Source organism: Pseudomonas sp. P1_F7, assembly GCF_056405655.1.
The window spans coordinates 55,393-164,412 of sequence record NZ_JBFUBR010000011.1 but is presented as its reverse complement, the minus strand read 5'-3'; the positions used below and the strand labels follow the sequence as shown (position 1 = coordinate 164,412).

Sequence of the window (109,020 nt, the reverse complement as noted above, 5' to 3'; positions counted from 1 at the left end):
ACAGTTGACCGCGTTCTCTCTGAAAGAATGCGATCCCTGTGGGAGCGAGCTTGCTCGCGATAGGGGCGACGAGTTTTCCCGTCTTGTTAAGTCGTCTTGCCGGTATGGTTATTCAACGAAATAACCTTGGTCTTGCCAATGCGGTGACGGTAGATCTCGCGCAGGTACTTGATCGCTTTCTTCACACAATCGCGCGACAGGCGGATGTCGTTGATCGAGACGAATTTTTCCTTGTCGTTGATCAGTTCGCGGTACTTCTTCTCGTACATCGGCTTGATCGCGTACCAGTTGGTATCGAGGATCTTCGCCGGGTTCTCGAATTCGTTGAGCAAGTCGTCGATGCGGCCTTCGTCAAATTCTTCCTGGACGATGAAGTCCAGAATCGAGTTATCCAGGGTTTCGTCGAAACGGTAGGCCGACTTCGCAAAGCAGCGCTTGATGAAGGCCACGATCAGCGTCAGGAAGTCGTCCGACAGGCACGGGCTCTTGGCGATCAGGGTGGTTAGCGACAGGTTGGCCGAGGCACCGATCACCAGCGCGTAGCGCTTGAGCGTGGTGTTGGGGAACAGGCTGTTGAGGTGAGTCTTCAACCGGTTCAGGTCCATGTAGGACAGCTTGTAGTCCTTTGGCAACGAAACGATCGACACCACCGACGAGCAATTCTTGAAGAAGTGCAGGTCATGCAGGGCCGCCGCGTCGTAACCCGAGTTCTTGTACTGCTCCAGCGACGCGCGATAGCGCTTGGACTCGATCGGCAACAGGCTGATGCCTTCGATGGCCTGGGTGACCTTGTTGAAGTGCGGCAAGTCGATCGAACGGAAGAACAGGTCGTCGATGTTCAGGCGCTGCGGCTCTTTCTCGAACACCTTGAATTTGTCGCTGCTCGGCGGCGGGGTTTCTGGCACCACGGACTCGGCATAGGCAATTGCCACCGGGCCGGCCAGGCTCATGAACAGGTCGTTGGCGTCCAGGCGGATGGTTTCGCCGATATCGATGCCGGCGCGACGGAAATAGTTCTGGTCGTAGTCGGTGGTCACCGCCTGGGCTGTGAGAATGTTGAAGATCTGCTGCGAGATGTATTGGTTGGCATGCTTTTCCATGGCATTGACATCAATGTTCTGGATATTGCCGTCATCGTTCTCTTCGGCGTAACGCATGATGTCGTTGGAAATCAGCATCATCGCGTTCCATGGGCGGATGCGGCCCATGACGCTGGCTTCGCTGCTGTCTTCGTTGGCGAAGTTGTAGGAGAAGTCCCACTCTTCCGACAGGTACTTGCACAGCAGGCGGCCGGCGTTAATGTGCAGCGCCTCGGACATTTCACTGCGGTGATCGGAAATGTTCGGCAGTACACAGATGCCACTGGTGAAGATCGGTTCGAAGACGAAGGAGTGGCCGCTCTTGCTGTCGTGCTCGTCCATCGGTTTGGTGTCGAACGTCTTGTTCATGTACGAGTGCTGCTGGGCCAGGCCGAATTCCGAAGCCATGCCCGAGCCGGTACCGCCGCCGGCACTGAAGATCGAGAAGTACAGGCGCGACTGGTTGGCCTTGATGCCGCAGCTGTCGATCAGGTACGAGTGAATCATTTTCCAGTCAGGGCTGGAGAAACGCTGGGTGTCCTTGTTCAGGATAATCTTGGCCAGGTACTGGCCGAGGATCGGCGCGTTACCGGCGCCACCGGCGTGGACTTCCGACAAGTCCATGATTTTCATCTTGCTGTAGTCACGCAGGAAACCGCTTTTTTCGCCCTTGCGCGAGAAGCGGATGCGTCCGGCGATGTCCTTGTCCAGGTCGCCGAGCATCACCAGCGGTTCGACCAGAAACACCGGCTTGGTGTTTTTGTTCTGGCCCAGGCGCAGGTTGTTGCGGATCCACTGGGCCGGGCTGTAGCCCTTTTCGGCAAAACGCTTGTCCGGCGACAGGCGATCTTCGTTGTTGAGTTCGTTGAGGTAGAACTTTCGGGCGTTGTACACCAACTCCGCCACGTCCAGCGCAATGTTCGAACCGCAGCGGCCCAGGCCGATCAGGCACACCGACGGGAATTCCTGATCGTTGTGCTGTTCGCTGTCGCCTTCCAGATGCGGTGCGCGCGGGAACACCATGTCGCGCAGGCCGTCGAGGTTATCGAGGATGCGGTCGGTGTTGGTTTCGGTGAAGTACAGGTATTGCTGGGTCGCCAACGGGCGGGTTTGAATCAATGGCTTCGGTGATGACGGGCTGTTGGCGGCGGGGCTCAATGTCAGATCGGTTACCGCAGTGGCCGGGTTATTTTTAGAAGTCATTGTTCGCCATCTACTTGGGCTGATTGGTTGGCCGACTCACTGTCGTCGAACCGTCACGGAATACAATCGCGTCTTTTTTCAGCGCGTACTTGGACCATGCCTTGGTCTTTAGCCTGAGCATCACTCGGAGTGAGTCCTTTCCTAAGTCATGATGGATCGGCCAATATTCGGTGATCTTTAATCAAGAAGAGGCAAAATGATGTCAACGCTACCTTCGCTAGGGTTTGCCGGGATCGGCCTGATGGGGCTGCCGATGTGCCGGCGCCTGCTGGCCGCGGGTTATCCGCTGGCGGTATGGAATCGCAATCCGGACAAGTGCAAGCCGCTGGTGGAGGCAGGCGCACGCCAGGTCGCCAGCCCGGCCGAACTGTGCCAGCACGCTGACGTGGTGATGTTGTGTCTGGCGGATACGGCGGTGGTACGCGAGGTAGTGTTTGGTCCGACAGGCATTATCGAGGGGGCAAAAAAAGGCCAGTTACTGGTGGATTTTTCCAGCCTGGAGCCCAATGCCACGCGGGAAATGGCCGCAGAGCTCGCCGATAAAACCGGCATGGACTGGCTCGACGCGCCGGTGTCCGGCGGTGTGGTTGGGGCTGAAGCCGGGAGCCTGGCAATCATGGTCGGCGGTGACGTACAGGATCTGGAACGGATCCGGCCTGTCCTGTTGAACCTGGGGCAGCGTGTGACCCACATGGGCGGCGTCGGGGCAGGTCAGGTGACCAAGGCGTGCAATCAGATGATCGTCGCTTGCAATGCCTTGGTGATTGCCGAAGTGGTCGCGCTGGCGGAACGTTCCGGGGTTGATGCAAGCCTGATCGCCGAAGCGCTGGCCGGCGGCTTTGCCGATTCGAAACCGTTGCAGATCCTCGCCCCGCAAATGGCTGAAAGCCGTTTCGAGCCGGTCAAGTGGCACGTGCGGACATTGCTCAAGGATCTGGATACAGCAGTGAAGTTTTCCCGTGAGCAAGGCTCGGCGACACCGATCAGCGGTCTGGCCGCGCAGTTGATGCGCCTGCATGGCAGTCAGGGCTTCCTTGAAAAAGACCCGTCTACATTAGTGCAGATGTACCGTGAGCCAGGCTCAGCGTCGTGACGGTATAGGCGTGCTTGCGCTGGTTGATTTCGTTCAGCACCGGATGCAACTCGGTCAGCGGCACCGGCCGACTGAGCAAATAGCCCTGAACGAAGTCACAGCCATGGTTTTGCAGGAACTGATATTGCTCGAAGGTTTCGACCCCTTCGGTGACCACTTGCAGGTGCAGGGTATGGGCCATGACGATGATCGCCTGGACAATCTCCATGTCCTGGGTGGCCTTGGGGATGTCCTGGATGAACGAGCGGTCGATTTTCAGCGTGTTGAGCGGCAAGCGCTTGAGGTAGGTCAGGGATGAGTAGCCGGTGCCAAAGTCATCGATCGACAGCGACACGCCGAGGGCACGAATCTGTCGCAGCAACACCAGTGTGTTGGCGATATTGCCCATCAAGGCGTTTTCCGTGACTTCCAGTTCCAGCCGGTGGGGCTCCACACCGCAGGCACGCAATGCGTACTCGATTTCATCGGCCAGCTCTTCGCGCGCCAGGTTCAGGGGCGAGCAATTCACGGCGATCTTGAGGTCTTCACAGCCCTGGCGCGACAACTCGCCCAGATCCTCGCAAGCCTTGCGCAGCACCCAGTTGTCCAGCTCGGCGATCAGGCCGTTGGCCTCGGCGATGGCGATAAAACGATCCGGTACGAGGAAACCGTGGACCGGGTGTTGCCAGCGGATCAAGGCTTCGAGCTTGCTGACCTGACCGGTCTTGAGGTCATAGATCGGCTGGTAATAGAGCATCAGGCCAGTGTTTTCACGCAGGGCATGGCGCAGTTCTTCTTCCAGTTGCAGTTCCAGTGTGGCGCGGGTTTTCAGGTTGGCGCTGAAAAAGCTCAGCCCGTTGCGGCCGCCGCCCTTGGACTGATACAGCGCCAGGTCGGCGTTCTTCAGCAGTTCTTCACACGTCTTGCCGTCCTCCGGAAACAGGCTGATGCCGATGCTGGTGGTCATGACCATGCGCCTGCCGGCCAGTTCGATGGGCTCCTTCATTTTCAGCATGATGCGTTGGGCCATCTGTCGCGCTTCGTCACGATCATGCAGGTCGATGAGCAGGCAGAACTCGTCGCCGCCGAAGCGTGCGACCACATCCTCGTGACTGCGAATCGAGCTCTTGATATGCCCGGCAAGCACTTTGAGCAGTTCGTCACCGGCATCGTGACCAAGGCTGTCGTTGATCCGCTTGAAATGGTCGATGTCCAGGAACATGACCGCCAGCATCCCGCCTTTGTTGGATTTCTCGATGAGTTTTTCGGCGAAGATCTGGTTGAATCCGCGGCGGTTGATCAGGTTGGTCAGCGCGTCGTAGTGCGCCACCTGTTGCAGCGACATGCGCGCCTGATCCAGTTGGCTGAGCAGGGAGTTGACCCGTTGCAGGTCGTGGTCCTTGCGTTGCAGTTTCTTGTCCGCCAGCGCCGCGCTGATGCTGCTGCCGATGATCAGCAGGGTCATGACCGCCACGGTCAGTGCCAGTTGCAGTTGGCTGTTTTCGCCGGTTTGCGCTGGCAGGCTGTCGCTGGGCAGCACCAGGTTGAAGGCGGCCATGGCCGTGAGGTGCATACTGAGGATGCCAGCCCCGAGCAACAGGCTGGCGCAGTATTTGAAGAGATGATGCAGCATGCCGGTGCCGTCGCGCAGATACCATGCCAGTAACAAGGCTGCCAGCGCGGCACCGATCGCGATCACGATGGAAAGGGCGAACAGGCCCGGATGGTAATAGACCGAGGCATTGGAGTGCATGGCCGTCATTCCCACATAATGCATGGTCGCGATACCCAGGCCGATCCCGATCGATGACATGAGGCACTGTCGCAAACTCAGCTCAGGAAGGCTGAGGGTATGCATGGCCAGCCACGCGGCGAGCAGCGCGATGGTTAGCGAGAACACCGTGACAGGCAGTTGGTAGTGAAGATCGATAGGCGCCTGGAATGCCAGCATCCCGACGAAGTGCATGGCCCAGATACTGCCGGCCAGGCATCCGCTGCCAACCCAGCGCCAGAGCGTCTGGGAAGCGGACTTTTCAGCGTGAGCAACCCGTTCGGCCATGTCCAGTGTCGCGAAGCTGCCGACACAGGCGACCAGATAAGCCAGCAGCACCAGAAAAGGGTCATGTGTGCAATTAAGTATGACCTGCCCACTCTCTGGTAGCTCGGTAATGAAATGCAAACCAAGCCACTCCATAGCATGCCCCCATCGTTATCCCTCAGGCCGGCGCAAGGAGCGTCGGCGAATGTCCTGGAGTATAGAGGGCATGGTTGGAGCGCAAACGGTAGTGGCACATTGCTTTCAATGATTTTGACATTAACCTAATAGCGATTGGTGCTAATGCTCAGGCGATTTGCTTCTGAGGCGTCTCGAATGCGGGTTGCAGGGCCGGCAAGCCGAAAGCGGCACGGGCCGCGTCGCAATCGGGATTGGCCACGCCATCGACCCACGAAGCGTCGAATTCCCGGCAGGTGCTGGAGCGTTTTTCGTAAATCGAGCACTGCACCGTACTGCCGACGTCTCCCACCAGGCTGGTGCAGCGCACGGGTTTGCAGCCGGTTCCGAGCATCGCGACCCGGCTGGGGCTGATCTGCTCGACAAGCTCATCGGGTACCGTCCCCCCGGACGAGGCACATTCACCCCAGAAAAATGACACGCGAAAATGAGAACAGCAGGCACCGCAATTCAGACACGGACTGGCTTCGGACATGGGCGATTATCGTAAGGAGGAGTGGAGACACAGGGGGGGAAACAAGGCCGCTATTCTAGGCTTCGCCAACGGCTTGGGAAGGGGGGGAGAAAGGTATTTTTCAACGACCGGACGGAGTGTGAAATACCCGCCCTGCGAAAGCTCCTACAGGTTGCGTCCCATGGGTTGGTATCAGCCTGGCGAATAATGAAAGACAGTTGTGGCCGGCCTGTCTAGATTGCAAAGTCCGGGGGCAGTGACGCCCCAAAAACAATAAAAGAGACGGACCCATGCAGAACTCGACCCAAGCGGCCAATGCCTGGCGCATCCTGTTCCTGTTGTTCCTGGCCAACCTGTTCAATTTTTTCGACCGCACCATTCCGGCCATCATCATCGAGCCCATTCGCATGGAATGGCACCTCAGTGATTTCCAGTTGGGGATCATCGGGACGGCATTCACCATCGTCTACGCCATTGCCGGCTTGCCGCTGGGGCGCATGGCCGATACCGGCTCGCGCAGCAAGCTGATGGGCTGGGGGCTGGCGGTGTGGAGCGGGTTGACCGCCGTCAACGGTATGGTGGGCAGTTTCTGGAGCTTCCTGATCGTGCGCATGGGCATCGGCATCGGCGAGGCCAGTTATGCACCGGCCGCCAATTCGCTGATCGGCGACTTGTTTCCGGCGCACCGCCGGGCACGGGCCATGGGGATCTTCATGCTCGGGCTGCCATTGGGGCTGTTGCTGGCGTTCTTCACCATAGGTGCGATGGTCAAGGCCTTCGATAGCTGGCGCGCGCCGTTCTTTATCGCGGCGGTGCCGGGGCTGATCCTCGCGATCTTCATGTTTTTCATCAAGGAACCGAAGCGCGGCGCCGCCGAGAGCGTTCAGGTTTCGCAGGAAAAGATCGATCGGCCGATCCGTCGGGTATTGGCTGTGCCAACCTTCCTCTGGCTGGTCATGGCCGGTCTGTGTTTCAACTTCGCCACCTATGCCTGCAACTCGTTTCTGGTGCCGATGCTGCAACGGTACTTCCTCATGCCGTTGCAGGATGCCGCGGTCGCCACCGGGGTTATTGTTGGCGTGACCGGGTTGGTTGGCTTGACCCTCGGTGGCTGGGTTGCGGACAAGATTCACCAGCGGATTGCTAACGGGCGGCTATTGTTTGCCGCCTTTAGCCTGATGATTTCGACGGTCTGCACCGCGTGGGCGCTGCATTCCGGGCGAATCGAGATCGGTGTGTTTATTGCGGTGTTTAGCCTGGGTTGGTTGTTCGCTTACAACTTCTATACCTGCGTGTACACGGCGATTCAGGATGTGGTCGAGCCGCGGTTGCGGGCAACGGCGATGGCGTTGTTCTTTGCCGGGCTGTATCTGTTGGGTGGGGGCTTGGGGCCGGTGGTGGTCGGGGCTCTGTCGGATCACTTTGCCCACTCGGCGATGCTGGCGGCGGGTGCCGAGCAGATGACCGAAGCCTTCAAGGCGGTCGGCCTGCACGATGCGATGTACCTGATTCCGGTGGCACTGTTTTTCACCGTGGTGTTTCTGTTCCTGGCTTCGCGGTGTTTTGTGCGCGATGCCAAGCGGATGAAGGAAGGGTTGGTGGCGGTGGTTGAGCCTGAAGGTTCTGCGGTGACTGCTTGACCGCTATCGCGAGCAGGCTCGCTCCCACAGGTATCTCATAGGCACTGAAGATCCAATGTGGGAGCGAGCTTGCTCGCGATGAGGCCATCAGCAGCACTACTGAAATTGAAGCAAACAAAAAAGGCCCGCATCGCTGCGGGCCTTCCTTTATAGCGGTGGAGGAAAGTTGTTAACCCGCCACCAACACCCGAATCGCTTCCAGTCGCAGCGCAGCCTTGTCGAGCATGGCCAGGCCTTGCTCGCGTTGTTTACGCAGAGCCACCAGTTCGCTGTCGCGCACGGTCGGGTTGACCGCTTGCAAGGCGGTGAGGCGCGCCAGTTCTTCCTCGGTATCGGCGGCCAGGCGACGCTGCGCCTCGGCGACACGTTCAGTGTGGCGCGGCAGGATCTTCGCTTCACCGGCGTTGATCCGTGGCGTCAGTTGGTCACGCTGAGCCTGGATGAACTTGTTGGCACTGGCACGAGGTACGCTTTCGAGCTGATCGTTCAGGGTTTCGAACGACACGCGGGCCGACAGGTCATTGCCGTTGGTATCGAGCAGGCAGCGCAGGGCAGCCGGCGGCAGATAGCGGCCCAGTTGCAGCGAGCGTGGGGCAACCACCTCGCTGACATACAACAGTTCCAGCAACACGGTGCCCGGCTTGAGTGCCTTGTTCTTGATCAGCGCCACGGCGGTGTTGCCCATGGAGCCGGACAGCACCAGATCCATGCCGCCCTGAACCATCGGGTGCTCCCAGGTGATGAACTGCATGTCTTCACGAGACAGCGCCTGGTTACGGTCGTAGGTGATGGTCACGCCTTCGTCGTCGCCCAGCGGGAAGCTGGCGTCGAGCATTTTTTCGCTCGGCTTGAGGATCAGCGCATTTTCCGAATGGTCTTCGCTGTCGATGCCGAAGGCGTCGAACAGGGTTTCCATGTAGATCGGCAGCGCGAACTGATCGTCTTGCTCAAGGATATCTTCCACCAGCGCATCGCCTTCGCCCGCGCCACCGGAGTTCAGCTCCAGCAAACGGTCACGGCCGGTGTGCAACTCGGCTTCCAGGCGCTCACGTTCGGTGCGCGCTTCGTCGATCAACGCTTGCCACTCGCCATCGTCGGCTTCTTCGAGCAGCGGCAGCAGGCGTGGGCCGAACTGGTGCTGCAAGGCGTTGCCGGTCGGGCAGGTATTGAGGAACGCGTTCAGCGCTTCGTGGTACCACTGGAACAGGCGCTCTTGCGGGCTGGTTTCCAGGTACGGCACGTGCAGTTCGATGATGTGCTTCTGGCCGATCCGGTCCAGTCGACCGATGCGTTGCTCCAGCAGGTCCGGGTGGGACGGCAGGTCGAACAGCACCAGGTGATGGGAGAACTGGAAGTTGCGACCTTCACTGCCGATTTCCGAGCAGATCAGCACTTGCGCGCCAAACTCTTCGTCGGCGAAGTAGGCGGCGGCGCGGTCACGCTCGAGGATGTTCATGCCCTCATGGAACACCGTGGCCGGGATGCCCGAACGCACGCGCAAGGCGTCTTCCAGGTCCATGGCGGTTTCGGCGTGGGCGCAGATCACCAGCACTTTGGTGCGCTTGAGCATCTTCAACTGGTCGATCAGCCATTCGACGCGCGGGTCGAACTTCCACCAGCGTTCTTCTTCGCTGGTGTCTGGTTGGGCCTGGAAGCTGACTTCCGGGTACAGCTCGGCGTGATCGCCCAACGGCAGTTCGAGGTATTCGTCCGGGCACGGCAGCGGGTACGGATGCAGCTTGCGCTCCGGGAAACCCTGCACGGCGGCGCGGGTGTTACGGAACAGCACGCGGCCGGTGCCGTGGCGGTCGAGCAATTCACGCACGAGGCGCGCGCTGGCTTCGGTGTCGCCATCGTTGACGGCGGCCAACAGGGCTTCGCCTTCGTTGCCGAGGAAACCGTGGATGGTCTTGTGGGCTTGCGGCGACAGGCGTCCCTTGTCCAGCAACTCCTGAACGGCTTCAGCCACCGGGCGATAGTTTTCGCTCTCGGCGCGGAAGGCTTGCAGGTCGTGGAAACGGTTCGGGTCGAGCAGGCGCAGACGAGCGAAGTGGCTGTCCTGGCCCAGTTGTTCCGGGGTGGCGGTCAACAGCAGCACGCCGGGAATGGTTTCGGCAAGTTGCTCGACTAGCGAGTATTCAGGGCTGACCTGATCTTCGTGCCACACCAGGTGGTGAGCCTCGTCGACTACCAGCAAGTCCCAACCGGCCGCGAACAGTGCGTCCTGGGCTTTCTCGTCGTCCACCAGCCACTCAAGCGCGACCAGCGCGAGTTGGGTGTCTTCGAACGGGTTGCTGGCATCGCTTTCGATGAAGCGTTCTTCGTCGAACAGCGCGACCTGCAGGTTGAAACGGCGGCGCATTTCGACCAGCCACTGGTGCTGCAGGTTCTCTGGAACGAGGATCAGCACACGGCTGGCGCGGCCCGAGAGCAATTGGCGATGGATCACCAGGCCGGCTTCGATGGTTTTGCCCAGGCCCACTTCGTCGGCCAGCAGAACCCGTGGCGCGATACGGTCGGCGACTTCGCGGGCAATGTGCAACTGGTGCGCGATCGGTTGCGCACGCACACCGCCCAGGCCCCACAGCGAGGACTGCAACTGGCGGCTGGTATGTTCCAGGGTGTGATAACGCAGGGAGAACCAGGCCAGCGGGTCGATCTGGCCGGCGAACAGACGGTCGCTGGCCAGGCGGAACTGGATGAAGTTCGACAGTTGGGTTTCCGGCAGGGTGACCACTTCGTTCTGCCCGTTGAGGCCGTGGTAAACCAGCAGGCCATCAATGTCGTCGACTTCGCGGACGGTCAGTTTCCAGCCTTCGAAGTGAGTGATGGTGTCACCCGGTGAAAACCGCACGCGGGTCAGAGGCGCATTCCGTAGCGCGTACTGGCGAGTGTCGCCAGTGGCCGGGTAGAGCACGGTCAACAAGCGACCGTCCTGTGCCAGAACGGTGCCTAAACCCAGCTCGGCTTCGCTGTCACTGATCCAGCGTTGCCCCGGTTGATACTGCTGCGCCATGCTGCCTGACTCCCACCTGAAAAAGCGGGCTATCTTAACGGAATGAGGGCTTCAGGGCCAAAGGACTCTCAGAAAAACTCACAGTCATACGTTAGCCCACCTGTGCATGACGCGCCGCCCGGTGCACTAATGAGTGCCAATTGGGTCACAGTTTGCGACCGATGGCTCAAGTCGCCATCCCCGCAGCCGACAGCCTGCTGACAGGAGACCGAAAACCATGCTGCCACCGATGCTCCCTCTGAGTGCCGTGCCGATCACTTCACAGACCGACCCGATCCGTCAGCGTCCGGATATTCCTCCGGTGGTGCCGGTGCAGGAAAGCTCCAGTGAAAGCACCATCGACCTGCAAAAACGCAACCCTGAAGAGGACGGGTTAGTGCTGCGCGAGGAACAGCGTCGCAGGCAGGAGCAGGAACGGCGTCGCCGCGAGGCTGATGATGACCCCGAGGCGCACATGGCGATTCCCGGCGATGAACTCAATGCCGACAACACCGTGCCGGTGGCGCCGCTGATGGAAGATCAGCCGCGGCAGGGGCTGTGGGTCGATATCGAGATTTGAGCACAGGCTGGTCAGCGCGCTCGTCAGGCCGCATTATTGGCGCAGGGTTGCCGAACGCTACGGCGGCTGAAACTCATTTCAAGCGATGCACTGACTGCCATGAGCCAAGACGACAAACTGATTGACCTCAATGCTGAGCGCGCCAAGCGTGTTCATGACCTCAATGACAAGCGGCTCAATGAAGTTCGCCAGGCGTTCGAGCAGGCCATGCCGTTGGGCAAGGCCAGGAAAAAGCCGAAAAACAAACCGAAAAAGCGCTGAAATCCCCCGCATTCATTGATGCGGGTCAAACTTTCCCCTTCCTCTTGCCCAGTCTCGGGCGACATTGATCCCGGTCAATATTCTCTCCTGCCCGTTTGGTTAACTTAGCCCTATCGCAACAGGCCAAGTGCAGGAGACGCGTCATGTTTTTCGACAACGTGGTGATCGCCGGAGTGCTGACTGTCAGCCTCATGTTTGTGTTTTTTGCAGGGTTCGGACTTTTTATCTGGAAGGATTCGCAAAAGCGGAAATAACCGCAGTTCTTTCTGGATGTAATGAGCACGCAAGGCATTTTGGGCAACTTCGGTTGCCCTTTTTTTTGCCTGCTTTTTGAGGGAGGCTCTAAGGCGTTTAGAAGTTCAAGGCAATAAAAAAGGCGCGGTCCATGAGGATCGCGCCTTTTCCGTACGGCTGCTTATCAGCTGCCAAGCGCCTTCGAAGCCAGCCAGAACAACCCGGCCGACAGGGCTACGGTGGCTGGCAGGGTCAATACCCAGGCCAGCAGGATGGTTCTGACGGTGCCGCCTTGCAGGCCGCTTTTGTTGGCGACCATGGTGCCCGCCACGCCCGAGGACAGCACGTGGGTGGTGGAAACCGGCAGGCTGAAGATGTTCGCCATGCCGATCAGGCTGGCAGTGGTGATCTGCGCCGACATGCCTTGGGAGTAGGTCATGCCTTGCTTGCCGATCTTCTCGCCAATGGTCAGTACCACGCGTTTCCAGCCGACCATGGTGCCCAGGCCAAGGGCCAGTGCAACCGCCAGAATCACCCAGAACGGAGCGTATTCGGTGGTGGTGGTCAGGTCTTTGCGCAGCTTGTCCAGGTCAGCCTTTTCACGAGCCCCGAGCGTTGGCAACTTGCTGACTTTCTTCGCGGTGTCGTCCAGGCAGAGCAGGTAACGACGTACTTCGATACGGCTTTCCGCCGACAGCGAATGGTAGTCGGCTACACCCTTGAGGGTGCCGAGCAGGGCGGTAATGGTCGGTTCGGTCTGTTGCGGGTTGCAACGGAATTTCTCCGGCAAGTCGCCGTCCAAGCTCTTGCCCAGAGCCAGGAACTCGCCCAGGGTTTCGGAATTGCGCTGGTAGAACTGGCTCAGGTGCAGGGTCGCGTCGCGAGTCCGCTCGATCTGATAGGTCGTGCTGTTCAGGTCGAGGACGAACTGCGCCGGCACGATACCGATCAGGACCAGCATGATCAGGCCGATACCTTTCTGGCCATCGTTGGAACCGTGGACGAAACTCACGGCCATGGCCGAGATCACCAGTACCAGGCGATTCCAGAATGGCGGGTGTTTCTTGTCGTCGATCTTGCGGCGCTGTTCCGGCGTCTTGTGCATCTTCGACAGTGGACGCCACCATTTAAGACCGATCAGGATTAGCGCGGCGATCAGGAAACCGGCCATTGGCGAGAACACCAGGGAAGCGCCGATATCGATCGCTTTCTGCCAGTTCACACCGTCAGCCAGCGGAATATCGTTGATCAAGGCGTTGGCCAGGCCGACTCCGAGGATCGAACCGATCAGCGTGTGGGAACTCGAAGCGGGAATACCGAAGTACCAGGTGCCCAGGTTCCAGGTGATGGCGGCGGCGAGCAATGAGAACACCATGGCCAGTCCGTGACCGGTGTTCACATTGATCAGCAGTTCTACCGGCAGCAGGTGGACGATGGCATACGCCACACCGACCCCGCCCAGCAGCACGCCGAGGAAGTTRAACACCCCGGAAAAGAACACCGCCAGGTGAGGCGGCATGGCTTTAGTGTAGATAACGGTCGCCACCGCGTTAGCGGTGTCATGAAAGCCGTTGATGAACTCGAAGGCGAGGACAAAGGCCAGGGCGAGCAAGAGGCTCACAAGCACCCAAGCATCCAGTCCGCTGAATAAATCGATCATGAAGGTTTTCTGACCCGGTCATAAGGGGGCGCGATTATGCCAGAAAAGACTGCTAATCAATGCACTAGCTGCTCATCGGTAACATTCTTCAACGAATTTTTTTGCCGCCGCACCTGAAAACCCACGGTTTTGCTGCGTTTTTTAAGTCGTTGATTTAATTAAAAAAATACACTGTCACAAAACCTTCATGGCCCGGTAAGAGGGGCTTGAACGGTTGTGAGAAAAATCTGAGAAATAGGTCAGATACCGGAAATCTGCCTGATTCGACGACGGTGATGGCCGCTGCCCGCTCGTAGCGGGCGCGAAAGGCAACATCAATACATCCCGCTTTTAACGGGTGCAGAGGCAGGCCCTTGTAAGGAACAGGCCGAAGCAGTCACGGCTCTTCGGCTTTGAGTTCCTTTTCCATTTTTTGAATTTCCTGCTGGAAAACCTGATCCTGAACGGTGGCGCGTTTACGCCAGGGTTTGCGTTCCGGTTCGGGTTGAGCGGCGTAAGTGGTGACTTCTCCGCCGTAAACTTCCTTGTAACGTTGTTCCTGGCGCTCTAGTTCCGCGCGCAGTTCGTCTTTCGTCACAGTGCTACCTGATTGAGTTGGGATAAATTCTGGTGAAAACGCGCTGCATCAAATCGATTGATCACGTTCGTTGAATGGGCAATGCCCGTCAAGGCATCGTTTTGGCAACAGCGTGATCAATACTTCCATGTCACAGGCGGCCACGGCACCAGATATAAACAGCTGACGTAGCTTCAGATTCCTGTTTCAGCAAGCGCACTGGCAGGGCGGTTCAATGCGAGTCTGGCGCTTGCAACGGGCAACGGCGATGGAACATCGCATTGCCGGGCAGCGGGTTCGGCAAGTAAAAAACCGAAGCGCTACTGATTGTATTATAGCGGCCGATTTGAAGAACACTATCTCCAAAGAGTTAAAAGTGGATCTTGGCGTGTGACCGTTTTGTTGCTCGAAACTTTACGCTTAACTAGAACGCCGACTGATACCACGTTGCTGCGATGCCTGTCGGACACCATTAAATCGAACAAGTTACGGTATTTGGATTGCCCCATTAAGTCCTGTGTCGAGTCGATGTAATCAGAGGTTCGTGAGTCAGCGAAAACCGGACGCCAGTGAATCGGGAGATTGACGCGGTGGATTGCGATTATCGGTCGAGCGTTCGATAATCGCCCAGAGATGGCAGGTCGGGCTTGAGCGTCAGGCGGTAGCCCTTTGTAATAGTCGCTGATCCGAGTGGGTAAAAGGACCTTGTATGAACGATCAAATGCGCAATTCCTTCACTTCAGTGGCTCCCCCCATCGTTGCTTCACCGGCCAAACGGATCCAGGCACTGACCGGCGACCCGGACTTCATGACGTCCCTGGCCCGCGGCCTGGCCGTGGTGCAAGCGTTTCAGGAGCGCAAACGGCACCTGACCATCGCCCAGATCAGCCACCGCACGGAAATTCCCCGCGCCGCCGTACGACGTTGCCTGCACACCTTGATCAAACTCGGCTACGCCACCACCGACGGCCGCACCTATTCGTTGCTGCCCAAAGTGCTGACCCTCGGCCATGCCTATGTCTCATCAACGCCGCTGGCGGTGTCCGCCCAGCCTTACCTGGACCGCATGAGCGAGCAACTGCACGAGGCCTGCAACATGGCCACGCTGGAAGGTGATGACATTCTGTACATCGCCCGCTCCGCAACCACGCAGCGGCTGATTTCGGTGGACCTGTCGGTGGGCGGGCGCTTGCCGGCCTATTGCACATCGATGGGGAGGATTCTGCTGGCCGCGCTGGATGACACGTCGCTGGGTGAATACCTCGACCACGCCGAATTGCAAGCCAAGACCAGCCGTACGATTCACACCCCCGAGGCATTGCTCGAATGCCTGCAAGAGGTGCGACAGCAAGGCTGGTGCATTGTCGACCAGGAGCTTGAGCAAGGGCTGCGTTCGATTGCCGTTCCTGTGTATGACGCTTCCGGCCAGGTGGTTGCGGCCCTCAATGTCAGCACCCATGCGGGGCGGGTCAGCCGCAATGAACTTGAACAGCGTTTCCTGCCCGGTTTGTTGAGCGCCAGCCGCGACCTCAGCGCTCAGCTGTTTGCCTAAGCTGTTCGATAAACGCACAGAGTTGCGCTTATCGAATTGACGCTGTTTCCTCCGGATCATTACTGTCGCGGCTTCGTCAGCGTCTGCTGACACCGTTCGACTGCGATCCGTGGAATAAAAATAATGAACCAGCCCCAGTCTGCTGTAGGTAACTGCCTCGATGTGCAGTCCTTCATCAATGCCCAACCCATTTCGCGCTACCAGTGGCGCGTGGTGATCCTGTGTTTCCTGATTGTCTTCCTTGATGGCCTCGACACCGCGGCCATGGGTTTCATCGCCCCGGCCCTGTCCCAGGACTGGGGTATCGACCGCGCCAGCCTTGGCCCGGTGATGAGTGCGGCGCTGATCGGCATGGTCTTCGGCGCACTGGGCTCGGGCCCGTTGGCTGACCGCTTCGGGCGAAAAGTCGTACTGGTCGGTGCGGTGCTGTTGTTCGGCGCCTTTAGCCTGGCCTCGGCCTACAGCAGCAATGTCGATCAATTGCTGGTGTTGCGTTTCCTGACCGGCCTGGGTTTGGGCGCCGGCATGCCGAACGCCACCACGCTGCTGTCGGAGTACACCCCGGAGCGCAAAAAATCCCTGCTGGTGACCAGCATGTTCTGCGGTTTCAACCTCGGCATGGCCGGCGGCGGATTTATCTCGGCCAAGCTCATTCCGGCCTTTGGCTGGCACAGCCTTCTACTGATCGGCGGAATTCTGCCACTGATCCTCGCCGTCGTTTTGCTGCTCTGGCTGCCGGAGTCGGCGCGATACCTGGTAGTGCGCAACCGCGGTACGGACAAAGTGCGCAAGGCACTGGCGCCGATTGACCCAACGGTGGTGGCCCAGGCGTCCAGCTTCAGCGTGCCGGAACAGAAAACCGTGAAGGCGCGCAATGTGTTCGCGGTGATCTTCTCCGGCACCTACAGCGTCGGCACCTTGCTGTTGTGGCTGACCTACTTCATGGGGCTGGTGATCGTTTATCTGCTGACCAGTTGGCTGCCGACGCTGATGCGTGACAGTGGCGCGAGCATGGAGCAAGCCGCCTTCATCGGCGCGCTGTTCCAGTTCGGTGGCGTGTTGAGTGCGGTGGGCGTGGGCTGGGCAATGGACCGGTTCAATCCGCACAAAGTCATCGGCATTTTCTACCTGCTGGCCGGGGTGTTTGCCTACGCGGTAGGGCAGAGCCTGGGCAACATTGCGCTGCTGGCGACCCTGGTGCTGGTGGCCGGGATGTGTGTCAACGGCGCGCAATCGGCGATGCCTTCGCTGGCTGCACGGTTTTATCCGACTCAGGGGCGGGCCACCGGGGTGTCGTGGATGCTCGGGATCGGCCGCTTCGGCGCCATCCTCGGCGCCTGGATGGGCGCGACGCTGCTGGGGCTGGGCTGGAACTTCGAGCAAGTGCTGACGGCGCTGGTGATTCCGGCGGCGCTGGCAACCACGGCGGTGGTGATCAAGGGCATGGTCAGTCATGCGGATGCGACCTGATTCCGGTTTGAAATAGTGGTGTAGCAGGAAAAGATCGCAGCCTTCGGCAGCCCCTACAGGGGAATGTGTAAATCCGTAGGAGCTGCCGCAGGCTGCGATCTTTTGGGGGCAGCCTATAAAGATAGCCAGGCAACAATATGTTCGATAATCGAACAGTTAGTCGATTATCGGATTGTTTGGCGTTTTGCACGGGCTTAACCTTCAGTCATTCCGGCGCTGCGCATCGGCGCCTTCTTCCACTGTCGGTTAATAACAAACGGGAGCCTGCCCCATGGCTGAAATCCTTTCGCTGCACGACGCGGTGAAGCAATTCGTAAACGACGGCGATACGGTCGCACTCGAAGGCTTTACCCACCTGATCCCGACGGCGGCGGGTCACGAAATCATCCGTCAGGGCAAAAAAGATCTGACCCTGGTGCGGATGACCCCTGACCTGATCTACGACCAGTTGATCGGTGCCGGTTGTGCCCGCAAGCTGATTTTCTCCTGGGGCGGCAACCCGGGTGTCGGCTCCCTGCATCGCCTGCGTGACGCTGTGGAGAAACAGTGGCCGCATGCGCTGGAGATCGAAGAACACAGCCACGCCGACCTGGCCAATGCCTACGTCGCCGGTGCTTCCGGCCTGCCGTTCGCGGTCCTGCGTGCCTACGCCGGTTCCGACTTGCCGAAGGTCAACCCGCTGATCAAATCCGTCACCTGCCCGTTCACTGGCGAAGTGCTGGCCGCCGTGCCTTCGGTGCGCCCGGACATTACCGTAATCCACGCGCAGAAAGCCGACCGCAAGGGCAACGTGCTGCTCTGGGGCATCCTCGGCGTGCAGAAAGAAGCCGCACTGGCCGCCAAGCGCTGCATCGTCACCGTTGAAGAGATCGTCGACGACCTCAATGCACCGATGAATTCCTGTGTACTGCCAACCTGGGCCTTGAGCGCTGTTTGCCACGTGCCTGGCGGCGCGCATCCGTCCTACGCCCACGGCTACAACGAGCGCGATAACCGCTTCTACCAGGCCTGGGACCCGATTGCCCGCGACCGTGAAACCTTCACCGCGTGGATCAACGAATACATCCACGGCAGCGCTGACTTCAGCGAGTTCCAGGCCAAACTGGCCGCCGCTTCGGAGGCGAAGTAATGACTTACACCACCAATGAAATGATGACCGTCGCCGCCGCTCGCCGTCTGAAGAACGGTTCGGTGTGCTTCGTCGGTATCGGCCTGCCGTCGAAAGCGGCCAACCTGGCGCGCCTGACTTCCTCGCCTGATGTCGTCCTGATCTATGAATCGGGTCCGATCGGTGCCAAGCCAAGTGTATTGCCACTGTCGATCGGTGACGGTGAGCTGGCGGAAACCGCTGACACCGTAGTCCCGACCGGCGAGATTTTCCGCTACTGGCTGCAGGGCGGGCGCATTGACGTCGGTTTCCTCGGCGCGGCGCAGGTCGACCGTTTCGGCAACATCAATACCACCGTGGTCGGTGATTACCACGCACCGAAGGTCCGACTGCCGGGCGCAGGCGGCGCGCCGGAAATTGCCGGTTCCGCCAAGAGTGTGTTGATCATCCTCAAGCAGTCGGCGCGTTCCTTCGTCGACAAACTCGACTTCATTACCTCGGTCGGCCATGGCGAGGGCGGTGATTCGCGCAAGCGTCTCGGCCTGCCAGGCGCTGGTCCGGTTGGCATCATCACCGACCTGTGCATCATGGAACCGGAGGAGGGCACCCACGAGTTCGTGGTCACCGCACTGCACCCGGGCGTGACCCGCGAGCAAGTGGTTGCTGCCACCGGTTGGGCGATTCGCTTTGCCGACCATGTTGAGCAAACGGCTGAGCCGACTGAAGTCGAACTGACCGCGCTGCGCGACCTTGAAGCCCGCACTGCCGCCGCCCACGGCCAAGCCCCCGGAGAAGCCTGATGCGTGACGTTTATATCTGCGACGCGATTCGTACCCCCATCGGCCGTTTCGGCGGTGGCCTATCGACGGTGCGTGCCGACGACCTGGCTGCCGTGCCAATCAAGGCCTTGATGGAGCGCAACCCGTCGGTGGACTGGAACGCGGTGGACGAAGTGTTCCTCGGCTGCGCCAACCAGGCTGGTGAAGACAACCGCAACGTGGCGCGCATGGCGCTGCTGCTGGCCGGCCTGCCGGAAACCATTCCCGGCGTGACCCTCAACCGCCTCTGCGCTTCAGGCATGGATGCCATCGGCACCGCGTTCCGCGCCATCGCCAGCGGCGAAATGGAGCTGGCGATTGCCGGCGGCGTCGAGTCGATGTCCCGCGCGCCGTTCGTGATGGGCAAGGCTGACGCGGCGTTTTCGCGCAACATGAAGCTCGAAGACACCACCATCGGCTGGCGCTTCATCAACCCGTTGATGAAAGCCCAGTACGGCGTGGATGCGATGCCGCAAACCGCTGACAACGTGGCGGACGATTACAAGGTGTCCCGCGCCGATCAGGACGCGTTCGCACTGCGCAGTCAACAACGCACGGCCGCCGCGCAAGCCGCAGGCTTTTTCGACGAAGAAATCGTTGAAGTGCGGATTGCCCACAAGAAGGGTGAAACCGTGGTCAGCCAGGACGAGCATCCTCGCGCCGACACCACGCTGGAAGCCCTGACCAAACTCAAGCCGGTTAACGGCCCCGACAAAACCGTCACCGCTGGCAACGCCTCGGGTGTGAACGACGGTGCCGCCGCATTGATCCTGGCCTCGGCCGAAGCCGTGAAGAAACACGGCCTGACTGCCCGCGCCAAAGTGTTGGGCATGGCCAGCGCCGGTGTTGCACCGCGGGTGATGGGCATTGGCCCGGTGCCAGCGGTGCGTAAACTGACCGAACGCCTCGGTGTGGCGGTCAGCGATTTCGATGTGATCGAACTCAACGAAGCCTTCGCCAGCCAAGGCTTGGCGGTGCTGCGTGAACTGGGGATCGCGGACGACGCGGCCCAGGTCAACCCGAACGGTGGGGCGATTGCCTTGGGTCATCCATTGGGCATGAGCGGCGCGCGACTGGTGTTGACCGCGTTGCATCAGCTGGAAAAAACCGGCGGCAAGAAAGGTCTGGCGACCATGTGCGTCGGCGTTGGCCAGGGTCTGGCTTTGGCGATCGAACGTATCTGACACGCCCCGTCGGCTAATAAGAACTGAGGAAAGTGTAATGACTGACAAGCCTGGATACCGTCGCCCGCAGGCGGGCACTCAGCCGGAATACCTGCACCCGACCTATCAATCCACCAACCTGCGCTCGCCATCCAAGCCGTTGGTGTTCCTGCCCCATTCGTTGTCGGAAATCACCGGGCCGACCATCGGCGCCGAGCGCGTCAACGAAAAGGACAGCGACCTGACCGCCCAGCACGAGGGGCAGCCACAGGGTGAGCGCATCATCATCCACGGCCGCGTGCTGGATGAAAACGGTCTGCCGGTGCCGGGGATCCTGGTGGAGATCTGGCAGGCCAACGCCGCCGGCCGCTACGCCCATGCCCGCGACCTGCACGACGCACCGCTGGACCCGAATTTCACCGGTACCGGCCGTACCGTGACCGACGCCGATGGCTGGTATCAGTTCCAGACCATCAAGCCCGGCGCTTATCCATGGGGCAATCACCACAATGCCTGGCGCCCGGCACATATCCACTTCTCGCTGTTCGGGCCGAGCATCCTGACGCGCCTGGTGACGCAGATGTATTTCCCCGGCGACCCGCTGCTGGCCTATGACCCGATCTACAACTGCGTGCCCGATACCAGTGCCAAGGAGCGCTTGATCGCCACGTTCGATCTGGAAAAAACCATCCCTTCCTATGCCCTCGGTTATCGCTGGGACATCGTTTTGCGCGGCCGCGACGCCACGCCGATGGAGAAATAAGATGACGCTGACTGCGACCACGTCCCACACCGTCGGGCCGTACTACCACATCGGCCTGACCTGGCTGAACCGCGAAAACCTGACCGTCGAACAAACCCTGGGCGAGCGCGTGGCGATCACCGGGCAAGTGGTCGATGGCAATGGCGACATCGTCAACGACGCGATGCTGGAAGTCTGGCAGGCCAACGCCGCTGGCAAGTATGACCACCCGGAGGACGACCAGGACAAACCCCTGGACCCGAACTTCGAAGGTTTTGGCCGGGTGCCGGTGGATGCCGAAGGGCGTTTCCGTTTCACCACCATCAAGCCGGGTACGGTTGAGGGGCTCAAAGGCACGACTCAGGCGCCGCACCTGGTGGTACTGGTGTTTGCTCGTGGCCTGGTGAAGCACTTGCTGACGCGGATTTACTTTGATGGTGAGGCGGCGAACGTGAATGATCCGTTGCTGGAGTGCGTGCCGGCCGAGCGCCGCAATACGCTGCTGGCGAAGCAGGATGCGTCGGGTGTTTATCAGTGGAACGTGATTCTGCAGGGTACCGATGCCGAGACGGTGTTCTTCGACTATTAAGTGAACACCGCAAAACCTGTGGGAGCGAGCTTGCTCGCGATGACTTAGTCACATCCAGCATAAATGGTGACTGATCTGACGCATTCGCGAGCAAGCTCGCTCCCACAGGGATATGTGTATCGCTGATGCATCTGCAGAACGGGATTGTTGCAAAGTGTGTCTAGACTCTCACTGTCCCCATTGAGTGAAAAAACAATGACAACACCCACAGCTCCTATAGCTCTTTATACGGGCGAAGAACGCAGCAAGCGGATCTTCGCCATTGTCGGTGCCTCGTCGGGCAACCTGGTCGAATGGTTCGACTTCTACGTCTATGCCTTCTGTGCGATCTATTTCGCGCCGGCCTTTTTTCCGTCCGATAACCCCACCGTGCAGTTGGTCAACACCGCTGGCGTGTTCGCCGCCGGGTTCCTGATGCGGCCGATTGGTGGCTGGATTTTCGGGCGGTTGGCGGACAAGCACGGGCGCAAGAATTCGATGTTGATCTCGATTCTGATGATGTGCTTCGGCTCGTTGCTTATCGCCTGCCTGCCGACCTACAACAGCATCGGGGTCTGGGCGCCGGTGCTGTTGCTGTTCGCCCGTTTGCTGCAAGGCTTGTCGGTGGGCGGTGAGTACGGCACTACCGCGACCTACATGAGTGAAGTAGCGCTCAAGGGCCAGCGCGGTTTCTTCGCCTCGTTCCAGTACGTGACCCTGATCGGCGGTCAGTTGCTCGCGGTGTCGCTGGTGGTGATCCTGCAACAGTTCCTCACCGAAGATGACCTGCGTGCCTACGGCTGGCGGATTCCCTTCGTGGTGGGGGCCATGGCGGCGCTGGTTTCGCTGTATCTGCGTCGTTCGCTGAAAGAAACCACCAGCAAGGCAATGCGCGAAAACAAGGACGCTGGCAGCATCAGCGCTCTGTTTCGCGACCATAAAGCCGCGTTCATCACCGTACTCGGTTACACCGCCGGTGGTTCGCTGATTTTCTACACCTTCACCACGTACATGCAGAAGTACCTGGTGAATACCGCCGGCATGCCGGCCAAGACCGCCAGTTACATCATGACCGGCGCGCTGTTCCTCTATATGTGCATGCAGCCGATTTTCGGCATGCTCGCCGACAAGATCGGCCGGCGTAACTCGATGCTCTGGTTCGGCGCCCTCGGCACGCTGTTCACCGTGCCGATCCTGTTGAGCCTGAAAAGTGTCAGCAGTCCGTTCCTGGCCTTTGTGTTGATTACCCTGGCGCTGGTGATCGTCAGTTTCTACACCTCGATCAGCGGTTTGGTAAAAGCCGAAATGTTCCCGCCGCAAGTACGTGCCTTGGGCGTTGGCCTGGCGTATGCGGTGGCGAATGCGATCTTCGGTGGTTCGGCGGAGTATGTGGCCCTGAGCCTCAAGGCCGTAGGCATGGAAAACTCCTTCTACTGGTACGTCACGGTGATGATGGCGGTGGCATTCCTGTTCAGCCTGCGCCTGCCGAAACAGGCGAAGTATCTGCAGCAAGACCTTTGATCTTCACGCGCGGGTCGCAAAGGCCCGCGCCTTCAGGAACTGTTTATGAACCAGCGACCGGGCAATCAATTGTTCGATGCCTATTTCACTGCCCGCGATATGCGCGACGTGTTCTGCGATCAGGGCCGGGTCCAGGCCATGCTCGATTTCGAAGCGGCACTGGCCCGGGCCGAAGCGCGGGTCGGGATGATTCCGTCGAGTGCTGTCGCGCCGATTGAAGCGGCTTGCCGTGCCGGGCTTTACGACTTTGCGGCGTTGGGCGAGGCGATTGCCACGGCGGGTAACTCGGCGATTCCGTTGGTCAAGGCGCTGGGCAAACAGATCGCGGCCACCGATGCCGAGGCCGAGCGATATGTGCATCTGGGCGCGACCAGCCAGGATGTGATGGACAGCGGCCTGGTGCTGCAACTGCGCCGCGCACTGGAGCTGATCGAAAGCGATCTGGCGCAACTGGGCCAAACCCTTGCGACGCAGGCCCAACGTTATGCGGCCACGCCGCTGGCTGGGCGCACCTGGTTGCAACACGCAACGCCGGTCACCCTCGGCATGAAAATCGCTGGCTGGCTGGGGGCGGTGACGCGCAGTCGCCAACGCTTGGCCGAACTCAAGCCGCGTCTGCTGGTGCTGCAATTCGGCGGTGCGTCCGGAACCCTTGCGGCCCTTGGCGACCAGGCCATGCCTATTGCCCGGGCGCTGGCCGAGGAACTGCAACTGACCTTGCCCGATCAGCCGTGGCACACCCAGCGCGATCGCGTGGTGGAGTTCGGCGCCGCGCTCGGCCTGATCGCCGGCAGTCTCGGCAAACTCGGGCGCGATATCAGCCTGTTGATGCAAACCGAGGCTGCCGAAGTGTTCGAGCCTTCGGCGCCGGGCAAGGGCGGTTCCTCGACCATGCCGCACAAGCGCAATCCGGTGGGCGCGGCGGTGTTGATCGGCGCGGCGACGCGTGTGCCGGGTCTATTGTCGACGCTGTTCAGCGCCATGCCCCAGGAGCACGAGCGCAGCCTCGGCCTGTGGCATGCCGAGTGGGAAACCCTGCCGGAGATCTGCTGCCTGGTGTCGGGCAGCCTGCAGCAAGCGCTGTTGATCGCCCAAGGGCTGGAAGTGGATGCCGAGCGCATGGCTCGCAATCTCGATTTGACCCAAGGCCTGGTGCTCGCCGAAGCGGTGAGCATCGTCCTCGCGCAACGAGTCGGCCGCGATACCGCGCACCATCTGCTGGAGCAATGCTGCAAACGCGCCGTGGCCGAACAACGTCACCTGCGAGCGGTCCTCGGCGACGAGCCGCAAGTGACTGCCGAGCTGTCGGCCGCCGAACTCGATCATCTGCTGGACCCCGCCCATTACCTCGGCCAGGCGAAAACCTGGGTTGAGCGCGCGGTGGCTGAACATTCTGCATTGACTGCCTGAAGGAGACTGCTGTGGCTTTTGTACAACTCGCCGAGGGCGAACTGCATTACCAACTCGATGGACCGGTCGATGCGCCGGTGCTGGTGCTGTCCAATTCCCTGGGCACCGACCTGCACATGTGGGACGCGCAGATCCCGGCGTTCTCCGAGCATTTTCGCGTGTTGCGTTTCGACACCCGCGGCCATGGTCAGTCATTGGTGACGCCGGGGCCTTATAGCATCGAGCAACTGGGCCACGACGTGCTCGCCTTGCTGGATGCCTTGCACATCGAGCGCGCGCATTTCTGCGGTTTGTCCATGGGCGGGCTGATTGGCCAGTGGCTGGGGATCAATGCCGGCGAACGCCTGAACAAGCTGATCGTGTGCAACACCGCGGCGAAAATCGGCGATCCGTCGGTGTGGAACCCGCGCATCGAAACCGTTCTGCGTGATGGCTCGGCGGCCATGGTTGCCCTGCGCGATGCGTCGATTGCACGCTGGTTCACCCCGGATTTCTCTGCAGCTAATCCAGCGGCGGCCAAGCAGATTACCGACATGCTGGCGGCGACTTCGCCTGAAGGTTATGCGGCCAATTGCGCGGCAGTGCGTGATGCTGACTTCCGCGATCAGCTGTCCTCGATCAAGGTGCCGCTGTTGGTGGTTGCCGGAACTGAAGACGCAGTCACGCCGCCATCCGGTGGGCACTTCATTCAGGAACACGTGCCGGGCGCCGAGTACGCCGAGTTCTATGCGGCGCACTTGTCCAACGTCCAGGCCGGCGCTGCGTTCAGCGAGCGGGTACTGGCGTTTTTGTCGGCTCATTAAGGGGATTGTTGTGGACGAGAAACAACGTTACGACGAGGGCATGAAAGTCCGTCGCGCGGTACTGGGCGACGCCCACGTCGACCGCAGCCTGACAACCCTGACCGAGTTCAACTCGGAGTTCCAGGAAATGATCACCCGTCACGCCTGGGGCGACATCTGGACGCGTCCGGGCCTGCCGCGCCATACCCGCAGCCTGATCACCATAGCCATGCTGATCGGCATGAACCGCGAGGGCGAACTCAAGTTGCACCTGCGCGCTGCCGCCAACAACGGCGTCAGCCGTGGCGAGATCAAGGAAGTGATCATGCAGAGCGCAATCTACTGCGGGATTCCGGCGGCCAATGCGACGTTCCATTTGGCTGAATCGGTGTGGGATGAGTTGGGGGTTGAGTCGCGGGAGTAAGCGGTAAAACGGTGAACAACCTGTGGGAGCGAGCTTGCTCGCGATGGCGGTGTAACAGTCAATGTAGATGTTGAATGTTACGACCTCATCGTCGGAACGCCGCCCGGAGCAAGCTCGCTCCCACATTTGTTTTGTGTTTACAGCAAGCTGATCGGATAGCTGATGATCAAGCGGTTTTCATCGAACTCGTTGTTGCTGTAATCCCGGCGCATGGTCGAGTTACGCCATTTCAGGTTCAGGTCCTTCAGCGCACCGCTTTGCACGGTGTAGCCCAGTTCCGATTCACGTCCCCATTCCTTGCCATCGGTGATGCTGCCGGTGTGCACGTTGTCGCCACTGATATAGCGGTTCATCAGGGTCAGGCCCGGTACGCCGAGGGCGACGAAGTTGTAGTCGTGGCGCACTTGCCAGGATTTCTCTTGGGCATTGTCGTAGCTGGAGTTGTAGCTATCGTTGGCCAGGGTGCCGCCGCTGGTGCCGTTGACCCGCATCCAGGCATTGTCCCCCGTGAGTTTTTGCAGGCCGACGTAGAACGTGTTGCCGCCGTATTTGGCCGAGAACAAGCCGTACATGGTTTTGTTGTCCAGCTCACCGGCCCGGGCGCTGCCGTCATCCTTGCCATAGAAGAATCCAAGGTTGGCGCCCAGGGTCCAGTCACCAAGCGGTTGGCTGTGGATCAGGTTGACGAATTGCTGGCTGTAGATGTCCTTGAGCTCGGCATTCCACAGACCGATCTGGGTGCGCTTGTCGTTGAACACGTACTCGCCGCCCTGGAAGTTGAAACGGTCGGAGGTGAACGCGGCTTTGCCGGTCATCGACATGTCGTTCATGCTGCTGTCGTCGCGTGGGCTGTTCTGGCGGAACTGGCCGCCGTAGAGCGTCAGGCCATTGATTTCCTTCGACGTGATCTGGCCGCCGCGGAAGGTTTGCGGCAGCGAACGGCCGTCGTCGGAGCGCAGGATTGGCAGCACTGGCATCCACTCGCCGACCTTGACTTCGGTCTGCGACAGCTTGGCCTTGAACGCCACGTTGGTGCGGCCGAAGTTGTCTGCCGGGCGACCGTCGTGGTCCAGCGGCAGCAGTTGCGTGCCGCCGGTGCCTTTGCCGCCATCAAGCTTCACCGAATACAAACCGAGCACATCCATGCCGAACCCGACGGTGCCCTGGGTGAACCCGGATTTGGCGTCGAGGATGAAACTTTGCGTCCACTCTTCAGCCTTGCCCTGGGCCTTGGCCGGGTTGGTGAAGTTGCGGTTGATGTAGAAGTTGCGCAGGTTCAGGTTGACCTTGGCCCCTTCGACAAAACCCGACTCCTCGGCGCTGGCGGGCAGGGCCGCGCTGGCCAGGGCGGCGGCGATCAGGCTGGGAACGAAATACTGCGCGGTGGAAGACGTCATGAGCTCGGGTCTCTCTAATTCTTGGGGATGAAACGGGGTGATGCCGCAACCCGGGGTTGCAGACGAATATTCGAAATCAGCACAAAACGAAGCAGGTCAGCCGGAGAGGGCAGGGCGCGGGGGCATGGTGTCGAACCTGTTGTTATTGGTTTTGTGGTTCGGATGGTGTGGGAAATGTACTGGATGGTTCAATTGCTAAAGGCGGTTTTTGGGCGATTATCGAACAGCAAAAGATCGCAGCCTTCGGCAGCTCCTACAAGGGAACGCGAATTTCCGCGTAGGAGCTGCCGAAGGCTGCGATCTTTTGATTTTAGCCAACAAAAAGCCCACCAACCGGTGGGCTTCGTGTTTTCACAGCGCTATCAGAAGTACTTCATCTTCGGCGCTTCTTCTTTCAACGGCTCGTTCTTCGCCGTCTGTTCGTTCCAGCCACCACCCAGGGCCTTGTACAGGTTGACCTGGCTGACCAGCTGCGCCAGACGGTCGGTGATCAACACCTGTTGCGCACTGAACAGCTGACGCTGGGCATCGAGGAAGGTCAGGTTGCTGTCGACACCGATGCGGTAACGACGCTCGGCCAGGCGGTAGTAGTCCTGGTTGGCACTGACGAAATCTTTCTGTGCCTGCAACTGCTGGACGTAGGTCTGGCGGGCAGCCAGGCCGTCGGCGACTTCCTGGAAGGCCGTTTGAATGGACTTCTCGTAGTTCGCCACGCCGATGTCTTTCTGGATTTTCGAGTAATCCAGGCTGGCGCTCAGGGCGCCGGCGTTGAAGATCGGCAGGTTGATCTGCGGCTGGAACAGCCACGTGCCCGAACCACCCTTGAACAGACCGGACAGGTCCGGGCTCAAGGTCCCCGCATTGGCCGTGAGGCTGATGCTCGGGAAGAACGCAGCCCGCGCCGCGCCGATGTTGGCGTTGGCAGCCTTCAGGTTGTACTCGGCCTGAAGGATGTCCGGACGACGATGCAGCAAGTCCGACGGCAGGCCGGGCGGCACGTCGCTCAGCAGGTCGTCGTCAAGCGGTTTGGCCGCTTGCAGGTTGGCCGGGATACCGGTGCCGAGCAGCAGCACCAGGATGTTCTCGTCCTGGGCGACCTGACGGGTGTACTTGGCCAGTTGCGCACGGGCGTTTTCCACCGAGGTGCGCGACTGCGCCAGGTCCAGGGCCGAGGCGACCCCGACCTCGTTGCTGCGGGCGGTGAGCTTGTAGCTCTCCTCGAAGGCGGCCAGGGTGTCCTGGGTCAGCTTGTACAGTTCCTTGTCGGCCTGCCAGGTCAGGTAGGCATTGGCCACGCTGGCCACCAGGCTGATTTGCGTGCTGCGGCGGCCTTCTTCGGTGGCGAAGTACTTCTGCAGCGCCTCTTCGTTCAGGCTGCGAACCCGACCGAACAGGTCGAGTTCATAGGCGCTGACCCCGACCGTGGCCGAGTAGGAACTGACGATGCCCGACTGACCTGTTTGCGAGGAGTTTTCCGGAACCCGCTGGCGGCTGCCGGTGCCGTTGGCCGAGACGGCCGGGAACAGATCGGCACGGGAGATGCGGTATTGAGCCGCGAACGCGTCGATGTTCAGGGCCGCGACACGCAGGTCACGGTTGTTTTCCAGGGCCACCTGGATCAGCTGTTGCAACGCCGGGTCATGGAAAAACTGCTTCCAGCCCTGCTCGGCAGCGGCTTGCGCCGGTGCCTGGGCCGGCGAGTACGCCAGGCCCTGCGGGTACTGGCCCGCCACCGGCGCTTCGGGCTGCTGATAATCAGGTATCAGCGAGCAGCCACCGAGCACGAAGGCGGCGACTGCCAGGGAGAGTAGCGACTTGCTCATTAGCCAGCCTCTTTAGGAGTTTCAGTAGCGTCATCCTGGTCGGCGATTTTGCGCTGGCCTATGGACGACACGGTGACGAAGAACAGCGGGACCCAGAAGATTGCCAGCACAGTCGCCGTGATCATACCGCCGATCACGCCGGTACCGATTGCATGCTGGCTACCGGAACCTGCGCCCGTGGATATCGCCAGTGGTACCACACCCAGAACGAAGGCGAGCGAGGTCATGATGATCGGTCGCAAACGCATGCGGCACGCCTCGATCGCCGCATCGCGCAGGCTACGCCCTTGTTCGTGCAGTTCCTTGGCAAATTCGACAATCAGAATGGCGTTTTTCGCCGCCAGACCGATAGTCGTCAACAAACCTACCTGGAAGTACACGTCGTTGGACAAACCGCGCAGGCTGGTAGCCATCAGTGCACCGATGATCCCCAGCGGCACTACCAACATCACCGCGATCGGAATCGACCAGCTTTCATACAACGCCGCCAGGCACAGGAACACCATCAGCAGCGACAGGGCGTACAGCGCCGGCGCTTGCGAACCGGACAGACGTTCTTCGTACGACAGGCCGGTCCAGGAAATACCGACACCCGCCGGCAGTTTCTTGGCAATGGCTTCGACTTCGAGCATGGCTTCACCGGTGGAATAGCCTGGCGCCGGGGCACCGAGGATTTCCATCGCTTCCACGCCGTTGTAGCGGGCCAGTTTCGGCGAACCGTAAATCCACTCGCCCTTGGCGAACGCCGAGAACGGAACCATGGTGCCGACGCTATTGCGCACGTACCACTTCTGCAGGTCTTCAGGGCCCATTCGAGCGCCTGGCTGGCCTTGCACGTAAACCTTCTTCACCCGACCACGGTCGATGAAGTCGTTGACGTAGCTACTGCCCAGGGCAATCGACAGGGTGTTGTTGATGTCGGCGATGGTAATGCCCAGGGCACTGGCCTTCTCGTCATCGATTTCCAGCTGGTATTGCGGTTCGTCGTTGAGGCCGTTCGGACGCACTTGAGTCAGAATCTTGCTTTGTGCGGCCATACCGAGGAACTGGTTACGCGCTTGCATCAGTTTTTCGTGGCCGATACCGGCGCGGTCCTGCAGGAACACGTCGAAACCGGTGGCGTTACCCAGTTCCAGTACCGCCGGTGGCGCGAAGGCGAACACCATGGCATCGCGGAAGGTGAAGAAGTGCTGCTGGGCACGGGCCGCCACCTTGAACACGTTGTTGTCGGCGTTACGTTCGTCCCAAGGTCTGAGCATGATGAACGCCATACCCGAACTCTGGCCACGGCCGGCGAAGTTGAAGCCGGTCACGGTAAACACCGAGTTCACCGCATCGCCTTCACCGCCATCCTTGCCCGGACGCAGCAGGAATTCACGCATTTCGTCCACGACCACCTGGGTACGCTGGGACGTCGAACCGGCCGGGGTCTGCACCTGGGCGAACAGTACACCCTGGTCTTCCTCAGGCAGGAACGCTGTTGGTATGCGGGCGAACAGCCAGATCATGCCAACCACGATCAGCAGATACGCCAGCAGATACGGGATCTTGCGCTGCAGGATATTGCCGACACCGCGTTCGTAGCTGCGAACGCCGCGGTCGAAATTGCGGTTGAACCAGCCAAAGAAACCGCGTTTCGGGGTGCCGTGCTCGCCTTTCGGAATCGGCTTGAGCATGGTCGCGCAAAGCGCCGGGGTGAAGATCAGTGCAACCAGTACCGACAGGGCCATGGCCGAGACGATGGTGATCGAGAACTGCTTGTAGATCACACCGGTGGAACCGCTGAAGAACGCCATGGGCAGCAGAACCGCCGACAGCACCAGGGCGATACCGACCAGTGCGCCCTGGATCTGGCCCATGGATTTCTTGGTGGCTTCCTTGGGTGACAGGCCTTCTTCACTCATCACCCGTTCGACGTTTTCCACCACGACGATGGCGTCGTCCACCAGCAAACCGATGGCCAGCACCATACCGAACATGGTCAGGGTGTTGATGCTGAAACCGGCGGCCGCGAGGATCCCGAATGTACCGAGCAATACCACCGGCACGGTCATCGTGGTGATGATGGTGGCACGGAAGTTCTGCAGGAACAGGAACATCACCAGGAACACCAGCGCGACCGCTTCGACCAGGGTGTGAACCACGCCCTTGATCGATTCCGTTACTACCGGAGTGGTGTCATACGGGAACACCACTTCCATCCCTTGCGGGAAGAACGGTTTGAGGCTGTCGATGGTCGCGCGCAGGGCCTTGGCGGTATCCAGAGCGTTGGCACCGGTGGCCAGTTTCACCGCCAGACCGGAAGCCGGGGCGCCGTTAAACTGGGCGTTGATGCTGTAGTTCTCACCACCCAGACCGACTTCGGCAACATCTTTCAAGCGAACCTGGGAACCGTCCTTGTTGACCTTGAGCAGGATCTTGTCGAATTGCTCCGCGGTCTGCAGGCGGGTCTTGCCGATGATCGTCGCGTTCAACTGGGTGCCGGGCAGGGCCGGCAGGCCGCCGAGTTGGCCGGAGGACACCTGGACGTTTTGCGCAGCGATGGCGGTTTTGACGTCGATCGGGGTCAGGTTGTAGTTGTTCAACTTGGCCGGGTCGAGCCAGATACGCATGGCGTACTGGGAACCGAACACCTGGAAGTCGCCGACACCGGCGGTCCGCGAGATCGGGTCCTGCATGTTCGACACAATGTAGTTGGACAGGTCGTCCTTGGTCATGCTGCCGTCACGCGACACCACGCCGATCACCAACAGGAAGTTCTTCACCGCCTTGGTGACGCGGATACCTTGCTGTTGCACTTCTTGCGGCAGCAGCGGGGTGGCCAGGTTCAGCTTGTTCTGGACCTGAACCTGCGCAGTGTCGGAGTTGGTGCCTTGCTCGAAGGTCGCGGTAATGGTCATGGTGCCGTCGGAGTTACTTTCCGACGAGACATAACGCAGGTTGTCGATACCGTTGAGCTGTTGCTCGATCACCTGAACCACGGTGTCCTGTACCGTTTGCGCCGAAGCACCCGGGTAGGCCACGGAGATGGCGATCGCTGGAGGCGCAATGCTCGGGTACTGGTTGATCGGCAGTCTGAGGATCGATAGTGCCCCGACCAACATGATCACCAGGGCAATTACCCAGGCGAAAATCGGACGGTCGATAAAAAATTTCGACATGGTTTACTCCCCTTTGCCGCCAGAGGCTTTATCAGCTGCCTGGGCGGGGGCCGGGTTCGTTACGGCTACGTTGGTCGCTTCACTGGCCTTGACTTCGATGCCGGGTTTGACGAATTGCAGACCTTCGGTGATCAGGCGATCGCCGGCCTTCAGACCGTCTTCGATCAGCCATTGGTTACCGACGGTGCGGTTGGCCTTGAGTTGACGCAGTTCGACCTTGTTGTCCGGGCCGACAACCAGTGCGGTCGGCGTACCTTTGAGGTCGCGGGTCACGCCTTGCTGCGGGGCCAGGATCGCCGCGCTGTTCACACCGGCCAGCAACTTGGCGTGCACGAACATGCCAGGCAGAAGGGTGTGATCAGGGTTCGGGAAAATCGCGCGCAGGGTGACGGAACCGGTGGTCTGGTCAACCGAGATTTCGGAGAACTCCAGCTTGCCGTCCTGCTTGTACTCGCTGCCGTCTTCGAGGGTCAGCTTGACCGAGGCTGCGTTATCGCCAGCCTTTTGCAGGCGACCGCTTTCCAGCTCGCGGCGCAGTTGCAACAGCTCGACCGAGGACTGCGTCACGTCGACGTAGATCGGGTCGATTTGCTGAATCACCGCCATCGCGTCGACTTGGGCATTGCTGACCAGCGCGCCTTCGGTCACCGAGGAACGGCCGATGCGGCCGGTCAGCGGGGCATAGACCTTGGTGTAGCGCACGTTGATCTGCGCGGTTTGCAGCGCGGCTTCCGATTGCAGGCGATTGGCCACGGCGGTGTCGTATTCCTGACGGCTTACGGCTTGTTCGTCGACCAATTGCTTGTAGCGGTCGGAAATCGACTTGGTCGAACGCAGGTTGGCTTCGGCGCTGGCGAGCGTTGCTTCATAGATCGACGGGTCGATCTGATAGAGCTGCTGGCCGGCCTTGACGTCACTGCCTTCCTTGAACAGGCGCTTGAGAATGATGCCGTTGACCTGCGGGCGGACTTCGGCAATGCGGAACGCACTGGTACGGCCGGGCAGATCGGATGTCAGGGTGAAAGCTTGCGGTTGCAGAGTCACGACGCCGACCTGAGGCGGTGGGGCGGCCGGTGCTGCCTCTTCCTTTTTGCATCCGCTGAGTAGCGATGCCAGGGCGACGGCGGCGACCAGAGCGGTAACAGCTGGCTTGAATTGCATGAAAATCCTCGGGTCAGGCGCGCAAGGAGCGCACTAGAAAGGTGGAAGGTTGAAAAGTGTTTGCCGAGTGGATAAGTAGCTTGCTAAGGAATATACTTACGTACATGGCTGTTTGTAAATACCCAGGCTGCGTATCAACGTCGTTACACCGGCCGTTACACAAGCCGTTGAAAGGTTGAAATTGTAGGCCGGGGACGCCCCCCCAGAACGTTCGCCCCACTTTTATTCAGCTGATGTTCAGGCATCGCTGAAGCACCCTGATTGAGGTTGTACTGCCATGGTCCGTCGTACCAAAGAGGAAGCTCAGGAAACCCGCGCGCAAATTCTCGTGGCGGCCGAAAAGGCTTTTTTCGAGCGAGGCGTGGCGCGCACGACCCTGGCGGACATCGCGACCCTGGCCGGCGTCACTCGAGGGGCCATTTACTGGCATTTCAGCAACAAGGCGGATCTGGTGCAGGCCATGCTCGACACCTTGCATGAGCCGCTGGAAGAAATGGCCAAGGCCAGCGAGAGCGAAGACGAACTCGATCCCCTGGGCTGCATGCGCAAACTGTTGATTCATTTGTTTCATCAAATTGCGCTGGACCCGAAAACCCGACGCATCAATGAGATTCTTTTTCATAAGTGCGAATTCACCGATGAAATGTGCGACCTGCGCCAACAACGGGTATCAGCCAGCCTCGAATGCAATGTGCGGATCGGCCTGGCCCTGAGTAATGCCGTGAATCGCGGCCAGTTGCCGAAAAACCTCGACACCGCCCGCGCCGCGATCAGCTTGCATGCTTATATTGACGGCATCCTGTACCAGTGGTTGCTGGCCCCTGACAGTTTTGAATTGCACGCCGAAGCCGAGCGTTGGGTCGATACGGGGCTGGATCTGTTGCGCTTCAGCCCCAGCCTGCGCAAATAAAGCAAAATGCGTAATCGGCGTCTTGTGTGTCAACCGTTGAAGCCGAAGATGAACAGTTCTTCACGCGCCCTTCGACAATGGGGTGCTTTTATATACTTACACTCGGCAGGTTGACAGGTTGCAAGCTCAGTAATTTGTAGGGAATTTGTGTCGAGCTTGCATGGGGAGTGAACCTCGTGCGGGTATCCCTACTGAAAAAAATGAACCCCAGCTTTGCGAGCCGGGGCTTGGAGTGGCCGAAGAAAAACATAGCAAGCTGACCTGATGCGTTTTTTCACCGGCGTCTTTTTTGTCTGACCAATATCAACCGACTCTCAAGTCGACGCTAAAACTGAAGGGCGCCTCTTCATTTTTTTTTGTGATGTCGGCAGTGACTTTATATGAGCTGTTGCTGTTGCCGGATCGCGTTGTTGTTTTTGACCAGTTCGGTTTCAGGTTTGGATGCAGGACGCCGAACCCCACCGAAACTGTCAGCTGAATAGCTAACGTAAGAATTAATCCATCTTCGGTAGTGTATGAGAACTTTTGCAGGATCGGGGCGAACTGTCTTTTGTTGTAATGCAGTCCATTGCTGGAGAAATCCCGAAAGTATGGAAGTTCGAGGGTTTGCTCGTCGTACGCTTCGATGTCGAAAGCTGATAGCGACGTTCCGGTCAAATCCCAGCCTGCTTTCAGGAGCCGGATCGGGCCATCGGTGTTGTTGGAAATGTTGATGGTCATTACGGTGTATTGATTGGGGTACCTAGTGGCTGAGTAAAAAACACTGGTCTCTCCAAGTTCAAGTTCTGTGCGTGCAATGATGTGGGGGACGTGTAGCGGACCATTGTTTTTCATGTTGTTAATCCTTAAGAGTTTTAGTGAGGCTTTCCATAGCGCTCGATCTATTTTGGCGAGGCGTTGTAAAGTATTAGATTTTTTTTTGAGTTTGTCCGGGGTTTAATTGTATTTTTATATGGATGTACGTATGGGTGTGATGCAGGTTTAGATGGCGGGTAAGTTGTTAGGGCTTTCGGTATGACAAGCGGTTTTTGGCATGTTTAAAGCAAAAAAGCCCGACGTCAAAAATGCCGGGCGATTCGAGTTTTCGCAGTCTTACAAGGTTGGATAGTCGATGTAACCGACCGGGCCCTTGGCGTAGAACAGTTCCGGACGTGCGTCGTTCAACGGCGCGTCGGCCTGCAAACGTGCCGGCAGGTCAGGGTTGGCAATGAAAGGTACGCCGAAGGCGACTGCATCGGCCTTGCCGCTGGCGAGCAACGCGTTGGCGCTGTCCTTGGTGAAACGCTCGTTGGCAATGTATGGGCCGCCGAAGGCTTCCTTGAGTTGTGGGCCGAGGCTGTCGGCACCTTCTTTCTCACGCGAGCAGATGAAGGCAATGCCACGCTTGCCCAGTTCGCGAGCAACGTAGGTGAAGGTTTCGGCCAGGTTGTCGTCACCCATGTCATGCAAGTCGGCGCGTGGCGACAGGTGCACGCCCACACGGCCGGCACCCCAGATTTCGATCGCTGCATCGGTTACTTCCAGCAGCAGGCGGGCACGGTTTTCCAGGGAGCCGCCGTAGTTGTCGGTGCGCTGGTTGGTGCTGCTTTGCAGGAACTGGTCGAGCAGGTAACCGTTGGCGGCATGGATTTCCACACCATCGAAGCCGGCAGCCTTGGCGTTCTCGGCACCGACGCGGTAAGCGTCGACGATGTCGGCGATTTCAGCGGTTTCCAGGGCGCGCGGCACCGGGAAGTCGGCCAACGGACGCACCAGGCTGACGTGACCCTTTGGCTGGATGGCGCTCGGGGCGACCGGGGCTTCATCGTTCAGGTACAAACCGTGGGAAATGCGACCCACATGCCACAGTTGCAGGAAGATCTTGCCGCCCGCGCCGTGGATAGCCTTGGTCACGTTGGACCAGCCACGCACCTGATCGTTGGACCAGATGCCCGGGGTGTCCGGGTAGCCGACACCCATCGGCGTCACCGAAGTGGCTTCGCTGAGGATCAGCCCGGCGGAGGCACGTTGCACGTAGTACTCGGCCATCAGCGCGTTGGGCACGCGACCTTCGTCGGCGCGGCAGCGGGTCAGCGGCGCCATGATGATGCGGTTGGCCAACTCGAGGTCGCCCAGCTTGATCGGATCGAAAATAGTCGTCATTTAAAGCAACCCTCGTGAGGTAATGGTTGATCAGTTGGTAGCAGGGGCCAGATCGGGATTGCCGCTCTGACGGAAAGTAATCAGGGTCACCAGCAGGGCGAGTACCGCCAGTACGGCTGCCGCGAGGGGCACGCTGGTCAGGCCGAAGCCGTGGGCAATCACGCTGCCGCCGACCCAGGCACCCAAGGCGTTGCCGATGTTGAAAGCGCCGATGTTCAGGGTCGACACCAGGTTCGGTGCGGCCTTGCCGAAGGTCACCACGTTCACTTGCAGCGCCGGTACCGCGGCGAAGCACGCGGTGGCCCAGAGGAACAGGGTGATTTCGGTCGGGATCAGCGCAACGCTGGTCCAGGTCAGCACGGTGGACACCACGGCCATGGTGACGAACACGCCGATCAGCGTCGCGGCCATGCCTTTGTCGGCCAGCTTGCCGCCAATGATGTTGCCGACCGTCAGGCCCAGGCCGATGAGCATCAGGGTCCAGGTCACGCCACGGGGCGAGACGCCGGTGACTTCGCCGAGCAGCGGCGCGACATAGGTGAACAGGGTGAACACCGAGGCGGCGAACAGTGCAGTCATGCTCAGGGACAGCCAGATGCCGCCGCCCTTGAGTGCGGCCAGTTCGGCGCGCATGTCGAGTTTTTCTTCATCACGCTTGGCCGGCAGGAAGCGGATCAAACCGATCAGTGCGATCACACCGATTACCGTCACGGCCCAGAAGGTCGAACGCCAGCCGGCTTCCTGACCGAGGGCGGTGCCCAGCGGTACGCCGAGGACGTTGGCCAGGGTCAGGCCGGTGAACATCAGGGCCACGGCCGAAGCGCGTTTGTTCGCAGGCACCAGGCCGGCGGCTACCACTGAACCGATACCGAAGAAGGCGCCATGGCACAGGGCGGTGACCACACGGGCGAACATCAGCACGTTGTAGTCGCCGGCCACTGCGCAAAGCAGGTTGCCGACAATGAAAATGCCCATCAATGCCACCAAAGCGGCCTTGCGCGGCAGTTTGGCGGTCGCCAGCGCCATGAACGGCGCGCCGATGGCCACGCCCAGGGCGTAACCGGTCACCAGCCAGCCGGCACCGGGAATCGACACACCGAGGTCGGCCGCCACATTGGGCAGCAGGCCCATGATGACGAACTCGGTGGTGCCGATGGCGAAGGCGCTCAAGGCCAAAATAAGTAGCGAGAGGGGCATGGGAAATTTCCTTATCGGCTGGCTGACGTTAAGGGTCAGAGCTCTTTACTGAAGGTTTTGAGGAACTCCTGGATGGTTTCCTCGTTGCGTTTGAAGAAGTGCCACTGGCCGACTTTGCGGCTGCTGATCAGGCCGGCGCGTTGCAGGGTCGCCAGGTGTGCGGACACCGTGGACTGCGACAGGCCGCAACGTTGATCGATCTGCCCGGCGCAAACGCCGTGCTCGTTGCTATGGGACTGGTCGGGAAATTCGACGGTCGGGTCCTTGAGCCAGTGCAGGATTTCTCGCCGTACTGGGTGTGCCAGGGCTTTTATTATTTCGTCGAGATTGATGGTCATGATGTGGGCTCGTGATGTTTAAAACGCTATATCGCGATGAGGCGAACTTTAAATCGGTATTTCGCGATATACAAATATGATTTGGCTCTGACCAACTCACATTTCGGTATATCGAGTTATAACGATATATTGAGTGTAACAAGACAAGGGGGCAGTGCTAAGCTGCGCTGATGAACTATCTCGCACATCTTCACCTCGGTGGCCAGCGTCCCGGCCAATTGCTCGGCAGTCTGTATGGCGATTTCGTCAAGGGACGGCTGCAAGGGCAATTCGCTCCGGAAATCGAGGGGGCTATCCAGTTGCACCGCAGCATTGACGTGTTCACCGATCGCCATCCGCTGGTGGACGTCGCGCTATCGCGTTTCTCCCTGACCCGTCGTCGCTACGCGGGGATCGTGCTCGACGTGTTTTTCGATCATTGCCTGGCCCGGGACTGGGCGCTGTATGCCGACCGGCCCCTGGCGTTGTTCACCTCGGACGTTTACCGGGTGCTATCCAGCGAGCAGCAGTTGCCGGAGCGGCTGGCGAAGATTGCGCCGCACATGGTGGCCAATGACTGGTTGGGGTCGTATCAGGAATTCGAAGTGCTGGAGCAGGTGTTGCGCGGGATCTCGCGGCGCCTGACCCGGCCGGAAGAGCTGGCGGCGGCGATGCAGGAGTTGCGGCGGTTGTATGAACCGTTGAGCGAGGACTTCAGGTTGTTCTATCCGCAGCTTCAGGCATTTGCCCGGAACTACTCAACACCCTGAAACCCTGTGGGAGCGAGCTTGCTCGCGATGAGGCCATCACAGACACCATTGATGTGACTGTTAGATAGCTATCGCGAGCAAGCTCGCTCCCACAGGATACTTCGGTGAATCAAAGATCGCGTCACGCCGCAATTGCGGGGCGCATCGGTGCTCGCTGGGGTTCAACGAGAGCCCCGAACAACACCTTCTGCACCGCCTGCTGCGCTTCGAAAGCCAGTGCCGCACGTTCCCGACCTTCGCAAGAGATCGGCTTGAGCAGATGAATCTCCACGCCGCCACGGTCATTGGTAAACAACCGCATCAGATGCGACAGCAAGTCATCGTCGCCAATGAACGGTGCCAGCGCGCAAGGCTCGCCGTCACGCACATAACGAATCGCCACCGGCTGCATCGCCACTTCGGAATCGATGGCGGCGGACAGCAGGCGACCGTGGAAAGTACGCAGCGAACGGCCATCGGTAGTGGTGCCTTCCGGGAACATCAGCAGTGGGTGTGCCTGTTCCAGGTGACGGGTCATCTGCTTGCGGATCAACTGGCTGTCCCCCGAGCCACGGCGGATAAACAGGCTGCCGGCCTTGGCCGCCAACCAGCCGGCTACTGGCCAGGTGCGCACTTCGGCCTTGGACAGGAACGACAGCGGCGTGAGCATGCCCAGCAGCGGGATGTCGGTCCAGGACACGTGGTTGCTGACCCAGAGCATCGGCGTCTTCGGCAGTTCACCGTGGACGGTCACGTCAAAGGGCAGGGCGTTGCTCAGGCGGGCCATGAAAAACCGCGACCAGCGCTGCCGGCGCGCCATCGAATGGGCCATGCCCAGGCGCTCGAACACCCCGAACACGCTGGCCATGCCCAGGCCCAGCGTCACCACCAGCAGCACTCGAGCGATTCGCGCGTACACCCGCAACCGGCTCATTACACAGCCGCCTTGAAGTGTTTGGCGTAACGCGGGCAGAGTTCGTCGCGTTTGAGCAGGATGAACACGTCGGCGACCTGGAAGTCTTCGTCCCAGCATGGCTCGCCGCAGATCTTCGCGCCCAGGCGCATGTAAGCCTTGAGCAGCGGTGGCATTTCGGCAATCACGTTCGAAGGGATGTCCAGGCTTGGCAGAGGTTTTTTCGGCTCGGCGCGCAGGTGTTCGGTGCACAGGTAGCGTTCGCGCAGACGCTGCATGATCGCGTGGGCCTGCACGCCGCCATCCTGCATCGGAATGCTCGCGCAACCCATCAGGTAGCTGTAGCCGCCCTGGTTCAGGACTTCGGCCAGTTCGCCCCAGAGCACGGCGATGGTGCCGCCGTTGCGGTAGGCCGGGTCGACGCAGGTGCGACCGATTTCCAGGATCGGGCCTTGCAAGTGCACCAGGCCGTGGAGGCTGAATTCTTCTTCGCTGTAAAATTTGCCCAGGCTGCTGGCAGCCGTGTGGTCGAGCAAACGGGTGGTCGCCACCAAGCGCCCGGTGTTCAAGTCACGCACGCCGATGTGGGCGCAGTGAGCGTCGTAGTCATCCATGTCCAGACCCAGTTCAGCGCCCTTGAGCCTGGCGTTGAATTCGCCGCTGAACACGTTGAAGCGCAAGGCCTGGGCTTCCTGCAAAGCCTCGGCGCCCACCAGGCGTTCGGCTTGCAGGCGGCGTTCGTTGCCGGTGTCGCTGATGCGGGCGATCTGAGTCATGGCGAATCTCCGTGCGGGCTGCTCACCCGTCTTTGGGCTACAGCGAATCGACTTTCTTTGTCTAGCCGTGTTGTGCAAAGTCAGGCTATGTAGCCCCGGTGTCATCGCCATTAAGCTTTGGTGATGCTTATATGACAGCCCACAAGGAGCCTCTTATGCCCTGGCAAACCCTGCTGAACCGCCGTGATCGCTTGCCCGCCAACCCGGATCTGGCTGAAGGTTTCGCGACCTTGTTGCAGCAGTTGGGTACGGTCACTCCGTTCGAATTGGCCGTGCTTGGCGGGCGGTTGATGGCGACGCCGGGGCTGGCGTTTCTGGTGGGGTATCAGGCGGCCTTGCGCATGCTCTGGCCGAGCGCGCCGCTGAGCCTCGGCGCGTTGTGCGCCACCGAACAGCGCAGCCTGCGCCCGGCCGACATGCAAACCCGACTGAGCGGTTTGCGCCTGAGCGGACGCAAGGATTTCGTCACCGCCGGTAATGCCGCCGACTGGCTGCTGGTGGCGGCGCGCAGCGAGGAGCCCGGTGCCAATCCACGCTTGAGCCTGGCGGTGATCTATCGCGATGAGCCGGGTGTGCGGGTGGAAAAACTGGCGGCGATCCCGTTGATGCCGGACATCAGCCATGGCCGCTTGTTTCTGGATAACGCGCTGTGCGAGTTGCTCGCAGGGGATGGTTGGGACGCCTACATCAAACCGTTCCGCACACTGGAAGACATCTATGTACTGAGCGCCATGACGGCGTGGTTGTATGGCGTCGGCCAGGAATGTGATTGGCCGCAAGGCTTGCAACTGCGGTTGCTGGGGTTGTTGGCGGGGTGTGCGGAAACCAGCCGCCAGCCACCGACCAGTCTGGCCGGGCATGTGGTGCTTGGCGGGTTGTTTGCACAGTTCGAGGGGCTCAAGGCTGAGGTGAATGAGGCACTGGCCGGAGGGCCTCAAGAGTGGGCGGTGATGTGGCAGCGGGATCAGGCAGTGATGGAGTTGGCGGCGGGGGCTCGGGGGAAGAGGTTGGTGAAGGCATTGGCAGCCTTCGGCAGCTCCTACTAGGGTCGCGTGAGTGTCATTTAACTGGGCTAGGCTGACCCGGTTATTCCCTGTGAGCCCCCGCCATGCCCAAAGGCTTGTCCCTGATTTTCCTGCTGTTGCTCAGCCTCACGGCCCAGGCCGAAAACTGGCCCGCCGAGCAATGGGTGACCGCCCCGACACCGACCGGGCCGGCGCTTCAAGCCCTGAAGGCCTACGCCTTCCCACCCCGCGATGACACCACTCGCCAGGGCATTCGCACCGATGCCTTGCTGGTGATCCGCGACGGCCAGTTGATCTACGAACGCTACGCCGGTCCGACGACGGCCGAGACACCGCACCTGACCTGGTCGATCAGTAAGAGCCTGATGGCTACGGTCCTTGGTGTGGCCTATGGCGAAGGCTTGTTCAAACTCGCTGACCCGGTGGCGAAGTTTTATCCGCCCCTGCAAAAACACCCCGACATGACCATGGCCGACCTGCTGCACTGGGCCTCGGGCATCGACTGGCAAGAAGACTACGAATACGCACCGCTGAAGTCTTCGGTGGTGGCCATGCTTTACACCCGCGGTCACCGCGACATGGCCGCATTTACCGCGGCCCATGATGCTTATGCGGCGCCGGGCCAGGCTTTTCGCTACTCCAGCGGTGACAGCAACCTGTTGTCCGCCGCGCTGAAAACCATCGTCGACCCCGGCCGCTATCCCGACTATCCGTGGACTGCGCTGTTCGAGCCGCTGGGCATTCGCCACGCGGTTTGGGAAACCGATGCCACGGGCACTTTCGTCGCTTCGTCCTATGCCTACCTCACGGCACGGGATCTGGCCCGGGTCGGTCTGTTGATGGCCCGCGAGGGTCGCTGGGCAGACAAGCAACTGCTGCCCAAGGATTGGGTGGCATTCAATCGCGAGCCGTTCGCTCACTATCACGCACACCAAGACGATGCCGTCCCCGGCGGTCAGTGGTGGCTCAATCGAGCTGTCGAGGGCGCGACACGACCCTGGCCCGATGCCCCGGTCGATACCTTCGCCGCACTGGGTCATTGGGGGCAGGCGATGTATGTGATCCCCAGTGAACAGCTGGTGATCGTCCGCTATGGCGATGACCGCGACGGCAGTTACCGGCACAACGAATTGCTCAGACTCACGCTCAAGGCGTTTGCCGGGAAGGTGCAGCCATGACCGGTTTCATTCGCCGTCGACCGGTCAGTTCCCTGTTGCTGATCCTGCTGATCGCCTTGCTCGGCTGGATCTGGCACGAACGGGTGGCGCTGTGGGCGTTTCCCGACATCATCAGCGCTTACACCGCCAAGGAGTATTGCTCGTGCCGCTATGTGATGGGTAACGACACCGAGTATTGCCACCGTTATGTGCAACAGTGGCTGCCCGCCAGCGGCTTTTCCGATGACCCGGCCGGCAAGCGCGTAACGGTCAGCGGCATGGGGCGCAGCAACAGTGCCGTGTGGATCGGTGAACGTCAGGGCTGTCGCTTGCAACCCTGACTGCGATGAAATTGTGAGGCCTGGCGAGGGCTCCCTCGCCACAAAGGCAGGTTTGGCGTAATAGACGGCTTGCAATGCGCTGAAGGCCGGTTAAGGTTCAGCACAGGTTTATCTGCCCCACGAGTCTCTATGTTCAAGCGTTCCACCCCTCAAACCCTCGCTTTCCTGCTGTTGGCCGGTGCCGCGTTGTCGGCCCGTGCCGATTGGTACCTGGATGGTGAGTCCTCGCGTCTGTCATTCGTCAGCACCAAAAACGCCAATGTCTCCGAAGTGCAGCGCTTTCTGGTGTTGCACGGCAAGGTCGATCCCGAGGGGCTGGCTCAGGTGGAAGTCGAGCTGGAGTCGATCAACAGCGGCATCCCGTTGCGCGATGAGCGCATGCGCAAGGAACTGTTCCAGATCGACCGGTTTCCTGACGCCTTGATCACCACGAAAATCGATCTGCGCCCGATCAACGACCTCGCTCCCGGCGCACAGCTGGAGTTGCGCCTGCTGCTGACGGTCGACCTGCACGGCAAACAACACGAGTACCATGCCGAACTGCTGGCGACCCGTCTCGATGACCGACGCTTTCAAGTGGTGACTCTCGAACCGCTGGTGATCAACGCCGAAGATTTCGATTTGGCTCCCGGCCTGGAAGCGTTGCGCAAACTGGCCGGTTTATCGGCTATCAGTCTCTCAGTTCCGGTGGGTGCGGTGCTGATTTTCACGGCGCGCTGACATGGCCGGAGCGATTTTTCCCTGGCGCGAAGGCAACCACTTCGAACTGCTGGTCGACGGTCCGCAGTTTTTCCCGCGGATGCTGGTGGCGATTGCCCGCGCCGAAGAACAGGTTGAGCTGGAGTTGTATCTGGTCGAGGCCGGTGCCTGTGCCGAAGCCATGGTCCAGGCGCTGGTGCAAGCCGCCGAGCGCGGTGTGCGGGTGCGTTGCCTGTTCGATGATTACGGCAGCCTCGCTTTTACCCTGACCTTGCGTCAGCGGCTGATGGCCGCCGGGGTGGAACTGCGTTTCTACAATCGCCTGAGCTGGCGGCGCTGGGTCGGCAACTTCTACCGTGATCACCGTAAATTGTTGCTGGTTGACCAGAGCCTGGCAGTCGTCGGCGGCACCGGTGTCACCGACGAGTTCTGGACCCCGGGGGAAGACGTCAGCGAATGGCATGAGGTGATGGTGGAAATCACCGGGCCGCTGGTGCTCGACTGGCAGTTGCTGTTCGACCGGCAATGGATCGCCAACCGCCATCGACGTGCCTGGCGCCCGGCCTCACATTTCGGATTGCCGCGCCTGCCACGGGTGCCGTCGATAGGCGAGGGCATGGGCCGGGTGGCGTATGCCGACGCCCGTCAACACCGGGACATTCTGCAATCGCTGGTGCGCGCCTTGAACAGCGGCCATCGACGGATCTGGCTGGCCACGCCGTACTTTTTGCCGACCTGGAAAGTCCGCCGTTCCCTGCGCCGGGCGGCTGCCCGTGGCGTCGATGTGCGGTTGTTGCTGACCGGACCTCGTACCGATCACCCATCTGTGCGCTACGCCGGGCATCGTTACTACCCGCGACTGCTCAAGGCCGGGGTGAAGATCTTCGAGTACCAACCGTGTTTCCTGCACCTGAAAATGGTCCTGATCGATGACTGGGTGAGCATCGGCTCGTGCAACTTCGATCACTGGAATCTGCGCTTCAACCTGGAAGCCAATCTGGAAGCGCTGGACCCCGGGTTGACCCGAGCGGTGGCCGCGAGTTTCGAGCACGACTTCGCCCTGAGCCAGCAAGTTAGCCTGGAAGAATGGAAGCGTCGGCCATTGTGGCGGCGGGTCAAGCAGCGGGTGTGGGGATGGGTGGATCGGGTGGTGGTGAATCTGTTGGATCGAAGGGGTTGACCCCGATTCTCCGAACACTGAAAACCACTGTGGGAGCGAGCTTGCTCGCGATAGCGGCCGAACAGTCAACTGAGATGTTGGATGTCATGGCCTCATCGCGAGCAAGCTCGCTCCCACAGGGTTATTGCGGTGTCTCGGTATTAGAGCAACTCAAAACTCTGCTGCGTCACGTCCTCTGAATCCAGGCCGATCTGCACGTTGAACTTGCCCGGTTCCGCCACGTACTTGAGTTGGGTGTTGTAGAACTTCAGGTCGTCCTCGGTGATGGTGAAGTGCACGACTTTCTGCTCGCCAGCCTTGACCATTACTTTCTGGAAGTTTCTCAGTTCCTTGATCGGGCGGATCATCGAGCCGGCCACGTCCTGGATGTACAGTTGCACCACGGTTTCGCCATCACGCTTGCCGGTGTTTTTCACCGTGACGCTGGCGTCGAGCTTGCCGGTCTTGTTCAGCGTGGTCGACGACAGGGCCATGTCGCTCAGGCTGAACTCGGTGTAGCTCAGGCCATAGCCGAACGGGTACAGGGGACCTGTGGTGTCATCGAAATATTGCGAGGTGTAGTTGCCCGGTTTGCCCGGGGTGAACGGCCGGCCAATGGTCAGGTGGTTGTAGTAGGTCGGAATCTGGCCCACCGAACGCGGGATACTGATCGGCAGTTTGCCCGACGGGTTGTAGTCGCCGAACAGCACATCGGCGATGGCGTTGCCGCCCTCGGTGCCGGTGAACCAGGTTTCCAGGATCGCGTCAGCCTGTTCCTTCTCCTCGAGGATCGTCAGCGGGCGGCCGTTCATCAACACCAGTACCAGCGGTTTGCCGGTGGCTTTCAGGGCACGGATCAGCTCGCGCTGGTTTTCCGGGATGTTCAGGTCGGTGCGGCTCGACGATTCGTGGGACATGCCACGGGACTCGCCGACGGCGGCGACGACCACATCAGCATCCTTGGCTGCTTTCACCGCTTCGTCGATCAGCACGTTCGCCGGGCGCGGATCATCCACCACTTCCGGGGCGTCGAAGTTGAGGAAGTTCAGGTAGCCGAGGATGTTCTTGTCGCTGGTGATGTTGGCGCCACGGGCGTAAATCAGTGTCGACTTGTCGCCCAGGGCGTTGGTCATGCCATCGAACAGGGTCACCGACTGCGCCGGCTTACCGGCGGCAGCCCAGCTGCCCATCATGTCGATGGGGGCCTTGGCCAGCGGACCGACCAGGGCGATTTTCGCGGTCTTCTTCAGCGGCAGGGTTTCGTTGCGGTTTTTCAGCAGCACCTGGCTGCGGCGTGCCACATCACGGGCCTCGGCACGGTGCAGGCGGCTGTCGGCGTAGGTGTCAACCGGGTCATCCTCGGCCTTGCCGATGCGCAGGTACGGGTCCTTGAACAGGCCCATGTCGTACTTGGCGCCCAGTACCGCACGCACGGCGTTGTCGATATCGCTCTGCTGGATCTCGCCGGACTTCAGCAGCCCTGGCAGCTCTTTGCCGTACAGGGTGTCGTTCATACTCATGTGGATGCCGGCCTTGATCGCCAGCTTCGCCGCTTCGCGACCGTCGGCGGCAACGCCGTGCTTGATCAGCTCGAATATCGCCCCATGGTCGCTGACCGCCAGGCCCTTGAAGCCCCACTCCTTGCGCAGCAGGTCGTTCATCAGCCAGGTGTTGGCCGTGGCCGGCACACCGTTGATCGAGTTCAGCGCGACCATAACCCCGCCAGCGCCGGCATCGATGGCGGCACGGTACGGCGGCAGGTAGTCCTGGTACATCTTGACCGGGCTCATGTCGACCACGTTGTAGTCGCGACCACCCTCGACCGCGCCGTACAGGGCGAAGTGCTTGACGCTGGCCATGATGCTGTCGGCCGCGTTGGCGCCGGTGCCCTGGAACGCCTTGACCATCACGCCGGCAATCCGCGACACCAGGTAGGTGTCTTCGCCGAAGCCTTCGGACGTACGGCCCCAGCGCGGGTCGCGGGAGATGTCGACCATCGGTGCGAAGGTGATGTCGAGGCTGTCAGCCGCGGCTTCCTTGGCGGCGATGCGCCCGGACAGGCCGATGGCGTCCATGTCCCAGCTCGAGGCCAGGGCCAGCGGGATCGGGAAAATAGTGCGGTGGCCGTGGATCACGTCGTAGGCGAAGAACATCGGGATCTTCAGGCGGCTGCGCATGGCCGCGTCCTGCATCGGCCGGTTTTCCGGGCGGGTGATCGAGTTGAACGTACCGCCGATGTTGCCCGCCGCGATTTCCTTGCGGATCATTTCGCGAGGCATTTCCGGGCCGATGCTGATCAGGCGCAGCTGACCGATTTTTTCATCGAGGGTCATTTGCTTCATCAGGTTGCTGACGAAGGCTTCCTTGTTCTCCAGGGGTGCGGGCGTCGTGGCGGCCAATACGTTATGACTGGCCAGGCTGACGAACAGGCCCAGCAAACACAGCTTCTTCATGAATAGTTTTCTCAAGGGCCCAAACGGCGATGTACACGCCGGCCAGCCAAAATTTAGGGAGCGTCTATTGTTGTTCGGGTGCCGGCTCAAAAGACCAGAGCCAAAAAAACACAGCCAGATGGTGGATGCGTTTTCGCGCAGGGCCTCTTTTTAGCCCATCGGCCCGTTGCAATCCAGAGGCGCGGGCGATTATGCCCCAAGAGCCGGTCCAGGAGGTTTCACGGTCGGTTTTTTCATGAAATGTACAAGGGAGCATCACCCTGATGAATGTAAGTCCAACCTACCGTCCGCGTTTACAGATCCTCACGCTGCTGATGCTGGCCACGTTGCTGACCGCCTGCGGCATCAACAACATCCCGACCCTCGACGAACAGGCCAAGGCCGCCTGGGGCCAGGTGCAGAACCAGTATCAGCGCCGTGCCGATCTGATTCCCAACCTGGTGGAGACCGTCAAGGGCTACGCCAAGCATGAAGAAGAGACACTGACGGCGGTCATTGAGGCCCGGGCCAAGGCCACGTCGATTCAGGTGGATGCTTCGACCCTCGACAACCCGGAAAAGCTCAAGCAGTACCAACAGGCCCAGGACCAGCTCAGCGGCGCCTTGAGCCGGTTGATGGTGGTCTCCGAGCGTTATCCGGACCTCAAGGCCAACCAGAACTTCCTCACCTTGCAATCGCAGCTTGAAGGCACCGAGAACCGCATCAGCGTGGCCCGGCGCGATTTCATCCTCGCGGTGCAGAAGTACAACACCGAGATCCGCACGTTCCCCGGTCGCCTGTGGCACACCGTGATGTACAGCGACCTGCCGGTGCGCGAGACCTTCGAAGCCACGCCGGGTTCGGAAAAGGCCCCCGAGGTCAAATTCTAAACAATGTGAATTGGCGTCACCACGCAAGAGGTTGTCAATGCGCGTCCTGAAAACAGGCCTGTTGCTGTTGTTGTGGGTGGTGGCGATCGCTGCCCGGGCCGAACTGAGCTTTCCGGCGCTGACCGGGCGGGTGGTCGACGATGCGCAGATGATCGAGCCATCGGTGCGCCAGCAGCTCACCCAACAACTTCAGGCCCATGAGCAAGCCACCGGCGAGCAGCTTGTGGTAGTGACTTTGCCGGATTTGCAAGGCACCGACATCGCCGACTTTGGTTACCAACTCGGTCGCCACTGGGGCATCGGGCAGAAGGACAAGAACAACGGCGCCTTGCTGATCATTGCCCGGGACGAGCGCCGGTTGCGTATCGAAGTCGGTTACGGCCTGGAGGATCGTCTGACCGATGCCCAGAGCTCGGTGATCATCAACCAGGTCATCACCCCGTCATTCAAGACCGGCAATTTCAGTAAGGGCATCAGTGACGGCGTGGCGGCGATGCTGGTGGTGCTGGGCGGTAACCCCCTGGACGAACCCTCCACGGCGTATGAATCCAGAGGCGAGCCGGGGGACGATTTCGTCGCAAGGCACCCCGGCTTGTTCGTGTTTTTGGTGATGTTGCTCATCCTGACTGTTTTTGTGTGCCAGATGCTCGGTATCCTTCCTGCCGGTCGGGGCGGCTCCGGTGGATCCGGGGGCGGCTTTGGCGGTGGTGGGTTTGGCGGCGGCGGTGGAGGGGGAGGCTTCAGCGGCGGCGGGGGCAGTTTCGGCGGGGGCGGTTCGTCCGGCGGCTGGTGATAATAAAAACGAGCAGGCACTTCACGACATGGCATTACTGACTGAACACGAACAACGCAAGGTGGCCGAGGCCATTGCCCGGGTCGAGCGCGATACCGATGCAGAGCTGGTGACCGTGCTCGCGGCCCGCGCCGACGACTATGCGTACATCCCGCTGCTGTGGGCCAGCCTGCTGGCGCTGCTGGTGCCGGGCATCGTGCATTACTTCACCGGTTGGCTGACCCTGCACAGCCTGCTGCTGGTGCAATGGGCCATCTTCATCGTGCTGTGCCTGGTGTTCCGCCTGCCGAAAGTCACCACCCATCTGATCCCGCGTTCGGTGCGCCACTGGCGCGCCTCGAACCTGGCGCGCCGGCAGTTCCTGGAGCAGAACCTGCACCACACCGAGGGCAGCACCGGCGTGCTGATTTTCGTTTCCGAGGCCGAACGCTATGTGGAGATCCTGGTCGATGAAGGGATTTCCAGCCGGCTGGACAACAAGAACTGGGACGCGATCGTCGCCACTTTTACCCAGCAGGTGAAGCAGGGGCAGACGCTGCAAGGGTTTGTCAGCTGCATCGAAGCCTGTGGCGAGTTGCTCAAGGTACATGTGCCAGTGACCCATGTGCGCAATGAGTTGCCGAACCGGTTGGTGGTGCTCGGCTAAGTCTTGCCGTGGTGGCGTTGTGTAGCGCTCGCCGCTACAACTCCAGTTAATTGTTCGGGTTCGGCCTTGTCGTCAGTATTTCTCTCTAACAGTGGACGCCCAGCGACGGGTGTTCCCGCGAAGAGGGATTCTTATGTCAAGCCAACAATCGAATGACTCTTTGGCACGGGTAGCTCACGGCGGAGAGGGAAGTACACCAACGGCGAAGCTGACGGCGAAAGAAACACAAATCCTGATGTGGTGTTTCAAGGGCAAGACTTCCTGGGAAATCGCCCTGATCGAGAACTGCACGGAATCTACCGTCAATTTTCACTTCGCCAATATTCGCCGAAAGTTCGACGCCAGCTCTCGCGGTTACGCCTTGCTCAAGGCGATCGAGTCGGGTGCGATCATCGTGGATTCGGTCGTTGCGCGAGGTGCGCATGAGCCTGACTGATTCGACCTACAGCAGTATCAGCGGGCTCATGGTGGGGTTGGGTATTGCGACGTTGCCGGTTATCGATGGAGAAGTCCTGTTCGGTGCGACGCTTGGGGCGTGGCTGGTCACCACCACTCGCGCCAATTTCAAGGCCTGGCAACGCATCGGTTCCTGGTTGCTGTCTGCAGGAGTCGGTTACCTCTTTACGCCAGTCGCACATCCGCTGGCGCCTTTTCTGACAGAAGGCGTAACAGCTTTTCTTTGCGCACTGATCGTTATTCCCATCAGCATCAAGCTCATGCAGTGGATCGATGGTGCCGGCCTCGGTGACATCCTTCGTCATCTCAGAGGGCGAGGGCAATGACCCATGAGATGGCGGTTCTAGTGTGGGTGGCAGGCGTGGCTCACCTGATCAGTGCGTTCAGGCTGGCGTGTTACCAGCGCGACGAGCAGCGTTATAGCTGGCGCGACAGGATATTGATCAGCCTGTGTGGCGGAGTGTTTTGCCTTGCCGGCATCGATGTATTGCTGACATTCCTGCCGGTGAGCCCATGGCATGCAGTGGTGAGTGTTTTTTCATGCGTAATGATTGTTCGCAGTGGTGGCAACATTATTGTTTTGTGGCATGCCTTCAAGCATTGAAACTTCGGATTTCACGTTAAGTTTTGTTCGAGTGTTTAAGTGTTGCCAGGATAGCGGCCATTTCCGAAAGTTGTGTTTCCAGATCCCGCAGGCGTCGCTTTTCCTCCAATGCAGTTTGTATTGCGCAGCGGTCATCCTCATCAAGCAATCGCCACAGCGAAAGGATGGTGTTTTCCTGCGTTGTTGTAGTTTCCGCAACATTTGCAGGCGCATTGGCAAGCGCTTGTCGCAACATCGGCCCTTCGCCCAGCAGCAACCAGTCAAGGGAGATGCCGCGAGCCTGCGCAATATCTACGCATAATGAGTATGGTGTACTGTCGCGGCCTTTCCAGCTACTGAGTGTCTGCGGGCTGATCTGTAGCGCAGAAGACAGGGATACGTCAGTTTTTGTGCCTGTAATCTGCTTCAGTCGGGCCAAGACAGCTTGTGATTTTTTGCTACGCAATTTGAGCCTCTTCCTTTTGACATATGCTTTTTGAGTGCTTAACGTATGCGTAATGAGTACTTTTTTTCTTGTAAGTAATCAATCATCAACTATGAATCAGAAGAATACGATGTCGAAACTTCCTAATGGTATCAGGGTGATTTCCTACGAGCTTGGCTCGTATCTATTACGTGTCCGCCCGTTGCACTTCCTTTTGTCTGGCGGACGTTATTTGCAGCGCCGGTCTTTTACGAATTGTGTTTCAAACAGTATTGCGTTTGATCAATTCGATTACCACCGGATGGCCCAAGGGAAGCAAGTATGAGTACTTACAAGATGGTGTGCCCGCACTGCTTGAGCCGGATGCGCATACGTACCAGCGAAGGGCGGCATATTTTCCTGCGGGTGGCGTACCTGCAATGTACGTCGGAGGCCTGCGGCTGGTCGGTACGGGCCGAGTTCGAAATGACCCATGAACTTTCGCCCAGTGGCATGCCCAATCCGGCCGTGCACCTGCCGTGCGCCGGACCTGACTTGCGTCGCGCCGCGCGGCCTGTCGCCGAGAGTGCTCCGGCAGAGCAAGTGCAACAGGAGTCTTGAGCATGAAGGAGGTGGATGAACAGGCCCATTTGAATGAGGAACTATTGACCATAGCGCAGGCGTTTCTGGCCCGTCATGAAGGCGAGGGTGTGATTGATGATCAGGTGCTGTTCTGCCGTGCGGTGAGGCATTTGCAGAGTCTGGATATGCCGATGCACCAGGCGGAGCGACTGGTCAGCCACGCGTATGGATTACTCAAATGCAGCAACGATCGCCGACGTCTGGATCTGGCTGCAAGTTCCGAAACTGTTGCCGTGGTCACTGATCCGGCCAACGGTCTGACGTGGGCGGTGCCGGTAGGGTTRATCGTCAAGTTCGTCATTAACTCTCCGACCAATCGCAAACTTCGGCTGGTGGAGCCCTGAGGTAGCGACGGTTGGATTCAGGTCCCGATCGGCGGGAACGGGACCTGGCGCAAAATTACCCCGTGCCCAAAACCCTCGTCCCCCCTAAAATACCCGGCATTCCCCGATTCGCATTGCCGAGGCCGTTTTTCCATGTCCGTCACCGCCACTCCCGCCAGCCTCGCGCCGGATCATCACGCCCAGTTCATCGACCTGCTGCAAACCAGTATCGAGCACAATGCGTTCATCAAACTGGTGCTGGCCAGGTACGTGGGCGATGAAACGGACCTGCAGCGGATCATCATCAAACCGGTGACGGTCAAGGCGCAGCCATGCCTGTCCTTCGTCTACCGCTACAAGACTCGCGATATCACCAAGAACCTGCCGCTGGCCGAAGGCGTGGCGAGCATTGCCGGGCTGCTGCCGGCGTCGTTCAAAAATGCGCATTTGTTGTCGTTGACCGACGAAGCCCAGCTTGAATACAGCAAAAAGGGCAAGTCATCGCTGTTCAAGAGCCAACCTCAGCAATTGCGCGAAGTGCCATCGGCCGAGCACAACCGTGAGAAAAACCGTTTTCTTGACCTGAGCCGGCCGTTTCTCGCCGACCTGGGGGTGACCAACAAGCAGCATGAGCTGATCCCGGCGATGTCGCGCAAGTGGAAGCAGATCAACAAGTTCATCGAAGTGTTCAGCCATGCGCTGACCTCGTCACCCCTGGCGCTGGACAAGCCGGTGCGTGTGGCGGACTTCGGATCGGGCAAGGGCTACCTGACCTTCGCCATCCACGATTACCTGCGCAACACCTTGAAGGCCGAAGGTGAGGTGACCGGCGTCGAGCTGCGTGAAGACATGGTCACCCTGTGCAACACCGCCGCCGCCAGGCTTGAACACCCCGGCCTGGTGTTCAAGTGCGGTGACGTGCGTAGCGTGGCGCCGAGCGAGCTGGACGTGATGATCGCCCTGCATGCCTGCGATATCGCCACTGACTATGCGATCCACACCGGCATTCGTTCCGGCGCGGCGATCATCATGTGCTCGCCGTGCTGCCACAAACAGATCCGCCTGCAAATCCAGAGCCCGGCGCTTCTCAAGCCGATGCTGCAATACGGCCTGCACCTGGGCCAGCAGGCGGAAATGGTCACCGACAGTTTGCGCGCACTGTTCCTTGAGGCCTGCGGCTACGAGACCAAGGTGTTCGAGTTCATCTCGCTGGACCACACCAACAAGAACAAGATGATCCTGGCGGTCAAACGCGCCGAGCCGGTGGACCCGGCCCAGTTGCTGGCGAAAATTCAGGAGCTGAAGGATTTCTATCACATCAGCGAGCATTGCCTGGAAACCCTGCTGCTCGCCGATGGTTTCCTCGCGGCTAAGGTTTGAGCTGAATTCCGGCCGGTAACGTGCCCGGTTGCGCCGGGCGCACCGCGGTCTTGCGCCCCAGCATCACCGTCACGATGACGCCGGCCGCGAACACCCAGGTGATCGGTTCGATGTGTTCGCCGAAGAACAACGCCGAAAAGGCGATGGTGAAGAAGATCTGCAGCAACTGGATCTGGCTGACCCGGGCAATGCCGCCCATGGCCAGCCCGGCGTACCAGGCGAAGAAGCCGATGAACTGCGAAAACAGCGAGACATAACCGAAGGCCCACCAGGTCTTGGCGGAAATCTCGCCCTGATGTTGCAGCGCCAGATACACCACCGGGCCGATCAGCAGCGGGGTCGACAGCACCAGCGCCCAGCAGATCACCTGCCAGCCACCCATCTCCCTGGCCAGTCGGCCTCCCTCGGCGTAGCCCAAACCGCCCACGGCAATGGCGCCGAGCATCAGCAAGTCACCGGCCTGAATGCTGCCGGCACCGCTGATCAGTGCATAACCGAGCACCAACGCACTGCCCAATGCGGCGCAGGCCCAGAAGGCTTTCGAAGGCCGTTCATGGGACAACCACGCGGCGTACAGAGCAACGCACAGCGGCTGCAAACCGTTGACCAGCGCACCGTGGGACGCCGGCAAGGTTTGCATGGCCCAGGCCGACAATACCGGGAAACCGAGGATCACCCCGGCCATCACCAGCGTCAGGCCTTTGACCTGCTTCCAGGTCGGCCATTTTTCCCGGCGCCACAGCAACAGTAGCGCCGCCGGAACCGCTGCAAACAGTGCCCGGCCCAGGCCGTTGAGCAGCGGGTGGAGCTCCTGCACGACGATCCGCGTGAAGGGCAGGGTGAGGCTGAAGATCACAACGCCGAGCAGGCCCAGGGCCATGCCGGTGTTTTCGCGCGAGGACATGATGGCAACCAGAATCGTGGAGGATGGGAGGTGGTGTTATCTAGCCATAAACCCGGGGCTCTGGCGCTTACAGCTGGCTACAGAAATATCCGTACAGTTTTCGCCACAGGGTAGTAGCTGGTTATTACCCACACCTGTGGAATCGGACTACCTTGAATACTCCTGCAAGCCCACTTCCAGAGGAGTCCTCCCCATGGCTGCGAAAAAAATTCTGATGCTGGTCGGTGATTACGTCGAAGACTATGAAGTGATGGTGCCGTTCCAGGCGCTGCTGATGGTCGGCCACACGGTGCACGCCGTTTGCCCGGACAAAGCCGCCGGCCAGACCGTGCGCACAGCGATCCATGACTTCGAAGGCGACCAGACCTACAGTGAAAAACCCGGTCACCTGTTTGCCCTCAACTTCGATTTCGCCAAGGTCAACGCCGCCGACTACGACGCGGTGCTGATCCCCGGCGGCCGTGCGCCGGAGTACCTGCGCCTGAACGAAAAAGTCCTGGAACTGGTGCGTGCATTCGACAAGGCCGGCAAGCCGATCGCCGCCGTGTGCCATGGCGCGCAGTTGCTGGCGGCCGCGGGTGTTCTCGAAGGTCGCGAATGCAGCGCTTATCCGGCCTGTGCTCCGGAAGTGCGACTGGCGGGCGGTACGTATATCGATATTCCGGTGACGGACGGCCATGTTCAGGGCAATCTGGCCACGGCTCCGGCCTGGCCTGCGCACCCGAACTGGCTGGCCGGTTTCCTGGGGTTGCTGGGTACCAAAATCACGCTGTAACGAGGGACATGTCCATGTGCGAGCTGTACGTCAAAGCCGACCCGATACTCTACGAATCGCGCTCCCGCTCGCTGCGCATCTGCGGGGTGGTCACCACCCTGCGGCTGGAGAATCAGTTCTGGGACATCCTCAGCGAAATCGCCGAGGTCGATGGCATGACCACCAATCAGTTGATCGCCAAGCTGTATGAAGAGGTGATGGACTATCGCGGCGAGGTGGTCAATTTTGCGTCGTTCTTGCGGGTGAGTTGTACGCGCTATCTGAGCCAGCGGCGGACGTCGGCGCCGGAGTTGTCGGTGGTGCGGGCGACGGCGAAGTAAGGGACATAGTGTCGACATCATCGCGAGCAAGCTCGCTCCCACAATGGTTTGGTGTACACAAATCTGCTGTGGGAGCGAGCTTGCTCGCGATGGCGGTAGTGGAGGCGACAGACATAACAGCTTGGTCTTTACTCTGAAGCGCGCAACCTCTCAATCGCCAAGGAGAAACAGCATGTCCGGATGGTATGAAGTGAGCAAAAGCAGCAATGGCCAGTTCAGGTTTGTCCTCAAGGCGGCCAACGCCGAGACCATTCTGACCAGCGAGCTGTACACCACCCACGCCGCCGCCGACAAAGGCATCGCCTCGGTCCAGGCCAACAGCCCGCTGGATGAGCGTTACGAGAAGAAAACCACCAAGGATGGCCATCCTTATTTCAATCTCAAGGCCGGTAACCACGAGATCATCGGCAGCAGCGAGGCCTATTCTTCTGCCGCCGCCATGGAAAAAGGCATCGCCAGCGTGAAGGCCAACGGCTCGTCCAAGGTGGTCAAGGACAAGACCTTACCGGTGCTTTGAATCAGCCTTTCAACTTCACCGATATCCCTGTGGGAGCGAGCCTGCTCGCCCCCACAATTGACTGCATTTCTCCTGTAGGAACCCGGTCACTGTGGGAGCGGGCTTGCCCGCGATGGCGTCATATCAGTCGCCGCTAAACCTCGACAGGGACCGTGAGCTTCGGGCCACCCAACGCATGGCTCTTGGAGTCAAAAAACCGCAACTCCACCCCCGTCCCCTCAAACACCTTCGCGTAATGCCGCTTCTGGTGCTGGATGAACGCCTTGCTGCGCGGGTAAATCGAGATCGCCACCATCTGCGGCTTTGCCAGGCGCAAGGCGTGGATGATGTGACTGTCCTGCTCCCCCAACGCATGGCCGAAGATGCACAGCGCCTGGCCGTGACCGAGTAATTGCTCGTAGCAGAACGACAGATAGTCCGAACTGCGGATGGTCTTGAGCTTGTCCGCACTCGGCCCTTCGTTGACAAACAACGGCACGTCGTCGAGGGTCTTGATGGTGTTGTTGATGGCGAAATTGCCCAGCAACGTGCCCTCGGTCGACATCAGCTTGCGCGCCGTGCCGTCCTGGTTGCGCACCAGGTGCAGACCGCCGTGCAGGTACAGCAAACGGGTTTTGTCGGTGGCCGTGTCGCTCAGGTCGAAAGCGGGTTCGGCCCCCTGGAACAGATCGGTGATTGCCTCAGGCTGGTGTTGCACCGCCCAGTAGTTGAGCAGGTCGTAATTGGTGGTGAACACCGTACGGTAACTGGCCAGTTCCTGATTGATGGTAACCAGCGTCGAAGGCACCACCAGCCGCCACGGGATATGCACCGCATGCACGGTGTTGATCAGCGCTTCCTTGATCGCGTAGTAGCGATTGCGCGGGGCGGCGGAGCTGACAGCCAGGGCTTTGTTGACCCGGCTGGTGGTTTTCAGTGCGCTCAGTACCTGCTCGAAACTGCGGGTCTGCATCGCATCGAACACGCTCAACTCGGACGGGCTCAGGGGTTTTTCTTCAACGGTTCGGGCGTTTTCGAACAGCGACTCGTAGCCGAAATCGTCCCACACCGCGCGACTGGCACCGTTGCCCACCAGCAAACCACTGAACGAAGCGGTGTTGCGCAAGGCGTTCCAGTCTTCAAGTTGAGCATCGACATCCTGGAAATCGGTCATTGCGGTCTTCGTCTCACGGCAAAAGGTCTGTGGGCGGCGACTTTATCACGACCGGTGCCTGGACCACGGCACGACTCGGGCGAAGAACGTTATGCTGCGACTTCGCCCGAGCCGACTTCGCCGAGTACCCAATGCTGCAAAAAAGCCTGATCCGCCGTCTCGACCTGATCACTCTGCAACTGTTCGTCGCCGTCCATGAAGAAGGCACGCTGACCCGCGCCGCCTCGCGCGAAGCGATTGCCGTCTCGGCGGCGAGCAAACGCTTGATGGAGCTGGAGGAGGCGCTGGGCATCAGCCTGTTCGTGCGCCAGGCCAAGGGCATGTCCCTGACCCCGGCCGGTGAAACCTTGCTGCACCATGCCCGGCAGATGTTGTTCAACGTCGAGAAAATGGGCCTTGAACTGGGCGAACACAGCCACGGTGTACGCGGCTATGTGCGGATGCTCGCCAACCTGTCGGCGATCATTCAGTTTTTGCCCGAGGACCTGCGGGATTTTTCCGAGCGTCACCCACAGGTCAAGACCGACCTCGAAGAACGCCCAAGCGCCGGGGTGATTCAGGGCGTTCTCGACGGGGTGGCCGACCTCGGGATCTGTTCCATCGACAGTGACATCAAGGGCCTGCACAGCGTGCTGTATCGCCAGGACAAACTGGTGGTGCTGATGCCGCCGCACCATCCATTGGCGAGCCGGTCGAGCGTGGCTTTTGCCGATACGCTGGGCAGCGATTACGTTGGCTTGCATGCCGCCAGCTCGATCAACATGCGTACCCATGCAGCGGCCCGCGAAGCCGGCAAGGTGTTGCGGGTGCGTATTCATGTGCCAGGATTCGATGCCATGTGCCGCATGGTCCAGGCCAACATGGGGATCGGCATCCTTCCGCAGCGGGCCTATGAATTGTTTGGCCGGGCGCTGGGTTTGCACGCGGTGCCGTTGACGGACGAATGGTCCGATCGGGCGTTGATTCTGGTGGTGCGCGATGAGGCGCTGCTGTCGCCGGTGAGCCGGATGTTGTTTGAACATTTGCGGGGGCCAGCCTGAAAGTTCTTCGCTGACTGGGCCGGCCTCATCGCGAGCAAGCTCGCTCCCACAGGGATCTTCAGCGCTACACAGATCCAGTGTGGGAGCGAGCTTGCTCGCGATGACTGACCTGAGGCCGTGACAATCTTCCAGAGCGTTCGCATTTGGCGAACGCTCGTTGCCAACTGAAGGTTGGATTCCCGAGCCCCCTGTCCTCTAGCCTTGGCGCATATTCCAAGAACAAGAGGTACCCCGCGATGACTGCCCCCTTGAGTGCGATCAAAGTGATCGAGATCGGCACGCTGATCGCCGCGCCGTTTGCGGCGCGCATGCTGGCCGAGTTCGGCGCCGAGGTGATCAAGATCGAAGCCATGGGCCAGGGCGATCCCCTGCGCAAATGGCGCAAGCTGCACGAAGGCACCTCGCTGTGGTGGTACCTGCAATCGCGCAACAAGAAGTCCCTGGCGTTGAACCTCAAGTCCCCCGAAGGCATCGAGCTGGTCAAGCAACTGGCGACCGGCGCCGACGTACTGATCGAGAACCTGCGCCCCGGCGCCCTGGAGAAACTCGGCCTCGGTTGGGACGTGTTGCATGCGCTCAACCCCAACCTGACGCTGGTGCGGATTTCCGGTTACGGCCAGACCGGTCCTTACCGCGATCGTCCGGGTTTCGGTGCCATCGGCGAGGCCATGGGCGGGATTCGCTACACCACCGGCACCCCCGGTTCGCCGCCGGCGCGGGTCGGCGTGAGCCTTGGCGATTCCCTGGCGTCGCTGCACGCGGTGATCGGTGCGCTGATGTCATTGTTGCGGGTCAAGACCGGGCAGGGCGGCGGGCAGATCGTTGATGTGTCCCTGGCCGAAAGCGTGTTCAACGTCATGGAAAGCCTGGTGCCGGAATACGACATGCTTGGCCATGTGCGCGAACGCAGCGGCGGTGCCTTGCCGGGCATCGCGCCATCCAACACCTATCTGACAGCCGACGGCGCCTACGTGGTGATTGCCGGCAACAGCGATCCGATCTACAAGCGCCTGATGCAAACCATCGGCCGCGCCGATCTGGCCGAGGCCCCGGAATTCGCTCACAACGACGGGCGTGCAGCCAAGAGCAATCTGCTCGACGCCGCTATCACTCACTGGACCAGCAGCCTGCCCATCGACGAAGTCCTGGCCGCCCTGGATGCCGCCGAAGTTCCGGCCGGGCGCATCTATTCGGTGGCCGACATCGTCGCCGATCCGCACTATCAGGCGCGGGACATGCTGCTCAATGCCGAGCTGCCCGGTGGCGCGACGGTGAAGATGCCGGGCATCGTGCCGAAACTCTCGGAAACCCCCGGTGGCGTGAACTGGTCCGGCCCCGGTTTGGGCCAGCACACCGATGGCATTCTCGCGCAACTGGGCCTCACCGCGATGGACATCGAACGCCTGAAAGTCGAAGGAGTGGTGCAATGATCACCGATTATTCCGACAGCCTGATCGTGCAGGAAGTGTCCCCGCGCGACGGTCTGCAAATCGAACCGACCTGGGTTGAAACCCACGACAAGATCGCCCTGATCGATCAATTGTCGCAGGCCGGATTCAGCCGCATCGAAGCCGGTTCGTTCGTGTCGCCCAAGGCCATTCCGGCGCTGCGCGATGGCGAACTGGTGTTCAAGGGCATCACCCGGCAACCGGGGGTGATCTACGTTGCGCTGATCCCCAACCTCAAAGGCGCGCAACGGGCGCTGGCGTGCCGTGCCGATGAGCTGAACCTGGTGATGTCCGCCAGCCAGCCCCATAACCTGGCGAACATGCGCATGCGCTGTGAAGATTCATTGGCCGCGTTCGGCGAGATTGTGCAGTTCGTCGGCGACAGTCCCGTGCGACTCAACGGCAGCATCGCCACCACCTTCGGCTGCCCGTTCGAAGGCAAGATCGATGAGGACCGCGTACTGCAAATCGTCGAGGCCTATCAGGAACTCGGCATCCAGGGCATTACCCTGGCCGACACCACGGGCATGGCCAACCCGCGTCAGGTCGACCGGCTGGTGCGCCGGGTGCTGCAGCGGGTGTCCCCGGCGGACCTGACCCTGCACTTTCACAACACTCGGGGCCTTGGCCTGTGCAACGTGCTGGCCGCCTACGAGGCCGGTGCCCGACGCTTCGACGCGGCCCTCGGCGGCCTCGGCGGCTGCCCGTTTGCACCGGGTGCATCGGGCAACATCTGCACCGAGGATCTGGTGAACCTGTGCGATGAAGTCGGCATTCACACCGGTGTCGATCTGCCGCTGTTGCTGAAACTGTCCCGGGGACTGCCGGCGCTGCTCGGTCATGAAGTGCCTGGACAACTGGCCAAGGCCGGACGCAATTGCGATCTGCACCCGATCCCGACCTGACACCACAGTAAAAAGCCCCTCAACCAGACAACAAAAACAATCGGACACCCACGGGAAGTCCGCCTGGAGAAATGCAATGAGCCTTAATGCACTGGAGGCCGGCGCGAGCCCGGCCGTTAGCCACGACACCGAAAAAGCCCTGGTCAGCAAAGTCGCCTGGCGTCTGATGCCGCTGATCATGGTCTGCTACCTGTTCGCCTTTTTCGACCGCATCAATATCAGCTTCGCCAAGTTTCAGCTGCAGACCGACCTGAGCCTGAGCGACACCGCGTACGGCCTCGGTGCCGGATTGTTCGTGGTCGGCTATGTGATTTTCGAAGTGCCGAGCAACATGATGCTGTACAAGGTCGGCGCCCGGCGCTGGATCGCCCGGATCATGATGTCCTGGGGCCTGGCCACGGCGGCCATGGTGTTCGTCAACAGCGAATGGCAGTTCTACGTGCTGCGCTTCGTGATCGGCGCGATGGAGGCGGGTTTTGCCCCGGGCGTGCTGTATTACCTGACCCTGTGGTTCCCGCAGCACTATCGCGGGCGCATCACCTCGATGCTGTTCCTGTCGTCGGCGTTCGCCGGCCTGGTGGGGGCGCCGTTCTCCGGCCTGGTGCTGCAACACCTCGACGGTGTGCTGCAAATGCGTGGCTGGCACTGGCTGTTCCTGCTCGGTGGCGTGCCATGCATTGGCCTCGGCTTGCTGGTGCTGACCCTGCTCAAGGACCGCATCGAAGACGCTCATTGGCTGACATCTTCGGAGAAGACCCTGCTGGCCAGCCGCATCGCTCAGCATGAGCCGCACAAGAGTGGTGGTTCGCTGCTCGCCGCGCTGCGGATTCCGGGTTTCCTGACCTTGGGCCTGATCTATTTCCTGATTCAGGTGGCGTCCTACGGCTTGAATTTCTGGGCGCCGCAACTGATCCGCAGCGCGGGGACCGAGAGCCCGGTGATGATCGGCTTGCTGACGGCCATCCCTTATATCTGCGGTGCCATCAGCATGGTGGTGATCGGACGCCTGTCCGATGCTACCGGCGAGCGACGCAAGTTTGTCGCCGGTCTGGTGGCGGTCGGTGCGATCGGGTTCTTCTGCGCAGGAATCTTCGCCAACCACACGACTTTCCTGATTGTCGCGCTGGGCCTGCTCGGTGCCGGGATCATCGCCTCCATCCCGAGCTTCTGGACCCTGCCGCCGAAACTGCTGGCCGGCGCCGGTGCGGGCGCTGCCGGCGGGATTGCGGTGATCAACACCCTGGGCCAGTTCGGCGGCATCGTCAGCCCGGTGATGGTCGGCCGGATCAAGGACCTGACCGGCAGCACCACGCCGGCGCTGTATGTCATTGGTGTGTGTGCGCTGATTGCCGTGGCGCTGTTGCTGTGGGGGTTGCCGCAGAAGTTGCGCACACTGGATAAGTTCTAAACGGTTCGCAGGCTACGCCGGTTCCTGTACGGACCACGCATCCGTGCCGGGGCTGGCGATGACTTTCCGACAAGCACCACAGCACTGTCGCCTTACCCCGTCACCAAAGTTTTGCTCGGTGTGGCACCGAATTGAATCAACACCACCCCGGCCATCAACAGCACCACCCCAACCAACTTGGGCAAGGTGACCTGCCGCTCCATCAATCCAAACCAGCCGTAGTGATCCAGCAACAACGACGCCACCACTTGTCCCGCCAGCGCCAATGCCATGAACCCCGCGGCACCGAGTTTGGGCAACAGCACCAACGCCAGGGAAATAAAGCACACCCCAAAAGCACCACCTGCCCACATCCAAAGCGGCGCCTTGCTGATGAACGCCAGCGACGGCAACGGCAAACGCATCGCAACGATGATCGGCAGCAACACCACAACGCTCACCAGCAACGAGGCGAGCGTCGCCCATAACGGATGGCCCAACCCGCGCCCGAGATTGACGTTGATCGCACTCTGAAACGGCACCACCGCCCCGGCAATCATTGCCAGCACCAACAGACTTGCCCAATGCAACGTACTCATGATCGATCCCCAACAGGTATTGCTGGACTCTAGGGTATTCGTCGCGCAGATTTAAATTCCGTTTTGTTATTCAGAACATGCAGCAGATGAATGATCTTCGACGCATCGACCTCAATTTGCTGGTGATCCTCGACGCCTTGCTCAGCGAACAGCACGTGACCCGGGCGGCCGAGCGTCTGCACTTGAGCCAGCCAGCGGTCAGTCATGCGCTGGCGCGATTGCGTGACCTGCTTGGTGATCCGCTGCTGGTGCGCGCCGGGGCCGGCCTTGTGCCGACTCCGCGAGCGCTGGAACTGGTGGCACCGTTGGCCGAAGCCCTGGCTCAGGTGCAAGCGTTACTGGCGCCGAACGCCTTCGATCCGGCCACCGCCAGGCGCACTTTCCGCCTGGCGATGTCCGACTATGGCGCCGCCATTGTCCTGCCGGGACTGATCCGAACATTGCGCCGCGAAGCGCCGGGCATTGACCTGCAAATCAGCCATGGCAGTCGCGAAAGCATGCTCGAAGGGGTGCTCAACGGTGACATTGATGTCGCCGCCGGTGTGTTCCCGGAAATGCCCAACGAGTTGCGCAATACGCCGCTGTTCGAAGAGCACTACGCCTGCCTGGTCGACCGCAAAAGCTTGCCTGCCGACGGTGTGCTCGACCTGCCAACCTATTTGGCACGGCCTCATGTGCTGCTGGAGATGCGCGGCAGCGGCACCCCGGAAATCGAGCGCGCGCTGACCGCCCTGCGTGAACGTCGCCGAGTCGCCATCAGCCTGCCGCATTGGCGCGTGGCCCCGGAATTCATCAGCGGTACCGACCTGATCCTCACCGTCGCGTCGCGCGGCCTGTGCGATATCGATGAGTCCTCATTGGTCGTCTTGCCACCGCCATTTCACATTCCGTCGTTTACCTTTGTACTGGTCTGGCACAAACGGCGAGGCGGGGATCAGGCATTGAACTGGCTGAATGAGCGGATCGTGCAGGGGGGGCCACCGCTGAAGAATTTCTGTCGCGACCAGGCAGTCGACAGCTGAGGACCTGATATAGACTGGCCACCATTCACCAAGCAGTTCAAAAGGACTCCCCATGACCCCATCGTTGCTAATGGCCGTGCTCGCTTCGGGTTTTATCTACGGCATCACCCCGGGGCCGGGTGTGCTGGCGGTGTTCGGCATTGGCGCGGCCCACGGGCGACGTGCCGGGGCGGGGTTTCTGTGCGGGCATTTGCTCGGTGATGTGCTCTGGTGCAGCACCGCGCTGATCGCGATTGTCGGTGCGCGGGAGATCGGCAGTACCGCGTTCGACGTGCTCGGTGTGCTCAGCGGCCTGTACCTGTTCTGGCTCGGCTGGCGTGCGGTGCGCGCCCGGCGCAGCAGCGCTGATGCGCCCCAGGGCCCGGCGCGGCAGCCGTTCTGGCACGGCATTCTGTTTGGTTTGACCAATCCCAAAGCCTATCCGGTGGCGGTGGCGACGTTCACGGCATTGCTGTCGAGCCGCGCGGAACTGCTCAACTGGTCAATGCTGCCGGCGCTGATCGCCCTGAGTTTCGTCGGCGGGTTGCTCGCTTACGCTATTCTCATCGGCGTTGTCGGTGCGCGGCGAGTGCGCAGCTTGTACCAGCGTCATGAACTGGCAATCACCCGGTTGTGCGGGGTGATGTTCATCGGTTTCGCCATCAACGCGCTGGTCCATGCGTTGCCGGGGCTGATGCCGAACAAGGCTTGAATGTGATCACAAGGATGCAAGGCCGAAAGGGGCAGGGATGGTTGATGAGTGCTGCATGATCGGGACACCCACGCTGAACCATGGAAAACCGAAATTCCGCGCCGCTGGCGAGCTATATCGATCTGTTGCTGGACGCCGTCTGTGCGGTGGATAAGCAGGGCCGCTTCGTCTTTGTCAGTGCGGCGTGCGAGCGCATTTTCGGCTACAGCGCCGATGAGATGATCGGCCAGCCGATGATCGACATGGTGCACCCGGCCGATCGCCAGCGAACCCTCGATGCCGCCCGGGAGATCATGGGCGGCGAGCCCAAGCTCAACTTCGAAAACCGCTACCTGCGCAAGGATGGCCGCGTGGTGCACATCCTCTGGTCGGCACGTTGGTCTGAGGACGATCAGTTGCGCATCGCAGTGGCCCGCGACATCACCGAACGCAAGCAGGCCGAATCCCGGCAGGCCGCGCTGTATGCGATTTCCGAAGCGGCCCACGCGGCAGAGGATCTGCTGGCGCTGTTCAAACGCATCCACATGATCATCGGCGAATGGCTGCCGGCACTGAATTTTTCCGTGGCGCTGTACGACGAACACTGCGCGCAACTGAATTTCCCTTATCACGTCGATGACCACGAGCCACAGCCGGAACAACCCGGAACCATGACCGGGCGCCTGTGCACCGAAGTGATCCGCACGGGGCAGCCGATCCTGTTGACCCCGGACCAGTGCACACCGCCTGCCGGCTTCGAAGTGTTGGTGACCGGGCAGAACGCACCGTGTTGGCTGGGTGTGCCGCTGAACTCGCAAAACGGCACCATCGGCGCGTTGATCGTCAAAAGCATTCCGGGTGGCGAGCGCTACACCGAGCAAGACAAGGAACTGCTGCAATACGTCTGCGCCCAGGTCGCAACCGCCATCGAGCGCAAGCAACTGCATGCCCGCCTGCAATACATGGCCCAGTACGACCAACTGACCCAGTTACCCAACCGTGAACTGCTGCGCGACCGGCTCAAGGCATCACTGCAAGTGGCCCGGGAGGACGGCGGGCGTATGGCGCTGTTGTACGTCGACCTCGACCGCTTCAAGCAAGTCAATGACACCCATGGTCACGCGGTCGGCGACATGCTGCTGCAAGCGGTGGCCAACCGGCTCAAGGGCTGCGTGCGGGAAACCGACACCGTGGCACGTATCGGCGGCGATGAATTCGTAGTGTTGCTGCACAGCATTCGCGCTGCGGACGATACCGACATCGTGGTCGAGAAAATCCGTCAGGTCCTGGTCCAGCCCCTGCGCCTGGACGGGCACAGCCTGAACATCCAGCCAAGTATCGGCGTCGCCCGATACCCCGATCACGGCACCGAAGAGAAGCAATTGTTCAGGCATGCCGACGAAGCGATGTATTGCGCCAAACGCGAGAATCACTTGCACCGCGTTTGAATCTAACGAGTGCCGTTCGTCGTGGTATCCACGCAATTTTCTAAACCTTTTGGGACGCGCAACTTCAGATTCTATAGGGGTTACAGCTCGCCGCGATCATCACCAGGAGGAAGAGAATCATGCCTGATTCAAGAAACTCGAACTCGGGGAATTTCGCCAACGATCGAACGAAGGCCTCTGAAACCGGTCGCAAGGGTGGGAAAACCACCACCACGACCGTCGATAAAGACCCGGCGAAACCCGGCATGGGCCGCAAGGGCGGTCAGAAATCCCGCTAAAGGATGCGGGTGGTTTTTATTGAGAAGCGGAGGCGAAAGCTCCCGTTTGAACTTTTCAAGGAGGGCGCGACCATGAACCGGATGGCCACCCGATTATGCAATGCCAGTTTTGCCACGTTACTGGGCCTGTTTGCCAGCAGCGTCTTTGCCCAGTCGCCCGCCGAATTCATCGACGAGGCCTCGGCAAAAGGTATCGCCGATATTGAAGCGAGTCGCCTGGCGCACCAGAAATCCGAGTCCAAAGAGGTCAAGGACTACACCATCGTCGTCATCAACGACCGCACCACCGCCAACCAGCATCTGGCGAAAATCGCCAAGAAACTCGACTTACCGGTCGCTCCACGCGAAGAGGTTGTCGAAAAGGCCAAAGCACTGATGCCACAAGTCATGGATGGGGCGACTTTCGATGAGGCCTATGCCGCCAGTCAGGTGAAGACCACCCAGGAAGCCATCGATCAGCTGCAGCAGGAGGCGCAGACCACCGACGTGCCGGAAATCAAGGCGTTCGCCGAAGAAACCCTGCCCAAATTGCAAAATCATCTGCAAATGGCCAAGGCGTTACAGGCCAGTCGTTGAGCTGAAGGTTTGAACACAAACGGCGCGGGACTTCAGTGACGCGCCGTTTTTCTTTTCTGCACTGATCCAGATGCGGCATGGGGTTGTGCGTAGGGTTTTTCAGACAGTGGCGGTCGAATGAAAATTCGACGTGACCGAAAAGGTGATTTTCTGAAACCTATGGTGGTGCCCATCGCGGTATCGTAGCGTCCCGAGGACAACGCACCGACAGGAGAACGCAATGAGTTGGTCCGCCAAACAGTACGTCGCTTTTGAAGATGAACGCACCCGTCCCGCCCGTGATCTGCTGGCGGCCGTCCCCGCCGGTGACGTGCGTTCGGCCATCGATATCGGTTGCGGTCCCGGTAACTCGACCGAGCTGCTGGTGGAGCGTTTTGCCGATGCCACGGTGCGTGGGCTGGACAGTTCCAGCGACATGATCGGAGCCGCTCGCAAGCGCTTGCCCCAGGTGCAGTTCGACATCGCCGACATCGACACCTGGAATGACAGTGGCCCGTTCGATGTGATTTTCGCCAACGCGGTGTTGCAGTGGGTGCCTGATCACGCGACTTTGCTACCGTCGCTGGTGAGTAAACTGGCGCCGGGTGGCAGCCTGGCCGTCCAGATGCCTGACAACCTGAATGAACACTCGCACCGTTTGATGCGTGAAGTCGCCGCTGATGGCCCATGGGCCAGCAAACTGGCAGACGCCGCAGGGCAGCGGACCGAGATGGCTGATGCCAGTGGCTACTACTCGATATTGAAAGCCTGTTGCACCCGCGTCGATGTGTGGCGCACCACTTACCATCATCCGCTCGCGGACGGTGCGTCTGGCTTGGTGGAGTGGTTCAAGGGCAGTGGTTTGCGGCCGTTTCTCGATCCGCTGGATGAGGCGGAACGGGCGCAGTATCTGAAGCAGTATCAGGCTGCTATCGAGCAGGCGTATCCGGCATTGGCCGATGGTTCGGTGCTGTTGCCATTCCCGCGACTGTTTATCGTCGCGACCCGCTGACGCGAAAAAGGGACAGTTGATGAGCGTCAACTGTCCCTTTTTTACCGCTTGGAAAAATCACTGTGGCTTGTTCTTTTTTGAGCGCCGGGCACTCAAGTACTCAAAGGCAAACGAGGCAAAGCCGAACAACCCGATCATTGAAATGATCATGATTCCCAACTCTGAATTGTGCATGTTGATCTCGGGGCGAAGGGGGAGCCGGGAGAATAAGGGAACTGTTGCCGGGCTCAACGCAGCTCTACGGCTTCTTTACTCGCTTGCGGTGATCCATACGCAAAAGATATGAGCGTCTGGGTGGCGACGAGTAATTGCAACCTGTGGCGAAGGAGCAAGCTCCCTCGCCACTATCGCCCACGCTATCTCTTAACTGGCCGCGTTTGGCCGATGTGACGTCAGGATGGTTCTGCGTCCATTCGGCGAGCGATCACATCCAGTACATCGCAACCGTCACGCAAGGGCACACAGCACAGCAACGCAAAGTCACTGAGTACAACTGAGTCAGAGGTCAGGTCGCCGCGCATCGCGAGGTTTTCAAGAAGTTGCGTCACGGCGCGAATTCTGTAGCTGGCGGTGCTGAGCAGGGAGTGCAGGGGTTGGGTAGTGTTGACGAACAGCGAGGGTAGATCGTCGGCGTTGCTGGTTAAAGCCATGAACTCTTTCATGAGTGATTACCAATTGTAGGTGGAAGACCTACCACTCAATTGTCGCCAAACAATAGGGTGGTAGCTGTACGCGGGTTGGCGAACCGGACAATTGGCAAAACCGGTAGACCCGAAGGTCTCCCACGCACAGCTACCGAAAAAGAGGCAACCAAGTGCGCTTAGAAACGCTCCGAGTAAGGCTCGGAGGTTTCTATGCCATTGACATCGAGTCGCCAAATCCGATACGCCATTTGGGCGCGGTCGGACTATAGGTCTCATGACAAAGGCACAGCAATGCGCAAGTCTACGGACATTTCCCAGTGTCGTGTAGGACGTTGCTTTTTCTAGCGTTGATCTCCGTTGGGCCTTTAAAAGTGGGCGCTTAACACTAGCGTTGGCAGGCGCATCACCAAATTCTGCGCACAAAAAAACCGGCCACTCGGACCGGTCTTCTTTTCAGCTGCAGTTGCACGCTATCCAGTTCTGCCGAAGATCACTCTTCACCAGCCCCCATCACTCGATCCTCAAATGCGGAGCGCACTGCATCCACAACACGTTGCGCCATGCCTTCATCTTCAAGCTGCGGGTATCCTTTCTTCAGCTTTCCGGAAACCATCCAGCTGTTTTCCTTAATGGAGCGGATGATGCGGTTCGCATCCTGATCCGGCATCTCAAGCACTTCTTTGAGTTGTTCCTGCGCTCGCTGAAAGATCATCAGTACTCTGGCCTCATCCGCCATCTCCGTTCGAATCGTGTGCTCGACGACGCGGGCTGTGTACAGGACATGTTCGGTGAGATCGGGGTATCGCCAGGCAAAGCCTGCGTCTACGTATTCATCGAAGATGAAGTTGCTGGGAGTTCCGTCCTCATAGGTCACGAGTTCACTAAACCGATAGGCTGCCGCGTAACGGCGCATGAACGGTCGTGAGAATACTTCAAGCGTACGATCGTAGCCGGCCCTGAAATCGATAGAGCTGGTGATCGTGGCTGACACGGGCAGAATCACTCCGTCGGGCACTGCCTTGTCCCGGATCAAGGTGTCGTTGATCAGGAAGCGATGAATCCGGCCGTTGCCGTCACGCATGGGATGGATGTACACGAAGCCGAATGCAAGCACCGCGGCGCGTGCCACTGACTCGGCACCACGCGTTGCGACCTCGAACTCGTTGAGGCCTTCCAGGAGGGGGGCAAGATCTTCAAAGTGCGGGGCAATGTAATGCACGATGTCTTCGCGCATTGTGGCCTGACCTACAAATACCGGGGAGCGCCGCAACCCGAGCCCGATGGCATCTCGCCCGAGAATGCCGGCTTGAAGGGATTGCAGGCTGTCATTGCTCAATGGGGCTTCGATATGGCCGCAGTGCTGGGCAATGACATGCGCGAATCGCTGGATACGATCAGCCTGGTCGGCCTCTTTTTCGATGAGAAAGCTGGCTCGCGACTCCTTGAACGTCAACCAACTGGCCGTACGCATCAAGATATCGGCACCAAAGGTTCGATCCAACTCCTTCAACGCAGCGTCCAGATCGAATTGCAGAGCCTCCTTGACTGCCGCTGTACGACGAACCAAAGGGCAGAACCCGGGTGTACCGGGCAGGTTATTTTTGATTCGCCAACGTCGAACTCGTGGTGGTTCGCTACGGGTGAGGTAGTCCTGCGCAGAAAGTGCATCGACATAGCCGCCGTTGGTTACGTCCGGCACATCCAGACTTTGCCCTGTCAGCCATTCGTAGAGAAACCCCGTGCGGCGCGCATATTGGCCGAAAGGCTCCCGCTGGCACCAGGCTACGATAGGGGCGGAGCCGGTCTTCGCAAACAGGCGGGCAAAGAATTCGAGATGAATTTCTTCGTACTTGAGGCCGAATTCGAAATGCCCTGAAAAATCGTCGGCAGGCCGGTAGCTCGGGGGATACTGATTCTGCGTATGCCCGCTACTTTCGCGACTGACACGTGTCGTGCCAATCGTCGATTCGACGTGCAGAGGTTGTGCCAGAGCGATGTCGTACTGGTTTGCGAGTGCCTTGAAACCGACCTGCATTGACGAAATCCTTTACTGGGGCGACAAAAACGCTAACGAATGCCTAATCCTACGCGAAAACGTTAATTTTTTTGCGGGAGTGAAAAGGCTAACGGTCACCGAAATTCGCTAACAAATCCCCATCTTGCGAAAAAAACGCTAACGGGACTTTTATAGTAGTCGCTTCTGCGCAGGAGCACTGTGCGTATGGATGGGCGCCAGGTAAGCCTTCTAAACGAAAAAGTTGCGGAAGGTTCGGATGAAGGGAACCCCTATACCTGCGAGTCCCCCAAATTGCGGACACAAAAAAACCGGCCATCAAGGCCGGCTTTTTCTGTCTCGTTTGACGGAGGCTTTTACGCAACTGGCAATCCAGCAAAGTAGCACCAGCGCATTTTCCGTGAACACCGCTAAATCATTGGTGCTTGGCGTCCCGCTGGTCGACCCCTCATCTATTTGCCCCCTCCGCCTGCGTAACAGTTCCTTTGGCCGCATGGGTTCAGGAACGCAGTCGCCCAATGAAAACGGCCTGGCCCCCTTTGGGGGAGCCAGGCCGTCTACCTGCAGCAGCGTTTAGACAATGTCAGTGCTTGCCATGTTGGTCACACCGACCAACTGGATGATGTTGGTGATACCCACACCGTCACCGTCCTGTGCCAGGTAGCCGTCGCCTCCAACGACGCCGAAGTAGTAGTTGGTGGTGCCGTTCAGCGCGCCATCGGCGGCCGAGATAAATCCGGCCATGCTGGTGGGTGCCAGCACTTCGCTGTAGTTGGCTCCAGTACCTGCCGCCGTGAAGTCCAGCTTGTCGACGCCGGAGACGAAGCCGGCGGAGATCACGCTAGTCGTTGCGGACAGCAGCACGTCGGTATCGGCATCCAGGGCCTTGAAGCTGAAGGTGTCCACACCCGTGCCGCCGGTGAAGGTCTTGCCGCCAGCGATGGTCACGTCCAGGGTCTGGGCAGGGGTCGAATCTCCGTCAAAATCCGTCACCGTCACGTTGAAGGTCAGGCGGGCATCAGGCGTCGACGAGGTCACAAAACCCATGTCAACGATCTTGACCACGTCGCTGTCCCAGGTTCCTGCTTCGCCGGCCTCCACGGGATTGCTCTTGCTGCCCTCACCAGCCTCATTCCCGAACGCCAATTTGGCACCGGTGCTTGCCCCACTGAGGCCGACGTTGCCGTTGAGGTTGTACCCTTCGCCAGTGACGCCCTCGGTCGAAACCAGCACCTGCACGCCCTGGATCACGTAGTTCTCGGTGCCGAAGTTGTAGTCATTGCGCTCGAGAATCACCGCGCCGTCGTTCTGATCCAGTGTGATCCCGTACGCCGCGGGATTCGCAATTGGATGGAAGTTGTTGTTGGTGGTGGAGGGGGTTTTCAGAATGATGTCCTGGCTGTCGACAATGATCGCCCGGGTGATCGGATTGTTGGATCCGTCAGGATCGACCAGCTTCAACACCAGCACCAGATCCTCGTTGCCGATGCCGTCGAACTTGATGAAGATCCCGTTGCTCGTGGCGGTGGGCGCCAAGTTGGTGTTGCCGAATGGATTGGCGGTGAAGAAGTCCAGGTCCATCACCTCGCCCTGCTGGATGGTGTCGCCGGCCACGCCGGCCGCAGTCCCGGAAACACTCACCCAGGACGTCGCCGCAGAGAACAGCTCACCAGGGCTGAAGGCGTTGTCGCCACCCGCCTTGATGTTGTTGGCTCCGGTTCCACCGTTTGCTTCGGCGAATCCACTGAACTGCACGAAGAAGTCGTCGGCCAGATTGGCCACCGAGACCGGCGGCTGTTGGTTGATCGGCGTCGTGCCGCCGATCGCGTAGCCGGTGAAACCCTTCGCAGTCGACGTCCTCAGGATGCTGAAGCTTTCGATCTCGTCGGTCAGGCTCAGCGTGTAGGTGTCGGCCACCTTGTCGAACGTCAGCGTACCGGTCGCATTAGTGGTAGCGCCCTGGGTCGGGTCGGACATATAGCTGAAGGCGATGTTGAACACCGCCGAGGTGTCGGTTTCCGAGACCCAGTTTACCGACCCAGGGGTAAAGGCGTTCGCTCCCACCGAGACGCCCGTCATGCTCACGGACAAGTCGCTGCTCAAGGCGCTGTATGTTCCCAGTCGATCATCCGCGCCGATGTCGTAAGCGAAGGTGCCGGTGCCACCGGGGGTCGGATTGGCAGAGTTCGGGTAGACCAGGTTCGACTTGGCCGTTACCACCGGCGAGTCATCATCGACCGTGATCACCAGCTTTTCGGCTGCTGCCGTCACCGTATCGCCATCTGCGTCGGTAGCCTGCAGGATGGTGCCGAGCTGGAGGACAAGGTCGTTCTCGGTGTTGTCGCCCGGCCCCCCATTGAGGCTCGGGTGGTCGAGTTGGTCGAGCTGCGTGAAAACGTAGGCGCCGGTCGCCGCAGTCAGCGCAAAGGTGAACACTTCGCGGTCAGCGGCTTGGTAAATGCCGTCGCTGGCTCCGACGTCCACGTAGGCCGTCAGCGTGTTGCCCGTCACGTCATATTTCACCGCCTCGCCCTTGGAGGTCAGCGTCTGCAGCAGATTGCTGGTGTTCGTGGACAGGCCATAGGTCAGCGGATTGTCGACGCCGGACTGGAAGATCGAGGCGATGCTGTCTGAGGCGGACGCGAGCTCCCCGCTTACATCGTTGGCCCCGCCTGCGATCCCGCCGGGCAAGCCGTCCTCGTCCACCGTTGCTGTCACGGGCGTGCCGTTTGCCGTCGGCCCATCGTCCTGGAAGGCGACACGGGCGCCGATGCCGACCGAGGCGGTGTCGGTGTCGCCATCGCCGTCGGTGACGGTGGCGACCGCGAGCAGCGCGGCGTTGTCGATAGCGAGCGACTCATCGTGGCTGGCGCCGCCGGTGGGGTGCTTGATCGAGTGGTACTGCACGACGCTGAGTACGCCGGTGCTGGAGTTGATCGCCACGGCGAAGGCGGCTTCGCCGTCATCGGCGCCGCCGGAAATGCGGCCGACCACCAGCGCGCCTTCTTTGGTCAACAGGATGCTATTGCCTTCCGTCGTGTCCAGGCCGGAGTCGACGCCGGCACTCGCGACATTGAGCGAGTAGGCAGTGCTGGCCAGACCGTCCTGGCCGCCGCTACTGGCGCTGGAGTCGATCACCGAGGCGCTGCCCTGGGCGTAGGCCGCGGTCATGTCGGTGCTGACGGTGGCAACGGCGGCGAACACGGCAAGCGGGCCGGCTACGTCGTCCGCATCACCATCAAGTCCCGCTGTTTCATCGTGCCGGACCAGGCCAGCACCGAGCGCCGCCGATGCTGTCGGGCCATCGTCCTGGAAGGCGACACGGGCGCCGATGCCGACTGAGGCGGCGTGGGTGTCGCCATCGCCGTCGGTGACGGTGGCGACCGCGAGCAGCGCGGCGTTGTCGATAGCGAGCGACTCATCGTGGCTGGCGCCGCCGGTGGGGTGCTTGATCGAGTGGTACTGCACGACGCTGAGTACGCCGGTGCTGGCGTCGATCGCCACGGCGAAGGCGGCTTCGCCGTTATCGGTGCCGCCGGAGATGCGGCCGACCACCAGCGCGCCTTCCTTGGTCAACAGGATGCTATCGCCTTCGGTGGTGTCCAGGCCGGAGTCGACGCCGGCACTCGCGACATTGAGCGAGTAGGCGGTGCTGGCCAGACCATCCTGGCCGCCGCTGCTGGCGCTGGCGTCGATCACCGAGGCGCTGCCCCGGGCGTAGGCCGCGGTCATGTCGGTGCTGACGGTAGCGACTGTGGCGAACACGGCAAGCGGGCCGGTCAGGTCGTCGGCATCAGTGTCATTGCCCGCTGTTTCATCGTGCCGGACCAGGCCGGCGCCAAGCACCGCCGAGGCTGTCGGGCCATCGTCCTGGAAGAAGACACGGGCGCCGATGCCGACCGAGGCGGGGTCGGTGTCGCCATCGCCGTCGGTGACGGTGACTACCGCGAGCAGCGCGGCGTTGTTGATAGCGAGCGACTCATCGTGGCTGGCGCCGCCGGTGGGGTGCTTGATCGAGTGGTACTGCACGACGCTGAGCACGCCGGTGCTGGCGTCGATCGCCACGGCGAAGGCGGCTTCGCCGTTATCGGTGCCGCCAGAGATGCGGCCGACCACCAGCGCGCCTTCCTTGGTCAACAGGATGCTATTGCCTTCCGTCGTGTCCAGGCCGGAGTCGACGCCGGCACTCGCGACATTGAGCGAGTAGACGGTGCTGGCCAGACCATCCTGGCCGCCGCTGCTGGCGCTGGAGTCGATCACCGAGGCGCTGCCCTGGGCATAGGCCGCGGTCATGTCGGTGCTGACGGTGGCAACGGCGGCGAACACGGCAAGCGGGCCGGTCACGTCGTCCGCATCACCATCAAGTCCCGCTGTTTCATCGTGCCTGACCAGGCCAGCACCGAGCGCCGCCAAGGCTGTCGGGCCATCGTCCTCGAAGTTCACCGCGCTGCCGATTTCCTGGGGCACGGCGACGATATTGGGCAAATGGAAGCCGCCGATATCGAAGGGGGAGTTGAGCTGGGCATTCGCATTTCCGATGTTCTCGATCAACACACGGTTGTGCAGTTCGCTGGTGGTGTATTCGATCGAGTATTTGGACTGGAAGCCAGCAATCGTCACGGTGCGATCGGTGTTGTTATTGCTGGGGTTGAACGTCACGGTGATATTGCCAACCGTCGTGTTAACCGTGACACCGTCGAGACCGGCGATGATATTGCCGTTGCCATCGCGGATCGTGACGCTGGTGATGTAGGCCAGGTTGTCGTCCGCGTCCAGGAGCCCCTCGTAGTAGTCACTCTTCTCCTCGAAATCCGTGGTGTAGGCGCTGATCCTGGCCGTGGACGCCTTGGGCGGTGTCTGCTGCGCAATGACAAAGGTCGCACCCGTCGCGCCGAAGAGTTCACCAAAGTCGATGTTGTCTTCGACGATCGCCTCGCCGTGCGTCAGGCCAGGCACGGTGTAGAGGGGGTTGGGGTTGGTCACGAAGGTGAAGATCATCCCTTCGCCAGGATCGACCCCCTGGTTGTTGGTGCCGATGGTCGTGGCGCCGCCACCCTGGCTGGTATTGACGGTGTCACCCGCATCCTTGCCATTGACGATCTTGTCCGGATCAAGGCCGGTGACGACGAGCCCCACGTCAGAGCTGCCGGCTTTGAACATCAGGAACTTGTTCTGCCCGGACGGCACACCGGCGAAGTCGAAGGCGGCATCCTGGCTGGCGGTGGCCCAGAGGTGGTCCGTCATGTCGACCACGTCGTCGGGGTTCGAGGCATCCGGGTTCTTGAGCGGCGCGAACTGCGTCATCCAGACCTTGGCGCCGGTTGCCGTCTGTTCCAGATAGGCGGAGAAAACGATGGTGCCGTTCGGATCTGCCAAGTCGTCCTCGGGCGCGTCAGCGGTCCCTTCAGCGCCTATGCGGCCCAGGACGATGTTGTTGTTGGTGGAGTCCGTGTACAGGAAGATTCTCCTGCCATCGAGGGTATAGAGACCGCTCCAGTCCGAACCGGCATTGTCATTGGTCGGGTCGCCGAGCGCTTTGCCATCGGCATCGGTGAAGGCGAGATCGAGGTAGCCGCCGGTGATGGTGATCAGGTCGGTACCGGTGTTGCCAGCGGCGCCGGTATAGCCACTCAGCGCAGTCTGCATTGGAGTAACGGTGCCCAACAGCGCAAGCAATCGGGACTCGAACGCCAACGGGAGGTCGTTGGTTTCGTCGGTGCCGTTGATTGCGGCAACGGCAATGTCGTTATCGTTGCTGTCGTCTGGGATGCCGGGTGTGGCAGTGGCGTTCTGTAAACCGCCTGATTCATCAGTTGTGATGCTGCCGCTCAACGTAATAGCCATGACGTTCTCCTGAGGAGTTCCGGTCATCGAGGCCTGACCGTTGACCTTGCATTGCTAAACGCCATCATGGAGAACGGCCGGGGGATTGGGCATGGCCCGATACTCCCAATTGGGGCAGGAGATTCGGACTACCAGGATGCGCAAACGGGATGTGGGAGGACGCGACGCCGCAAATCCCGCGTGTGGATGAGGGTATGGCGCCTGTGCTCAAGGCCGCCCGGTGCGGGGAGGCAGCCTTCTTGACGGAGGTACGCGAAGCCCGGCGTGCCGAAGCTCCTGTCTGTCTTGCTACTGGATATCAGCCAATCACGGATATACCGGGTGATGCCGGGCTATTTGCAGGTGAGAATTTCTTCGCCACTGAAATAGCCACTTCCTGCGACGCATCTTCGTCAGTGATTCAATGGTGAAGCCAGCCCTGGTACAGCGTATGCGATCCATGAACCCCACACTTTAAAGGTGGGGGCGTATAGCTATCTTGGTATTTGCGGCGTGCAGCTCCACGGATAGGGCTCTTGGCCGTTGGCTTTAGCCGTCTCGACCAAACTGTAAAGTTGAGCGCTGGCCATCGCGCCTTTGGGCGTGTCGCTGAACAGCCAGTTCTTGCGCCCGATCACGAAGGGCCTGATCGCACGCTCTGCCGCGTTGTTGTCGATCGGCAGAAAACCGGCGTTGGTGTAGCGCACCAACTTGTCCCAGTTGCTGGCCAGATAACTGATGGCTTTTCCCCGCACGTTTTGCGCCTCGACAAACTTGCGTCGTGCATGTGCCCAGCAGCCTAAACGTTCGACACCAGCCTTCGCTGCGCTTTGATCAGTGGTGCGAGTAGATGTGTGGATTTCTCTTGGACCCAATTGAGCGCGATAGCGAACCGGGACGGTGATGCGAAGGACGTAGATTCCGCTCGGACGGCGGTAGAGGTTGTTGCGTTGAGTCACGTTGTAGTTGCCCCGTGTAGGACGGTCACGTGACTATCTCGCTTTTTGCTCAGTAGATTTCAGAGAAATCAATGAGTTTAGAGAGTAGTGGAGCGGGTGAAGGGAATCTAATTATTCAATAAAAACAAAGAGTTATTTTGTTTTTTGCTATGTGCCATACATGCTGCCATACAGAACAATAGATGCAGTCCCTGACTCTCACCACCTAGAAGTGGGGTTTGCATTTTTTTTTGGGGGGGGGGGCAGCGCCGGATGAGGTATGCCTAGCCTTAAGGGAACCGGGCTTCAGCTGACAGCTGGGACCTAGGCGGCACCGCGAGGTTTACTGAAATGTGATTGGGCCCGCTGACGTTTCAACTTCAGACCGAAGGATTATGAGTCGCCAACTAACGCACCGAGGTGAGTAAAGTCTAGGCTAGGTAGAGGAAGGGTACAATAGCCTTAACCAATTGATTACATGTAGGTTTGGCTAGTTTTTGCTAGGTGGGTAAAACTAGGCACTGTACCGCTGCTGTATATTTTCATGCGATACACAAGGCCTCCTGCACTGGCGCATATGACCTGAGCGGTCCCATGGTTTTCTCCTGTCTCACTGCACTATCATTGTGCCACTAGTGAGCGACCTGATGCGTAAATTGGGTACCACAACCCACAACAAAATAGGAGTTTGATCTATGCGCTTGCTGCTTGCTCTGATACTGCCGTGGCTGACGTTCTTCACCATTGGAAGGCCGATTGCCGGTGTAATCTGCCTAATCCTCCAGATCAAGCTTATGGGCTGGATTCCGGCAACCATTTGGGCCGTGTATGCCCTGAGCCAGTACAATACTGACAAGAAGATCGAACAGTTTCTCGGGCGGAGAACGTAAGCAAGACGGAGCGCGACAAGCTGAAGTTTGCGGCGCTCCAGCCGCTGTGAGTCATCCTGAGGTCGTATAAGCGGAACCTTGTAGGTACGAAAAAATCGTACGGAGGGCACCGCTGACAGGAGGCAACCCCCTACGTCATCTGGGTTGTGTCCAATTGAAGTCCCACCAGACGCCAGGACGATTATTCTCGCCATGTCAGTGTAGGGCTATTTCTGCATTTTCTGACCTTACGGCGTTCACCTCTACAACCTCAATCTGACCGCTTGAATGCAGGTTTACGTTACAACGAAGCCTCTGCTGGCTTAATCCAAGGAGGTGCATCTATGTTAATGAATCGAAGACTGCCGTCACTATTTTCTAACCATGTGGCGTTGCGCCCCTCAACGGGCAATACTTCCTCTAATGAATAACCTAAAAAAAACATTAGCATTTCAGCCATATCCTCGGCCTCCCAGGTTCCAAAAACGGGAGATGATGATAGTCCTGCCATTGAAAGCACGCTAAAGTTAACGCACTGAGGAGACTCTCCAATTAAAACTTTAGGAGTGCGATTAAAAACACGAGCCTTCATAAAAAGGTTTGCTCCCAGTTCTCCAAGCTGTACTGGGTGTAGAGGGTGCCCTTGATATCGTGAAAAGAATGCTGTTCCGGCAAGTGTCTGAGCCCCCATATCAAACGCAGCGAGTATCCCCACTCCACCCAGCCTGAGATACATTGTACGATTAGCAATATCATCCTTATAATCAAATCGTAAATCTGCATTAGTTGGTTCTTGAACCTCAAACACAAATATTGATGCGGGGATATCACTTTCCATTATTGAAAATTTCATCGGCACGCGGCATGACTGAAGAATCAAATGAAGCAGCTGAAATTGCTCCATGTCTTCCGCGCTAACAATATTTCCCGCACCTGGCTCTCGACGATCTAGAGAAAGAAATAGCTCTCTATAAAGCAACCCGTAGAAAATTTTTAGTATCCACACAAGTAAACGTTCGCGATCCATGGCCGCCACTTCAGCAGCACCTTTAATAAAGCGCTCTTGAACTTCTTGTTCTATATCAGACAAACACTCATTATTACAAGTCTGGCAACAAGGGATCACTAACTGCCTGTATGCCAATTTGGTCCCGTTCAGTAGTGTCATTGGCTTATCCCAAAGCCCAAAGTGGTGCAGAAGCCATTTAGGAAATACGTGTTCACGGCTTTTCAGATTGTTTTCAACATCACTCCCACATAAAAAGCACGTTGTTTCTGAAAAATCGTGATCTCGAATAGCGTTATATAGTGACGGTTTAGACACCTTCTACTCCTTGAATTGTGGCTTCGGTGCGCTTGTCTGGGCCTGGGTCTGTCTTAATAATACCCACAACATTAGCATTTACCCCTCTGCCAGCGAGTAGGAGCACCTAGCTATCCTGAGGGGCTCTGTGCGCCCTAATCACGGCCGTAGGGATCGTCTGATAGCCTGAACAAAGGGTCGGATCTTAAATCTGACCCTTCTTGATTTCAAATCCGAAAGTGAGATGGTCCAAAAGGGGGCCATCGTTGGTGAGCTTATCTGAGCACGCCAAGTGCTTGGACGAGATACTGGCAGAATTCCGCGCATCTGGTTAATGCTCTCAGATTTGAGTGCATTTGCTTCAGCTAGGTAAAATCCCTGCGATACCCCGCTCTAGCAGTGAAATATCGCGATATGACGCCGAGGTTGCGGTGAGACATTTTGGTCTTTCTGGCCAGGAAACCCTTTACATACAATCGAAGGAAAACTGGAAGCCCGCCTCCCCAAATTCTACCGCTGATATCTCTTGCCTTTAATGATGGCAAATTCCTATCATCTCCACGCACCGCCCAAAAGAGAGTACAGAGCGTCCTCATATGGATGTGGAGAAGTCGATATGGAAAGAAAGATAAATTTCATTTATCAAGCTATTTCTGACACGCAATCAACAATTAGAGCTATAGACGCTAAAATCGGCTTTCTAATGGTAATTATTTTTATTCCGTTTGTCAGTATAAAAGAAATAACGGCATTTTATAAAATACTTGCTCCTGAATCATTAATTGTTGCAATAGCTATGTGGGTAATTGCCGTGATATGGGCAAGCACGGTATTTATTCTATTTAGGGCGTTATGGTCTATAAAAAACCCTGGCAAAAGCGTAACAGGCGCTGAAGGTTTAGGAGCATTTTTTCATAGTGCGAATTACGAAATGAGCGCTATTGATTGTTTGTTCAACTTCCCAATAAAATCGAAAAACAGCCTTCAGAAAGCCATTTTAAGCATCTCCACTGACGATGAATGGATAATTAAAGAGTTGGTTTTTGAGAAAATGAAGCTTGAATATATTCGAGACATAAAAATGAGAAGGTGCAGTGTAAGCGCAGTTTTGATTCTGATTTGGGTGTCGCTGGGAACGGCTATATATATATTTTCACTATTGAGGTAAGTCTTGTGTTAAGCAAAGCAGAGGAGAACCAGATAAATGCATGTATTAATGAAGCTTTAGATAGAGCCGAGAATCATTGGCGAAATGGCGGATACAAATTAATGGCTAAGGCCGTCACACTTGACTCAATCAACGAGCGTATGGAGTCGGCACCATCTCACATTCCTGGTCACGGAATAGTTCAAGATGAAGAGACTGTGATAGACGAATTCATTGCTCTAGTTGCTGATATGCGTGACTCAAGCAAACATTTGAACTCGGCGATAAGTGCGAAAACTTCAAAAGTATCTCAATTGCAACGAGTATATTATGAAACGTCAGCTCTTTTGCCTGCTTTAGCCTTAACGGTAAAATTCCAGAATGGAAACGTCACAGAGTATTTAGGAGATGGGGTATTGGCGCTATTCAAAGTTGACGCCGCCGATAAGTCCGTCGCAATTTATGCAGCATATGAGGCGGCAGTGAACTCTGTTGGCCGCACAAGACAACTAGTTAATATCATATTGAGCGAAAGGTATAATTTGCCAGAGTTAGATTTGGGCGTTGGACTTGCGTTGAGCAAAACCATTGTAACGCTGATAGGGCTACCTGGAGAAAAACACCCTAAAGCATTCGGCGAATGCGTATTTCGTGCTACAAAGCTTTCTGGTGGGAAAAATGAAATTTATGTCGACGAGTTTGTTCGAGGCACATGGCCTAAAGCAGAAAACGGTACACTGCGCTTTACCCCGCGAGAGAAGAACAATGTTAACGGTTATTTGATTACAAAATAAAATATCCACTTTGCAAGTTTATCGCTTGCGCAACTATAAAATCGGTTGGCCAGCAGCCTGGATACGAAGTTTTTGGTAGGAACGCTAGGGGCAAGTACTCATCGTTGCGTAGCACCTGACCGCAGGCCCAAGCAAGTGCATCGCGGTCTCTCTCTGTTACCGTGAGATGTGGTGGGCTCTGCCAGTGTTTCCCTGGGCGTCGTAGCAGAGGATCAGCAGTAAACCACCTAATAAGGAGCCGCGCCCAAGCTCCAACGCCAATGCTCGGCGACATGAGCGCTACCGCCATCTCGCCTCGAGCATCACTACTTCGGACCTTTGTGAGTGTTTTTGTTGGGTGTACCCTTAGCTGGGCCTTTCGAAGCGACAGGGCTGACTCTTGCTTTAGGCGCTTCTTTGACGACCGTTCCCCTTGGTAATGAAACAGTGAAGCTATTTGTCGGTGTCCCTCTAAGGGTGGTTGGCTTAACCTTGCCCGTCGTTGCTTTTGGGTTCTTTTCTTCGTCAACGTCAACATACACGAAGGGGTGTAGTTTTATCGTCACCTTATGAGTCTGCGTTGCCTTTGTAGACCCACCAATATCAACCACTAGTAGCTTTGCCCCAGCCTTAGCGCCGGCGTCCAAACTAAAAGACACCTCCAACTCGACCTCGCCCATTTCAAAAAACGGGTTGTCGTTATCGATTGATTGTATCAGTTCGGCTTTCACCTCTTTTATAAAATCGGTCAGGCTTATATTCCCTTTCATCACACATCCTCTTTAAGTGAAATACGATCATCAACCGGCTGCAACTGAGTGGTTCTGATGTTAGCTCAAGACCCCATGTTTGCTAGAAGCGGGGGATCGAACATGAGAGAGGCGAATGCATATGAGCTGAGACTCCCTGAGCTTGCTGTTGCTTAGGGGTATGCCTGAGCTGATACGCGCAAACTCAGGCTAATTCGCCCCTCCCGCTTGATAAGTAACACTCAAAGTGCAACAGTATTAGTAGAGCACCTTAACTGATACGGAAGCACATCATGTTCATCCGCGCATACCTCCGAGCATCGACCGAAGAGCAGGACGCCGGCCGCGCACGAGCATCGCTCGAGCAGTTCGCTACCGAACACAACAAGGTCATCGCGAGCGTGTACCTGGAGAACGCTAGCGGCGCCTCAGCGGATCGGCCTGAGCTGCTGCGCCTGCTCAAGGATGCGCGCAAGGGAGACGTACTGCTGGTGGAGTCGATAGACCGACTATCGCGCCTTCCTGTGGAGGACTGGCAGAAACTCAAGGCTGCTATCGACTCAAAGGGCTTGCGCATCGTTGCGCTCGATCTACCGACCAGTCACCAAGGAATGCTGGATAGCAAGGGCGACGAGTTCACTGGGCGAATGCTAGGGGCTATCAACTCGATGCTGGTGGAAATGATGGCAGCCATTGCCCGCAAGGATTATGAGCAGCGCCGCGAGCGCCAGGCGCAGGGCATCGAGAAGGCAAAGGCCGCAGGTAAGTATCAGGGCCGCCCCGTTGACGCCGATCTGCACAAGCGCGTGACGGAACTGCTCGGCGCCGGCCTAGGTATTCGCGCAACCGCACGGCACGCGAGCTGTTCAACAACTACAGTCCTACGCATCCGAGACCAGATATCTGACTGAATCAGATCAGCAATTAGAGGCCACAGTGAAGAACTATCTAACGCTTTTGAACCACGGCAGCAAAATTGGTGGGGCAGCAGTCGGTGGGGCCGTTGGATCGCTGGCTGGGCCGGCCGGAACAGTAGCGGGGGCGGCCATCGGCGCAGCGGTTGGGGAGGCTTGCGTGGTCGTCCTAGACGACTTAGCCCAAAGATACCTTTCACCGCGCGAAGAACAGCGTGTAGCCGGTGTTGCAGCCCTAGCCATCGACGGAATCCGCGAACGACTCCACTGGGAGCAAAAAAGGGACGACGACTTTTTTGATGGGGATGGCGAGTCACCATCTGCAGCAGAAGAGCTTTTCGAGGGAGTGCTTTTGAACGCCAAGCAGGAGCACGAGGAACTGAAGCTCCCATACCTTGCGAACTTCTACACAAACCTGGTTTTTGCCCCATACGTGCAACGTGCGGAAGCGAACTACCTCTTGAGCATCGCAGAGGCGCTGACGTACAGGCAGTTCTGCCTGATGAGCCTAGTCAGCCAAATGGATGAATTTAAAGTCAGAGATAAGCTATGGGCGGAAGGCGGGACCGTTAATGCAGACTCCATGGACGCGGCACAGCAGGCTCTTTACCTGTACCAGCGACAGCTACTCATCAGTTTCAGCAAAGAACACGGACGGGGAGGTTTTGTATATGAAATCAACCTCGTACTTCCGTCTGAGGCGATTGTGTCTAGTACAGGCAAACGACTGGTGGATCTCTTCGGATTAAAAAACATCCCAAGGAAAGAACTCGCTGATCTGGCTGCCATTTTATGACTTCCAGTTGCGGTAGTTGTGTCTGAATGCACTCACGATGCACCCATGGCACACAACCCTAAAACTGAAAACCCACTGGAAGCCTGGAAATATATGGTGTCCCAGGGCAGGTTCGAACTGCCAACCTTCCCCTTAGGAGGGGGCATGATCCCTTGTAAGCGCTTGAAGTACTAGTGGTGAGAGCGTCGAAGGAGTGATCCCACGGCGTTTGGCATTGGGAGACTCAAGCCAGTCTCTCAGCAGTTTTGCCCCTTTAGAGGCATTGCAGCCCACACAGCACAGGGCAATGTTTTCGATTGTGGCGATATTGATATCATTGATGATGTGTTCCCATGACTTAGACGAGGCTCGGTTAGAGCCAAACTCAACGCCGCAGTAGATACATTGGGTATCTCTCGCTAAGACCGCGACCTCAACATCCTTTGGGATTCCCCACTTATTGGCCAAAATTTGTCTCCATTAGCTATGCGTACTTGAGCGCTAGGTCATAGCCCGACGACAAAGCTCTTGATGCCCTGGGCTTCGGCAAAGCGGCCCAGCACGGTCAGACTGGCCTAGAGGGCGAGCCGGTGAAAACGCATGAGTGTTTCACGGTGAAACGTTTCCCATGCTCAGGGGGAAACTCGACGGGTAGATGGCCGCTGGTGAGTCGCGTTGTGCGGCGTTACCCCGAGAACATTCCCAAACGTTTCACGGTGAAACGCTTCGAATGACCAGCACCTTACGCACCGCGCCGCCCTCGAGCAGGGCGCGAAGCATCTCCTCCTGAATACCTTGACGCATGACCTGACCTCTTGCTGCAGGAAAAAAAAGAGGCCGATCGGCCTCTCAAACCACGATCAAAACCTAGATCAGGTGACGAAACGTCGGCTCGATATTGCGGCTGTGGAGCAGTTTTACGATGTCTTCCAGGGACGCATCCTTCAAGAGCAGTTCGGCGCTGGTTTCCGGCTGAGCGTCCACTTGTGGGTCATCCCATTGATTGTTGGAGTCCAGAGGACCGCTGTCAAAGAGCCCATTGGCGTAGACCGACTCGAGCTGAGCAATCTTGGTATCGATGTCGGTGGGGATTTCAAAACCCAGTGCCCGGTTAAGCGCAAGCCAGGTGCTGTCGGGACGTGGACGGGCGAACTCACCACAGTCGGGTTCTTCATAACGACGAGGCATGACCTCATGGATGCCGGCTGCGCGTGCTAGCGCAGCGCGGCTCAGGCCACGCAACTCACGACGGGCTTTCAAAGCGGCAGGGAATTCTGGATCACGGGGATAAGGTAGCATACGTCACCAAAGGTTGGGGTTAGTGGCCACAAAAGTGGTCTAAGGCAACTATAGGCAACATTTTAAAACCTGCAACACAATTAAAAACCTAAAAACAAACTTTTTAATCACTGACTAGTACCCTTATCGTCAATGCAGGTGCGCCTGGAATAGGGCGCGCAGCGCCTCCTCCTGAATGCCGGAGCGCATCAAAACAAACCCAGGCGAATTTTCTCTTGCAGCACCGTGGCCAGCTCACGACTGGGGTATTGGGGTTCGACGGTGCGAGCTTTGCAGTACGGCGCATGGGTAAAAGCGCCGGCCTGCGTTAGATCCTGGACGTGGTTACACAGTCGACAGCGCACCCGCGAGCCGTCGACTTTCCAATGTTTGTTCCAGGCTTCCAGCGGTAAGTAGGGCACGGACATTCAAAAGCAGGCCTCTGGGCAGAAAGGGCAGGGACTGAAGCGCGTAAAACCCCTCCAGGTGGGCTTAAATGCCCCGTTATTCGTAACTCAGTCGCGCATCCGCGCGGGCAGAAACATTCCGCCCGAACTGTTCGGCTCAGCGGCCTTGCCCAAATGGTACTCGGCGTACTGGTCGTTACCGTCGCGGCGGTCGAACAAACCCAGCAACTGCCAACCTTCATCCAGCAGCTCTTGAGCTTGGGCCTGGGTTCTCACCATTTGCAAAAATTTCGTGTCTTCAATCGCCATCGATGCCGCTCCTTATTGAGTGAGTGCTCAGTGTAGGCACTGGCTCAGTCGTGACGTTAATACCGATCAGTATTCGACTGTATGAAAGTGGTTCACTTCTGTCCGTTGGACGCAGCCGGTAAGTGTTCTCCGGAGAATCTTTATCCAACAGAGCTGCTGAGGCTTCTGTTCGTTACCCGACGCGTGCATCGGCGATGTACTGCAGCGCATCGACCTTGCGCTCAGCCGAACAATCGGCGTGATTCACCAGTGCCTCACAGTAGCCATATCAGCGTTGACCAGGGCCCGCAGCAGGCTTGTGCACAAGAGGACTTCATCGTCGCAATTGTCCTGCAGTTGCTGATACTGCGCTTTCAATTCGGTAATCCGCTACGTGCTTTCTTCCGGCTCCGACGGCTTTTGTTGCCAAACAAAAACAAGACCTCTTGCTTTGGCTTACCATTCCCTGAGTAATGATTTTTTTCGACCGCTCGACTTGATACTCAAAGGTGGCCATGCCTGATCTTTCTGAAGTTATTCTCACTTTTGTACCAGCCCCCGGTGAAAGGGGTTGGTCGACTGCCAACCGTCAGGCAGAACTGTGTACGGTCCTTCAACAGCTGAGAGCCAATAACACTCCAGTGCTACCACGAGTGAGTCAGGGAAACCTCATAGGGGAGTTCTCGATCTGGTTGTCGCAGCTGGTTGAGTCCGTTGTTAGAGCACCTCTGGAGGCATGGATACAAAAGTGTCCTGGCCGCAAAGTGTATCTGACAGCGCCAGGTATCAACGCGCAGGCTGAATCACCAATAGAGATTGAGCAACTGCTAACCAAGGTCATGGCGTTACGCCAGAACGACGTATCCAGTTCAGTCATGGGCCTTGAAGGTCGGTGAATCCTCTCGCCTTGAGTATGTGGATTTGCCCACCGCTCAGCCTCTTCCAGCGTTGAGCGCCTGTTTGTCACAGTCTTCCAGGGCAACCACTTAGTGATCTGACGTGGGCCAACCGGTACTGCATCCAGATGCAATTAACTGAGTTAACACCTAAAACCGTTGCTCTAGACGCTGCCGACGCCATTGGCTATGCTGCCAAGGCACGTAGCGGAATCAGCGATTCCCCTATGCAAGGGTTGCTGAGCCCTCTAAATAAACAGCCTAAAACCTAAGCCCCTGTGGCTTCAAAAGCATTAAAAAAAGCCGTACCCAAACCAGCGTCACCCAACCTATTCGAATCGCGTCACCCAACGAAATGTAGCCGTCTCGAATCGGCGCCAAACCTTGAAAACCCGCAGCCGTTATCGCGGATAAAAAATCTAAACGATCCCTCCACGGCCGAGTTGCGCCTTTTTTCGTGGTGGGTTTCCATCCTCATGTGCCTCCCGGCACCTGGTCTTTCGGCAGACCGGAACGCAATTTCCCAACGCTGCAAAGCAGGCTGAATCTGAAGAGACGCGTGTCGTCACCTCTTCATCTCGTCAGCGGCATGTCATCGCCCGCGCGTCTGTCGGACTCGTCCTGCTTTACACCCGTCTCTGTGCCCGCACAGAGACGGGTGGTGCCAGCCCCCACCCAACCCGCGCCAGACGCGGGCTACAGCCTTTCACGCTATGCGTGAAAGTGCTGGAAAAATCGCAACAACATCTAAAAAACCCGTCCTGACGGCAGTCGCGGATCGAGAGGGAGCCCAGTACCTGTGGGTTTCTCTAGCTGGACCAGCACTCGAAGAATGTCGAATCAAGGTTCTCAGGAAAGTACGGGAAGAAGTGCAGCGCCCGCCCCAAAGCTGCCCCTGCTCACGGTTGCCTCGAACGTATCGAGTGCGAATAAAACTTACCGAATCCCGTGGTCCCGAGCAGACAACCACCCGAGCCACGGCCAACGCGCCACGGCTCGATCCCTTTCTATTCCAGGAGGACCCCGCCATGTCCCGTAACTATGGGTTAGGCAGCCGCAACATGGCCTCGGCGGCCCGTATTGCCCTCGACAGAGCCGCCCTGCGCGGCGAGCTGTCGTTTTCCAGTGTGGCGACCCTGACTGAGCGCTTTGCCCTCTTTGCTGATGCCGCCCGCGCCCAAGGCATCGGCCGACTGGAGCGCATCAGTCCGGAATTGGTGCAGATCTACGGTCAGCAACTCGCGACACAAGTCCAACGCGGGGAGTTATCGCCCGCTTATGCGCAGAACCTGGTGAGTGCGATCAATACGGTCATGCACTTGGTGTGCGACTGGTCGAGTGTCAGTCCGACCAAGACCTGCGGCATTGCCCAGCGCTGTGCGGTGCGCGACACCCCGCCGTTAGGGGTGGATCGAACCGTGCTCGAGCGCGGTCTTGAGCAACTGCGTGGTGATGATCAGCTGCGAGCGGCTGCTGTGGCCGATTTGGCGCGAGAACTGGGTCTGCGCAGCAAAGAAGCAGCGTTGTTGAATGCCCATAAGGCGCTGCAGGACGCTCGTGAGCGCGGCATGGTGACGATTGTCGACGGCACCAAGGGCGGACGACCACGAACGGTTCCCGTGCTCCAGGAGCAGCAGCTGAGTGTCCTGGCGAACGCGGCCACCTTGCAGGGGGAAGGTCGCTCGTTGATTCCCGTCGAGCAGAACTGGAAACAGTTTCGGGAAAACACCCTACGCCAGGGCCGAGGACCTCTGCAGCGAGTCGGCATTACTGGCTATCACGATCTGCGCGCGGCCTATGCCTGTGAGCGCTACCAGCAGCTCACCGGCCATCCTGCGCCGGTGATTGCCGGTGGCATCGTTGACAAGCTCCAGGATCGATTGGCCCGGGAGCAGATCAGCGCGGAACTGGGTCATGGCCGGATTGATGTGGTCGCGGAGTACATAGGAGGTCGGGGATGAAACTACTCGAAGAAGTCGAAAACCTCAGCCGCGGCTATGTGCGCAAGGGCGGCAAGGACAACCGTCGTCAGCAGCGTGCCCGCATGCTCGCTCTGGCCGCGTTTTGCGCTGCAGAAGGGGCCAATTCGCTGGCTCAGGTCGGTGCCGGCCATGTCATCCGCTATTGGCGTGCTACCCGCCACCTCAGTGACGCCACTCGTTACAACCATTGGCGGGCTTTTTGTGTGCTGTGGGTGCTATGCGAAAAAATGGGAGAGCCACCAAAGCCTCATGGGTTAACGTTGAATGTACACCACAACAAATTTTCTCCGCCTTGAAGAGATCTTCTCAGCATCAGAATCAACGATTAATAATTGATTAAGAATGATTAGATAGGTGTTCGCTTTTTCTGAGATGCCCAGCGCATCTGGGTTATGGAGCGCTGAGTCGGCTGAAGGACTACCTGCTATAACGGTAAATCCTACCTGATATAACGGTATCTCTTACCCGTCATGACGTGATGAGATACCTGTTGCGACGGTATTCCTACCCGTTGCGACGGTAGTCATCTAGCATTTGTGCTAGCAAATTTCCCCGATTTTCGCTTGGCTATGTGGCGAGATTGCGCGTTGCTTGGAGTTTTTTCGATCCGCACCAGACCATCCTCAAGATGATAATTGAATGGTTGTCCATGAGCATTGCAAACCTCGCGCAATTTGCTTAGCGCCTTGCTTAGCTGTTGTCGAAATTTCGATTGGTGAGCCGAATTACTGCCCGAGAGCAGGTGAAGAGTTTGGATTCGGACTGGATAGGGAGCGGCATGGCTTGAGTAATATCCGTGTAGCCATTGTGCAAGAAATTTCCCTTTGAGAGATTGCCTCACTTGCCAGTGAATGCGTGTAAATTGGTCGGACTCAAACATTTTGCTGAGGCAAGGGTTTAGGCGGATTATAGATCGTCCATTGTTTTCGTCGCGTATAATTTCATTGATTAAACTTCCTTCATAATAAGTGCGGTATCCAATCTTTACATCAAGAGCGCCGGCACTTAAGCGACTTAGACGACGCTTAAGTACTTTGCGATTCGCTCCTGTGTCAGAGTTTCCTAGAAGCTGAAGCAGTTTGTATGTACTAATACAGCAGTCTTGGCCAAGGGGCTGAGTTCTCGCGATATGTAGAATGGTTTCCCAAACGTCGAGATCTCCCTGATCCAATTGTATTCCGGTATAAATGATCGAGGTGTTTTTCTGAGTGTATATCATTTCTCGCTCCAAATAACGTCGCGTGCCCTTTCCGATGGCGCTAAATAATGCAGAGCGTAGTGCTATGTTTGGCACTTCACGGAACTCTTCAGAGCATGTTGCTCGGGGGGCATTTGTTGGCGCATTTTTTGGGGCTTCAGAGTGTTTTGTAGTTACTGCCTTAGCCCGGGCTTTAACTGAGAGTGCTTCGAGTCGGGCCGCGAGGCTTGAAGCTCGCGGCAGCTCTTCTTCATAGTTGGCGCTCATTATTGCGCTGCGTCGCGTTGGGCGATGCGGTTTACAATCCAAGCCTCAATTTCAGCTACAACGTAGTAGGTAGCGGCTTGCCTGTTGTTTCCGTCCTTGATGGGTTTTGGAAAGCTTTCGTCCTTTTTTCGCAGCTTATCCAGGCCGGATCGGGACAGGTCGAGTTGCGCGCAGAGGTTGGTTTGGCGAATCAGTGCTTTGTTTGTATCCAGATGCATTTGAGCGTCTCCCGAGTGTTGACGCTCGTTACGTTATGCATCTGGATTCGATTCCACACTACTGTCAGGGGGTGTGAAATTCAGTGATCGTATTTACTCAAGGATGGCGCTACGTAGCTGCGGAGGTGTTCCTGCTCGCCTTCGCTGAGGCCATGGCACATGAGGCTGCATTCTGGAAGCTCGACAAAGTCAGGGATTATCCAAAGCTCATCTGAGGAGAACAGCGGCTCTTTAGCGTTTTTGCTGGAAAATTTTGGTGCCAGTTTAACTAGCTGGTGAGCTAGGCTCAGCTGTTGAAGGTATGACTCTGAGTTGTTCTCAGTTGACTCGCTAATAATCGTGTAAGCCGCCCATAAATGAGCAGCGGGCATATAGGCCGACCAAGCGCGCCGTATTGAGCTTTCTGAAGAAGAGATTTTTCCAGCTGTTAAGCTCAGGGCTTCCTTGAAATATTTTCCTCCCAAGTGAATGGCCTTGTTGACGCTGGCGTCTTCGCCGCTGGAATTGAGTTTTACTAGGTTGAGGAAGATTTCGGCGGCGACACATGCTTGTTTTACAATGTGCTCTGTTATATTGGGGGCGCAAACAGCATTGCTTTCGGCCAAGTTTTGGAGAACTTCGGCTGATATGAAATCACATTCTTCTTCCTGCGCTTGTTTGAGCGTGTACTCGGCCATTTGTTTCGCTAGGTATGCGCCTCTTTGGAGGGCATTCTTAGGAAACAGCATGTATGCAGTGATCTCACAGGGCAGAAAGGCAGTTTCATAAGGCGCGTGGAATTCCATGATTGGCATATTATGGTGCTCCATCTTGTGGCTAGCGGATTACGTTCACGAGTTCGTCAAACTCAGCGCGTTGCGCGGGCGTCATGCCATTGGCTAGGCAGTCCAAGTAGTCGGCATACCACTGCATCATTGCTCGACGTTGGGGGAGATAAGCCGCTTGGTTGTAGACACCCGCTACTCCCATCTCTTTATGTGCTAACTGTGTTTCAACATGATCTCTTTCCCAGCCGTGCTCCCGCAGCAGGGTGCTAGCTGTGTGGCGCGTACCATGACCTACAAGGCGATCTTTGTAGCCGATTTTACGTAGAGTCAGATTGATGGTGTTCTCACTGATGACAGGGTTCTTGGAGCCGATGCCAGGGAATAGATAGCGCCCTCGACCTGTTAGCCTTTGGAGCTCTAGGATACCTTTGAGCGCTTGTTGGCTTAAAGGTACGACGTGGTCTCGCCTCGTCTTCATCTTCTTCGCAGGAATGATCCATTCTGCTGCGTCGAAATTAATTTCTGACCACTCGCTCCAACGAACCATGCCAGGTCTAGATGCTGTCCAGAGGCAAAGCCACGTTGCAGTTCGAGCGGGTGTGCGACTAGTGCTATTCCGGAGCGCCTGCAAAAATACGGGCAATTCAGGCTCCAGTAGGTGTGGGTAGTGCTTTGCTTTGGGCGTTTTGGTAGCGATTGTGACCAGCTCTGCTGCAGGATTAACCTCGCACAGCCCACGAGCTATGGCTTGGCTGAAAATCTGGCGTAACGAGACACGAATTTTGTCCCGGGTATTGGTTGCCCCTCTGGCCTCAATTTTTTCCTGTAGTGCAACGCAATCTTTAGGAGATATCTCCCGAATAGGCTTATCGCCAAGAGCGGGCAGGATGTCATTGTCCAGATATCCGCGCATTAGTCGGAGTGTGCTATCAGCAAGTCCATCGTCGACTTTTCGCTGAAACCAATAGGCGACAGACTCCTTGAAGGGGTTGAGAGTAGCTTCTTTAGCTGCCAATTTTTGCGCTGCTTTGTGCTTAACCGGGTCGAGCCCATCAGAGACTAGCTGCTGTGCTGCTAATGCTTTTTCTCGTGCGCGTTTGGCCGTAACGTCGGGGTAGCTCCCCAAGCCGTGCCAACCCCACCTGCCGTCCGGTTTTTTGTAACGTACCTCCCAACGCTTACGTCCGTTGGGTTTCACAACGAAGTACAGCCGGTCTATTCCATATGGCTCTCGATACTCCTTAGCTTCTGGGTCCAGCGAAGCGAGGACGGTATCGGCAAGTGGTCGGCGTTTGATGTCTGCTCTTTTCATGAATTTGTGTATGGCAAAGTTAGGCTTTCAGGAAACCATACAGACAGCCATACACAACATACAAGACTGAGGGGGGATAAATGGAGGCGTTCAGGGACTAAGATTTCGGCGCAAGGGCCGGTATTACGAGGTTCCGCTGCATGCGTAGGCATGTGGGAGTATTAGATTGGAGCGGGTGAAGGGAATCGAACCCTCGTTATCAGCTTGGGAATCTATGGTGGGTGGAGTATCAGGGTGACGCGTAAGGTATGCTTCCATGCGTCCAAGCCAGCAGGAACAAGGCTTTGTGCGACGTGGTCAGTTTCATGCTGTACCACCGCACCCCCCCATATTTCGGCCAAACGGCCCCCAGATACGGCCCCCAAATGCTTACGGATAAACAGATCAGGGCAATGAAGCCTGAAGAGCGGGAATACACGGTTTCAGATGGACGCAGCGCTAGAGGCGAAGGCGTCTTGATGCTGCGGGTTCGCCCGACCGGAACCAAAGAGTTCTATTTCCAGCGTCGACTGGATGGGAAGAAGATCAAAACCAAACTCGGCACTTGGCCAGCGATGAGCCTGGCAGGGGCACGAGATCTTTGCCGAGTGGAGAAAGAGGTGGTGATTGCCGCCGGCACCTTTCAGAACTTGCTGGATGCTTACACGAACAAGCTCGAGGCTGAAGGTGCTGCATCGGCGCCGGATGTGAAGTGGTCACTAAAGCATTACGTGGCTGACCCGTTCCCCAATTTGGCCTCACGTCCTGCTGCCTTGATCGGGCCTGGTGAGATCCGCGACATCCTTGCCAAGATGATCAATGCCGGTGTCACCACGTACTGCAATAGGGTCCGATCACAGCTGCATGCAGCGTTCCAGGTTGGACTTGAGCAAGAGTTCAACCCCCGCAGCTACCAGAAGACAGCGTTGAAGTTCGGCCTGAACAGCAACCCGGTGGCCAGCGTGCCGGTTCAGGCAGACTGGGAGCGCCCTGGTGATAGGGCACTTTCCACCGACGAGTTGGCCAGGCTCTGGCAAATGCTGCCAGAACACCTGACGCTGGTTACATCTGAATTGCTTAAGTTTCTGATTGCCTCAGGAGGACAGCGCCCGGAGCAGCTGCTAGCGAGTGAGCGTCGGCACTACTTCAAAGACCACCTGGTCATTCGGAACAAGAAGGGAAGGGAGGGGGAGCGGTCGCTCCATGCCGTGCCATACAACACGCTGATGCGCCGCAGCTTGAAGGTCATGGACGAGATCTGCGAAACCAGCATCTACCCGTTCGAAGGCAAGGTGGCAGGTAAGGCGCTGCACACGCAGTCGTTATCCCGGGCTGTCACCAAGCTGTATGGCCGACATACCGACAAATTCAATGGCCCGTTTACTCTGCGTGACATACGGCGAACCTGCAAAACCCTGATGGGCGTTGCTGGGTTGAGTAAGGAGGTGCGCGATCGAATTCAGGGGCATGCATTCAGCGATGTCTCGTCTAAGCATTACGATCGCCACGATTACTTCAAGGAGAAACAGGAAGGCTTGCTGCGATGGTCTGTGTGGCTACATAGGCATGTCGTCAACGCCGAGCTGAAATGAGTGAAGCCGCTTACGCGGCTTCGATTGGGTCGGACGATGTCCATTTCTGCGGATCTTGTTGCCAGTTTGCGATCGAGGATTCACGCCAACCGACTCGCCCTGGGGAGATGGCCACCGCCCTTGGAAACTTCCCCTGTTTGATAACGCGCCAGAGGGTAGTTCTGGAAAGGGATGTGACCTCGAGGACATCCCTTTCCCGCATGAAACGATCCAACTTACTCACGCCTTAACCCCTCTTTCGCTTCTGAAACCGCGTGGCTTGACCTTGCACACCATCAAATCGGCCTGAGAGTGGGCTAGCCCAAAACACCTCATTTTTTTTCACCCCAAGAGCCTTTGCTTTGCCATGTACAGCACTCAGGGGCCGATCGAGGCGAGCCGCGACGTCGACGGTGGCGAGATCTGGATAAATGCGTTCAAGCAGTGCGACTTCGTGAGTAGTCCAAAAGCGCCTGGTTGTGGCGTGGCTAGTCATAGGGATGCTCCAAATGTAGTGGGCTTGGCCAGCAGTTTGGCCACAACAGCCGCCTCGGTTGAGGTGAGATCACCGAGCAGCTGGGCCATGGTGGTTAGGGACTCGAGGCGGATCCGCGCGTCGGATGTTTTCCGCACCTGGTAATCGAACAAAGCTGTTCCGACGATCCGGACAGCCATCAGATGGCGCGCCGCTTGTGCGCCTTCAACGGTTGATGTGATAGCCTTCGGATCGCTGCTGCTTTGGTGCTGTGCTTGCATGGTGTTGCCCTCAGTGGTGGTTGATGTCGGGGAGGGCCAACTCCTCGACATCGCTTCTATCAACCGATTAGTTCTGGCGAACCAGGTGAATGACCAGGTCACCAAAACTCGGGTCGTCTTCAGTCAATGACTGCCATTCCAAAACCTTCAGAATCTGCAACCGACTGCAGTCATCCACCAGGATCTCGCGTTGGCCACCTGCTGCTCGAACCTCTAAAATCTGTAGCAGGCCCTCTTCGGCATACGCGCCCGCCTGAATGATCGGGGCCACTTGCCCTGCCTCGACCAACTGTTCTTGGATCTCCTGCAGCTTGCTGGTCTTTCCGTCGCCGGCGTTGCCCATAAACACTTGAACTTGCATCTTCTCTTCCTCTCGAGGGCTGGTGGGCTCAGGCCCGTTTAACCAGGTGAATGACTACGTCCTCAAATGTTCCGATTTCATCTGTAGCCCGCTTCCAGTCACGGAAAGCGTCGATTTGTGCGCTGCTGCAGTCGTCGATCAAGGCTGTTCGAATTCCTCGGTCAATCTGTTGAGCGATCACCCGTAACAAATCGGTGCTGCGGCGGTACGGCGTACCGCAAAGCACTGTTGGAGAAAGCCCTTTCTTTTCCAGCTTTGTTTGAATAGCGCGTAGTTTTGTGGTTTTGCCGGAGGCCACTGGGCCGGTGATGACTTCGATACGCATGGATGTTTCCTCTGTCGGTGGCAATCAGGCAGCCTGGAAAATCCAGCACCGCACGGTTTTCGGTTTGTCGGCGGCATCGGTATCCCATGCCGAGCAGACGTTCCTGTTGGTCTCAACGAACTTGGGGCACTTGCTTGTTTTCAGGTGGCGCTTGAGTTCGGTCAGGTCCGGGACTTTCTGACGTTTCTCTGCGGCTTCTTTGGCGAAGTCGTTGAGGTTCACCGCGATCAGGCCGTCATTGCGGGAATGGTTGAGTCCGTCGGCGGCGCTGTTCAGGTATTCGTACAGCTCCCAGAACTCGACGACGATCGGGTGGTCAGCATTGATCGCCAGTTGCCGATCCTTGGCCATGCTCTGAATCTCGGAGTGAGCCGCCTCCACCTGGTGTTTTTTCAGCGGAACAACGTGCACCAGGGCGTCGACCAGGGCGTGCAGTTGGGCGTGATTTTTGGCGATCCGAACGGTGCGGATCTCGGGTAGGGCCAGCAGCTGCTGTTCGTACTTGGGCCCCTTTTCACGAATGGTTTCCATCACCAGACTTTCCATCATGGTGGACTTGACCAGAAAGCCGCTGACGCGGTCGACTGGCATACGCTCGAGTTTCTCCACCAGCAATTTGGTTTGCGCTGTCTGTCCATCCTTGGTCATGGCGATATGCACCAGGCGCTGCAGAATGGGTTCTGACGCATTCACCGCGTGGTTCTGGCCAATGACCACCGCACCACGGAAGGGAGGCTCGCGGGTGTCGTTGCCGTTGTTCTTCACACCGGTCGAGCGGACGCTTCGGCCGTTGTAGGCAGTTTTCAGTTCGTCCCAGTCGTATTGCTTGGTCTGGCTGCCATCGGTCTTTTCCCGCTCCGACTCGATCAGGACCACCGGCAGATTGCCGACCTGGGCGAAGTTACGTGCTCGAGCAACAGGGGTGCCTTTGGTTGGGTCGAACCCCTCGTAGTCAATACGCCCGCATAGCTTCCACAGGAATTCGATCAGCGTGGACTTGCCGGCACCTGGTTCACCGATGATTTCCATGAAGGGGTAGCTTTTCTGGTGCTGGCGGATCTGTTCGGCGAACAGTGAACCGAACCAGAAGGCGAGCGCGACCAAGCCTTTTGCGCCGAAGCATTCCCAGATGATGTCCAGCCACTCGGTATCGAACTTCTGCAGGTCGGTATTCAGGTTCAGGGTGACCGATTGGCTAAGGGTCTTGATGCTCAGCCGGTCCATGTCGAAGAAGTCTTCTTCGTTCAACTTGAACACCTTGCCGTCGCGCACCGCCACGTCGCCATAGACATACGCCCCGTGCTCACGGGTGTAGCCGGTGAAGTCGATGGTCTGCACGGTCTTCAATGCGTCGGTTTGTTCCTCAATGAAGGCGTCCAGCTGCTGGGTGGTGCCGGTGAACATCCCACCCGGGGCGATGCCGAGCAGGCGCTTCTTGAACTCTGCAGACGAGGCGATCTGCGAGCTGGTGAAAGTGTTCTTGATCGGCGCCGCATCGTGGGCGAACGTGATCCGGAAGTAGTACCAGGACTCGTCGGTCAGCTTGTTCTCTTGGTAGTACAGGGCCTTGGGATTGCAGGTAGCAATGCGTTGCAGCGCGCCGCACTGCTGCATGGCCTTGGCACGCATCTGCTTGTTGTTCAGCTGCTGGTCGTCGTGGTGATCGCTGTCCTCGAGCTCTTGGATCGCCTTGTTGTACTTCTCCAGATCGAGCTTGAACCAATACAGGCGGTTGCCGAACTCCAGGTGGAATTCGCTGCGGCGCTTCCAGTCGAACATCACCAGCGCCTTCTCGGTGGCGCTCTCTGCGATCAGCAGGGCTCCATGATGACGAGCGATGGTGATGTCCTTGTCGTGCTGGGCGTCACGCTTCTCGCCTTCGTCCAGGAACTGCCAGCGCTGGTGTAAATCGTTCCAGTCGACCTTGCGGCCGTCTCGCTGGGGAATCTGCGCGGCTTCACATGTGAAGCCCAATTCACGGGCCATGCGAACCCAGCGCTTCGTGTAAGCGTGTGCACCAGGTTCGTTATCCAGAGCCCATACCAGCTTAGGCAGATTGCCTGGGCGAGCTTCCACAAGCGCCTGTAGGGATTCGGCCGGGAAAGCGTTAGAGGACATTGCCGACACTGCGGCGATGTTGTGGTGCACCAGGGCGATGGCATCGAAGATGCCTTCTACGATCCAGATTTCCTTCGCCTCGAGCACGTCGACGCATGGCGGGCACCACCACACGCCGCGATAGCTATCACCTGGTGCGAAGCGCGCTTTCATCTTGCCGAAGCGGGCCGGCTTATCGATCAGTCGTTCCCAGTAGCCGCCTTTCTCCAGGGCGAATCGCACAGTCGCACTGCCGGCGTTGTGCTGGGCTGAGTAGAACGTTTCCTGTGTGTACCAGCCAGCGATCAAGCCGATGTCGAAGCCGCGGCCGAACTCTAGGTAAGCCCGGGCTGTAGCCGTTGGCGCGCTGTCAGTTGCCGGCGCACGCTTGCTCCAATCTTCGAACAGGTCGTCATAGATCTCTTTGACGTGCATGGTGTGGCCGCACTTCTCCGATCGGCCGCAGATCACTAGCCATGGCTTGTCGTGGCGAGAGTAGAGCTCGCGCTTGTGGCACTGAGGGCATTCGCCACCGCGCATGTACTCGGTACCGGTACGGTGTTTCAGGCCGTAGTCGGATTCAAGGCGCTGCAGAACGTCATGACGCAGATCGTCTCTCATGGTTATTTCACTGCTTTGAGGCTGAGGCCGAGGCTCTGTGTGAGGGCGCCGATCAGGTGTTTTTGAGCGGCCATCACAGGGCTATTGGCGAGAATGGATCCGTGACGTAGGCCGTCAGGAATCAATCGATATTGGTCTGCGTACCAAAGGTCATTGAGGCTGAGACGGTATTGCTCGCGCAGGTTGGCCAAGAGCGCTTGGGCCTGACCTGGTGTCAGTTTTGCGTTGATGTTCATGGCGTTCTCCATCGTCAAACCTCAATTTCGGGCGCAGCTCACCCAAACCCACGGGGGTGGGACAGGCGATTTAGTGGGTGGGTGTTACGGTGCGGCTACGCGGAAACGACCGTTGTCCGGCGCGTTGAGAATGCGTTCATAGATCAGGCTGACCGGAACGGCCCAGGCTTTACCTGTGGCGGGGTCAGTGATGACGGTGTGTGTCGATGTGCTGCTGACGATGTCCAGTCGCTGCCGATCGCGTACCGCTGACATATCGCTGCAGGCCAAGTGGACGACCTTTTCAGCGGTTGTCGTCAGAACGTCAAAATCGGTGATGAGGTACTGCACTGCACGGTCGAACAATTGCTGATCGTCGCCCAGGTGTTCGCATTGGTGTCGCTCCAGGAACAACAACGCGGAGGCTTTGAGTGTGTCCTGGTATTCCTGAACTGCAGGGAGGTTGGTCATTTTGAGTTCACCGACTTCGAGGCATGCAGTTGAATGAGCGCGAGGACTTCGGCGTGCCTGGCAGCCAAATGTAGGGTGTCGGCATGAAGGATCGCTTCAGCCTCAGACTCGTTGATGGTCCCGTCTTTCAATGCCTCGGCAATGAGGTGGTCAACAGTTCCTTTTTTAGCTGCGGCGTGGACACACCGGGCGTACATCTCGACGTTGTCCAGCGTGTCAGGCTCGGCTACGGGAACGAACATGCCGCCGTACAGGGCTGCAATGTACTCAGGCAAATGGGTCGTCCCGGCCTCGAGCTCGATCTGGTGGATCTGGTCGTCTGTCAGCGGGCGGCTGTTGTTGTTTTCATAGGCGTGGTTATCGAACTTMTTCAGCGCCAATCCGATGCGAGCTGCGGCGCATTCGCGTCCGCCGGGATAGGCGCAAATAATTGCACTGACTACCTGTCGCCGAGTTTTTAGAACGGTGCTCTTCATCTTCTGCTACTCCCTGTGGCTCAGTGCCATTACTGTTCGATCACGCCGTCTTTGATGCCTAGCAGAACGGCGGCGCGATGTGCCTCCCCACGGCGACAACGGCTCTGGCCACTCAGCACCGCGTAAACGGTGCTGGGATTCAGATTGTGCTGTACAGCAAAGTCCTTTGCGGATTGACCGCGCTTATCCAAGGTTTCACGTGCTTGTTGTCGGGCTTGCTCGGTGATGCTTGAGTTGGGCATAGTGCAGTTCCGTGCATTTTCATGTGGTGTGAGATGCAGAATGATGCACTTAGATGCATTTGTAAATATAAGAGATGAATAATTTTGCACCTTTCCGAAGAGATAGGCTCCCGACTGCAGGAAGAACGTAAGCGTTGCGCTTTGACGCAGAACGAGATTGCAGAATCGCTTGGAATAGCCAAACGGACCCAAGCCAATTACGAAGCTGGAACGAGTGATGCGACTGCGTCTTACCTGAGCAAAGTCGCGAGCCAGTTCGGTTTTGACATCCCTTACATCCTCAATGGCTTGCGCACAACGTTGGCGGTGGATGCTCTCAGCGACATTGAAGACCTGCTGGTTAAGCAATACAGAAGCATCGCTCCAGGGGACCAAGAAGCGATCCGTCGATTCCTTAAAGCAATGGCCGACGATGCTGCACGACAACGGAATTAACTTGTAACAAAGCGTGTACGACATTCGTCGCCCCCCTGTACTAAAGCCAGATCCAGCCCCGTCAACGTCGGTTCAGCAATGCACTTTATGGAGCAGTAAGCATGTTGGATCGCAAGAAAAACGACCTTGGCAATGTCGGAACCACCGAGTTTGAATGGATAAATCTGACCAAAATAGAACGTCGCCTCATTCGGCTGTACCGCATGCTGAATGAAAAAGAACAAGTTCATCTCCGTCGTATGTCAGAGATCCTGACAACCAATCCGGAAGAGCCGATCGGAAGCTGATAGTCGTTTCACGTAATCGATCGCCGACACCGTTGGGTCGGCGATTTGCGCATCACGCCACTGCCTGCGATCCCAACTGATCAAACAACTCTCGCTGTTTCGCCCTGGGCATGTCCTTCAACCGATCGAACAGCATCCTGTCGAATGTCTGCGCCGACGGGCTAAGCGTGTGTGAAAAAGTGAGATGTGCTACCCATGTGTGTCCGCACTTTGCGTCCAGGCATTGGCAGTAGAGTTTTACGAACATGCTGGACACTTCTTCCCGAGAACTGATTCGGCCTTTGTGTTCACAGCTGGTGCAGTAGATGCGCATATGTCCCTCCCCAGGGTCAGATGAATAGCCACCATATTGCCACGTTTTGTAGTGTTAATCCCTCATCTATACACCATATGTAGTGTTATCAACTGTTTCTGGCATGTCTTTCCAGGCAATTCGCCTGTCCTGCCGTAGGGTGTCGTTCACCTGCTCGAAAAGTTGACAGATCGGCCTAATTTCGTTGCTCGTGTACACCCGATCAATCTTCTCAATGTCGCCAAAGCCGGCGCTGTTTTCCGGGATGATCCCAGCCAGTGCCGGGTTCATTCGCCAGGCGGCGATGACATCGTTGCGGGTGATGTTCTTCACCTTCTCCAGCTCATCTTTGGCCTGGAAGTCGCCAACGGGAATGATCTGGATCGCCTTTTCGGCGCCGCCTGGGATGTTGACGAACATTGATCGAAAGTTGCCCACGCCCTTGCTGGCTGTGATCTGGGCCTTCAGTTCGGCTTCGTCGTCGTCACTCAGGTTCGGGTCATTGGTGTAGAAGATGTAGCCCGCGTGTGCGCCGTTACTGTAGTAGCGCCGGCGGAACAGGGTGGCGGCTTCGTTGAGCAACAGCGCCTGCAGGCCGCCCAGGTAGTCCGGGACGCCATAGATGTTCTGTTCTACGTCGTAGTTGAAGACGTGTTCGATCTCGTCCTGGTCGAACTCCACCTCCTTGCCGTCGGGCAGCAGCTGCAGAAATCCTCCGCCGATCTTCACCCGCATGTTGATGGCTGGCAGGTGCTCCATCTCGATGATCTGGCCGAATGCATTGGGTTTGCGATACAGGTACGTTTCCCCGAACACCATGAAGTCGAGTGCCGCACGGCTCATGGTGGCGGTGGATAGGCCCAGCGATGGGATGAATTCACGCAGCAACAGGTTGCGCTTGAACCCCGGGATCGCGCCGTGGTGAGCGTTTGCCTTGAGCAGCTTGGCCAGGCCTTGGCGCGATACCGGTGGTGTGTAGATGCGCCCGTCGTGACTGACGAACACGCCGAGGTACTGCGCGATATTCTCCGACAGGACCGGCTCGGGTGCACCGAACGAAAACATGCGCGTTGGCCCTGGCGCCGGTGGTTTGGGCTGTTCTGTTTTGCGTCGTTCCATGGGTTCCGGATCCGGTGAGTGAGTAGCGGCTGCGCCGCGACTTGTTGGTGTTAAGGGGTTCATTGGCCAGTGCGTGCATGATCGACCAGGCGACGTCTGCGTGACCGGTGGCGTCAGTGCGTGATGCGCTGTAGGTGACTTGACCGCTGCCAGTGGTGCCGCGCTTGATGGTCAGGAAGGCCTGGGCGATATCGCTCCAGCCGGCGTCCCACTCGATGCGGCTTTGCTGGATGGTGTCCTGTGCCTTAAGCACCAAGGTGTTCTTGGTTTCGAGGCTGTAGTGGATCGCGGTCGTGCGCGGGTAGAAGTCGCGCACCAGGTCGAACACGCCGTAGCCGATGCCCGTGGTGTCAATGCCGATGTGCTGCACGTTGAAGCGCTCGGTGAGCCGTTTGACCTGTTCCGCCTGGTACTTGAACGACTGACCACGCCAGCTGTACTTCTCCAAGATCCGGAATTTGCCGCCAGTCTCCAGCGGCGGGGCGATGACCACGCAGGTTGCGTCGTCGCGGGTGCGGCTGGGGTCGTACCCGATCCAGACCGGGCTGTTGCCAAATGGCCGATCGTCTTCCGGGTCGTAGTCGGTCCACAGCGACAAATCCGAGTAGCAGCGCTCCAGATCTGCCAGCGAAAACGCGCTCTGTGTGCTGTCGATGAATTTGCACATGAACAGCTGTTCAAACTTGTCCTCGTCATACTCCAGCTGCAGCTGCTCGAGGTCGAACAGATCACAGCCGCCGGCCATGGCGTCGAGGATGGTGATGATCTTGCGCCACTGGCCATCGGGGCAAAGCGCACCGGCGGCAATGTGTTGGTCGCTAGGCCATGGCTCTTTCGCCTTCTTGCGCTTGCTGTTGCGGAATCCTTCGCCGGTCCAGAACGGATAGGCCTGGTGTGACACCGCGCTAGGCGTTGAAAAGTAGGTCTTGCGCCACTTTTTGTGAGTCGCCATGGCGCTGGCCACGGTGTTCAGCTTCTCGAAATTCTGAATCCAGAAGTATTCGTCGACGTAGACATGGCCATGGTGGCCCTGCGCGGTGCTGCTGTTGGTGCTGAGGAAACGCAGTTCAGCCCATGGCTTGCCGTCCTTGCTTAGCACGATCGGGTTGCCGGTCAGCTCCAGACCAAACCATTCCTGGGCAAACGAGATGATGTAGCTGCGGAAAATCTCGGACTGAGCGCGGCTGGCTGACAGGAATACCTGGTTGTCACCGGTCAGCACTGCATCCATGAACGCTTCGCCGGCAAAGTAGTACGTCAGACCCACTTGACGACTCTTCAGGATGTTCCGGATCCGCGCCGTCAGTGGGTTCTGTTTGGCGGCAAACAGCTCCTTCTGATAGCCGTACATTTTGCTGATGAACTTGTCGAGGAAGTCTGTCTCGGTCAGATCGCTGACGTCATTCTTGACCTTCTTTTCCCGTTTCTTTCCGCCTTTGCCGTCCCGGTCGCCTCGCTCACGGCGATTGCTGCGCTGATCGTCACGACGATGGCCACCGTCTTCCTGCGGCTCGCTGGGCGCAACTGGAGTCGGTTTCGCGCATTGCTTTGCCAGGCGCTCGCGGATGGTGGTCAGGCGGTCCAGCTCGTCCAGTTCGCCCTTGGTCAGCGTGGCCTGTTTTTCCAGTAGCAGCGTAATCCGCCGGCTGACGGCCGTCAGCGGTTCCTCGTCCGAAAGCATGTCCTCCCAACCGCCCTGACGGATCCAGTAATAGACGATCCGAATGTTGGGCAGGTTGAGTTGCGCCTGAATTTCCTTCGCTTTGCAGCGGCGTAGGAAAAGGCGTTTGGCGGCTTCTTTGACTTCGGTTGAGTAGTACATGGGCCGCAGTCTATGCGGCGAAATCGCTTGAAACGCGGGGTTAATTTCCGCGAATAACCTAGATCATGATTGTAGGAGAAGCGCGCAAGACAACCGTTTGTTAGAGGGGCAATCGGTCCATATCGTGGGGCCTCAAATCACCGATTGAGCGCAGTTAACGCCCATGCCCCGTTCCCTAGTTTCGTATTGGAAACGTGTCGCCACCAGCGGCCCGACCGTTGATGGTCGAGAAATCCTTCCCCAGGAACTGCGCGATATCGCCGAGACCTATGCACCGTCCAAGTACACCGCTGTGATCTGGTGCGAGCACGAACGCTGGAGCGGTTCCCACGGCACCGTCTTCGCCGTGCGACTCGTAGAAGAAGCTGACGATCTGGAGCCTGGTCAGATTGCGCTGGAGGCCCAGCTCAAGCCGAATCAGAAACTGCTTTGGCTCAATGATCAGGGCGAGAAGCTGTTCTCCAGCATCGAAATCTGGCCGAACTTCGCCAACTCCGGCAAAGCCTATCTCACCGGCCTGGCTGTCACCGATCAACCAGCAAGCCTGGGCACGCAAGAACTGTACTTCTCGCACCGCACCAACAAAGCCACTTATTACGCCGCCTCTGTCGAGCTGGGCGCTCTGAACGAAGAGAAGCCCCAAGGCGAACTGACCAAGCTGGCAACGATGATCACCAGTCTGTTCAAGCGCTTCGCCGTCGAACAGCCAGCATCCTCCGACACCACCGACACCCCAACCGAGAGCAAACCCCCAATGGATGAAGCTACAGCTACGGCTTTGAAGGCCTTGCTGGCTCAACTGCTTGTTGTCGCTGCCGGCATTCAGGCAGTGATTGAGCCTGCCGCCGAAGAAGCCCCAGAGCCTGACCAGGCGCCGATCGATGACGTGCAAAGCGCCGTTGACGATATCGTGACGACTGCCGAGCAGGAGCGTGAGTTCAGTCGTCAAGGCAACTCCAACAAAGCCGTTCTCAAAAGCCTGGCTGAGCTGCAAAAGCAGTTCAACACGCTGGTGAACACTCCGAAAGGCCGTGATCTGCCGCGCACCACTGGTGCCGCCGATCCAAAGAAAGCGCGGGTGCTCTGATATGGCTCAATCCCTGAGTACTTTGGGCGCCAAAATGTACGCCCAGATGCAGCTGGCCATCGCTGAAAGCTACGGTGTCGAGCTGTCGAGCAAGATGTTCAACGTTGAGCCGACCATCGCTCAAGAACTGAACGACGCGATCACTGCCAAGTCGGACTTCCTGCAGCGCATCAACGTCATCGGCGTGAGCGAGATCAAGGGGCAGAAGGTGTTCCTGGGCGTTTCCGGTCCTGTGACTGGTCGTACCAACACCAAGACCACCGACCGCGAAGCCAAGGATGCGTCGGCGCTGGATGACAGCACCTACGAGCTGTTTTCGACCGAATCCGACGTCAGCCTGCCATATGCCAAGATCGATGCCTGGGCCAAATTCCCGGACTTCCATCAGCGCTATTCCGCGGCCGTGCACAAGCAAATCGCCCTGGATCGCATCATGGTCGGCTTCCACGGTACCAGCGCTGCTGCGCAGACCGATATCGTTGCCCACCCGATGCTGCAGGACGTCAACAAGGGTTGGCTGCAGATTGCCCGCGAACAGATCCCGCAGCAGGTCATGTCCCAAGGCTTGACAGCCGGCAAAGTCACACTGGGCGAGGGCGGCGACTACGCGAACCTTGATGCCCTGGTGCACGACACCAAGCAGATGGTCGACGAGCGCCTGCGCGACGGTGGCGATCTGGTCGCGATCATCGGCAGCGACCTGATGGCCGCTGACAAAGCCAAGCTGTACGCCAAGCAGGGTGATGCTCCGACCGAAAAAGATCGCATCGAAGATGCCCAGATCATCGCGACCTATGGCGGTCTGCCGAGCTTCAGCGTGCCGTTCTTCCCGGTCAACGGTGTGGTGGTTACCAGCTTCGACAACCTGTCGATCTACTTTCAGGACTCCAGCTGGCGCAAGCAGACCATCGACAACCCGAAACGCTCCCGCGTCGAGGATTACAACAGCCGCAATGAAGGCTATGTGATCGAGCAGCTGGAAAAATTCGCGATGACTGAAAACGTGGAGCTGGTCTGATGAGCCTGGCACTGGCGCACAAGCGGCGCGTACTTGCACAAGGTCCAGCGATGGCTGTCGCCGGTGCCGCAGCGGTGGGCTATTCGCCTGCCGCTGCACTCTCCAGCCCTGCCAATGCGCAGAAGCATTTGAAGTTGATGGATGACGCGCTGGCTGTCGATCTGGAGCGCATCAGCGCGATCAACAGCCGCGAACTTCGACAGCAGCTCAAGCGTGATGAGCTGTTGCCCAAGTACCAGGAATACGTGCAGCGGTACCGCGATTCCGGATTGAGTTTCCCGAACTCGGTGCTGGTGTACGTCCTGGTTTGGCTGTTCGACACCACCCAGTTTGAAAAGGGTCTGGAGCTGGCGGACTTCGCCATGTCCCAAGGCCAGGTGTTGCCTGAACGCTTCAACCGGGACATCCCGACCTTCGTCGCGGATGAGGTGATTGAGTGGGCCGAAGCTGAATACAAGGCCGGTCGCAGCCCAGAGCCCTATGTATCGAACCTTCTGCACCGTGTTGACGGTGAGTGGAATCTGTTCGAGCGGATCCCCGCTCGCTACCACAAGCAGTTGGGAATTCTGGCGATGGATCGCAAGGAATGGGCTCTGGCCGTCACTCACTTTGAACGCGCCGAAGCGTTGTACGACGGCATCGGCGTAGGCACGCGACTTGCCGGGGCCCGCAAGGCCTTGGCCAAGCAGTTGGCCGAGTCCGCAACCCAATAACCGACTACCCCCCCAGCGGGGAACTGCTGAGGTCATCCAAGTCACTTGTGACCTGGTGATGCCGTCGACGCAGCTTCCCCGCCCTATTCGAGCGGCCAGCGATGAGCTTTTCAGGTAAACCCACCACCTTTGTGGATCAGGCGATCGAGAACGACGGCTTTTGGCCCGATCTCTCTGTGGCTGAGTTCCAGAAGGGTTACCGCCTTCCGGCGGAACACCTGGTAGAGATGCTGGTCACTGAGCTGACCACGGCCATGATCGAGGTGAACACCGATCTGGCCACCGTGAAATCCATCCTGCAGGTTTCTGGAGTATCGAACCTAGAGGCTGTAGCTGGCGTGGCTACCCCTGCCGAATGGGGCTACGCCTACAAGGTCATGCTCTACAAGCGCGCCGTCTACACCCGCGCCAAAGCCAGCCTGCTGACCCAGTTCGCCACGGTAACCCGCCGCGAAAGTGCCGAGAACACCGGCAAGGAACTGCCGGAACGATCGGAAACCTTTCTCGCGTTCAGCCAGGCCGCTGTGCGCTCGCTGCAAGGCCGTGGCCGCATTACGGCGGCACTCCTGTGATCAAACTACGCGCCCTCACCACGTACCTGATCGAGCGCCAGCTGGTGCTGCCGGAGCAGCTCGACAGCTGGACCGACCAGGTGAACCTGGAGTTGATCTGGAAACCAGACCTCGGCGGCCTGCACATGGGGGATATGCGTTACAGCGCCACGATCGCCCTGGAGCGCTTCGCTGATCACCCCGGGCGCCTGATGGCGTTGGTGGGTAGTTGGCTTGAGGGAAACGACCAGGACCGCGACGAACTGCCAGCGCCGAAGTTCGACATCACCATGCTCGACAACGATTTGGCCGATGTGGACATCACCCTGGAGTTCACCGAGCCGCAATACCTGGCCGAGGATCCCACTGGCGAAATCGAGGCGTTCGGTAAGACCTGGGCATTTGTCCCGTTTGACCTATGGATTGCAGAACACGGCGAGGTATCGAGCCTTGGCCGGTCGTAGCACATTCGAGCTCGATGCACGGGGCTATCTGGGCGTGCGCGAGCAGCTGGCGTTGCTCAGCCTGCCGCCCCAGCTGCGCCGGCGCCTGCTGAACAACGTCACCAAGCGTGTGCGGACGATGAGCCGCAAGCGTGTGCGCGATCAGCAGAACCTCGACGGCACGCCGTTCGAAGCGCGCAAAAGTGTAGGTAAGGGCAAAAAGAAGATGGAAGCGGGGCTGGCCAAGCTGATGTTGGTCACCCGCGTGAGTCCCGATGAAGCCGAGCTGGGCTGGCGGAACGCTCTGACCAGTTGGGTCGCGGCGCAGCAGCACAACGGTGTCAGCGAGCGCCGCACCGCCGCTCAGATGAAGCGCTGGAACACCGTTCCCGCCGGGCTGGCTGCCACGGAAAAGCAAGCCAAGCGCTTGCGCCGGCTGGGCTTCAAGGTTCGCCAGGAAGGCAAGAAAACCCTGTCCCGGCCATCCGTGGCCTGGATTCAAGAACATGTGAACTACGCCAAGGCCGGGTTGCTGATTCGCATCCTGGACGACGAGAAAACCGAGAGTAGCGGCGCGCAGAGCTGGGAAATCACCTTGCCTAAGCGCCAGTTCATCGGCGTCAGCACTGAACGAGACACCGGCTTGCTGCTGAACCAGGTGCTCCAACAAATCCTTAATTCACCCCGCTAGCGAGGCACTGCATGGCACTCGGCAAAGTCAGCGTAAACAATCTCAATCTGGGCCAGGGTGCCGTGACTGAGATCGAGCGCTATTTCCTTTTCATCGGCGTCGGTGCGAAGAGCATCGGGCAGCTGATTCCGTTGAACACCGACAGTGACCTGGACAGCGCCCTGGGCATTCCTGCCAGTGACCTGAAAACCCAGATCACTGCCGCCCGACTCAACGGCGGCGATCGCTGGGCCTGCCTGGCCGCGCCAATCGCGGCGGACGGCGAATGGGCTGAAGCACTGGAATACGCCCAACAGCAGGGCTTTTCGGTGGAGGCGGTGGTGATCACCAAGCCGGTGACAACTGCAGCACAGCTGTCGGCCATGCATGACGCAGCCATCGCACTGAACAACGTCTACGGTCGTCGGGCATTTGTCATGGCGGCGAGTGCCGGCATCACGGTGCTGCAGACCTGGGACCAGTACTTGATCGAGCAGCGGGCCATCACCGCAAGCCTGGCCGCGCCGCGTGTCTTGGTCGTGCCGCAGTTGCACGGCAATGACCTGGGCGTGCTGGCTGGGCGCTTGGCCAACGCGGCGGTGAGCATTGCCGACAGCCCCATGCGTGTGGCGTCCGGCGCCGTGCTGGGTTTGGGTGCGATTCCTGCCGACGTCGAAGGCGTACCGCTGCCATCGGCGATCCGTGCCGAGCTTGATAAGGCGCGGTTCTCCGTATCGCAAACCTACCCGGATTACCCGGGCGTGTTCTGGGGCGACGGCAACATGCTCGACGCGCCGGCGAGCGACTTCCAGGTGGTCGAGTACCTGCGCCTGGCTGACAAGGCCGCGCGCCAGGTGCGTCCGCTGCTGATCCGTCGCGTGGCCGATCGCCGATTGAACAACACCCCCAACAGCATGGCTGCTGCCATCAGTGCGCTGATGAAGCCCCTGCGCCAGATGGCCAAGTCCGTCACGTTCGCCGGCCAGGTGTTCCCTGGTGAGATCGAGGCGCCCAAGGACGGCGACATCGTCCTGGTGTGGCTCAGCAAAATCAAGGTGGAGCTCTACATCAAGATCCGGCCGCTCAACTGCCCGAAGGACCTGACGGCCAACATCGCCCTCGACCTTTCCAACGACGATTCGGAGTAACCCCCTATGTCACGTATTGGCGGCAAGAATTTCGACGTGAACCTGGGCGATCTGCAGGTTCACATCGAGAGCTGCACCATCGATATCACGGACAACACCGCCGTGGCGCAGAGCCGAGGCGTACCCAATGGACACGTTGACGGCGACGTAGCGGCCAGCGGCGAGATGGAGTTCGACACCAGCAACTTCAATCTGCTGATCGAAGCCGCACGCACCGCCGGTAGCTTCCGCGAGCTCGAACCCTTCGACGTCGTGTTCTTCGCCAAGGCTGGCGAAGAGGAACTGCGCGTGGAGGCCTTCGCCTGCAAGTTGAAGGTGTCCAGCCTGCTCAGCGTTGACCCGAAAGGCGGCGAGAAATCCAAGCACAAGGTGCCGTTTGACGTCACCAGTCCGGACTTCATCCGCATCAACGGCGTGCCTTATCTGGCTGCAGCCGAGATCGAGGGCCTGCGCTGATGGTCTGCCCGTTCGATCGTGCCCAGGCGCTGGAACAACGCCAGCGTGAACAGGCGATTACCGCCCAACTCGCCAAGGCACGTCCGATCGGGCCGAGCCGCAGCCATTGCCTGGAGTGTGATGAGCCGATCCCTGAGAAGCGCCAGGCGCTGGGCGGCATCACTCGCTGCACGCCGTGCCAAACCCTTTTCGAGCAAGGAAAACGCTGATGAACACCATCACCTGGCCGCACTTCGCCGCGGCTGAATT

111 protein-coding genes (1 of these 111 only partly in view) are annotated in these 109,020 nt (G+C 58.6%); 65 read left to right on the top strand and 46 right to left on the bottom strand.

Features of this window, described 5'->3' with window-relative positions; genetic code table 11:
- Window positions 1-86: 86 nt before the first annotated feature.
- Window positions 87-2,282, bottom strand: coding sequence for a hypothetical protein (locus AC1D1M_RS17910; protein ID WP_477776690.1), 2,196 nt, complete (start codon window positions 2,280-2,282; stop codon window positions 87-89).
- A 196-nt stretch (window positions 2,283-2,478) separates the two neighbouring features.
- Here AC1D1M_RS17910 and AC1D1M_RS17905 point away from each other — a divergent pair, with 196 nt between their 5' ends.
- Window positions 2,479-3,375 carry an NAD(P)-dependent oxidoreductase gene (locus AC1D1M_RS17905; RefSeq protein WP_477776689.1) on the top strand — a complete coding sequence of 299 codons (897 nt, stop codon included), beginning with the start codon at window positions 2,479-2,481 and terminating at the stop codon, window positions 3,373-3,375.
- Here AC1D1M_RS17905 and AC1D1M_RS17900 read toward each other — a convergent pair.
- Window positions 3,332-5,548 (bottom strand): putative bifunctional diguanylate cyclase/phosphodiesterase, encoded by a 2,217-nt coding sequence (locus tag AC1D1M_RS17900; RefSeq protein ID WP_477776688.1) that lies wholly within the window; start codon window positions 5,546-5,548, stop codon window positions 3,332-3,334. The genes AC1D1M_RS17905 and AC1D1M_RS17900 overlap by 44 nt on opposite strands.
- Before the next feature lie 148 nt (window positions 5,549-5,696).
- The gene (locus tag AC1D1M_RS17895) at window positions 5,697-6,062 is read right to left on the bottom strand and encodes a YkgJ family cysteine cluster protein (protein WP_150727609.1); all 366 of its coding nucleotides are present in this window, start codon (window positions 6,060-6,062) and stop codon (window positions 5,697-5,699) included.
- A gap of 269 nt (window positions 6,063-6,331) precedes the next feature.
- Here AC1D1M_RS17895 and AC1D1M_RS17890 point away from each other — a divergent pair, with 269 nt between their 5' ends.
- Window positions 6,332-7,681 carry a spinster family MFS transporter gene (locus AC1D1M_RS17890; protein WP_477776687.1) on the top strand — a complete coding sequence of 450 codons (1,350 nt, stop codon included), beginning with the start codon at window positions 6,332-6,334 and terminating at the stop codon, window positions 7,679-7,681.
- A 169-nt stretch (window positions 7,682-7,850) separates the two neighbouring features.
- Here AC1D1M_RS17890 and rapA read toward each other — a convergent pair whose 3' ends face one another.
- A complete protein-coding gene (rapA, locus tag AC1D1M_RS17885; protein ID WP_477776686.1) occupies window positions 7,851-10,697 on the bottom strand; it encodes an RNA polymerase-associated protein RapA in 2,847 nt (948 codons plus the stop codon).
- A 217-nt stretch (window positions 10,698-10,914) separates the two neighbouring features.
- On the opposite strand from rapA, the gene AC1D1M_RS17880 reads away from it, so the two are divergent.
- From AC1D1M_RS17880 to ccoM, 3 genes are all read left to right on the top strand, one after another.
- Window positions 10,915-11,256, top strand: coding sequence for an aspartate-semialdehyde dehydrogenase (locus AC1D1M_RS17880; protein WP_477776685.1), 342 nt, complete (start codon window positions 10,915-10,917; stop codon window positions 11,254-11,256).
- Between the two features lie 99 nt (window positions 11,257-11,355).
- On the top strand, window positions 11,356-11,517 hold the full coding sequence (locus tag AC1D1M_RS17875; RefSeq protein WP_178076663.1) for a hypothetical protein: 162 nt from the start codon (window positions 11,356-11,358) through the stop codon (window positions 11,515-11,517).
- Between the two features lie 143 nt (window positions 11,518-11,660).
- Entirely contained in the window at window positions 11,661-11,771 is a 111-nt protein-coding gene (gene ccoM, locus AC1D1M_RS17870) for a cytochrome c oxidase subunit CcoM (protein ID WP_007998356.1), read from the top strand.
- A 164-nt stretch (window positions 11,772-11,935) separates the two neighbouring features.
- Here ccoM and AC1D1M_RS17865 read toward each other — a convergent pair whose 3' ends face one another.
- Both AC1D1M_RS17865 and AC1D1M_RS17860 read right to left on the bottom strand, forming a co-directional pair.
- The gene (locus AC1D1M_RS17865) at window positions 11,936-13,411 is read right to left on the bottom strand and encodes an inorganic phosphate transporter (protein WP_477776684.1); all 1,476 of its coding nucleotides are present in this window, start codon (window positions 13,409-13,411) and stop codon (window positions 11,936-11,938) included.
- A 376-nt stretch (window positions 13,412-13,787) separates the two neighbouring features.
- Window positions 13,788-13,988: a hypothetical protein gene (locus tag AC1D1M_RS17860; RefSeq protein ID WP_008054177.1), complete on the bottom strand. Its 201-nt coding sequence runs from the start codon at window positions 13,986-13,988 to the stop codon at window positions 13,788-13,790.
- A gap of 688 nt (window positions 13,989-14,676) precedes the next feature.
- Here AC1D1M_RS17860 and pcaR point away from each other — a divergent pair.
- From pcaR to pcaC, 11 genes are all read left to right on the top strand, one after another.
- The gene (gene pcaR, locus AC1D1M_RS17855) at window positions 14,677-15,519 is read left to right on the top strand and encodes a pca regulon transcriptional regulator PcaR (protein ID WP_223550841.1); all 843 of its coding nucleotides are present in this window, start codon (window positions 14,677-14,679) and stop codon (window positions 15,517-15,519) included.
- A gap of 123 nt (window positions 15,520-15,642) precedes the next feature.
- Window positions 15,643-16,989 carry a 4-hydroxybenzoate transporter PcaK gene (gene pcaK, locus AC1D1M_RS17850; protein WP_477776683.1) on the top strand — a complete coding sequence of 449 codons (1,347 nt, stop codon included), beginning with the start codon at window positions 15,643-15,645 and terminating at the stop codon, window positions 16,987-16,989.
- Window positions 16,990-17,260: 271 nt separating this feature from the next.
- Entirely contained in the window at window positions 17,261-18,118 is an 858-nt protein-coding gene (locus tag AC1D1M_RS17845; protein ID WP_008054173.1) for a CoA transferase subunit A, read from the top strand.
- The gene (locus tag AC1D1M_RS17840) at window positions 18,118-18,897 is read left to right on the top strand and encodes a CoA-transferase subunit beta (RefSeq protein ID WP_103394508.1); all 780 of its coding nucleotides are present in this window, start codon (window positions 18,118-18,120) and stop codon (window positions 18,895-18,897) included. The genes AC1D1M_RS17845 and AC1D1M_RS17840 overlap by 1 nt, the downstream gene beginning before the upstream one ends.
- Window positions 18,894-20,099 (top strand): 3-oxoadipyl-CoA thiolase, encoded by a 1,206-nt coding sequence (pcaF, locus tag AC1D1M_RS17835; RefSeq protein ID WP_477776696.1) that lies wholly within the window; start codon window positions 18,894-18,896, stop codon window positions 20,097-20,099. The genes AC1D1M_RS17840 and pcaF overlap by 4 nt, the downstream gene beginning before the upstream one ends.
- A 37-nt stretch (window positions 20,100-20,136) precedes the next feature.
- Window positions 20,137-20,841 (top strand): protocatechuate 3,4-dioxygenase subunit beta, encoded by a 705-nt coding sequence (pcaH, locus tag AC1D1M_RS17830; protein WP_477776682.1) that lies wholly within the window; start codon window positions 20,137-20,139, stop codon window positions 20,839-20,841.
- Window position 20,842: 1 nt separating this feature from the next.
- Window positions 20,843-21,409 (top strand): protocatechuate 3,4-dioxygenase subunit alpha, encoded by a 567-nt coding sequence (gene pcaG, locus AC1D1M_RS17825; protein ID WP_477776681.1) that lies wholly within the window; start codon window positions 20,843-20,845, stop codon window positions 21,407-21,409.
- Between the two features lie 195 nt (window positions 21,410-21,604).
- On the top strand, window positions 21,605-22,909 hold the full coding sequence (locus AC1D1M_RS17820) for an MFS family transporter (RefSeq protein WP_477776680.1): 1,305 nt from the start codon (window positions 21,605-21,607) through the stop codon (window positions 22,907-22,909).
- 45 nt (window positions 22,910-22,954) lie between these two features.
- Window positions 22,955-24,319 carry a 3-carboxy-cis,cis-muconate cycloisomerase gene (locus AC1D1M_RS17815; RefSeq protein ID WP_477776679.1) on the top strand — a complete coding sequence of 455 codons (1,365 nt, stop codon included), beginning with the start codon at window positions 22,955-22,957 and terminating at the stop codon, window positions 24,317-24,319.
- A gap of 11 nt (window positions 24,320-24,330) precedes the next feature.
- Window positions 24,331-25,122: a 3-oxoadipate enol-lactonase gene (gene pcaD / locus AC1D1M_RS17810; RefSeq protein WP_477776678.1), complete on the top strand. Its 792-nt coding sequence runs from the start codon at window positions 24,331-24,333 to the stop codon at window positions 25,120-25,122.
- A gap of 10 nt (window positions 25,123-25,132) precedes the next feature.
- Window positions 25,133-25,525, top strand: a complete 393-nt coding sequence (gene pcaC / locus AC1D1M_RS17805) for a 4-carboxymuconolactone decarboxylase (RefSeq protein WP_007976697.1) — start codon at window positions 25,133-25,135, stop codon at window positions 25,523-25,525.
- Window positions 25,526-25,662: 137 nt separating this feature from the next.
- Here pcaC and AC1D1M_RS17800 read toward each other — a convergent pair whose 3' ends face one another.
- The 4 genes from AC1D1M_RS17800 to AC1D1M_RS17785 form a co-directional block, all read right to left on the bottom strand.
- Window positions 25,663-26,922 carry an OprD family porin gene (locus AC1D1M_RS17800; protein ID WP_477776677.1) on the bottom strand — a complete coding sequence of 420 codons (1,260 nt, stop codon included), beginning with the start codon at window positions 26,920-26,922 and terminating at the stop codon, window positions 25,663-25,665.
- 362 nt (window positions 26,923-27,284) lie between these two features.
- Window positions 27,285-28,745, bottom strand: coding sequence for an efflux RND transporter outer membrane subunit EmhC (gene emhC, locus AC1D1M_RS17795; RefSeq protein ID WP_477776676.1), 1,461 nt, complete (start codon window positions 28,743-28,745; stop codon window positions 27,285-27,287).
- On the bottom strand, window positions 28,745-31,906 hold the full coding sequence (emhB, locus tag AC1D1M_RS17790; RefSeq protein ID WP_477776675.1) for an efflux RND transporter permease subunit EmhB: 3,162 nt from the start codon (window positions 31,904-31,906) through the stop codon (window positions 28,745-28,747). The genes emhC and emhB overlap by 1 nt, the downstream gene beginning before the upstream one ends.
- 3 nt (window positions 31,907-31,909) lie before the next feature.
- Window positions 31,910-33,067, bottom strand: coding sequence for an efflux RND transporter periplasmic adaptor subunit (locus AC1D1M_RS17785; RefSeq protein WP_477776674.1), 1,158 nt, complete (start codon window positions 33,065-33,067; stop codon window positions 31,910-31,912).
- 277 nt (window positions 33,068-33,344) lie between these two features.
- On the opposite strand from AC1D1M_RS17785, the gene emhR reads away from it, so the two are divergent.
- A complete protein-coding gene (gene emhR / locus AC1D1M_RS17780) occupies window positions 33,345-33,977 on the top strand; it encodes an efflux system transcriptional repressor EmhR (RefSeq protein WP_477776673.1) in 633 nt (210 codons plus the stop codon).
- Between the two features lie 303 nt (window positions 33,978-34,280).
- Here the strand turns inward: emhR and AC1D1M_RS17775 are convergent, their stop codons facing one another.
- The 4 genes from AC1D1M_RS17775 to AC1D1M_RS17760 all read right to left on the bottom strand — a co-directional run bounded on the left by AC1D1M_RS17775 (window position 34,281) and on the right by AC1D1M_RS17760 (window position 37,654).
- Window positions 34,281-34,811: a hypothetical protein gene (locus AC1D1M_RS17775; protein ID WP_477776672.1), complete on the bottom strand. Its 531-nt coding sequence runs from the start codon at window positions 34,809-34,811 to the stop codon at window positions 34,281-34,283.
- Window positions 34,812-35,069: 258 nt separating this feature from the next.
- Window positions 35,070-36,119, bottom strand: a complete 1,050-nt coding sequence (locus tag AC1D1M_RS17770) for an alkene reductase (RefSeq protein ID WP_150754129.1) — start codon at window positions 36,117-36,119, stop codon at window positions 35,070-35,072.
- A gap of 30 nt (window positions 36,120-36,149) precedes the next feature.
- The gene (locus AC1D1M_RS17765; protein WP_477776671.1) at window positions 36,150-37,316 is read right to left on the bottom strand and encodes an MFS transporter; all 1,167 of its coding nucleotides are present in this window, start codon (window positions 37,314-37,316) and stop codon (window positions 36,150-36,152) included.
- Between the two features lie 35 nt (window positions 37,317-37,351).
- Complete coding sequence (locus AC1D1M_RS17760; protein ID WP_007983055.1) at window positions 37,352-37,654, bottom strand: ArsR/SmtB family transcription factor; 303 nt, start codon at window positions 37,652-37,654, stop codon at window positions 37,352-37,354.
- A gap of 170 nt (window positions 37,655-37,824) precedes the next feature.
- Between AC1D1M_RS17760 and AC1D1M_RS17755 the strand changes: the two genes are divergently transcribed.
- Window positions 37,825-38,403, top strand: coding sequence for an acyl carrier protein phosphodiesterase (locus tag AC1D1M_RS17755; RefSeq protein WP_477776670.1), 579 nt, complete (start codon window positions 37,825-37,827; stop codon window positions 38,401-38,403).
- A 121-nt stretch (window positions 38,404-38,524) separates the two neighbouring features.
- On the opposite strand, the gene AC1D1M_RS17750 is transcribed toward AC1D1M_RS17755, so the two are convergent.
- Complete coding sequence (locus AC1D1M_RS17750; protein ID WP_477776669.1) at window positions 38,525-39,316, bottom strand: lysophospholipid acyltransferase family protein; 792 nt, start codon at window positions 39,314-39,316, stop codon at window positions 38,525-38,527.
- Window positions 39,316-40,071 (bottom strand): L-ornithine N(alpha)-acyltransferase, encoded by a 756-nt coding sequence (olsB, locus tag AC1D1M_RS17745; RefSeq protein ID WP_477776668.1) that lies wholly within the window; start codon window positions 40,069-40,071, stop codon window positions 39,316-39,318. Before olsB ends, AC1D1M_RS17750 begins: the two co-directional genes overlap by 1 nt.
- Before the next feature lie 155 nt (window positions 40,072-40,226).
- Here olsB and AC1D1M_RS17740 point away from each other — a divergent pair, with 155 nt between their 5' ends.
- The 5 genes from AC1D1M_RS17740 to AC1D1M_RS17720 all read left to right on the top strand — a co-directional run bounded on the left by AC1D1M_RS17740 (window position 40,227) and on the right by AC1D1M_RS17720 (window position 44,473).
- Window positions 40,227-41,117 (top strand): acyl-CoA dehydrogenase middle domain-containing protein, encoded by an 891-nt coding sequence (locus AC1D1M_RS17740; protein ID WP_477776667.1) that lies wholly within the window; start codon window positions 40,227-40,229, stop codon window positions 41,115-41,117.
- Between the two features lie 62 nt (window positions 41,118-41,179).
- Complete coding sequence (locus tag AC1D1M_RS17735; RefSeq protein ID WP_477776666.1) at window positions 41,180-42,274, top strand: serine hydrolase domain-containing protein; 1,095 nt, start codon at window positions 41,180-41,182, stop codon at window positions 42,272-42,274.
- Entirely contained in the window at window positions 42,271-42,594 is a 324-nt protein-coding gene (locus AC1D1M_RS17730) for an amidase (RefSeq protein ID WP_477776665.1), read from the top strand. Before AC1D1M_RS17735 ends, AC1D1M_RS17730 begins: the two co-directional genes overlap by 4 nt.
- A gap of 129 nt (window positions 42,595-42,723) precedes the next feature.
- Window positions 42,724-43,314, top strand: a complete 591-nt coding sequence (locus tag AC1D1M_RS17725) for a YceI family protein (protein WP_477776664.1) — start codon at window positions 42,724-42,726, stop codon at window positions 43,312-43,314.
- Between the two features lies 1 nt (window position 43,315).
- The gene (locus tag AC1D1M_RS17720; RefSeq protein ID WP_477776663.1) at window positions 43,316-44,473 is read left to right on the top strand and encodes a phospholipase D-like domain-containing protein; all 1,158 of its coding nucleotides are present in this window, start codon (window positions 43,316-43,318) and stop codon (window positions 44,471-44,473) included.
- Between the two features lie 140 nt (window positions 44,474-44,613).
- Here the strand turns inward: AC1D1M_RS17720 and bglX are convergent, their stop codons facing one another.
- Complete coding sequence (bglX, locus tag AC1D1M_RS17715) at window positions 44,614-46,905, bottom strand: beta-glucosidase BglX (protein ID WP_477776662.1); 2,292 nt, start codon at window positions 46,903-46,905, stop codon at window positions 44,614-44,616.
- A gap of 263 nt (window positions 46,906-47,168) precedes the next feature.
- Here bglX and AC1D1M_RS17710 point away from each other — a divergent pair, with 263 nt between their 5' ends.
- The 6 genes from AC1D1M_RS17710 to AC1D1M_RS17685 all read left to right on the top strand — a co-directional run bounded on the left by AC1D1M_RS17710 (window position 47,169) and on the right by AC1D1M_RS17685 (window position 50,273).
- Complete coding sequence (locus AC1D1M_RS17710; protein ID WP_477776661.1) at window positions 47,169-47,774, top strand: LemA family protein; 606 nt, start codon at window positions 47,169-47,171, stop codon at window positions 47,772-47,774.
- Window positions 47,775-47,811: 37 nt separating this feature from the next.
- The gene (locus AC1D1M_RS17705; protein ID WP_477776660.1) at window positions 47,812-48,567 is read left to right on the top strand and encodes a TPM domain-containing protein; all 756 of its coding nucleotides are present in this window, start codon (window positions 47,812-47,814) and stop codon (window positions 48,565-48,567) included.
- Window positions 48,568-48,595: 28 nt separating this feature from the next.
- Window positions 48,596-49,213 carry a TPM domain-containing protein gene (locus AC1D1M_RS17700; protein WP_477776659.1) on the top strand — a complete coding sequence of 206 codons (618 nt, stop codon included), beginning with the start codon at window positions 48,596-48,598 and terminating at the stop codon, window positions 49,211-49,213.
- Between the two features lie 133 nt (window positions 49,214-49,346).
- Complete coding sequence (locus tag AC1D1M_RS17695) at window positions 49,347-49,649, top strand: helix-turn-helix transcriptional regulator (protein WP_477776658.1); 303 nt, start codon at window positions 49,347-49,349, stop codon at window positions 49,647-49,649.
- Window positions 49,636-49,995: a putative holin gene (locus tag AC1D1M_RS17690; protein WP_477776657.1), complete on the top strand. Its 360-nt coding sequence runs from the start codon at window positions 49,636-49,638 to the stop codon at window positions 49,993-49,995. The genes AC1D1M_RS17695 and AC1D1M_RS17690 overlap by 14 nt, the downstream gene beginning before the upstream one ends.
- Entirely contained in the window at window positions 49,992-50,273 is a 282-nt protein-coding gene (locus AC1D1M_RS17685; protein ID WP_477776656.1) for a phage holin family protein, read from the top strand. Before AC1D1M_RS17690 ends, AC1D1M_RS17685 begins: the two co-directional genes overlap by 4 nt.
- Window positions 50,274-50,289: 16 nt before the next feature.
- On the opposite strand, the gene AC1D1M_RS17680 is transcribed toward AC1D1M_RS17685, so the two are convergent.
- The gene (locus tag AC1D1M_RS17680) at window positions 50,290-50,718 is read right to left on the bottom strand and encodes a helix-turn-helix domain-containing protein (protein ID WP_477776655.1); all 429 of its coding nucleotides are present in this window, start codon (window positions 50,716-50,718) and stop codon (window positions 50,290-50,292) included.
- Between the two features lie 300 nt (window positions 50,719-51,018).
- Here AC1D1M_RS17680 and AC1D1M_RS17675 point away from each other — a divergent pair, with 300 nt between their 5' ends.
- The 3 genes from AC1D1M_RS17675 to AC1D1M_RS17665 all read left to right on the top strand — a co-directional run bounded on the left by AC1D1M_RS17675 (window position 51,019) and on the right by AC1D1M_RS17665 (window position 53,021).
- On the top strand, window positions 51,019-51,297 hold the full coding sequence (locus AC1D1M_RS17675) for an Ogr/Delta-like zinc finger protein (protein ID WP_477776654.1): 279 nt from the start codon (window positions 51,019-51,021) through the stop codon (window positions 51,295-51,297).
- Window positions 51,298-51,299: 2 nt separating this feature from the next.
- Window positions 51,300-51,662: a hypothetical protein gene (locus tag AC1D1M_RS17670; protein WP_477776653.1), complete on the top strand. Its 363-nt coding sequence runs from the start codon at window positions 51,300-51,302 to the stop codon at window positions 51,660-51,662.
- Between the two features lie 132 nt (window positions 51,663-51,794).
- Entirely contained in the window at window positions 51,795-53,021 is a 1,227-nt protein-coding gene (locus AC1D1M_RS17665; RefSeq protein ID WP_477776652.1) for a class I SAM-dependent methyltransferase, read from the top strand.
- Here the strand turns inward: AC1D1M_RS17665 and AC1D1M_RS17660 are convergent.
- The gene (locus AC1D1M_RS17660) at window positions 53,011-53,925 is read right to left on the bottom strand and encodes a DMT family transporter (RefSeq protein WP_477776651.1); all 915 of its coding nucleotides are present in this window, start codon (window positions 53,923-53,925) and stop codon (window positions 53,011-53,013) included. The two genes, AC1D1M_RS17665 and AC1D1M_RS17660, sit on opposite strands and share 11 nt — an antisense overlap.
- 193 nt (window positions 53,926-54,118) lie before the next feature.
- On the opposite strand from AC1D1M_RS17660, the gene AC1D1M_RS17655 reads away from it, so the two are divergent.
- From AC1D1M_RS17655 to AC1D1M_RS17645, 3 genes are all read left to right on the top strand, one after another.
- On the top strand, window positions 54,119-54,700 hold the full coding sequence (locus AC1D1M_RS17655) for a DJ-1/PfpI family protein (protein ID WP_008051822.1): 582 nt from the start codon (window positions 54,119-54,121) through the stop codon (window positions 54,698-54,700).
- Window positions 54,701-54,714: 14 nt separating this feature from the next.
- Complete coding sequence (locus AC1D1M_RS17650; RefSeq protein ID WP_477756053.1) at window positions 54,715-55,020, top strand: ribbon-helix-helix domain-containing protein; 306 nt, start codon at window positions 54,715-54,717, stop codon at window positions 55,018-55,020.
- A gap of 172 nt (window positions 55,021-55,192) precedes the next feature.
- Complete coding sequence (locus AC1D1M_RS17645) at window positions 55,193-55,537, top strand: YegP family protein (protein ID WP_477776650.1); 345 nt, start codon at window positions 55,193-55,195, stop codon at window positions 55,535-55,537.
- Between the two features lie 133 nt (window positions 55,538-55,670).
- Here AC1D1M_RS17645 and AC1D1M_RS17640 read toward each other — a convergent pair whose 3' ends face one another.
- Entirely contained in the window at window positions 55,671-56,690 is a 1,020-nt protein-coding gene (locus AC1D1M_RS17640; RefSeq protein ID WP_477776649.1) for a DUF4917 family protein, read from the bottom strand.
- Window positions 56,691-56,821: 131 nt separating this feature from the next.
- On the opposite strand from AC1D1M_RS17640, the gene AC1D1M_RS17635 reads away from it, so the two are divergent.
- The 4 genes from AC1D1M_RS17635 to AC1D1M_RS17620 all read left to right on the top strand — a co-directional run bounded on the left by AC1D1M_RS17635 (window position 56,822) and on the right by AC1D1M_RS17620 (window position 61,491).
- On the top strand, window positions 56,822-57,730 hold the full coding sequence (locus tag AC1D1M_RS17635) for a LysR family transcriptional regulator (protein WP_414873867.1): 909 nt from the start codon (window positions 56,822-56,824) through the stop codon (window positions 57,728-57,730).
- Window positions 57,731-57,966: 236 nt separating this feature from the next.
- Entirely contained in the window at window positions 57,967-59,160 is a 1,194-nt protein-coding gene (locus AC1D1M_RS17630) for a CaiB/BaiF CoA transferase family protein (protein WP_477776648.1), read from the top strand.
- Window positions 59,157-60,083: a hydroxymethylglutaryl-CoA lyase gene (locus AC1D1M_RS17625; RefSeq protein WP_477776647.1), complete on the top strand. Its 927-nt coding sequence runs from the start codon at window positions 59,157-59,159 to the stop codon at window positions 60,081-60,083. Before AC1D1M_RS17630 ends, AC1D1M_RS17625 begins: the two co-directional genes overlap by 4 nt.
- Before the next feature lie 76 nt (window positions 60,084-60,159).
- Window positions 60,160-61,491 carry an MFS transporter gene (locus AC1D1M_RS17620; protein ID WP_477776646.1) on the top strand — a complete coding sequence of 444 codons (1,332 nt, stop codon included), beginning with the start codon at window positions 60,160-60,162 and terminating at the stop codon, window positions 61,489-61,491.
- Between the two features lie 92 nt (window positions 61,492-61,583).
- Here AC1D1M_RS17620 and AC1D1M_RS17615 read toward each other — a convergent pair whose 3' ends face one another.
- Window positions 61,584-62,069, bottom strand: coding sequence for a DMT family transporter (locus tag AC1D1M_RS17615; RefSeq protein ID WP_477776645.1), 486 nt, complete (start codon window positions 62,067-62,069; stop codon window positions 61,584-61,586).
- 77 nt (window positions 62,070-62,146) lie between these two features.
- Here AC1D1M_RS17615 and AC1D1M_RS17610 point away from each other — a divergent pair, with 77 nt between their 5' ends.
- The 7 genes from AC1D1M_RS17610 to AC1D1M_RS17580 all read left to right on the top strand — a co-directional run bounded on the left by AC1D1M_RS17610 (window position 62,147) and on the right by AC1D1M_RS17580 (window position 67,340).
- Window positions 62,147-63,091 carry a LysR family transcriptional regulator gene (locus AC1D1M_RS17610; RefSeq protein ID WP_477776644.1) on the top strand — a complete coding sequence of 315 codons (945 nt, stop codon included), beginning with the start codon at window positions 62,147-62,149 and terminating at the stop codon, window positions 63,089-63,091.
- A 52-nt stretch (window positions 63,092-63,143) separates the two neighbouring features.
- A complete protein-coding gene (locus AC1D1M_RS17605; RefSeq protein ID WP_477776643.1) occupies window positions 63,144-63,782 on the top strand; it encodes a LysE family translocator in 639 nt (212 codons plus the stop codon).
- A gap of 80 nt (window positions 63,783-63,862) precedes the next feature.
- Window positions 63,863-65,209 carry a sensor domain-containing protein gene (locus AC1D1M_RS17600; RefSeq protein ID WP_477776642.1) on the top strand — a complete coding sequence of 449 codons (1,347 nt, stop codon included), beginning with the start codon at window positions 63,863-63,865 and terminating at the stop codon, window positions 65,207-65,209.
- A gap of 119 nt (window positions 65,210-65,328) precedes the next feature.
- Window positions 65,329-65,487 (top strand): KGG domain-containing protein, encoded by a 159-nt coding sequence (locus AC1D1M_RS17595; protein ID WP_477776641.1) that lies wholly within the window; start codon window positions 65,329-65,331, stop codon window positions 65,485-65,487.
- Window positions 65,488-65,559: 72 nt separating this feature from the next.
- Complete coding sequence (locus tag AC1D1M_RS17590) at window positions 65,560-66,063, top strand: DUF4142 domain-containing protein (RefSeq protein WP_477776640.1); 504 nt, start codon at window positions 65,560-65,562, stop codon at window positions 66,061-66,063.
- Window positions 66,064-66,283: 220 nt separating this feature from the next.
- On the top strand, window positions 66,284-67,054 hold the full coding sequence (tam, locus tag AC1D1M_RS17585) for a trans-aconitate 2-methyltransferase (RefSeq protein ID WP_477776639.1): 771 nt from the start codon (window positions 66,284-66,286) through the stop codon (window positions 67,052-67,054).
- Window positions 67,055-67,073: 19 nt separating this feature from the next.
- Window positions 67,074-67,340, top strand: a complete 267-nt coding sequence (locus AC1D1M_RS17580; RefSeq protein ID WP_477776638.1) for a hypothetical protein — start codon at window positions 67,074-67,076, stop codon at window positions 67,338-67,340.
- A 106-nt stretch (window positions 67,341-67,446) separates the two neighbouring features.
- Here the strand turns inward: AC1D1M_RS17580 and AC1D1M_RS17575 are convergent, their stop codons facing one another.
- The 4 genes from AC1D1M_RS17575 to AC1D1M_RS17560 all read right to left on the bottom strand — a co-directional run bounded on the left by AC1D1M_RS17575 (window position 67,447) and on the right by AC1D1M_RS17560 (window position 76,494).
- A complete protein-coding gene (locus AC1D1M_RS17575) occupies window positions 67,447-67,716 on the bottom strand; it encodes a short-chain dehydrogenase (RefSeq protein ID WP_150756261.1) in 270 nt (89 codons plus the stop codon).
- A 472-nt stretch (window positions 67,717-68,188) separates the two neighbouring features.
- A complete protein-coding gene (locus AC1D1M_RS17570) occupies window positions 68,189-69,733 on the bottom strand; it encodes a Fic family protein (RefSeq protein ID WP_477776637.1) in 1,545 nt (514 codons plus the stop codon).
- 552 nt (window positions 69,734-70,285) lie between these two features.
- Window positions 70,286-75,556, bottom strand: coding sequence for a DUF5801 repeats-in-toxin domain-containing protein (locus tag AC1D1M_RS17565; protein WP_477776636.1), 5,271 nt, complete (start codon window positions 75,554-75,556; stop codon window positions 70,286-70,288).
- 473 nt (window positions 75,557-76,029) lie between these two features.
- The gene (locus AC1D1M_RS17560; protein WP_477776635.1) at window positions 76,030-76,494 is read right to left on the bottom strand and encodes an IS66 family transposase; all 465 of its coding nucleotides are present in this window, start codon (window positions 76,492-76,494) and stop codon (window positions 76,030-76,032) included.
- A 674-nt stretch (window positions 76,495-77,168) separates the two neighbouring features.
- Here AC1D1M_RS17560 and AC1D1M_RS17555 point away from each other — a divergent pair.
- Entirely contained in the window at window positions 77,169-77,363 is a 195-nt protein-coding gene (locus AC1D1M_RS17555) for a YqaE/Pmp3 family membrane protein (protein ID WP_477776634.1), read from the top strand.
- A 280-nt stretch (window positions 77,364-77,643) separates the two neighbouring features.
- Here the strand turns inward: AC1D1M_RS17555 and AC1D1M_RS17550 are convergent, their stop codons facing one another.
- Window positions 77,644-78,666 carry a hypothetical protein gene (locus AC1D1M_RS17550; RefSeq protein WP_477776633.1) on the bottom strand — a complete coding sequence of 341 codons (1,023 nt, stop codon included), beginning with the start codon at window positions 78,664-78,666 and terminating at the stop codon, window positions 77,644-77,646.
- 595 nt (window positions 78,667-79,261) lie between these two features.
- On the opposite strand from AC1D1M_RS17550, the gene AC1D1M_RS17545 reads away from it, so the two are divergent.
- Both AC1D1M_RS17545 and AC1D1M_RS17540 read left to right on the top strand, forming a co-directional pair.
- Window positions 79,262-79,813, top strand: a complete 552-nt coding sequence (locus tag AC1D1M_RS17545) for a hypothetical protein (RefSeq protein WP_477776632.1) — start codon at window positions 79,262-79,264, stop codon at window positions 79,811-79,813.
- A gap of 5 nt (window positions 79,814-79,818) precedes the next feature.
- Window positions 79,819-80,586: a hypothetical protein gene (locus tag AC1D1M_RS17540; RefSeq protein WP_477776631.1), complete on the top strand. Its 768-nt coding sequence runs from the start codon at window positions 79,819-79,821 to the stop codon at window positions 80,584-80,586.
- A 305-nt stretch (window positions 80,587-80,891) separates the two neighbouring features.
- Here AC1D1M_RS17540 and AC1D1M_RS17535 read toward each other — a convergent pair whose 3' ends face one another.
- The gene (locus tag AC1D1M_RS17535; RefSeq protein ID WP_477776630.1) at window positions 80,892-81,335 is read right to left on the bottom strand and encodes a trypco2 family protein; all 444 of its coding nucleotides are present in this window, start codon (window positions 81,333-81,335) and stop codon (window positions 80,892-80,894) included.
- 272 nt (window positions 81,336-81,607) lie between these two features.
- Here AC1D1M_RS17535 and AC1D1M_RS17530 point away from each other — a divergent pair, with 272 nt between their 5' ends.
- Together AC1D1M_RS17530 and AC1D1M_RS17525 are read left to right on the top strand one after the other, a co-directional pair.
- Complete coding sequence (locus AC1D1M_RS17530; RefSeq protein ID WP_477776629.1) at window positions 81,608-82,225, top strand: recombinase family protein; 618 nt, start codon at window positions 81,608-81,610, stop codon at window positions 82,223-82,225.
- Window positions 82,218-83,024: a DUF6861 domain-containing protein gene (locus tag AC1D1M_RS17525; protein ID WP_477776695.1), complete on the top strand. Its 807-nt coding sequence runs from the start codon at window positions 82,218-82,220 to the stop codon at window positions 83,022-83,024. The genes AC1D1M_RS17530 and AC1D1M_RS17525 overlap by 8 nt, the downstream gene beginning before the upstream one ends.
- 846 nt (window positions 83,025-83,870) lie before the next feature.
- Here the strand turns inward: AC1D1M_RS17525 and AC1D1M_RS17520 are convergent.
- From AC1D1M_RS17520 to AC1D1M_RS17510, 3 genes are all read right to left on the bottom strand, one after another.
- The gene (locus AC1D1M_RS17520) at window positions 83,871-84,302 is read right to left on the bottom strand and encodes a hypothetical protein (RefSeq protein WP_477776628.1); all 432 of its coding nucleotides are present in this window, start codon (window positions 84,300-84,302) and stop codon (window positions 83,871-83,873) included.
- Between the two features lie 188 nt (window positions 84,303-84,490).
- Entirely contained in the window at window positions 84,491-84,709 is a 219-nt protein-coding gene (locus tag AC1D1M_RS17515; RefSeq protein WP_477776627.1) for a hypothetical protein, read from the bottom strand.
- A gap of 87 nt (window positions 84,710-84,796) precedes the next feature.
- Window positions 84,797-84,997: a hypothetical protein gene (locus AC1D1M_RS17510; RefSeq protein ID WP_477776626.1), complete on the bottom strand. Its 201-nt coding sequence runs from the start codon at window positions 84,995-84,997 to the stop codon at window positions 84,797-84,799.
- Between the two features lie 1,903 nt (window positions 84,998-86,900).
- Between AC1D1M_RS17510 and AC1D1M_RS17505 the strand changes: the two genes are divergently transcribed.
- Both AC1D1M_RS17505 and AC1D1M_RS17500 read left to right on the top strand, forming a co-directional pair.
- Window positions 86,901-87,833, top strand: coding sequence for an integrase domain-containing protein (locus AC1D1M_RS17505; RefSeq protein ID WP_477776625.1), 933 nt, complete (start codon window positions 86,901-86,903; stop codon window positions 87,831-87,833).
- Window positions 87,830-88,150, top strand: coding sequence for a hypothetical protein (locus AC1D1M_RS17500; protein WP_477776624.1), 321 nt, complete (start codon window positions 87,830-87,832; stop codon window positions 88,148-88,150). Before AC1D1M_RS17505 ends, AC1D1M_RS17500 begins: the two co-directional genes overlap by 4 nt.
- Before the next feature lie 227 nt (window positions 88,151-88,377).
- Here AC1D1M_RS17500 and trfA read toward each other — a convergent pair whose 3' ends face one another.
- From trfA to AC1D1M_RS17480, 4 genes are all read right to left on the bottom strand, one after another.
- Entirely contained in the window at window positions 88,378-89,319 is a 942-nt protein-coding gene (gene trfA / locus AC1D1M_RS17495; protein ID WP_477776623.1) for a plasmid replication initiator TrfA, read from the bottom strand.
- Window positions 89,319-89,537 (bottom strand): helix-turn-helix transcriptional regulator, encoded by a 219-nt coding sequence (locus AC1D1M_RS17490; RefSeq protein ID WP_477776622.1) that lies wholly within the window; start codon window positions 89,535-89,537, stop codon window positions 89,319-89,321. Before AC1D1M_RS17490 ends, trfA begins: the two co-directional genes overlap by 1 nt.
- Before the next feature lie 80 nt (window positions 89,538-89,617).
- Entirely contained in the window at window positions 89,618-90,331 is a 714-nt protein-coding gene (locus AC1D1M_RS17485; RefSeq protein WP_477776621.1) for a hypothetical protein, read from the bottom strand.
- Window positions 90,332-90,353: 22 nt separating this feature from the next.
- Window positions 90,354-91,616, bottom strand: coding sequence for a tyrosine-type recombinase/integrase (locus tag AC1D1M_RS17480; protein WP_477776620.1), 1,263 nt, complete (start codon window positions 91,614-91,616; stop codon window positions 90,354-90,356).
- 305 nt (window positions 91,617-91,921) lie between these two features.
- Between AC1D1M_RS17480 and AC1D1M_RS17475 the strand changes: the two genes are divergently transcribed.
- A complete protein-coding gene (locus tag AC1D1M_RS17475) occupies window positions 91,922-93,187 on the top strand; it encodes a tyrosine-type recombinase/integrase (protein ID WP_477776694.1) in 1,266 nt (421 codons plus the stop codon).
- A 10-nt stretch (window positions 93,188-93,197) separates the two neighbouring features.
- Here AC1D1M_RS17475 and AC1D1M_RS17470 read toward each other — a convergent pair whose 3' ends face one another.
- The 9 genes from AC1D1M_RS17470 to AC1D1M_RS17430 all read right to left on the bottom strand — a co-directional run bounded on the left by AC1D1M_RS17470 (window position 93,198) and on the right by AC1D1M_RS17430 (window position 98,730).
- Window positions 93,198-93,389, bottom strand: a complete 192-nt coding sequence (locus tag AC1D1M_RS17470; protein WP_477776693.1) for a helix-turn-helix transcriptional regulator — start codon at window positions 93,387-93,389, stop codon at window positions 93,198-93,200.
- 269 nt (window positions 93,390-93,658) lie between these two features.
- A complete protein-coding gene (locus tag AC1D1M_RS17465) occupies window positions 93,659-93,922 on the bottom strand; it encodes a hypothetical protein (RefSeq protein WP_477776619.1) in 264 nt (87 codons plus the stop codon).
- Between the two features lie 67 nt (window positions 93,923-93,989).
- On the bottom strand, window positions 93,990-94,283 hold the full coding sequence (locus tag AC1D1M_RS17460; protein ID WP_477776618.1) for a hypothetical protein: 294 nt from the start codon (window positions 94,281-94,283) through the stop codon (window positions 93,990-93,992).
- Window positions 94,284-94,311: 28 nt separating this feature from the next.
- Entirely contained in the window at window positions 94,312-94,608 is a 297-nt protein-coding gene (locus AC1D1M_RS17455) for a hypothetical protein (protein WP_477776617.1), read from the bottom strand.
- A 24-nt stretch (window positions 94,609-94,632) separates the two neighbouring features.
- The gene (locus AC1D1M_RS17450) at window positions 94,633-97,326 is read right to left on the bottom strand and encodes a toprim domain-containing protein (RefSeq protein ID WP_477776616.1); all 2,694 of its coding nucleotides are present in this window, start codon (window positions 97,324-97,326) and stop codon (window positions 94,633-94,635) included.
- A gap of 2 nt (window positions 97,327-97,328) precedes the next feature.
- A complete protein-coding gene (locus tag AC1D1M_RS17445) occupies window positions 97,329-97,574 on the bottom strand; it encodes a hypothetical protein (protein WP_150642028.1) in 246 nt (81 codons plus the stop codon).
- A gap of 72 nt (window positions 97,575-97,646) precedes the next feature.
- Window positions 97,647-98,012, bottom strand: coding sequence for a hypothetical protein (locus AC1D1M_RS17440; RefSeq protein ID WP_477776615.1), 366 nt, complete (start codon window positions 98,010-98,012; stop codon window positions 97,647-97,649).
- A complete protein-coding gene (locus AC1D1M_RS17435; RefSeq protein WP_477776614.1) occupies window positions 98,009-98,488 on the bottom strand; it encodes a YmfL family putative regulatory protein in 480 nt (159 codons plus the stop codon). The genes AC1D1M_RS17440 and AC1D1M_RS17435 overlap by 4 nt, the downstream gene beginning before the upstream one ends.
- 29 nt (window positions 98,489-98,517) lie before the next feature.
- The gene (locus tag AC1D1M_RS17430; RefSeq protein ID WP_477776692.1) at window positions 98,518-98,730 is read right to left on the bottom strand and encodes a DNA-binding protein; all 213 of its coding nucleotides are present in this window, start codon (window positions 98,728-98,730) and stop codon (window positions 98,518-98,520) included.
- Window positions 98,731-99,266: 536 nt separating this feature from the next.
- On the opposite strand from AC1D1M_RS17430, the gene AC1D1M_RS17425 reads away from it, so the two are divergent.
- Complete coding sequence (locus AC1D1M_RS17425; RefSeq protein ID WP_477776613.1) at window positions 99,267-99,452, top strand: hypothetical protein; 186 nt, start codon at window positions 99,267-99,269, stop codon at window positions 99,450-99,452.
- A gap of 52 nt (window positions 99,453-99,504) precedes the next feature.
- On the opposite strand, the gene AC1D1M_RS17420 is transcribed toward AC1D1M_RS17425, so the two are convergent.
- The 3 genes from AC1D1M_RS17420 to AC1D1M_RS17410 all read right to left on the bottom strand — a co-directional run bounded on the left by AC1D1M_RS17420 (window position 99,505) and on the right by AC1D1M_RS17410 (window position 102,685).
- Window positions 99,505-99,765, bottom strand: a complete 261-nt coding sequence (locus tag AC1D1M_RS17420) for an ogr/Delta-like zinc finger family protein (RefSeq protein WP_477776612.1) — start codon at window positions 99,763-99,765, stop codon at window positions 99,505-99,507.
- Between the two features lie 66 nt (window positions 99,766-99,831).
- Complete coding sequence (locus tag AC1D1M_RS17415) at window positions 99,832-100,695, bottom strand: phage portal protein (RefSeq protein ID WP_477776691.1); 864 nt, start codon at window positions 100,693-100,695, stop codon at window positions 99,832-99,834.
- Complete coding sequence (locus tag AC1D1M_RS17410) at window positions 100,622-102,685, bottom strand: terminase large subunit domain-containing protein (protein WP_477776611.1); 2,064 nt, start codon at window positions 102,683-102,685, stop codon at window positions 100,622-100,624. The genes AC1D1M_RS17415 and AC1D1M_RS17410 overlap by 74 nt, the downstream gene beginning before the upstream one ends.
- A 163-nt stretch (window positions 102,686-102,848) precedes the next feature.
- Here AC1D1M_RS17410 and AC1D1M_RS17405 point away from each other — a divergent pair, with 163 nt between their 5' ends.
- From AC1D1M_RS17405 to AC1D1M_RS17360, 10 genes are all read left to right on the top strand, one after another.
- Window positions 102,849-103,772 carry a GPO family capsid scaffolding protein gene (locus AC1D1M_RS17405; RefSeq protein WP_477776610.1) on the top strand — a complete coding sequence of 308 codons (924 nt, stop codon included), beginning with the start codon at window positions 102,849-102,851 and terminating at the stop codon, window positions 103,770-103,772.
- Window position 103,773: 1 nt separating this feature from the next.
- Window positions 103,774-104,790: a phage major capsid protein, P2 family gene (locus AC1D1M_RS17400; RefSeq protein ID WP_477776609.1), complete on the top strand. Its 1,017-nt coding sequence runs from the start codon at window positions 103,774-103,776 to the stop codon at window positions 104,788-104,790.
- Window positions 104,790-105,503, top strand: a complete 714-nt coding sequence (gene gpM, locus AC1D1M_RS17395) for a phage terminase small subunit (protein WP_477776608.1) — start codon at window positions 104,790-104,792, stop codon at window positions 105,501-105,503. Before AC1D1M_RS17400 ends, gpM begins: the two co-directional genes overlap by 1 nt.
- Window positions 105,504-105,604: 101 nt before the next feature.
- Complete coding sequence (locus AC1D1M_RS17390) at window positions 105,605-106,075, top strand: head completion/stabilization protein (protein ID WP_477776607.1); 471 nt, start codon at window positions 105,605-105,607, stop codon at window positions 106,073-106,075.
- Window positions 106,072-106,518, top strand: a complete 447-nt coding sequence (locus tag AC1D1M_RS17385) for a phage tail protein (RefSeq protein ID WP_477776606.1) — start codon at window positions 106,072-106,074, stop codon at window positions 106,516-106,518. The genes AC1D1M_RS17390 and AC1D1M_RS17385 overlap by 4 nt, the downstream gene beginning before the upstream one ends.
- Window positions 106,505-107,188, top strand: a complete 684-nt coding sequence (locus tag AC1D1M_RS17380; protein WP_477776605.1) for a phage virion morphogenesis protein — start codon at window positions 106,505-106,507, stop codon at window positions 107,186-107,188. The genes AC1D1M_RS17385 and AC1D1M_RS17380 overlap by 14 nt, the downstream gene beginning before the upstream one ends.
- Before the next feature lie 11 nt (window positions 107,189-107,199).
- Window positions 107,200-108,315, top strand: coding sequence for a DUF2586 domain-containing protein (locus AC1D1M_RS17375; protein ID WP_477776604.1), 1,116 nt, complete (start codon window positions 107,200-107,202; stop codon window positions 108,313-108,315).
- A 6-nt stretch (window positions 108,316-108,321) separates the two neighbouring features.
- Window positions 108,322-108,771 (top strand): phage protein, encoded by a 450-nt coding sequence (locus AC1D1M_RS17370; RefSeq protein WP_477776603.1) that lies wholly within the window; start codon window positions 108,322-108,324, stop codon window positions 108,769-108,771.
- Window positions 108,771-108,980, top strand: a complete 210-nt coding sequence (locus tag AC1D1M_RS17365; protein ID WP_477776602.1) for a TraR/DksA family transcriptional regulator — start codon at window positions 108,771-108,773, stop codon at window positions 108,978-108,980. Before AC1D1M_RS17370 ends, AC1D1M_RS17365 begins: the two co-directional genes overlap by 1 nt.
- A protein-coding gene (locus AC1D1M_RS17360) for a D-Ala-D-Ala carboxypeptidase family metallohydrolase (protein WP_477776601.1) crosses the window boundary here: on the top strand, window positions 108,980-109,020 show its 5' end (the start). It continues 352 nt past the right edge of the window; 41 of the gene's 393 nt are visible here — the first part of the coding sequence; it begins with the start codon at window positions 108,980-108,982; the stop codon falls past the right edge of the window. The genes AC1D1M_RS17365 and AC1D1M_RS17360 overlap by 1 nt, the downstream gene beginning before the upstream one ends.

Bases quoted from the DNA above. Each gene is read 5' to 3' on its own strand.
- AC1D1M_RS17515 (WP_477776627.1), bottom strand. From the start codon at position 84,709: ATGTCCGTGCCCTACTTACCGCTGGAAGCCTGGAACAAACATTGGAAA.
- AC1D1M_RS17760 (WP_007983055.1), bottom strand. From the start codon at position 37,654: ATGACCATCAATCTCGACGAAATAATAAAAGCCCTGGCACACCCAGTA.
- AC1D1M_RS17565 (WP_477776636.1), bottom strand. From the start codon at position 75,556: ATGGCTATTACGTTGAGCGGCAGCATCACAACTGATGAATCAGGCGGT.
- AC1D1M_RS17445 (WP_150642028.1), bottom strand. From the start codon at position 97,574: ATGGAGAACGCCATGAACATCAACGCAAAACTGACACCAGGTCAGGCC.
- AC1D1M_RS17770 (WP_150754129.1), bottom strand. From the start codon at position 36,119: ATGACGACTATTTTCGATCCGATCAAGCTGGGCGACCTCGAGTTGGCC.
- AC1D1M_RS17890 (WP_477776687.1), top strand. From the start codon at position 6,332: ATGCAGAACTCGACCCAAGCGGCCAATGCCTGGCGCATCCTGTTCCTG.
- AC1D1M_RS17450 (WP_477776616.1), bottom strand. From the start codon at position 97,326: ATGAGAGACGATCTGCGTCATGACGTTCTGCAGCGCCTTGAATCCGAC.
- AC1D1M_RS17900 (WP_477776688.1), bottom strand. From the start codon at position 5,548: ATGGAGTGGCTTGGTTTGCATTTCATTACCGAGCTACCAGAGAGTGGG.
- AC1D1M_RS17675 (WP_477776654.1), top strand. From the start codon at position 51,019: ATGAGTACTTACAAGATGGTGTGCCCGCACTGCTTGAGCCGGATGCGC.
- AC1D1M_RS17400 (WP_477776609.1), top strand. From the start codon at position 103,774: ATGGCTCAATCCCTGAGTACTTTGGGCGCCAAAATGTACGCCCAGATG.
- pcaK (WP_477776683.1), top strand. From the start codon at position 15,643: ATGAACCAGCCCCAGTCTGCTGTAGGTAACTGCCTCGATGTGCAGTCC.
- AC1D1M_RS17845 (WP_008054173.1), top strand. From the start codon at position 17,261: ATGGCTGAAATCCTTTCGCTGCACGACGCGGTGAAGCAATTCGTAAAC.
- AC1D1M_RS17475 (WP_477776694.1), top strand. From the start codon at position 91,922: ATGCTGTACCACCGCACCCCCCCATATTTCGGCCAAACGGCCCCCAGA.
- AC1D1M_RS17425 (WP_477776613.1), top strand. From the start codon at position 99,267: ATGTTGGATCGCAAGAAAAACGACCTTGGCAATGTCGGAACCACCGAG.
- AC1D1M_RS17775 (WP_477776672.1), bottom strand. From the start codon at position 34,811: ATGAAAAACAATGGTCCGCTACACGTCCCCCACATCATTGCACGCACA.
- AC1D1M_RS17625 (WP_477776647.1), top strand. From the start codon at position 59,157: ATGATCACCGATTATTCCGACAGCCTGATCGTGCAGGAAGTGTCCCCG.
- AC1D1M_RS17655 (WP_008051822.1), top strand. From the start codon at position 54,119: ATGGCTGCGAAAAAAATTCTGATGCTGGTCGGTGATTACGTCGAAGAC.
- AC1D1M_RS17555 (WP_477776634.1), top strand. From the start codon at position 77,169: ATGCGCTTGCTGCTTGCTCTGATACTGCCGTGGCTGACGTTCTTCACC.
- bglX (WP_477776662.1), bottom strand. From the start codon at position 46,905: ATGAAGAAGCTGTGTTTGCTGGGCCTGTTCGTCAGCCTGGCCAGTCAT.
- AC1D1M_RS17665 (WP_477776652.1), top strand. From the start codon at position 51,795: ATGTCCGTCACCGCCACTCCCGCCAGCCTCGCGCCGGATCATCACGCC.
- AC1D1M_RS17785 (WP_477776674.1), bottom strand. From the start codon at position 33,067: ATGCAATTCAAGCCAGCTGTTACCGCTCTGGTCGCCGCCGTCGCCCTG.
- AC1D1M_RS17765 (WP_477776671.1), bottom strand. From the start codon at position 37,316: ATGCCCCTCTCGCTACTTATTTTGGCCTTGAGCGCCTTCGCCATCGGC.
- AC1D1M_RS17490 (WP_477776622.1), bottom strand. From the start codon at position 89,537: ATGCATCTGGATACAAACAAAGCACTGATTCGCCAAACCAACCTCTGC.
- AC1D1M_RS17695 (WP_477776658.1), top strand. From the start codon at position 49,347: ATGTCAAGCCAACAATCGAATGACTCTTTGGCACGGGTAGCTCACGGC.
- AC1D1M_RS17420 (WP_477776612.1), bottom strand. From the start codon at position 99,765: ATGCGCATCTACTGCACCAGCTGTGAACACAAAGGCCGAATCAGTTCT.
- AC1D1M_RS17820 (WP_477776680.1), top strand. From the start codon at position 21,605: ATGACAACACCCACAGCTCCTATAGCTCTTTATACGGGCGAAGAACGC.
- AC1D1M_RS17535 (WP_477776630.1), bottom strand. From the start codon at position 81,335: ATGAAAGGGAATATAAGCCTGACCGATTTTATAAAAGAGGTGAAAGCC.
- AC1D1M_RS17485 (WP_477776621.1), bottom strand. From the start codon at position 90,331: ATGCCAATCATGGAATTCCACGCGCCTTATGAAACTGCCTTTCTGCCC.
- AC1D1M_RS17730 (WP_477776665.1), top strand. From the start codon at position 42,271: ATGACCGGTTTCATTCGCCGTCGACCGGTCAGTTCCCTGTTGCTGATC.
- AC1D1M_RS17405 (WP_477776610.1), top strand. From the start codon at position 102,849: ATGCCCCGTTCCCTAGTTTCGTATTGGAAACGTGTCGCCACCAGCGGC.
- AC1D1M_RS17620 (WP_477776646.1), top strand. From the start codon at position 60,160: ATGAGCCTTAATGCACTGGAGGCCGGCGCGAGCCCGGCCGTTAGCCAC.
- AC1D1M_RS17690 (WP_477776657.1), top strand. From the start codon at position 49,636: ATGAGCCTGACTGATTCGACCTACAGCAGTATCAGCGGGCTCATGGTG.
- AC1D1M_RS17615 (WP_477776645.1), bottom strand. From the start codon at position 62,069: ATGAGTACGTTGCATTGGGCAAGTCTGTTGGTGCTGGCAATGATTGCC.
- AC1D1M_RS17595 (WP_477776641.1), top strand. From the start codon at position 65,329: ATGCCTGATTCAAGAAACTCGAACTCGGGGAATTTCGCCAACGATCGA.
- AC1D1M_RS17735 (WP_477776666.1), top strand. From the start codon at position 41,180: ATGCCCAAAGGCTTGTCCCTGATTTTCCTGCTGTTGCTCAGCCTCACG.
- olsB (WP_477776668.1), bottom strand. From the start codon at position 40,071: ATGACTCAGATCGCCCGCATCAGCGACACCGGCAACGAACGCCGCCTG.
- AC1D1M_RS17440 (WP_477776615.1), bottom strand. From the start codon at position 98,012: ATGACCAACCTCCCTGCAGTTCAGGAATACCAGGACACACTCAAAGCC.
- gpM (WP_477776608.1), top strand. From the start codon at position 104,790: ATGAGCCTGGCACTGGCGCACAAGCGGCGCGTACTTGCACAAGGTCCA.
- AC1D1M_RS17815 (WP_477776679.1), top strand. From the start codon at position 22,955: ATGAACCAGCGACCGGGCAATCAATTGTTCGATGCCTATTTCACTGCC.
- AC1D1M_RS17755 (WP_477776670.1), top strand. From the start codon at position 37,825: ATGAACTATCTCGCACATCTTCACCTCGGTGGCCAGCGTCCCGGCCAA.
- AC1D1M_RS17705 (WP_477776660.1), top strand. From the start codon at position 47,812: ATGCGCGTCCTGAAAACAGGCCTGTTGCTGTTGTTGTGGGTGGTGGCG.
- emhR (WP_477776673.1), top strand. From the start codon at position 33,345: ATGGTCCGTCGTACCAAAGAGGAAGCTCAGGAAACCCGCGCGCAAATT.
- AC1D1M_RS17570 (WP_477776637.1), bottom strand. From the start codon at position 69,733: ATGCAGGTCGGTTTCAAGGCACTCGCAAACCAGTACGACATCGCTCTG.
- AC1D1M_RS17410 (WP_477776611.1), bottom strand. From the start codon at position 102,685: ATGTACTACTCAACCGAAGTCAAAGAAGCCGCCAAACGCCTTTTCCTA.
- AC1D1M_RS17750 (WP_477776669.1), bottom strand. From the start codon at position 39,316: ATGAGCCGGTTGCGGGTGTACGCGCGAATCGCTCGAGTGCTGCTGGTG.
- pcaR (WP_223550841.1), top strand. From the start codon at position 14,677: ATGAACGATCAAATGCGCAATTCCTTCACTTCAGTGGCTCCCCCCATC.
- AC1D1M_RS17510 (WP_477776626.1), bottom strand. From the start codon at position 84,997: ATGGCGATTGAAGACACGAAATTTTTGCAAATGGTGAGAACCCAGGCC.
- AC1D1M_RS17370 (WP_477776603.1), top strand. From the start codon at position 108,322: ATGTCACGTATTGGCGGCAAGAATTTCGACGTGAACCTGGGCGATCTG.
- AC1D1M_RS17720 (WP_477776663.1), top strand. From the start codon at position 43,316: ATGGCCGGAGCGATTTTTCCCTGGCGCGAAGGCAACCACTTCGAACTG.
- emhC (WP_477776676.1), bottom strand. From the start codon at position 28,745: ATGAGCAAGTCGCTACTCTCCCTGGCAGTCGCCGCCTTCGTGCTCGGT.
- AC1D1M_RS17545 (WP_477776632.1), top strand. From the start codon at position 79,262: ATGGAAAGAAAGATAAATTTCATTTATCAAGCTATTTCTGACACGCAA.
- AC1D1M_RS17600 (WP_477776642.1), top strand. From the start codon at position 63,863: ATGGAAAACCGAAATTCCGCGCCGCTGGCGAGCTATATCGATCTGTTG.
- AC1D1M_RS17650 (WP_477756053.1), top strand. From the start codon at position 54,715: ATGTGCGAGCTGTACGTCAAAGCCGACCCGATACTCTACGAATCGCGC.
- AC1D1M_RS17375 (WP_477776604.1), top strand. From the start codon at position 107,200: ATGGCACTCGGCAAAGTCAGCGTAAACAATCTCAATCTGGGCCAGGGT.
- AC1D1M_RS17660 (WP_477776651.1), bottom strand. From the start codon at position 53,925: ATGTCCTCGCGCGAAAACACCGGCATGGCCCTGGGCCTGCTCGGCGTT.
- AC1D1M_RS17610 (WP_477776644.1), top strand. From the start codon at position 62,147: ATGCAGCAGATGAATGATCTTCGACGCATCGACCTCAATTTGCTGGTG.
- AC1D1M_RS17875 (WP_178076663.1), top strand. From the start codon at position 11,356: ATGAGCCAAGACGACAAACTGATTGACCTCAATGCTGAGCGCGCCAAG.
- AC1D1M_RS17740 (WP_477776667.1), top strand. From the start codon at position 40,227: ATGCCCTGGCAAACCCTGCTGAACCGCCGTGATCGCTTGCCCGCCAAC.
- AC1D1M_RS17910 (WP_477776690.1), bottom strand. From the start codon at position 2,282: ATGACTTCTAAAAATAACCCGGCCACTGCGGTAACCGATCTGACATTG.
- AC1D1M_RS17390 (WP_477776607.1), top strand. From the start codon at position 105,605: ATGAGCTTTTCAGGTAAACCCACCACCTTTGTGGATCAGGCGATCGAG.
- rapA (WP_477776686.1), bottom strand. From the start codon at position 10,697: ATGGCGCAGCAGTATCAACCGGGGCAACGCTGGATCAGTGACAGCGAA.
- emhB (WP_477776675.1), bottom strand. From the start codon at position 31,906: ATGTCGAAATTTTTTATCGACCGTCCGATTTTCGCCTGGGTAATTGCC.
- trfA (WP_477776623.1), bottom strand. From the start codon at position 89,319: ATGAGCGCCAACTATGAAGAAGAGCTGCCGCGAGCTTCAAGCCTCGCG.
- AC1D1M_RS17700 (WP_477776659.1), top strand. From the start codon at position 48,596: ATGGCATTACTGACTGAACACGAACAACGCAAGGTGGCCGAGGCCATT.
- tam (WP_477776639.1), top strand. From the start codon at position 66,284: ATGAGTTGGTCCGCCAAACAGTACGTCGCTTTTGAAGATGAACGCACC.
- AC1D1M_RS17520 (WP_477776628.1), bottom strand. From the start codon at position 84,302: ATGCTACCTTATCCCCGTGATCCAGAATTCCCTGCCGCTTTGAAAGCC.
- pcaH (WP_477776682.1), top strand. From the start codon at position 20,137: ATGACTGACAAGCCTGGATACCGTCGCCCGCAGGCGGGCACTCAGCCG.
- AC1D1M_RS17455 (WP_477776617.1), bottom strand. From the start codon at position 94,608: ATGCGTATCGAAGTCATCACCGGCCCAGTGGCCTCCGGCAAAACCACA.
- AC1D1M_RS17685 (WP_477776656.1), top strand. From the start codon at position 49,992: ATGACCCATGAGATGGCGGTTCTAGTGTGGGTGGCAGGCGTGGCTCAC.
- AC1D1M_RS17840 (WP_103394508.1), top strand. From the start codon at position 18,118: ATGACTTACACCACCAATGAAATGATGACCGTCGCCGCCGCTCGCCGT.
- AC1D1M_RS17480 (WP_477776620.1), bottom strand. From the start codon at position 91,616: ATGAAAAGAGCAGACATCAAACGCCGACCACTTGCCGATACCGTCCTC.
- AC1D1M_RS17800 (WP_477776677.1), bottom strand. From the start codon at position 26,922: ATGACGTCTTCCACCGCGCAGTATTTCGTTCCCAGCCTGATCGCCGCC.
- AC1D1M_RS17605 (WP_477776643.1), top strand. From the start codon at position 63,144: ATGACCCCATCGTTGCTAATGGCCGTGCTCGCTTCGGGTTTTATCTAC.
- AC1D1M_RS17575 (WP_150756261.1), bottom strand. From the start codon at position 67,716: ATGAAAGAGTTCATGGCTTTAACCAGCAACGCCGACGATCTACCCTCG.
- AC1D1M_RS17365 (WP_477776602.1), top strand. From the start codon at position 108,771: ATGGTCTGCCCGTTCGATCGTGCCCAGGCGCTGGAACAACGCCAGCGT.
- AC1D1M_RS17580 (WP_477776638.1), top strand. From the start codon at position 67,074: ATGAGCGTCAACTGTCCCTTTTTTACCGCTTGGAAAAATCACTGTGGC.
- AC1D1M_RS17470 (WP_477776693.1), bottom strand. From the start codon at position 93,389: ATGCGGGAAAGGGATGTCCTCGAGGTCACATCCCTTTCCAGAACTACC.
- ccoM (WP_007998356.1), top strand. From the start codon at position 11,661: ATGTTTTTCGACAACGTGGTGATCGCCGGAGTGCTGACTGTCAGCCTC.
- AC1D1M_RS17430 (WP_477776692.1), bottom strand. From the start codon at position 98,730: ATGCCCAACTCAAGCATCACCGAGCAAGCCCGACAACAAGCACGTGAA.
- AC1D1M_RS17640 (WP_477776649.1), bottom strand. From the start codon at position 56,690: ATGACCGATTTCCAGGATGTCGATGCTCAACTTGAAGACTGGAACGCC.
- AC1D1M_RS17905 (WP_477776689.1), top strand. From the start codon at position 2,479: ATGATGTCAACGCTACCTTCGCTAGGGTTTGCCGGGATCGGCCTGATG.
- AC1D1M_RS17460 (WP_477776618.1), bottom strand. From the start codon at position 94,283: ATGCAAGTTCAAGTGTTTATGGGCAACGCCGGCGACGGAAAGACCAGC.
- pcaG (WP_477776681.1), top strand. From the start codon at position 20,843: ATGACGCTGACTGCGACCACGTCCCACACCGTCGGGCCGTACTACCAC.
- AC1D1M_RS17710 (WP_477776661.1), top strand. From the start codon at position 47,169: ATGAATGTAAGTCCAACCTACCGTCCGCGTTTACAGATCCTCACGCTG.
- AC1D1M_RS17895 (WP_150727609.1), bottom strand. From the start codon at position 6,062: ATGTCCGAAGCCAGTCCGTGTCTGAATTGCGGTGCCTGCTGTTCTCAT.
- AC1D1M_RS17645 (WP_477776650.1), top strand. From the start codon at position 55,193: ATGTCCGGATGGTATGAAGTGAGCAAAAGCAGCAATGGCCAGTTCAGG.
- AC1D1M_RS17880 (WP_477776685.1), top strand. From the start codon at position 10,915: ATGCTGCCACCGATGCTCCCTCTGAGTGCCGTGCCGATCACTTCACAG.
- AC1D1M_RS17630 (WP_477776648.1), top strand. From the start codon at position 57,967: ATGACTGCCCCCTTGAGTGCGATCAAAGTGATCGAGATCGGCACGCTG.
- AC1D1M_RS17635 (WP_414873867.1), top strand. From the start codon at position 56,822: ATGCTGCAAAAAAGCCTGATCCGCCGTCTCGACCTGATCACTCTGCAA.
- AC1D1M_RS17725 (WP_477776664.1), top strand. From the start codon at position 42,724: ATGTTCAAGCGTTCCACCCCTCAAACCCTCGCTTTCCTGCTGTTGGCC.
- AC1D1M_RS17500 (WP_477776624.1), top strand. From the start codon at position 87,830: ATGAAACTACTCGAAGAAGTCGAAAACCTCAGCCGCGGCTATGTGCGC.
- AC1D1M_RS17465 (WP_477776619.1), bottom strand. From the start codon at position 93,922: ATGCAAGCACAGCACCAAAGCAGCAGCGATCCGAAGGCTATCACATCA.
- AC1D1M_RS17530 (WP_477776629.1), top strand. From the start codon at position 81,608: ATGTTCATCCGCGCATACCTCCGAGCATCGACCGAAGAGCAGGACGCC.
- AC1D1M_RS17590 (WP_477776640.1), top strand. From the start codon at position 65,560: ATGAACCGGATGGCCACCCGATTATGCAATGCCAGTTTTGCCACGTTA.
- AC1D1M_RS17505 (WP_477776625.1), top strand. From the start codon at position 86,901: ATGTCCCGTAACTATGGGTTAGGCAGCCGCAACATGGCCTCGGCGGCC.